Below are 113,614 nucleotides of genomic sequence, written 5' to 3'. Positions count from 1 at the left end.
AGTCGAGGAAGGCGCGCAGGGTCTCGGACTCGCTGTTCCCGGCGTGTGGGGGCGGGGTGTCGGCGCGTCGCGCGATGCGTGAGGTCGGCATGGTGGTCTCTCCCTTCGGTCGCGGACTCGGTCGCCCAGTCTCGCCGCGCACTGGACGGTTCGGCACGAGAACTTGCGGTTCTGGCAACCTGATCGGATGGACCCCGTAACGGAGGACGTACTCGGCGCGGTCGGGCCCCGGCTGCGTGCGCTGCGGCGTCAGCGCGCCATCACGCTCGCCGAGCTCGCCGCGGAGACCGGCGTGTCGGAGAGCACCCTGTCCCGCTTGGAGAGCGGGCAACGCCGGGCCACACTGGAGTTGCTGCTCCCTCTGGCCCGCACCTACGACGTGCCGTTGGACGATCTCGTGGGCGCGCCGCGCACGGGAGACCCGCGGATCCACCTGAAACCGATCACCCGATCCGGGATGGTGTTCGTCCCGCTCTCCCGACGGCCCGGTGGGGTGCAGGCCTTCAAGATGATGATCCCGGCGCAGCCGTCGCCGCCCGTGCCCGCGCCGAAGCGGCACGAAGGATTCGAGTGGCTCTACGTCCTCGACGGACGCCTGAGGCTGGTGGTCGGCGACCGGGACGTGACGTTGCCGGCCGGCGAGGCGGCCGAATTCGACACCGCCCTGCCGCACTGGCTGGGCAGTGCCGACGGCGGCGCGGTCGAGTTGCTCATCCTGTTCGGGATGCACGGAGTGCGGGCCCATGTTCGCTCCGATCGGCTCGGGCCGACCCGCGGGGCGCCGACGCCGAGAAATCCGGAAGGGTAGGAACGTCCGGTTTCCGGATCCGAGTGCGAATCGCGGTGCAGCGCGGCAACGGCCCGTTGCCGATAGCCTTGGACGGCATGGACAGGCCTACGCGACCGCTGCTGCAGTTGCGTCTGGCCGCCGCCGGGTACCGCTTTCGGGAGAGCCTGTTCGCGCTGCCGACGCGCTCGCCCCGGTGCCGCGCATGCTGATCGACCACGTCACCGAATGCGGTCGCCGCGAACATGTCCCGTCTCTGCATCGGCAGCTGCGGTTGCTGGTGGACGGGGTGAGCGCGGAACCGGGGCTCCACCCGGAGGATCTGCAGCGGTTCCTCGCTGTGGCCGAGTCGACCGTCGACCCGGCCGAACACGACACATCGAACTGAGGAGTGCGAATCCGATGTCCAACCTGCCAGCTGCGGTGCTCTTCGATATCGACGGCACCCTGGTCGACTCGAACTACCTTCACGTGGACGCGTGGCACCGTGCATTCGTGGACGCGGGACTGGCCGTGCCCACGTGGCGGATCCACCGCGCCATCGGCATGGACGGCTCCACCCTGATCCGTGACCTGTGCCCCGGTATCGACGATGCCACCGCAGATCGTGTGGACGAACTGCACTCGCGTTTCTACAAGAACGAGGCGGATCAGTTGCGCCTGCTGCCGGGGGCGCGGGAAATCCTCGAGCAGTTGCACGACAGTGGCCTGCGAGTGGTGTTGGCAACGTCCGCACCGGCTGACGAGTTGGCCATTCTGCGTCGGCTGCTCGACAGTGAATCCGTGCTGTACGCGGTCACGAGTGGAGAGGACGTCGATACGGCGAAGCCCGACCCCACCATCGTGAAGATCGCCCTCGAACGTGCCGGAACCGAATCCGGCAGAGCAGTTTTCGTGGGCGACAGTGTCTGGGACATGCGTGCGTGCCAGGCTCTGGGGGTGCCCACCGTGGGTGTATTGAGCGGCGGGATCTCGCGCGGGGAACTGACCGAGGCGGGCGCCGATCACTGCTGCGACGACGTCGACGCGCTGCGCCGCGAACTCGACCGCAGTCCGTTGGGCCGCCTGCTCTGACGTGGCGCCACGAGCCAGAGGTCTGTTGCCAAGCGGGACCTCCCTGGGTCCGGTATACGGGAAGTATGACGTCTGCACATTCGCTGTCGGTCATCGTGCCCACCTTCAACGAGGAGAACTACATCGGCGCATGCCTGGAGGCGCTGCTCCGGTCCGAGGACGATCTTCACGAGGTTCTGGTCGTCGACAACAACTCCACCGACCGCACCGTCGAGATCGTCGAGCGGATCGCCGCGTCCCACGCCGTCGTCAAGTTGGTCCGTGAGGCCACTCCCGGCGCGGTGCACGCCCGCAACACCGGCTTCGACGCCGCCACCGGCGACATCCTCGGCCGCATCGACGCAGACACCCGCGTCGGCGAAGGGTGGGCGCGGATTGTTCTCGACTACTTCGGTCGACCCGACACCCAGGCGGTGGGTGCCGTGACCGGGCTGAGCAATTCGTACGACTCGCCGTACCGGGGGCTCAAAGGTTGGTACCTGCGTCGCCTCGTGTCGAAGGGTGTGCTCGGCAACGAACAACGGATTCGGAATCTGCACGGCGCCAACATGGCTCTGCGCCGCACCACCTGGGAACAAGTGAAGCCGGCGACGAGCGTCGATCCCGACGTCCACGAGGATGCCGACCTGGCGCTGTGCATCTGCGACGCCGGCGTCGAGATCGCCCAGCTGTCGGAGCTGTGTGCGGATCTCTCACCCCGCCGGGCACTGACCCCGCCCCGCGAGTTCTCGGACTATCTGCGGGCCGGTGTCAAAACCCTCGAACGGCACGACGCCATGACGCCCCAGCACCGCCGGCTCCTGCGCCTGCACTGGTTCACCCACCTCGGTGCCTACCTGGCATACCGTCCATACGATCCGGATCGGCAACGGTTCACTCTGCGCCGCTTGATCTTCGGCGGGCCGCCTCGCACGATGCCGGTCTCCGCCGCCGTGGCGTAGCCCCGGGCGGTTTACCCGTCGGCGCCGCCGGGTAACTCCCGAAGATGACAGCTCGCGACGACCGACAAGCCGCGCGCCCGACCGGGCGTGCGGCAGAAGAGGTGGTCGAGCCGGAATCACCGGACGACCTCACCAAGCGTTCCTGGATGTACGTGTTGCGCAAGACGGCGCGCGAGTTCGGCACCGACCAGTGCACGGACCTCGCCGCAGCGCTCACCTACTACGCTGTTCTGGCGCTGTTTCCGGCGCTGCTCGTGATCGTGTCGCTACTCGGTGTCTTCGGCCAGGGGCAGCGCACGGTGGACGCGGTGATGGAGATGGTCGGGCAACTCGGCCCCACCAATGCCGTGGACACGCTGCGGGAGCCCGTCGAGCAACTGGTCGCGGCCCCCTCCGCCGGGATCGCGTTGGTCATCGGTGTCCTCGGTGCGCTGTGGTCGGCCTCCGGCTATGTGGGCGCCTTCGCCCGGGCGATGAACCGCATCTACGAGATCGAAGAGGGCCGGCCGATCTGGAAGCTTCGCCCGCTCATGTTCGTGGTGACTGCGTTCTGCCTCGTGGCTGTCGGCGCGTCCGGCTTGATGCTGGTGATCAGCGGACCGGTCGCCCGCTCCGTCGGGGACGTTCTCGGACTGGGTGACGCGGCCGTGACGGCATGGGACATCGCCAAGTGGCCGGTGCTGCTCCTCGTCGTCGGCGTCCTCGTGGCGGTGCTGTACTACGTGACGCCCAACGTGTCCCAGCCGAAGTTCCGCTGGATCAGCCCCGGCGCGGCCATTGCGATCGTCGTCTGGATCGGGGCGTCGGCGCTGTTCGCCGTGTACGTGTCGAACTTCGCCAGCTACAACAAGACGTACGGTTCGCTGGCCGGTGCGGTGGTGTTCCTGCTGTGGCTGTGGATCACCAATCTTGCGCTGCTCTTCGGGGCCGAATTCGACGCAGAGCTCGAGCGTGGCCGGGAACTGCAGGCGGGACTTCCCGCGGAGAAGTCCATCCAACTGCCGCCCCGCGATACGCGCGACATCGAGAAGCGCGAGAAACAGCGCAGCAAGGACGTCGAGGACGGTCGCCGCCTTCGGCTCTCCCACTCCGCGGCCTCGCCGACACAAGGGAAGGAAAGTGACGATGCCTGACGCGATGGGTGCTGGAGAAGCCGACCCGCACGAATTGTCCACAGCCCAGCTGACGGAGCGCCTCGCCGGCCAGGTCTCGACGCTGGTCCGCACGGAAGTCGCCAGCGCCGTCGAAGAGGTGAAGGCCAAGGGCACCCGGATGGGAATCGGTGTCGGGATATCCGGTGCCGGCCTGATGTTGATCTATCTCGGTGTCGGGGCGCTCATCGCCACCGCCATCCTGGGGTTGGCGACTGCGGTCGCCCCCTGGCTGGCGGCGTTGATCGTCTCCCTGGTGGTGCTGGCCGTCGGGGGAATTCTCGCCGCAGTGGGCGCTGCGCGCGCCAAGAACGCCGCACCCCCCGTGCCCGCCGACACCGTCGACAGCGTCCGCCGCGACGTACAAGCTGTGAAAGGAACAGTGCGATGACCGGACTCGGAGACAGCGACGAATCGCAGATCGACGTCGAACGGCAGCGCGCCGAACTCGCCGAGACGGTCGAGGAACTCACCCACCGGGTGGATGTGCCGGCACGGACCAAGGCTGCGGTCCACGAGAAGTCCGACGCCGCGGTCGAACTCGCCCGCCGGAGAGCACCTGCCCTGGCCGTCGTGGCCGGTGTGGGCGTCGTGCTGATCTTCCTGGGCGCTGTGCGCAGGAGACGCCGACGGCGGCACTGAACCGGCCGTACAGCTGGGCCCCCGGCGATCTCGCCGGGGGCCCAGTGCCGTGAATCCGAGGTCGGAAGCTTAGACCGGGTTCTCCACGGAGGTGTTCAGCTGGAAGCCGGCGGAGCCGACGCGCAGACCCAGGTTGAGGATGACGGCGAAGAGATCGTTGACACTCAGCATTTCGATACTCCCTGTATGACAGTGGAACTGAACCGAATGGACGGCTCGAAACTTATCAACCTTTTGGTTCGGTTTCACGGCGGGGTTCCATCGGCGATGGTCTCGGGCACGGAAGGCGACGTCTCCCTCGCATTCGATTTCGGTCATTCCCGAGTCCGGGCGCCGTTCGCGGTGATATTCGTCCGTTGTGAGCGACGATGCGGATGTGGTGGTGACGAGGTGGCGGCGGTACGGGCACGATCGCCTGTATGTGCGCGCACCCGACGGCACCGACCTCGGGTGGTGGGACCTCGACGCCGGGCGGGCCCACGCTCGGACCTCGCAACGTGAGGACACGGTGACGGCTGCGGCCGCCGCCTGGCGGGCCGCACAGCACGAGGTTCTGAGCCCTCGAGAGGTCGAAACTGCAACCGTCGCACCAGCGGCCGTCGAACCGGTGCGATCCGTCCAGGACCTCGCCGACTCGAGGCCGGGTGCCGCGGCCCGGGCTCGTGCCCGGGCCGCGCGCGACACGGCACCGGCGAAAACGTTCTTCGCGCGACTCCTCGGCGTCCACACCGAGGAGCGCGCCTGGCGAATCGGCGCCGACGGCGAGGAGGCGGTCGCGGCGCGGCTCGCCCGGGTGGTGCGCAAGGACCCGCGGTGGCGCGTGCTCCACGCCATTCCCGTCGGAGTCCGGGGTAGCGACATCGACCACCTCGTGGTGGGGCCCGGCGGTGTTTTCACCGTCAACGCAAAGCATCATCCACGCGCGGATATCTGGGTGGCCGGCAGTACCTTCCTGGTGAACGGCACGAGGCAGCCGTACATCCGGAACAGTCGTCACGAAGCGGCGCGGGCCGCGAAACTGCTCACCGCGGCCTGCGGGTTCGATGTTGCCGCCGAACCGGTCATCGTCACCGTCAATGCCCGGGCCGTCACCGTGAAGAGCCCGCCTGACGGGGTCCACGTCGTGCCGCGGATGCACGTCGCTGGTTGGCTCCTCCGGCAGCGGGACGTCCACCCGCCGGAGACTGTCGAGGCTCTCTACGAAGCCGCGCGGCGGTCCACGACCTGGCAACCGTGATCCGCGTCGGATTGTGTGCCGGGTTGTCCCGTAGGCTTCCGATGCAGCTTGGTTGGTGAACCTCGGGAGTAACACGTGGCACAGAAGGTAATTGTCGAGCTCATCGATGATCTTGATGGTGAGCCCATCGATGCCGGCGGCGAAACGATCAGCTTCGCGGTCAACGGCGTCGAGTACACCATCGACCTCAACGACAAGAACGCCACCGAGTTCCATCGCAAGATGGACTACTACATCCGGCACGCGAGCAAGGTCGGCGGTCGTCAGAAGCCCCGCGCCGCCGCCACCCCCTCGACCGACGGTGCGAGCACCCAGGAGATCCGCGAGTGGGCGTCCCGCAACGGCTTCGCCGTGTCCACCCGCGGACGCATCTCGCGTGAGATCGCCGAGGCGTTCGCGGCCGCGCACTGACCCATGACCACCGTCAGTGACAACGAGGCGGCGAACGCGGCCGCTCCGGATGCCGATCCGCAGACGATCGGACCCGCGCCCACCGAGCCGGCGGCCGACGACGCCGCCGATCAGGCCTCCGACTACTCGCACGGCGACCCGATCCGGGTGTTCCTCTACGACATCCCGAACGACGGCGGCGAGTGGACCGCCCGCTACGAGCAGGGCATCACGCGGATCCGCGCCAAGAAGGTGAGCCCCGGGGTCTACCTGGACCTGCTGCACCGGGTGTTCCCCAAGCACGAGGTGCTCGTCAAGGGCGAGCTGCTCAGCGTCAAGAACCGGCCGCACCCCGACGACCCGAAGGTCCTCACCGAGGTCACCCTCCTCGTGTACCTCGCGACCGAGGTTGCGCTGTTCAAGGCGTTTCTCGCCTGGGCCGGCGGCGATGTGGCGCCGATCCGGATCACACCCGACAAGCTCGACGACGTGGCCCGAAAGGTCCACAACGACGTCTACCGCATCCACCTGTTCAAGCAGCGCCTCGTGACCGCGGGGATCGAGGATCCGGCGGAACTCGACGAGGACGTCGCGCGCCCGCTCGAGGTCATCAAGAGCGAGATCGACGCCATCCAGGATCTGCGGATCTCGGTCAAGCGGTATCGCGACCGGGTGGTCCAGGCCAAGCGCGAACGCGTCGTGAAGGAGAGCCAGAACCTCGTCGGCAACATCGAGATGGCCACGTGGGACTCGGTGCAGCGTCGCGAGGAGATGGTCGTGATGCGTGAGTGGGTGGACAACCAGCAGCGCGTCCTGCCGATCGGCAAGGCCGTCAAGCTGACCTGATCCCCGTACGTAAGCCGCGCAGGGCCGCTCCGATCTCGATCGGGAGCGGCCCTGCTTCGTTGGGGCCGGGGGTCGGCTGCAGGGGTGCGCGATCACCACCCTCGGGTGTATGCTTGCCGACAAGCAAGTAAATTGGAGGGTGGCTGTGACAAGCCTGTTCGACGACGACGAAGTGTCCCGGCTGCGGGTCGCGCTCGGTCGCATCTCGCGGCAGGTCGATCGCCAGACGTCGGCCGGTGAACTGACCAAGACGCAGTTCTCGATCCTGACGACGGCGGTGCGGCGAGGGCCTATCCGGGCCAGTGAAATGGCCGAGATCGAGACCCTCAACCCGACGATGCTCTCGCGCATGATCGGCAAGATGGAGGCCGCCGGGCTGCTGATGCGTTCGGCGCACCCCGACGACGGTCGCGCCGTGGTGGTGGCCGCCACCGCGGAGGGGATTGCCCTGCATGCCGAGTTGCGTGACAAGCGGACCCGGCTGTTCGCCGAGTACCTCGGCCAGCTTCCCGAGACGGAGACCCGTAACCTGCTCGACGCCCTACCCGCCCTCGAGGCGCTCGGCGAACGGATGTGTCAGGCCCGGGCCACGGCCCGCTCATGACGGCGGCCACGAAACTCGGGCGCCAGACCTTCGCCGCGCTGGCCAATCGCAACTACCGGCGTTTCATCGGCGGGCAGGGCATCTCGCTCGTCGGCACCTGGATGCAGACCGTCGCGCAGTCCTGGCTGGTCCTCGAGCTCACCGGATCCGGTACCGCGATCGGTGTCGTCGTCGCGCTGCAGACCCTGCCGATCCTGCTCCTCGGCCCGTACGGTGGCGTCATTGCCGACCGGACGGACAAGCGTCGCTTGATGATCGGGCTGCAGTCCATCATGGGTGTGCAGGCGCTGCTGCTCGGCATCCTCACGATCACCGGCACCGTGCAGTTGTGGCACGTCTACGTGCTGGCGCTGCTGCTCGGGCTGAATCAGTGCTTCGAAAACCCTGCGCGGCAGTCGTTCCTGCTCGAAATGGTGGGCCCGGAGGATCTGCGCAACGCGGTCAGCCTCAATTCGACCCTGGTCAGTGTGTCCCGTATCGTCGGGCCCGCGGTGGCCGGTGTGACCATCGCGGCGGGCGGCCTGGGCGTGTGCTTCCTGATCAACGCCGCCAGCTTCGTCGCGGTGGTCAGTTCGCTGTTGCGGTTGGATACTTCGGCGCTGCATCGATCCGCTCCGGCGGAGCGGGCCCGTGGTCAGCTGCGAGAGGGGCTGCGCTACGTGCGCGGTAACCGGAACCTCGCGGTGCCGCTGCTGATGATGGCGTTCATCGGCTGCCTCGCGTTCGAGTTCCAGGTGGTGCTCCCGATCGTCGCCGACCAGACCTTCGGTGCGGGTTCGCAGGCCTACGGTTTCATGACGGCCGCGATGGGCATCGGCTCGGTGTGCGGCGGTCTGCTCGTCGCGACCTGGGGGAGGACCGGAACGCGGGTACTGATCGTGGCCGCAGCCGCCTTCGGGTTCGCGCTCGTCGCGGCCGCCGCGGCTCCGACGCTCGCCCTGGAACTGGTCGCGCTGGCGCTCGTCGGTGCGGTGAGCATCGCGTTCAACTCGACCACCAACAGCACGCTCCAACTCGAGGCCGACCCGCAGATGCGGGGCCGGGTCATGGCGCTGTGGTCCACCGCGTTCATGGGGTCGACGGCGATCGGGGGTCCGATCGCCGGTTGGGTCAGCCAGCAGTGGGGTGGGCGCGCCGGTCTGCTGCTCGGCGCGATCACCTGCCTCGTCGTGGCGCTGGTCGCGTGGATCGTGATCGGTCGCGGCAAGGACGTGACTGCCCGGACCGAGCCGATCACCGAGGACCCGGAGGAACACACCGTCGAGAATCCGGTGGTCTCCGAGGACCCGACACTGACGGACGTCGAGGCACGACGCCGGGCGGCTTGACCTTCGACCTGCTCGAAACTTCATGATGTCCGGGTGAGTGCATCCGGGCCAGACGACCTCGTCACCATCGGTGTCTTCGCGCGGGCCTGCGGGCTGACCCCGAGCGCGCTGCGGTTCTACGACGACAGCGGACTGCTCTCGCCCGCGCACATCGACCCGGTGACGGGCTACCGGTACTACAGCACGACCCAGCGCGACCGCGCCGCGACCATTCGACGGTTGCGGGAGATCGGCGTCCCGCTCGAGGCCGTGACACGGATCCTCTCGGCCGATCGGGTCGAGGCCGCCCGCGTGCTCGACGAGCACGTCCGCCTTCTGCACGAGCGCGCCGCCACGGCCGCCGCCGTTGCCGCGGAGCTGAAGGCCTCGCTGCCGGTGCAGGATCGTGGGAGTGCGGTGACCCTGTCGGCGCGTCTGCTCGCGGAGGCCGTCCGGCAGGTGCGGCGTTCCGCGGCCGCCGAGGCGGAGTTCCCGATCCTCACGGGGATCCTGATCGAGGTCGGCGACGGCGCCGTCGTGCTGACGGCCACCGACCGCTACCGGCTGTCCACCCGGAGCCTGCCGGCTCACACGCCCGACCGTGCGTGGACGGGCGTGGTGTCCGCGTCCGAACTCGACGCGATCGGCGCAGCCCTGAGCCCCGACGCTGCGGCGATCCTGCGTCCCGATTCCGGTGCCGTGGACATCGCCACCCCCGGCCTCTCTGCCCGGTTCGCTGTGCTGGAGGGCGAATACCCCGACTACCGGACGATGCTCGACGCGTTGCCTCCGGCCCGTACCCGGGTGGTCACCCGCCGCGACGAGTTGTTCTCCGTCGCCGAAGGCCCGGTGGACGACACCGTCCGCCTCGTCGGCGCGTCCGGACAACTGACGGCGAGTGTGCGGGACGGTCCGCCTCAGGCGGTGGCGGCTCGTGTCGACGGACCCGACGTGACCCTGACCTTCCGTCGTGGAAACCTGCTGGCCGCGTTGGAAACTGCCGTCGGCCCGGACGTCATGCTCGACATCTCCGCCCCGGACCTGCCCGTCGTGTTCCGCTCCGCGACCGACGGCGACCTCACGACCCTTGCGATGCCGACCGCGTCGGACATCTAGAGCGACAGGACGATTCCCATGACCGCACCCGACCCGACGATGGACGCCATCACCCGAGCGGTGACCGTCGGCCGCGACGGCGACGCCGAGGCCGCGAGGTCGGCGCTGGTGGCGCTGTGGGCCGAGATCACCCCGATCGGGGATCCTTTCCACCGGTGCACGCTCGCGCACTACCTCGCCGATCTGCACGACGATCCGGCGCAGGCGCTGGTGTGGGACGTCCGCGCGCTCGACGCGGCCGATGCCCTCACCGACGACCGCGCCCGGCAGCACCACGCGAGCCTGGAGGTGCGCGGGTTCTACCCGTCGCTGCACCTCAACCTGGCCGACAACTTCCGCCGTCTCGGCTCCTTCGATGCCGCGCGGGCGCACCTCGATGCCGCCGCCGGGTACCTCGATGCGCTCGGCGCCGACGCGTACGGGGCGATGATCCGGGGGGCACTCGACGAGGTCGCCGCCGACATCGGCCGCGGATCCACCGCCCGCCGGGCGTCGGCGCCGGGATCGTAACTGTGGCGCATCCACCGCGCCGCTCATAGTCTGTGCCCGTGAAGAAGTGGTGGATCATCGGTGGGGCGGTCGTCGTGGTACTCCTGGGGGTCCTCGCCGGCCCCTGGATCTACGGCAAGTTCATCGCCGAGGACGACGCCCCGGCCGCGTCGGTGTCGACCGAGGGCGCGCAGGCCGCGTCGGGGTCGGTGGACGGGCAGTGGGCCGTCGGCCCGGGGGAGGGCGCCAACAAGACCGCCGCGGGTTACACCGTGTCCGAGATCCTCAACGGCGCCCGGGTCACCGTCGTCGGCACCACCGACCAGGTCAACGGGAACGCCACCGTCGCCGACCAGAAGTTGACCTCCGCCGAGGTCGTCGTGCAGGTCGCCGGCATCGCCACCGACAACGCACGGCGGGACGGCCAGTTCCGCGGCAACGTGATGGACACCGAGAACTTCCCGACCGCCGTGTTCAGGCTCACGACGCCGGTCGACCTCGCGACGCTGCCCACCGACGGCACCGCCGCCACGGTGAAGGCGGACGGAACGCTCACACTCAAGGACCAGACCCGGCCGGTGAGCGTCGACGTGAAGGTGCTGCACACCGGCGACACGCTGGTCGCGTCCGGCGCGGTGCCGGTCACGTGGTCGGACTACGGAATCACGCCGCCGTCACTGGGATTCGTGACCGTCGACGACAACGGCACGGTCGACTTCCTGGTGAGCCTGGCCCGCGCCTGACGGCGCCCATCCGGGCGGCCCGAAGACGTAGCCGAGGCGGTCGCGCCACGACTGCGCGGCCCGGACGTCGCGTCCGATCGCGGCGTACTCGTGCGTCTGCAACTTCCAGATGTCGTAGGTGCCCACCGGCTTCGTCAACCCGTAGGTGGGGCGTTGCTGCTCGGCGCGGAACGTGCCGAACATCCGGTCCCAGACGATGAGGATGCCGCCGTAGTTGCGGTCCAGGTACTCGGGATCGCAGCCGTGGTGGACGCGGTGGTGCGACGGGGTGTTGAACACGTACTCGATCGGCCGGGGCAGTCGGTCGACCCGTTCGGTGTGCACGAAGAACTGGTAGACCAGGCTCACCGAGAAACCCACGAAGATCATCCACGGCGGAATGCCGATCAGCGGCAACGGAATCCACATGAGAATCTCGCCACTGTTGTTCCACTTCTGGCGCAGTGCCGTCGCGAAGTTGAAGTACTCGCTCGAGTGGTGCGCCTGATGTGTCGCCCAGATCAGCCGGATTCGGTGCGCCATGCGGTGATACGTGTAGTAGAGCAGGTCGATGCCGACCAGCAGCAGCACCCAGGTGTACCAGGCGTTCGCGGGCAGGTGCCACGGGGCGAGGTACACCCAGATCGCGGAGTAGCCGATGAGCGCCAGGAACTTCCAGAACGTGGTGGTCGCGATCGACACGAGTCCCATCGAGATCGATGCCCGCGCATCCCGGAACTCGTAACCGGCCGTCGGCGGATAGGCGCGCCCGTCGCGGATCTCGGTCTCCTCGAGCTTGCGGGCCGCGAACCACTCGAGCCCGAGGAACACGACGAACGCCGGGATCGCGAGGGTGACCGGGTCCCCGAGCGGTTCGAGCAGCGATCCCCACGCCGTGGTGAGGGTCTCCCACATGTTGCCTCCGAGCTGTCATGCGTACCTGCCTGGAAATCTACGCTGCCCGGTGACCTGGGTCACCAGGGTCACGAACCTGGGTAACGTCTGTGCCGAGTCGAATCGGATCAGGAGGACGGGTGCACATCTCGGCACGGGTGGACTGCGCGGTGCGTGCCCTCGTCGACCTCGCGGCGGCGGACGCCCCGGCGCTGGTGAAGGCCGACGCGCTGTCCGCATCGCAGTCGGTCGCACCCAAGTTCCTCGAGGCCGTGCTCGCCGACCTGCGCCGCGGCGGACTGGTCGACAGTAGGCGCGGCCCCGACGGCGGCTACCGGCTCACCCGACCGGCCACCGACGTCACGATCGCCGACGTGATCCGCACCGTCGAGGGACCGCTCGCGTCGGTGCGCGGGGAGCGGCCCGAGGACGTCACGTACGACGGCGCGGCCGAATCGCTGCAACAGGTGTGGATCGCCGTTCGCGTCAATCTGCGCACGGTGCTCGAGGGCGTCACCATCGCCGACGTCGCCGCGGGCGCGCTGCCCGCCTTCGTCGACGAGCTCACCGCCGACCCGGGAGCCTGGCGCCGGCGGTAGGGCATGCCTAGTGATGCACCCGCAGGTCGGCGCGCATCTGGGTGAACAGGAACAGTCCGGCCCGCCCCGACACCTCCTCGTACGCGCGAACCCAGTCGTCGAGGAAGTGCGGCCGGTCCTCGGGCGCCAGGCGTCCGGTCCACGCGTCGGCGCCGTTGCTGCACCACGCGGCGAACGCGTCGTGCGTGCCGAAGTCCCACGTGACGTCCTGCACCGACAGATCGGTCACGCGTAGGCCTGCCGCCGCCGCGAGGTCGGGATAGCCGTCGGGGTCGACGTGGACGAACGGGGGAGCGAATCCGGCGAACCGGTCCACCCAGCGGGGCGAACCGGCCACCTCCATCGCGACGGTCTCGAGACTGGGCCGGTCACCGGCGCACACCACCTGGATCAGGACGCGGGCGTCGGGCCGGGCCGCCGCCGCGATCGATCCCAGTGCGCGCTGCTGTTCCACCACCCAGTGCAGGGCGTTGAACGACACCACGACGTCGAACTCGGCGCGGAACGGCAGGTCGCGGGCGTCGGCCAGCACGAACTGCACATTCGACGACGCCGTGTCGGCCTTCGCGATCATCCGCGGCGACGCGTCGACGCCCACCGCGCGGCCCTCGGGCAGGCGTTCGGCGAGCAGCCTGGTGACGAAGCCGTCGCCGCAGCCGACGTCGAGCAGGCGGTCGTCCGGTTCCAGGTCGAGGCCGGCGACCGCGCGGGTGGCCATCGCCCGCTGCAGATCGCTGGTCTGCGCATACTGCTCGCCGTCCCAATCGGGCATTCTCGCCGCCGTTCCGTGGTCCGCCGGGTGTGCGATCAGCGTATGCCGAGGGGCGCCGGGCTGTGGCCCCGATCACCCACATCGAAACAGTGTGCCGAATGCCACAAAGGTGCACTCGGCTGCAACATTGCAGAGGTCTGCAATTTCGGTACCTTCGATGGAGTGGGAGAAGAACTCGGACTCCGGGACCGCAAGAAGGCGGCAACACGGATCGCGCTCAGTGAGGCCGCAGCACGCCTCGCGATGGAGCGCGGGATCGAACTCGTCACCGCGGACATGATCGCGTCCGAGGCCGGCGTTTCCGTCCGCACGTTCCACAACTACTTCTCCTGCAAGGAAGAGGCTGTTCTGCACCACCTCGAGGCCGACGTCCTCGAGTGGGCCGACTGGCTGCGTGAGCGGCCCGGCGACGAACCGATCCTCGATTCGCTCGAGCACATCGTGCGGAGGGCTCTTCTCGAGTCCGACCACGAACTCGAGAAGATGCAGGCGCTCGCCGACCTCATCGACTCGAGCCCCACTCTTCTGGCCAAGAAGATGGAGATGCACGTGCGCCTGACCCCGATGCTCGACGAGGTGATCGCCGAGCGCACCGGCGCCACGGGCCTGTATCCGAGTCTGCTGCAGACCGTGGTCGGTGCCGCCGTCAAGGCATCCCTCGACCTGTGGATGAGCGGTCGGTCGTCGGCCGCCGGCCCCGAGCAACTCGTCCACGAGGCGTTCGACCACCTGCGCTCCGGCCTCGCCGTACCCGCCAGCTAGACCCGCACCCGATCAGAAGGAGCCTTCCATGGCCACCTACCTATATCGGATCGGCCGCTTCGCCTACCGGCGAAAAGGCACGGTCCTGTCCATCTGGCTGGCCATCCTCGTTCTGATGGGGGTCGGCGCCGCGACGCTGTCGGGTCCGACGAAGGACTCGTTCTCCATTCCGGGCACTCCGGCTCAGGAGGCGCAGGACTTGATGTCCGAGCGCTTCGGCGACCAGAAGAGCGCGATGGACGCGCTGTCGGCGCGGTTCGTGATCGCCGCACCGGCCGGGCAGACGCTCGACACCCCGGAGAACCAGGCCGCGATGGACGAGATGCTCGCGGACATCCGTGGCATCGAGAAGGTCAGCGCGCCGGCCAAGGCCGACCCGGCTTCCGGAACGCCCGGCGCTCTGGTCAATCCGGTCACGGCGGATGCCGCGCTCGCGGAGATGGCCAAGGCCTCCGCGGAGGAGCAGGGCGTCCCCGAGGACGTCGCTCTCGCGAACGCACGCGCGCTGTCGTCGCTGAGCGAGGACCGCACCGTCGGCTACATCGAGGTCCCGTTCGACGGCGACTTCAGCGACGTCGACCAGTCGATGCGCGACCAGATCCAGGCGGCTGCCGACATCGGCCGCGACGCCGGGCTGAACGTCCAGATCAGCGGTTCGGCAGCGACCGAGGCAGAGATGCCGGGCGGTGTCACCGAACTCATCGGCATCGCCGTTGCGGCGATCGTCCTCGTCATCACGTTCGGCTCGCTCGTCGCCGCAGGACTGCCGCTGATCACCGCGATCATCGGCATCATGATCGGCAGCCTCGGCATCACCGTCGCGACCGGATTCATGGACCTCAGCTCGATGACCCCGACGCTCGCGATCATGATCGGCCTGGCCGTCGCGATCGACTACTCGCTGTTCATCGTCTCCCGCTTCAAGCACGAGCTCTCACTCACCGACGACCGGTCCGAGGCCGCGGGCCGCGCGGTCGGCACCGCCGGTTCCGCCGTCGTGTTCGCCGGCCTGACGGTCATCATCGCCCTCGTCGCGCTGCGCGTCGTCGGCATCCCGTTCCTGTCCGATATGGGTGCGGCCGCGGCGTCGACGGTGTTCATCGCCGTCCTCATCGCACTCACGCTGCTGCCCGCGATCCTCGGACTGTTCGGCCGCAAGGCCTTCGCCGGTCGCATCCCCGGGCTGAGCCAGCGCGACGCCGAGGGCGACGACGGCAAGAAGACGTTCTCGCAGCGCTATGGCCGCGCGGTGGTCCGCCGTCCGGCGGTCGGCCTGATCCTGGGTGTGGTGCTGCTCGGTGCGCTCGCGATCCCCGCGGCCAAGCTCGAGCTGGCGCTGCCGAACGAGGGCAGCGGTGATCCGGCGACAAGTGCCCGCCAGGCGTATGACCTGGTGAACGAGGGCTTCGGCCCCGGCCGGAACGGCCCACTCCTCGTCGTCGTCGACGCGCAGGACGCGACCGTCCCCGCTGGCGAGGCGTTCGGCGCCGTCGTCGCGAAGATCTCTGAGCAGCCCGACGTCCTCAACGCGCAGGTGATCGGTGCCAACCAGGCAGGCGACACCGCGCAGATCCTGGTGACCCCGCGCAGCGGCCCGAGCGATCCGTCGACGATGGACCTCGTCGCCGACATCCGCAGCGCCGAGTCGGACCTGAACGATCAGATCGGCGTCAACTACGGCGTCACCGGTCAGACCGCCCTCGAGGGTGACGTCTCCGAGCGCCTGCAGGACGCGCTGGTGCCGTACCTCGCGGTGGTCGTCGGCCTCGCCTTCGTGCTGCTGATGCTGGTGTTCCGCTCGGTCCTGGTGCCGCTGACGGCGACCCTGGGCTTCCTGCTCAGCGTCCTGGCGACCTTCGGTGCCACCGTCGCGGTGTTCCAGGAGGGCTGGGGCGGGATCGCCGCCAACCCGCAGCCGATCGTCAGCTTCATGCCGATCTTCCTCATCGGCGTGGTGTTCGGTCTGGCGATGGACTACCAGGTGTTCCTGGTGACCCGCATGCGCGAGGAGTACGTCCACGGCGCGTCCGCGAAGGACGCGGTCGCGGTCGGCTTCAACCACGGCGCCCGCGTCGTGACCGCGGCGGCGATCATCATGATCTCCGTGTTCGCGGCGTTCATCGCGGAACCGAACTCGTTCATCAAGTCGATGGGCTTCGCGCTCGCGGCGGCGGTCTTCTTCGACGCCTTCATCGTTCGCATGGTGATCATCCCGTCGGTGATGGCGCTCATGGGCGACAAGGCGTGGTGGCTGCCCAAGTGGCTCGACAAGATCCTGCCGAACGTCGACATCGAGGGCGAGAAGCTGGCCCGCTCGCTACCGCGGGACAAGCAAGAACTCGAAGACGCCCCGGTCTCCTGAAAGAGACTGTGAACATTCGATGAAGAGGGAGGGATCGGGCCCCGAGAAATGGGCCTGATCTCTCCTTTTTCGTCCTGCAGATTGGTAACCTTCGCAAACCATGCTGATCAGACTCCTCGGCACCTATCTGGGGCCCTACAAGCGCGACCTCGCCGGCGTCATCCTCCTCCAACTCGTCGCCACCGGCGCTGCGCTGTATCTCCCCAGCGTCAATGCCGACCTGATCGACAACGGAGTGGCGGCCGGCGACACCGGCTACATCATGACGGCGGGCGGCAAGATGCTGCTCGTGACGCTGGTGCAGATCATCTGCTCCATCGGGTCCGTCTTCTTCGGTGCCCGCGCCGCGATGGGCTTCGGCCGCGACGTGCGCGCCTCGATCGTCAGCCGCGCCCGGTCGTTCTCCTCCCGCGAGTTCGGACGATTCGGCGCGCCGTCGCTCATCACCCGCAGCACCAACGACGTGCAGCAGGTGCAGATGATGGTGGTGCTGAGCGCGACCATCCTGGTGATGGCACCGATCATGTGCGTCGGCGGCATCATCATGGCGATCCGCGAGGACGCCGGATTGTCGTGGATCCTCGCGGTGAGCGTTCCCCTGCTCGCGCTCACCATGATCGTGATGATCACCAAGTTGGTGCCGTCGTTCCGCACCATGCAGACGCGGATCGACGCGGTGAATCGCGTTCTGCGCGAGCAGATCACCGGCATCCGGGTGGTGCGGGCCTTCGTGCGCGAACGCTCCGAGGCCGAACGCTTCGACGAGGCCAACGGCGCTCTCACCCAGACCGCACTGCGCGTCGGCCGCATGACGGCGCTGATGATCCCGCTCGTGATGATGATCGCGAACCTCACCAGCGTCGCGGTGATCTGGTTCGGCGGCCACGAGATCGACAACGGCAGCATGGGCATCGGCTCGCTGACCGCGATGCTCAGCTACATCATGCAGATCCTCATGGCCGTGATGATGGCGTCGATGATCGCGATGCTCGCCCCCCGTGCCGCGGTGTGTGCCGAGCGCATCACCGAGGTCCTCGACACCGAGCCGTCGGTGCTCGCGCCGTCGAACCCGGTCACGGTCATGGACCGTCCCGCGCTCGTGGAACTGCGCGACGCCGAGTTCAAGTACCCCGGCGCCGACGAATCGGTGCTGCGCGGCATCAGCTTCACCGCCGAACCGGGCAAGACCACCGCGATCATCGGTGCCACCGGCTCCGGCAAGACCACGCTGCTCGGCCTGATCCCGCGGCTGATCGACGTCACGTCGGGCGCGGTCACCGTGTCGGGCACCGATGTCCGTGAGCTCGATCCCGGGCTGCTTCGCTCCCACATCGGCCTCGTGCCGCAGAAGGCGTTCCTGTTCTCCGGCACCGTCGCGAGCAACCTGCGTTACGGCAAACCCGACGCCACCGACGACGAGTTGTGGCGGGCACTCGAGATCGCCCAGGCCGCCGACTTCGTGCGCGCCATGCCCGAGGGACTGGAAACCCCGATCTCCCAGGGCGGCACCACCGTCTCCGGCGGACAGCGACAGCGCCTGGCGATCGCCCGCGCCCTCGTGCGACGGCCGTCGATCTACCTGTTCGACGATTCGTTCTCGGCGCTCGACCTCAGCACCGATGCCCGCCTGCGTGCGGCGCTGCGACCCGAAACCGAGGATGCCTGCGTGATCATCGTGGCCCAGCGCGTGTCGACGATCGCCGACGCCGACCAGATCGTCGTCCTCGAGGAGGGCACGACCGTCGGTATCGGCACGCACGAGCAGCTGCTCGAGACGTGCGCGACGTACGTCGAGATCGTCGAGTCCCAGCGTTCGGTTCAGGAGGCGCTGTGAGCACCGCGACCCAATCCTCGCCCCCCATGCCCGGTGCCCCGGGGGCGCCCGCCGCGAAGGCGGAGAACTTCGGCGCATCGATGAAGCGTCTGCTCGGGCGGCTCGGTCCGCAGCGGGTGGCGGTCATGTTCGTTCTGATCCTCGCGGTGTCGAGCGTCGTGCTGTCGGTGATCGGTCCGCGCCTGATGGGCCATGCCACCAACATCATCTTCGACGGCGTCATCGGCCGGCAGTTGCCCGAGGGCCTGACGAAGGACCAGGCCGTCGAGGGACTGCGGGCGGCCGGGCAGAACCAGTTCGCGGACATGGTTTCCGGCATGGACGTGGTGCCCGGTGTCGGCATCGACTTCACCGAGGTCGGCCAGGTGCTCGCGCTGGTGCTGGCCCTGTACCTCGGGTCGGCGCTCGTGTCGTGGGCGGCCGCCTACCTGCTCAACAACATCGTGCAGGGCGTGGTGCGGCAGCTGCGCAACGATGTCGAGCGCAAGATCAACCGGCTTCCGCTGCGCTACTTCGACTCCACGTCGCGCGGTGATCTGCTCAGCCGCGTCACCAACGACATCGACAACGTCTCGCAGAGCCTGCAGCAGACGCTGAGCCAGCTGGTGATCGCGGTTCTGAGCGTGATCGGCATCCTCGCGATGATGATCGTCATCTCGCCGCTGCTGGCCCTGATCGCGGTGCTCACCGTGCCGCTGTCGGCGATCGTCGCCGCCAAGATCGCGAAGCGGTCCAAGCCGCACTTCGCGGCGGTGTGGAAGACCACCGGTGAGCTCAACGGACAGATCGAGGAGTCCCTCACCGGACACGAGCTCGTCACCGCGTACGGCCGCGGCCGCGAGGTGCAGGCCGCGTTCCAGGAGAAGAACGAGCAGCTGTACCAGTCCGGGTTCAAGGCGCAGTTCATCTCCGGCATGGTGATGCCCGCAATCATGTTCCTGGGCAACCTGAACTACGTCGCGATCGCCGTGATCGGCGGCATGCGCGTCGCGTCGGGCACCATGAGCCTCGGTGACGTGCAGGCGTTCATCCAGTACTCGCGCCAGTTCACGCAGCCGCTCACCCAGATCGGTTCCATGGTCAACCTGCTGCAGTCGGGTATCGCATCTGCGGAGCGGGTGTTCGCCGTCCTCGACGAGGAGGAGGAGTCCGACGATCCGGACCCCGCCGCGACCCCGGCGCAGGCCCGCGGCCGCGTGCAGTTCGAGGACGTCCGCTTCGGCTACGACCCGGAGACCCCGCTCATCGAGGGACTCTCGCTCACCGCCGAGCCGGGCCAGATGGTCGCGATCGTCGGCCCCACGGGTGCCGGCAAGACGACACTGGTGAACCTCATCATGCGGTTCTACGAGCTCGACGGCGGCCGGATCACCCTCGACGGCACCGATATCGCGCAGATGACGCGCGACGACCTGCGGTCGCGGATCGGCATGGTCCTGCAGGACACCTGGCTGTTCGGCGGCACCATCCGCGACAACATCGCGTACGGTCATCCGAACGCGACGGACGAGCAGGTCCGCGAGGCGGCCCGGATGAGCTACGTCGACCGCTTCGTGCACATGCTGCCCGACGGCTACGACACGGTCATCGACGAAGAGGGCAGCAACGTCAGCGCCGGTGAGAAGCAGCTCATCACGATCGCGCGGGCGTTCATCGCGCAGCCGTCGATCCTGATCCTCGACGAGGCCACCAGTTCGGTCGACACCCGCACCGAGCTGCTGGTGCAGCAGGCGACCGCGCAGTTGCGCAGCGACCGGACCAGTTTCGTGATCGCGCACCGGCTGTCCACGATCCGCGACGCCGACCTGATCGTCGTCATGGAGGACGGCCACATCGTCGAGCAGGGCGGCCACAGCGAGCTGCTCGAGCGGCGCGGGGCGTACTACGACCTGTACAACAGCCAATTCGTGGGAGCGGTGGACTGACATGACGATGAAGCCGCTGGACCTGTTCGGGATCGACGCCCTCCTCTCCCACGAGGAGCGCGACATCCAGGCCACGGTCCGGCGGCTCGTCGACGAGCGGCTGCGCCCGCAACTGCCCGAATGGTTCGAATCGGGAACGCTGCCGAAGGAGATCGCACGCGAGCTCGGCGGCCTCGGACTGTTCGGCATGCATCTGCAGGGCTACGGGTGCGCGGGCACCAACGCCGTCAGCTACGGACTGGCGTGCCTCGAGCTCGAGGCCGGCGACAGCGGACTACGCAGCTTCGTCTCGGTGCAGGGCTCGCTGTCGATGTTCTCCATCCACCGCTACGGCTCGGAGGAACAGAAGCAGGAGTGGTTGCCGCGGCTGGCGTCCGGTGAGGCGCTCGGCTGCTTCGGGCTCACCGAGCCCGACTTCGGCTCCAACCCCGCGGGCATGCGCACCCGTGCCCGCCGCGACGGTGCCGACTGGATCCTCGACGGAACCAAGATGTGGATCACCAACGGCAGCCTCGCCGACGTCGCGACCGTGTGGGCGCAGACCGACGACGGGGTGCGCGGCTTCGTCGTCCCCACGGATACACCCGGTTTCACGGCGAACACCGTGCACGGCAAACTGTCGATGCGGGCGTCGGTGACGTCCGAACTGGTGCTCGACGGCGTCCGGCTGCCGGCGTCGGCGCAGCTGCCCGAGGCGCGGGGGCTGGGCGCGCCGCTATCGTGCCTCAACGAGGCCCGCTTCGGCATCGTGTTCGGCGCGCTCGGCGCGGCGCGGGACAGTCTCGAGACGGCCATCGCCTATGCCGGGACGCGCGAGGTGTTCGACCGCCCGCTCGCCGGCTACCAGCTGACGCAGGAGAAGCTGGCGGACATGACCCTCGAACTCGGCAAGGGCATGCTGCTGGCAATCCAGTTGGGCCGCATGAAGGATCGTGGCGAGATCAGCCCCGACCAGATCAGCGTCGGCAAGCTCAACAACGTCCGCGAGGCCATCGCGATCGCCCGCGAGTGCCGGACCATCCTCGGCGCCAACGGGATCACGCTCGAATACTCGCCGCTGCGGCACGCCAACAATCTCGAGTCGGTCCTCACCTACGAGGGCACCAGCGAGATGCATCTGCTGTCGATCGGGCGGGCACTCACGGGGCACGCGGCGTTTCGCTGAATCCTTCGGAACATTTGCGGTAATCCCGTCAATGTGAACGAAAACCCCTGGGCAACGAAGCACTTCGTGCGATACCGTACTGGCTGAGGCCTCCTGCTGACTATCACCCGGAATCCCCCGACGGCACCTACCGCGACGGGGTGACCCGCCGGTGGAGGTGTAGAGATGGCCCACAACACTGTCGAACGAGCCGGCGAGGAGCCCCCGTCGCGGCGCTCGCCCATGAAGATCTCGAAGACCTGGGCGCAGGCAGTCGCGCTGGTCATGATCTTCGGATTCTTCGTGCTGGGATTCCTGGCCTATCGCACCTATTCGGATTCGATGCCCAAACCGGTGCGTGTAGTGGACAGTTCGGGCGAGGTGGTCTTCGACGGCAACGACATCACCGCGGGCCAGGAGCTGTTTCTGAAACGTGGTCTGATGCAGTATGGGTCGATCGTCGGGCACGGGGGCTACCTCGGGCCCGACTACACCGCCGACTACTTGCGCCGTTCAGCGTCGACGGTGCGCGAGGATCTGATGCGGGAGGGCGTGCCCGATCCGAACGCCGCGATGCTCGAGGAGTTCCGCACCGACCGCTACGACGAGAACACCGGCGTTCTCGTGCTCACCGATCGTCAAGTGAAGGCGTTCGGTGAGGTGCAGAAGCACTACGCCACGTTCTTCGGTCCGGACGCGGACCGCAACGGTCTGCTGCCCGACGCGATCACCGACCCCGGTGAGATCCGCCAGCTCACCTCGTTCTTCGCATGGACGGCGTGGGCAGCGGCCGCCGAACGCCCCGGGGTGGACTATTCGTATACCAACAACTGGCCGCCAGAACCGTTGGTGGACAACAAACCGACCGCCGACACCGTGGTGTGGAGCGTGCTGTCGCTGATCGCACTGCTCGGCGGGACCGGCGTCCTGTTCGCGGTCTACGGGCGGTGGAGCCAGAAGATCGGGTGGCGCAGCATCGACGCCCCGACGATCTCGTTCCGTCAGCCCGGCGAGGTGCGGATCACTCCGGCGCAACGGGCCTGCGCGTGGTTCTTCCTCGTCATCGCACTGCTCTTCCTGGGGCAGACGTTGGTGGGCGGCGCGACCGCGCACTACCGCTCCGACATTCTGAGCTTCTACGGATTCGACCTGGCGCAGTACCTGCCGTTCAATCTCGCCCGGACGTGGCATGTTCAGCTCTCGATCCTGTGGCCGGCCGCGGGATTCCTTGCCGCGGGAATCTTTCTCGCTCCGTTTATTTCCGGAAGGGAGCCGAAGAACCAGCACCTGTTGGTGTACGGCTTGCTGGGTGCGGTGGGGTTGGTGGTCGCCGGCAGCATGACCGGGGAGGCGCTGTCGATCTACGGTGTGGAGTGGTCGGTGGGCGCGCCGTTCATCGACCAGCAGTGGGAGTACATCGACCTGCCGCGGGTGTGGCAGATCCTGTTGGTGATCGGCCTCTTCATCTGGATCGCGATCATCTACCGCGGCATCCGAGCCCGATTGAAAGGCGAGTCGCGCGGAAACATGCCCTGGCTGTTCTTCTACTCGGCCCTGGCGATTCCGGCGTTCTATGCGGTGGGCCTGCTGGCGAGCACGGAGACGCACCTCAGCGTCGCCGACTTCTGGCGCTTCTGGGTGGTGCACCTGTGGGTCGAGGACTTCCTCGAACTGTTCACCACGGTGATGGTCGCGTACGTCTTCGTGATGCTCGGCGTGGTCCGCGAGCGGATCGCGCTCGGGATCATTTTCCTGGACATCATTCTGTACTCGGCGGGCGGCGTGATCGGAACGATGCACCACGTGTATTTCTCCGGGACACCGGTGGAACACATGGCACTGGGTTCGTTCTTCTCCGCGCTCGAGGTCATCCCGCTGACGTTCCTCACGGTGGAGGCGTGGAGCTTCCTGCAACTCGGTGCCAGGCAGCAGTCCCGCTCCGCCAGACCCTTCCCTCACCGGTGGGCCGTCATGTTCCTGGTGGCCGTCGGCTTCTGGAATTTTCTGGGCGCCGGTGTGTTCGGCTTCCTCATCAATCTGCCTATCGTGTCGTACTTCGAGATCGGAACGGGCTTGACGGCCAACCATGCGCACGGCGCGATGATGGGCGTGTACGGCAATCTCGCGGTCGGGCTGTCGCTGTTCGCCCTGCGCTACCTGATCCCGCCTGAGCGATGGCCCGACAAGCTCGCGCGCCTGTCGTTCTGGTGCCTCAACCTCGGACTCGCGTGGATGGTGTTCGCCTCGCTGCTCCCGCTCGGTGTGGTGCAGTTGTACGAATCCGTGGCCAACGGTTACTTCGAAGCCCGCTCACTCGGTGAGCTCACACAACCGGGCAATCTCCTCCTCGAATGGATGCGGTTGCCGGGCGATCTCGTGTTCATCATCGGTGGCGTGCTGCCGTTCCTTTGGATCTGTTGGCTCGGTGTGCGCTACAAGATCAAGGCCACCACCCACGAGCATCCCCAAGACGTGCTGTTTGTCGAAGTGCAGCCCGCTGACGGGGAGCGCGAGCCGTGAGCGGCGTCGACCCGTGGGTGTGGATCACCGGAGGCTACGCGGCCTTTCTGGTCGCGGTGGCGTACGGGCTGGACTGGCTGGCGCGGCGGATCGCGCGTCGCGCCGGGGACTGGACGCACGGTGCGTTCATTTACCACCGCGACCACGACGCGTGGGAGTGTCCGGAGAACCAGTGGCTGTGGCCCACCTCGTTCGACCCGGAGAACCGGGTGATGCGTTACCGGGCGAGTCCGGCGGTATGCAATAGCTGCCCGGTGAAGTCGTCGTGCACCACGTCCGAGCACGGCCGGGAGGTGACTCGATCGCTCGACCCGTGGCCGCACTCGGAAGCCGGCCTCTTTCATCGGGGAATCGCCTGCGTCCCTGCGGGACTCGCGGTGGTGTTCCCGATCCTTGTGCTGATCGGATTCCACACGCCGGTGGAGTCGGCGCTTCTCGTCGGGTTCGCCCTGTTCGCTGCCGTGTGCTCGATCCCGCTCACCACGCATCTGCGCCGCAACCCTGCCAACTTCGACATGCCCGATCCTGCTGTACCCGAGAACAATCCAGGGGAGGACGCCATGCCGCACGACCGCTATCGAACTCGTTGGGGTGGTTTCGACCCAACGCCTACGGACGGCAGTCCGCCGGCCGGCCGGAGCCGGGTGAGGCGGTCATGACCGCCGCCGTGATCGTCACTGTGGTGATCGTCCTCGCCGCCGGGCTCCTCACGTTGTCGATTCGCGTGCTGCGCGAGTACGAGCGCGGCGTCGTCTTCCGCCTTGGGCGGGTGCGTCCCGCATGCGGGCCTGGCCTGCGACTGCTCGCCCCCGCGCTCGATCGGATGATCCGCGTCGACCTACGTGTGGTGACGCTGACGATCCCACCGCAGGAGGTCATCACCAAGGACAACGTGCCCGCGCGCGTCAACGCTGTCGTCCTGTTCCAGGTGACGGACCCGGTGCGGTCGGTGACGGCCGTCGAGAACCATGCGGTGGCAACGTCACTGATCGCCCAGACCACGCTGAGGTCGGTGGTAGGCCGAGCCGACCTCGACACCTTGCTGGCGCATCGTGACGAACTCAATCAGGACCTGCGGGCGAGCATCGATGCGCAGACCGAGCCGTGGGGTGTGCAGGTCCGAGCCGTCGAGATCAAGGACGTCGAGATCCCCGAGGCCATGCAGCGGGCGATGGCGCGGGAGGCGGAGGCCGAACGCGAGCGTCGGGCGAAGGTGATCAACGCGCACGGGGAGTTGCAGGCGTCGGAGGAACTGCGGCAGGCCGCTGAGGTGCTCAGCCGTAATCCGGCGTCGCTCCAGTTGCGGTATCTGCAGACGCTGCTGGAACTGGGCGCCGACCAGAACTCGACAGTGGTGTTCCCGCTACCCATCGACATCGTCGGACCGTTCCTGTCGGGCGCTGGTGGCGCGTGGTCGCAGTCGGCTGCGGCGTCCAACGGCGCATCTGCGGACGGGCATTGGGGCTGAGTCAATCTGTCGAAAAGCGGCTTCCCGACCGCCACCCGCATGTACCAGGACTGCGCGACGAAGAACAGCAGCGGACCACAGAACAGCAACGCGTTGGTGGTGAGATCCGTTGTCCGTGGTCCGGGTGCCCGATAGAGAGTTCGTCGCCCACCGCGATCGCTAGCAGTCCGGCGACCGCCAGCATGAGCGTGTACATCGCGTACCGGCTGACGCGCACCGGGGATTCGTGGTCGAGCTGTCGACGGGCCGACCAGATGGGGGCGTGGCGAAGAGCCGGCCCCAGGTTTCGAGAGGAGTGGCCTCCTGCTGGTCGGGCCTCTTCTGCAGTGACCGGCTTCCATCAGATGTCATCGAACCTCCAGCGATCGGCCGCCGACATCGATCGTCTCGCCGATAGGCTGGACAAGCACCCGGACCGAGTCGATCAGGAGAGTGCGTCATGGCCGTCGCCACCGCCGAAAGCGTCACCCGCGAGCAGTTGCTCGAGTTCGTCCGCCCCCGCCATCGTGCTGTGCTCATAACGCACAAAAGGTCCGGGGGACTGCAGATTTCGCCCGTCACCTCCGGTGTCGACGAGGAGGGTCGGATCGTGATCTCGACCTACCCGCAGCGCGCGAAGGCCACGAATGTGCGCCGGGATCCGAGCGTGAGTGTGTGCGTGCTCTCGGACGACTTCAACGGCGCGTACGTGCAGATCGACGGGACCGCCGAGGTCCTCGACATGCCCGATGCGCTCGAGCCGCTCGTCGAGTACTTCCGGTGCATCTCGGGTGAACACCCGGATTGGGACGAGTACCGCGAGGCGATGCGCAAGCAGAACAAGAGCCTGATCCGGATCACCGTCGACGAGTGGGGGCCGATCGCGACCGGCGGCTTCCCGCCGCAGCTCACACGGGACTAGCCCGGTCGGTCGTCAGCTGGCGGGGTCGTAGTGGAACGCGCGCACTTCCTGCGCGCACCGGCAGGCGTCCGCGAGTTTCGCGGCCCAGTCCAGAGCCGCCTCGCGGGACGGCACCTCCAGCACCGTGAAGCCGCCGTCCAGTCGGCTCGTCTGCTGGTACGTATCCTCGGTCACGGTGCCGTCCGCGGTGACCCGCACCGGCGGGACGGTCTCGTCGATTCCGCCACCGAACACCCACACGCCGGCCGCCTTCGCCTCCTCCACCACTGCGTGCGCCGCGTCCGCCGACGCCTGCAGGTCTTCGGCCGAAAGGTTCATGGCGGCGCTGGGGAACGAGATCAGATACTTCGTCATCGTCTGCATTCCTTCGTTTCGGGGGTTTCGGGACGGGGGTCGAAACTATCCTTGCCGATATGGGCGCTGCTGTGACGAAAACCGTTTACCGCCTGGCTCTCTGCGCGGGAATCGCGGGGTGTTCGGTACTCGCGTCCGCCGCGGTCGCCTCCGCCGCGGTGACCGTCCCGTTCCAGATCGACCCGGCGCCGTACGGGAATCCGAACGGCAGCTTCGATGCGCCCGCGGTGCGCTGCGTGGCCGTGGTCGGCGAGCAGCCGGGGGCGGTGACCGTGACCGGAGGCAACGCCGGAGGATGGGGCTGTCTGCTCTCGTCCGAGGTGCGGTGGCTGAACCTGTCGACGGGAGCGTCCGGGTCGGCCCGCCTGTCCGACGGCCTGGGCGGCATCCCGGCCGCGGTGACCCTGCAGACCGGGGCCGGACAGGTCGCGGTGGCCGTCCTGTCCGTGACGCCCGGGCCGATCACCCCGGGCGTCGCGACCTTCCACGTGCCGTAGGAGGCGACAGGGGGATTCGCTCCGGTCGCCGCCGGAGGTGATTCACATCCGCCCGTAGCGCGCCAGGACGAAGCAGTACGCGCCGTAGGCGATGACTCCGAGCCCGGCCGCGACGAGGAGGACCTGGCCGAACGGGGCCGCGCCGAGCGTCTTGACGGCGCCGTCCAACCCGGACGCCTTCGAGGGGTCTGTCGTGAACGTCGCGACGACAACGAGGACGCCGGCGCCGACGATGGCCAGTCCCTTCGCGATGTAGCCGACCACGCCGAGGGGTGTGGCCAGTCGCGGAAGCCCGCTCCGGTGCAGGTCGTCGAGGAACTTCTTCTTGGCGCCCTTGTAGACGTGGTAGGCCCCGATGCCGATGATCACCAGGCCGGCGACCACGAGAACGGTCTTGCCGCCGGCGGACTGCATCAGCCGGGCGCTGAGGCTGACGTTCTGCTCGGTGCTCGACTTTCCGCCGCCGCGAGCGAACTGGAACGCCGTGAACGCCAAGGCGAGGTAAGCCACCGCGACGCCCGCGGTCTTCGCCCGGTCGAGCGCGGACGGCTCCTCCACGTCGGATCGCTTCCCGACGAACGCCTCCACCGCCCGCCACGCGGCCAGGGCGGCCAGGGTCACGGCCGCCACCCACAGCGCCACGCGTCCGCCCGGTTGCGAGGCGAGAGCCGTCAGGGCGCCCGACTGATCGGCGGTACCACTGTCGCCGAACGCCAGCCTGATGACGATGTAGCCGATGAGTAGGTGCACGACGCCGCTCGCGGCCTGGCCGACCCGGGCGATCTTCTCGAAGGCGGGATGCTGGGCGGAATTCGCGGTTCCCGCCGTGGTGCGTGGTGTCACGCGCAGGCCTCCCTCTTGTGCGGTGGTCCTTGATTTCGTGCGCTGGTCGCTGACTCGAAAAAGCGTATCGCCGCGGCGCACCCCCCGCCCGGGACCACCGGAACCGCACGTCACGGGCGCGCGGGGTGGCGAAATCGATCCCCCGGGGTGGGTTGTCGGGCCCGGGTCCTCGGCGCACGCTCGAACCATGAGCGAATCACTTGTAGCCAGAGAAGCCGATCGAGCCCTCAAGACCAAACATCGGGCGGTGTGGGCGTCGGGCGACTACGCGGCCGTCGCGGAGGACGTCATCCCGGATCTCGGTGCGGTCCTCGTCCGGGCGTCCGGTGTCCACGACGGGCAGCGGGTGCTCGACGTCGGCGCCGGCACCGGCAACGCCGCGATCCCCGCCGCCCTCACCGGGGCCGACGTGGTGGCGTCGGATCTCACTCCCGAACTCTTCGACCGCGGCCGCGAACTCGCCGCCAAGCGCGGTGCGCACCTCGACTGGCGGGAGGCGGACGCCGAGGCGCTGCCGTTCGCCGCCGACGAATTCGACGTCGTGCTCTCGTGTGTGGGGGTGATGTTCGCGCCGCACCACCAAGCCGGCGCCGACGAGATGGTCCGGGTGTGCAAGCCGGGCGGCACGATCGGTCTGCTCAGTTGGACGCCGGACGGGTTCATCGGCCGGATGTTCGCCGCGATGAAGCCGTACGCGCCGCCGCCCCCGCCCGGGGCGCAGCCTCCACCGCGCTGGGGCGACGAAGCTCACGTGCGCGAACTGCTGGGCGACCGGGTCACCGACGTCACCGCGCAGCGCGACACCGTCCGCGTCGACCACTTCGACGGACCCGACGCGTTCCGTGACTACTTCAAGGCCAACTACGGGCCGACGATCGCGGTGTACAAGGCGATATCCGGCGATCCGGACAAGGTTGCGGCGCTCGATCGCGACCTCGCCGACCTGGCCCGAGAGTTCGACGTCGGTGACGGCTCGTTCGCGATGGACTGGGAGTACCTGCTGCTCACCGCGCACGAGCGCGCCTGACCCGGAGGCGCGGTGTCGCGCCTCGCCTGTGACACCATGGCCAGGTGAGTGATGTTGTGCCGACCCCGCCCGACCCGTTCTTCACGGTGGGCACCCGCCTGCCCGACCGGTTGGGCCGCACCGGCACCATCCATACCCCGCACGGGGACATCCGGACGCCCGCGTTCATCGCGGTCGGCACCAAGGCGACCGTCAAGGCGGTGCTGCCGGAGTCGATGAAGGACCTCGGCACGCAGGCCGTGCTCGCCAACGCGTACCACCTGTACCTGCAGCCGGGACCCGACATCGTGGACGAGGCCGGTGGCCTCGGCAAGTTCATGAACTGGGACGGCCCCACCTTCACCGACAGTGGCGGCTTCCAGGTGATGTCGCTCGGCGTCGGGTTCAAGAAGGTGCTCGCGATGGAGGCCGTCGGCGTGCAGTCCGACGACGTCATCGCCGAAGGCAAGCAGCGCCTCGCGCACGTCGACGACGACGGCGTCACGTTCAAGTCGCATCTCGACGGCTCGCCGCACCGGTTCACGCCCGAAGTGTCGATGCAGATCCAGCATCAGCTGGGCGCCGACATCATGTTCGCGTTCGACGAGCTGACCACGCTGCTCAACACCCGCGGCTACCAGGAGCAGTCGGTCGAGCGGACGCAGGCGTGGGCCGTGCGCTGCATCGCCGAGCACGAGAAGCTCACCGCCGAGCGCGCGCACCGCCCGTACCAGGCGCTGTTCGGTGTGGTGCAGGGCGCACAGTACGAGGACCTGCGCCGGCAGGCGGCCCGCGGACTCGAGTCCATCACCGGCGTCAGCGGGCGCGGCTTCGACGGTTACGGCATCGGTGGCGCGCTCGAGAAGCAGAATCTCGGCACCATCGTGCGCTGGGTCAACGAGGAACTGCCCGAGCACAAGCCGCGGCACATGCTCGGCATCAGCGAGCCCGACGACATGTTCGTCGCGATCGAGAACGGCGCCGACACGTTCGACTGCGTCAACCCGTCCCGGGTGGCCCGCAACGCGGCGATCTACCATCCGGACGGCCGCTTCAACATCAACACCGCGCGCTTCCGCCGGGACTTCACCCCGATCGACGACGAGTGCGACTGCTACACGTGCGCCCACTACACCCGCGCGTACATCCACCACCTGTTCAAGGCGAAGGAGATGCTCGCCTCGACGCTCTGCACCATCCACAACGAGCGGTTCACCGTGCGTCTGGTGGACCGGATCCGGGAGAGCATCGAGGGCGGCTACTTCGACGAGTACAAGGCGGAGGTGCTGGGCCGGTTCTACGGCAGCAAGCCGTCCTCGACCGGCGCATAGCTCGGTTCGCGCTTCTTGACGTACGCGATCACCCGGTACGTCACCGGCATCACCAGGATCTCGACGAGGGTCTTCCAGACGAAGCCGACGATCAAGTAGTTGATGAAGTCTTCCCACGTCGAGATGCCGATCGCGCCGGCGGCGATCGAGCAGAAGATCAGGGTGTCGGCGAACTCGCCCACCACGGTCGAACCGATCAGGCGCGCCCACAGGTACTTCTCGCGGGTGCGTTCCTTGATGAGCACCAGCACCGCCGAGTTGAGCAACTGGCCGACGAGGTAGCCGGCGAGACCGGCGATCAGCAGCCGCGGCACCACGCCGACGACGGCGTCGAACGCGGCCTCGTTCTCGTAGAAGTCGGCCGAGGGCAGTTGCTGGGTCAGCCAGAAGCTGATCGCCGCCAGCAGCAGCGAGCCGAAACCGATGTAGATCGCGCGGCGGGTGGCCTTGAAGCCGTACACCTCGCTGAGGACGTCGCCGACGACGTACGCGAGCGGGAAGAGGAAGAAGCCGCCGTCGGTGATGATCGGCAGGATCTGGAACGGGCCGACCGAGACGTCCTGGTCGACGAAGAACGCCACCCCCTTGGTGGCGCAGATATTGGAGATCAGCAGAGTCGCCGTGAACAGGGCCACCAGGGTGGCGTAGTAGCCGCGGTGGACGGGGGCGAAGGACGCCGGATCGGACGCGTGGGGCGGGGACTGTACTGGCTCTGTCACCGCGCAATCCAAGCATCCGCGGTGGTGTGACGCCGATTCGCACCCCACCCTCGCCCGTTTTGCGCACTTGTCGCGATTCCGGGGGGGGGCTCCCCGGTCGCGACAAGTGCGCAAAACGCGGGAACTACGGGGCGACGGGCCCGCGAACGGTGACGCGGTACGCGTAGGTGGACGCGATGATCGAGACCGGGATGGTCACGAGCAGGCCGACCACGCACAGCAGCACACCCAGGACGTTCAGGAAGAACAACGTGATCGCCAGGAGCAGCAGCGTGCCCCAGTTGGACGAGATCGCGCGGAAGCTGGACTTGATCGCGGTGATCGCATCCTGATCCTGGTCGACGACGAACTCGAGCGTCCACCAGGTCAGGAACATGAGGATCAGACCCGGGATGACGAGCAGGACGAAACCGACCGCGGTCATCAGACCCACGAGGAAACTCGCGATGATGATCGCGCCTACGTTCTTGAACTCGAAGAACGACCCGAAGGCGGGCGGACGGCCGTCGACCTCGTGCAGCGCGCCGCGGATGAGAGCGGCCGAGATCAGGTAGCCGACGATCGCGGTGACGACGTTGCCGATGATCTGCCACACGCTGAACGACGACGTCGCCAGATCACTCCAGTCCTCGATGTCGCGGTTGCTGCCGAAGCTGAACGGCAGCGACACCACGACGGAGATCAGGAAGGCGACCGCGAGGATGCCGATCCAGACGCCGGGATTGGCCTTGTACCGGTTCCAGCCGTACGACAGCGCATCGCCGACCGTCACCTGGCTGGGCGGCGGTCCGGCCGGGCGCTGACCGTAGCCGGAGTCGAATGCCGGCGGCGGCGGAGGGTAGTTCCCCGGCGGGGGCGGGAAGCCGCCCTGCGGAGGCGGATATCCGCCGCCCTGACCCGGAGGCGGGTAGTTCCCCGGCGGCGGGTAGCCACCACCCGGCCCGGGCGGAGGCGGATAGCTGCCCGGTGGAGGCGGGTAACTGCCGGGCGGAGGCGGGTAGCTGCCGGGCGGCGTGGCGCCGGGCGGGGGTGGGTAGTTGCCGGGCGGGGGCGTGCCACCCTGTTGCGGCTCGTTGCCGCCCTCGGGATTCTGGTTCGGATCCTGTCCACCACTGGTCATGTGTGTACCTGGTTCTCGTCGTCGGGGTATTGCTCACGGCGATGATGAATCTTTCGTCGTGACCCTACGTCGCGAATGGTCTGTTTTGTATATGCGCCGGCGGAGATTCACACGACGTAAACCCACGGGTCCAGGGGGAGCGCCTTCGGATCCCAGCGATCGAGGAGTTGCGGCAGCGTCACGGCCTCGCGGGCGCCGGCCATGTGCAGCGACCGCGCGAGCATGCTCAGTACGTCCTCCGGGGTGTGCCCCAGCGCGGCCTGGTCGGCCAACGTGACCGCACCGTCACGCTTGGCGAGCCGTTTGCCTTCGGCGTTGAGGGCGAGCGGCACGTGCGCGTACGTGGGCGCGGGCAGCCCCAGGAGCCCCGCGAGGTACGCCTGACGCGGCGCCGACGACAGTAGATCGTCGCCACGCACCACCTGGTCGATGCCCTGCGCCGCGTCGTCGACGACGACGGCAAGGTTGTACGCGGGGATGCCGTCACCGCGGCGGAGGACCAGGTCGTCGACCGCGCCGGTGTAGTCGCCGTGCAGGACGTCGTGCACGGTGAATCGATCGGTGCCCGCCCGCAGCCGGACGGCGGGAGGGCGCCCGCTCGCCCGACGCTCGGCGCGCGCGTCCTCCGAGAGGTTGCGGCACGTGCCCGGGTAGGCGCCCGCCGGGGCGTGCGGCGCCGACGCCGCCTTCAGGATCTCCCGCCGGGTGCAGAAGCACTCGTAGGTCAGACCGGCGCGTTGTAGGCGGGCGATCGCCGCGTCGTAAAGCGGCAGTCGCGTCGACTGGTACTCGACGTCCTCGTCCCAGTCGAGTCCGAGCGCGGCGAGGTCGGCGAGCTGACGTTCCGCCGCGCCGGGCCGCACCCGGTCGAGGTCCTCGACGCGGACGAGGAAGCGGCGCCCGGTGGATCGGGCGAACAGCCACGCGAGCAGGGCGGTGCGCAGGTTGCCGAGGTGCAGGTCGCCGGAGGGGCTGGGGGCGAATCGTCCCGCTTGCGACGATGGGTCGACCTCTTTCGGCATTGCTGCAGCTTATCGAGGGCGTGGCGGCCCCTTTGCGCCCGGTGGAGGTGGACGAATCCCGTAGCCAACGATGGGCCGGAGGCGTAGCGTCCACAGTGCTGAGCTTGTGCCGGTTGCCGTGTCGAAGCGTCGAGCAGGCCGCGACCGGTCACGTCTCGACGAGGGAGCGCGCCCGGAGTGCGGGGCGTGCGGTCAGGAGGACCGGTGGCCACCGTCGCATCCGAACCCGTTGCCGTTCGCCCGTATCCGGCGAGGTTCGCCCGTAAGGGCAGTCTGATCTACCGGGTGATCACGACGACGGACCCCAAGGTGCTCGGAATCATGTACCTGATCACGTCGTTCGCCTTCTTCATGTTCGGTGGCCTGCTCGCGCTGCTGATGCGCGCCGAACTCGCGGTGCCGGGAATGCAGTTCCTCTCGAACGAGCAGTACAACCAGCTCTTCACCATGCACGGCACGATCATGCTGCTGCTGTACGCGACGCCCATCGTCTTCGGTTTCGCGAACTACATTCTGCCGCTGCAGATCGGCGCGCCGGACGTGGCGTTCCCGCGGCTCAACGCCTTCAGCTACTGGGCCTATCTGTTCGGTGCCCTCATCGCGTCGGCGGGCTTCATCACTCCGGGCGGTGCCGCAGACTTCGGGTGGACCGCCTACACGCCGCTGAGCGACGTCCTCCACTCGCCGGGCATGGGCGCCAACCTGTGGATCATGGGCCTGGCCCTCAGTGGCCTCGGCACGATCCTCGGCGGCGTCAACATGATCACCACGGTCATTTGTCTGCGGGCACCCGGCATGACGATGTTCCGGATGCCGATCTTCACGTGGAACATCTTCATCACCAGCATCCTGATCCTGGTGGCGTTCCCGATCCTCACCGCGGGACTCATGGGCCTGTTCGCCGACCGGGTGGTGGGCGCCAACGTCTACGACCCGGCCACGGGCGGAGTCCTGTTGTGGCAGCATCTGTTCTGGTTCTTCGGACATCCCGAGGTGTACATCGTGGCGTTGCCGTTCTTCGGCATCGTCTCGGAGATCTTCCCGGTGTTCTCCCGTAAGCCGATCTTCGGTTACACCGGCCTGGTGTACGCGACGATCGCGATCTCCGCGCTGTCGGTGGCGGTGTGGGCGCACCACATGTACGCGACCGGCGCGGTGTTGCTGCCGTTCTTCTCCTTCATGACGTTCCTCATCGCGGTCCCGACCGGTGTGAAGTTCTTCAACTGGATCGGCACGATGTGGAAGGGGCAGTTGACGTTCGAGGCGCCGATGTTGTTCGCGGTCGGGTTCCTCGTCACTTTCCTGTTCGGCGGACTCTCGGGTGTCATCCTCGCGAGCCCGCCGCTCGACTGGCACGTCACGGACTCCTACTTCGTCGTCGCGCACTTCCACTACGTGCTGTTCGGAACGATCGTGTTCGCCACCTATGCGGGCATCTACTTCTGGTTCCCCAAGATGACGGGACGGTTCCTCGACGAGCGGCTGGGCAAGTGGCACTTCTGGCTCACGTTCATCGGCTTCCACAGCACATTCCTGGTGCAGCACTGGCTCGGTGCCGAGGGCATGCCGCGCCGGTACGCCGACTACCTGCCCAGCGACGGTTTCACCGTGCTGAACTCGGTGTCCACCGTCGGCTCCTTCATCCTCGGCGCGTCGACCCTGCCCTTCCTGTGGAACGTCTTCAAGAGCTTCCGCTACGGCACGGTCGTCACGGTCGACGACCCGTGGGGTTACGGCAATTCGCTGGAATGGGCCACCACGTGTCCGCCACCGCGGCACAACTTCACCGAGCTACCGCGAATCCGTTCGGAGCGGCCCGCTTTCGAGCTGCACTACCCGCACATGATCGAGCGGATGCGGGCCGAGGCACACATCGGCCCGGGGGTGGCCAAGCAACAGCTGACGGAAGTGACCGAGAGCAGCGACCGGGAGGCGGACAGCGATCGCCGACCGCCACCGGAGGAGGAACGGCGTCGGACGCACCGACGCAGCGACGACACATGACGTCGCCGCCGCGCGTGGCGCGGTCAGGACGAGCGCCCCAGCGTGGCGAGGATGCGTGTCTGCCGATCGGCGTCCACGGGCACGTCGAGGGCGGGCCCGCACACGCCGTCCATACGGAGCGAATCGCCCAACTGCGCGACGACGGCGTCGAGCAGGTCGAGATCGACGTCCGGGATCGTCTCGTCGAGCCCCGCCGCCCGGGCGATGTCCCAGCCGTGAACGACGAGGTCGAAGCAGTAGAAGGTGCGCATCGTGGCGGCCAGATCGGTGCGCCCGAAGTGCCCGTCGTACCCGAGCGAGGCCTTCGCGGGGTCGTCCAGGATCGCCTGCACGGCGTCGCGGGTGTGCCGCCACGCCGCAGCCGGATCGTGTGCTGGGGAGGGGCCGTCGGGGATCGACAGTCCGACGACGCCGACCATGTGCGACTGCGTCTCGACGACGTGGGTGAGGACGTCGCGGGCGGTCCAGCCCTCGCACGGCGACGCGGCGTCCCAGCGGTCGGCGGGCACCGCGTCGACGCGGTCGGTGAAGGCGGCGGCCAGCCGCCGGTACAGGTCCGGGGTGGATTCGGTGGTGATCATGCGGCCGATTCTCCGTCCGTCGCGGCGGTGCGGTCTTGTACGGATCGGACTCCGGAGTCGAGCACCGACGCGTCGCCGTGCCAGTCGGGGGCCTCGCTGTCGAGTAGTGCGGTCGGTGTCAGTGATGCGATTCGCCGGCACTCCCGCGACAGGTGGGCCTGGTCGCTGAAACCGGCTTCGGCGGCGAGGGACGCGAGGCCGCGGTGGCGGCCGGTGCGGGCCGACGCCATGAAGCGCTGCAGGCGCAGGATCGACCGCAACGTCGACGGCCCGTACCCGAACGCCTCGTTGCAGCGTCGGTGCAGTTGCCGACTGGTCATCGACGACGCGTCCGCCAGGCTCTCCACGGTCCACGAGCGGACGGCGAGCGCCGACGTGATCCGGGCCGCCAGCGGGTCCGGCTCGTGCCGCGCCGCCAGCCAGCTCCGGCCGGTGTCCTGCAGGATCGTCAACCGTTCCGCGGTGTCGTGCGCGTGCTCGAGCCGGTCCACGAGCATCCGTTCGGCCGCGGCACCGAGCACATCCGCGAGCGAGACGCGGATGTCACGGATCTGTGCCGCCGACGTCCGCAGTACGTGCGGCGCCGCGCCCGGGCGGAACCGGATGCCGAACGACTCACTGCCCGGCGGCAGGGTGAACGACCACGCCGACGTCTCCGGGCCGCAGACCCGGACGCCGACACCCGCTATCCACAGCACGTCGACGCAGCCGTCCGGCACCAGCAGGTGCCGCCCCTCGGCGTTCGCGGACCATGCGCACACGAGTGCCTCGGACAGGTCCGGTGCGACGGTCGTCGGCGTGTACCACCCCATGACGCTCAGGGTAGGAGCCGCCACCGACAACCCGGGCCCGAATCGGGCCGGGCAGGACACACGGACGGGAGTAACGGCATGAGAAGAATCCTGGTGATCTCGCTCTCCGCGGTCGCGGTGGGGGCCGCGCTCGTCGGCTGCTCCGACAGCGACGATTCCGGTCCCGTCCCCTCGACGACGACGATGCCGTCCACCGTGCCGACCGCGGGGCCGGTGCTGACGACGGGGGAATCGAGCATTGGTCAGATCGTGGTGAACGTCGACAACATGACCGTCTACGCCTACGACCGAGACGAACCCGGCACCAACGCGAGCGCGTGCGATGCGGTGTGCCTGCAGATGTGGCCGCCCGTGACTACGGACGAGTCCCGGCCCGAGATCGCGGGCGTCTCCGGCGTGATCGGCACCATCCCGGGCCCGCAGGGCGGCAAACAGGTGACGGTCAACGGGATGCCGCTGTACCTGTTCGCCGGCGATCCACGGCCCGGATCCGTTGCGGGACAGGGTATGGACAATCTGTGGTGGGCGCTCAACCCGGCGGGGGAGAAGATCACCGACGCCCCGGGTGGGTGACGCCCCCGCCGCGGCGAGCGCTTTCGCTCGGAGGCACTACGGCGACGGCATGCCACCGTTGACGTGAAGGGTGGATCCCGTGACGTAGCTCGACTCCGGTGAGGCGAGGTAGACGTATGCGGGAGCGAGTTCCGTCGGCTGCCCCGCGCGTCCCATCGGGGTGCTGTGCCCGAACTCCGGCAGCGCCTCCTTCGGCTGCCCGTCGCTCGGTTGCAGCGGCGTCCAGATCGGTCCCGGCGCCACGGCGTTGACGCGAATTCCCTTGTCGGCGAGCTGGTTGGCGAGCCCCTTGGTGAAGTTGTTGATGGCGGCCTTCGTCGACGCGTAGTCGAGCAGCGTCGGCGCCGGCATGTACGCCTCGACCGACGTGGTGTTGATGATCGAGCTGCCGGCCGGGAGATGGGCGAGAGCGGCGCGCGTGGTGCGGAACATCGCCAGGATGTTCGTCTGGTACGTCTGCTCGACCTGCTCGTCGGACAGCTCACCCAACGTGTCGGCAACGATCTGCTTGCCCGCGTTGTTGACCAGGATGTCCAGGCCACCCAGCCGCTCGGCTGCCTCGTCGACCATCCGTCGGCAGAACTCCGCGTCGGTGAGGTCACCGCTCACGGTCACCGCCGTTCGGCCGCTCTCGGTGACGATGCGGGCGACATTCTGAGCGTCGTCCTCCTCGGCGGGCAGGTGAGCGATCGCGACGTCGGCGCCCTCCCGCGCGAACGCGATCGCCACAGCCGCGCCGATGCCCGAGTCGCCGCCGGTCACCAGCGCTTTACGCCCTTCCAGACGCCCGGTGCCGCGGTACGAGAACTCGCCGATGTCGGCCCGGGGCTGCAGCTCGCTGTCCAACCCCGGCTCGGGCTGATGCTGCTTAGGAGGTTCGATCACCGGGTACCGGGTCACCGGGTTCTGGAAGACAAGTTGATCGGTTCGTGTGGTGTCGGCATCGGCGTCGCCCACCGGGTCTCCTTCCGTCGTGCGGCCGCGGCGGCCGCGTCTCGCTTCCTCGACCGAATGCCCAGATCGCGGCTGCGGCAAACGCCGGACGACGGGCTCCGGCACGACTGCGACGGAGGTCACGGCAAGACGGAGGTGACGGCAAGACGGAGGTGACGGCAAAAGGAACAAGCCCCCGGTGACATGTCACCGGGGGCTTCCCGTGGCGGAGGATAGGGGATTTGAACCCCTGAGGGCGTTAACCCAACCCGCGTTCCAGGCGAGCGCCATAGGCCACTAGGCGAATCCTCCGTGGGGGAGCCTACCTGTTGGAGGGGTGGGAATGCCAAACGGGGTCTGCGGGAGGGGTGGATCACCGCGATTCCCGATCGTCCGGTTACACTCGTAGGCGGATCCCGCGCGGCGCGCATCCTGTGAACTCCCCCAGGGCCGGAAGGCAGCAAGGGTCAACGGGCTCTGCCGGGTGCGCGGGGTCCCCTATCTCTTCCCGTCCCCGACCGGTCGTGTCGGTGAAAGGCCGCCCAGATGCCTGTGCAAACCCAAATCGGGTTGATGAGCCATGAAGAACTTCGCGCCGAACTCGAGCGTCAGACCGCGAAGTACGAGCAGCTCAAGGCGGAGAAGCTGAAGCTGGACCTCACCCGTGGCAAGCCGGCACCGGAACAGTTGGATCTGTCGAACGGTCTGCTCGCGCTTCCGGGTGAGGACAATTTCCGGGACGGCGACGGTACCGACTGCCGCAACTACGGCGGCCTGACGGGTCTGCCCGAGCTGCGCGCGATCTTCGGCGAGCTGCTCGGTATTCCGACGGCGAACCTGATGGCCGGCAACAACGCGAGCCTCGAGATCATGCACGACACCATCGTGTTCTCGCTGCTGCACGGCACCCCGGACTCCGCGCGGCCGTGGTCGCAGGAGTCGGTTGTCAAGTTCCTGTGCCCGGCGCCCGGCTACGACCGGCACTTCGCGATCACCGAGTCGTACGGCATCGAGATGATCGCGATCCCGATGCGCGACGACGGCCCGGACATGGCGAGGGTCACCGAGCTGGTGGCGTCCGATCCGCAGATCAAGGGCATCTGGTGTGTGCCGACGTACTCCAATCCGACGGGTGCGGTGTACTCCGAGGACGTCGCCCGGGCCCTGGCGTCGATGCCGGCCGCGGCCCCCGACTTCCGCATCTACTGGGACAACGCGTACGCGGTGCATCCGCTGGTCGCGGACTGCGCGCCCGCGCACGACATCCTCGGCATGGCCGCCGCGGCCGGTAACCCCAACCGTCCGCTGGTGTTCGCGTCCACGTCGAAGATCACGTTCGCCGGTGCGGGTGTGAGCTTCTTCGGCAGCTCCGAGGCCAACCTGGCGTGGTACCAGCAGCATCTGGGCAAGAAGAGCATCGGTCCCGACAAGGTCAACCAGCTGCGTCACCTGCGCTTCTTCGGCGACGCCGCCGGTGTCCGCGCGCACATGGACAAGCATCGCGAGATCCTGGCTCCCAAGTTCGCCAAGGTGCTCGAGATCCTCGAGGACCGTCTCGGTGACACGAAGGTCGCGTCGTGGACCGAGCCCAAGGGTGGCTACTTCATCAGCCTCGACGTCGTGGACGGCACCGCGAAGCGCGTCATCGAGCTCGCGAAGGAGGCCGGCATCGCGCTCACCGCGGCCGGTTCCGCCTTCCCGTACAAGCAGGATCCCGAGGACAAGAACATCCGCCTCGCCCCGAGCTTCCCGTCGATGGACGAGCTCGCCAAGGCGATGGACGGCGTCGCGACCTGCGTGCTGCTCGCCGCGGCGGAGCACGCGCTCACCAAGCAGTAGCCCGTCGAACGCCACAGTGGCCGGTCACCTCGCGGTGACCGGTCACTGTGCATTTCCCCCCCGGGTGGCGTTCTTACGACAGCGCCGCGACGATCCGGTCGACGACGTTGTTCGCGCTGTAGAAGTCCAGGCGGAAGCTGTCGAAGTCGAGCGGAAAGACTGCGCCGCGCTGCACCGACGGCACGGCGGCGAGCGTCGGATCGGCCTTCAGTCTGTCGGCGCCCGGCTGCTGCGCGTTGATCACGAACGTCGTCGCGCCGGTGAGCGCGCGGGGCAGGTTCTCCATGTTCACGCTGACGATGTCCGAACGTCCGGCAGCCGCGCCGCTACCTGCGATCTCGGCGGGCAGTTCGCCGACGGTGAGGCCGAGTCGGGAGATCAAGCGGCCCTGTGCCGATTCGGCGGTGAAGATCTTCGAATCGTCCGGCGAGTTGTACGTGAGGATGTTCACCGGGGCCGCGCCGTTCTGCAGTGCCGGTGCGATCGCCCTCTTGGCCTCGTCGATCCTCGCGTCGAACTCGGCGAGCAGCTCGGTCGCCCGATCCTCCTTGCCGACCGCGGCGGCCAGTTGGGTGGTCAGGTCCTGCCACGACTTGTCGGAGTAGTCGAACAGCAACGTCGGTGCGATCTGCGACAGCGTGGCGACCTGCTGTGCGGCCGAGTCGGCGCCGCTGGTGGAGACGACGATGAGGTCGGGGGCGGCCGCAGTGATCTTCTCGACGTTCGGCTGGCCCTGGTAGAGCACCTCGACGTCACGTTCGGCGGCGACGTCGGCCCACTGGGTGAACAGTCCCTGATCGTTGGTGACCGTGCTCTTCGGCTGTGCACCCGTGCCGATCAGCGGTGCGTCGAGGGACAGCAGCGACCCGGTGAGCGTGACGCTCGTGGAGACGATGCGCTGCGGCTGGGCGTCGAGCGTGACCGGGCCCGTGGCGGTGTCGACGGTGCGCGGCCACTCGCCGGACTGGGTGGTGGTCGCTGCCGCGGCGTCCGCGGAATCGCCGTCCGACGAGCAGGCCGCCGTCGACATGCCGATCGCGAGGGCGCCGAGGGTGACCGCGATCCGGGTGCCGACCGAGCGCCGACGAAGGGTTGTGGATAGCAAGGGGGGTCCTCCTGAGGGGTAGGTGGCCCGACTTTACTATTAGGAAAGCGTCACCTAAGTAAGGGGTACCTATGTCCGATGTCGAAGCGGTCGACGACCTGCAGCGTCGCCTGCAGGTGGAGGGTGGCCCGTTGATCGATCCCGGGCCGCCGGGGTTCGCGACCGTGACGTTCGTGTGGCGGGCGCCGGCGGGGTCACCCGTGCGGCGGGTGTATCTCGAGGCGAACGGCGTCACCGACCGCCGAGATCCGGACGCGAACGCGCTGCGGCGGTTGCCGGGCAGTGATCTGTGGGTGTTGTCGCGGCAGGTGCCCGAGGCGTGGCGCGGCGGCTACGGATTCCTGCCTCGCGTCGACCCGATCACCGAACCCGCTGCCGGACAGACGGAATGGGAGTGGTGGCGCGGCGTGCTCGCCGGTCTCGTCGCCGACGAACTGAACCCGCTCCCGGTTGTGGCGTCGATGGGGTTGCCTGCGCGCTCGGAGGCGGTGATGCCGGAGGCGCCCGCGCAACGGTGGTGGGTTCACGGGGTACTGCCACGCGGGCACATGACCGAGGAAACGTGCTCGCTTGCCGGCGTGGAACGGAGTATCTGGCTCTACGAGCCGCCGGGGATCGCCGACCGGGACCGTCCGGTTCTGGTCGTCTTCGACGGCCGGGTGGCTGCGGTCGAGATTCCGCTGGCGCCCGCGCTCGACCGGTTGGGAGCTCGTGGCTACCGGGTGCCGCTGGTGGTGATGATCGACAGCATCGAACCGGGGCTGCGATCACGTGAACTACCCTGCAGTCCAGACTTTCTCGACGCACTCACCGGCGACCTACTGCCGAATCTGCGTGCGCGCTGGGGCGCCACCGGCGATCCCTCCTCGGTGCTGGCCGGCGGGTCCAGCTACGGCGGGCTCGCCGCCACGTACGCGGCGTTGCAGGCCCCCGAACATGTCGGCGGAGCGGTGAGCCTGTCGGGATCGTTCTGGTGGCCGCGGCCCCCGATGGTGGGGCGCTCGATCCAGCAGCGGGTCGCGGACCTCGACCCGGGCGGATCGCGCTTCTGGATGGCCGCCGGGCTGCTCGAACCCCGACTGATCGAGGAGAATCGCGAGGTACGGGACCTACTGCGGGCCAAAGGGTTCGATGTGACCTACCGCGAGTTCTGCGGCGGCCACGACTACGTCCAGTGGCGGGACCTACTGGTCGAGGGTGCGTCGGCGCTGCTGGGTCGTCCCGACGTCTGATCGGGGTTCCCGTTCCGGCGGAAAGCTGACATACTCCGGCCAGGGTCGCCGTGCCGGTCGCGGTGGGTTCGAAAGTGGTGAGTGGCATGGCCACCCCGGCCGTTGTCGAGGGGCGTGGACTACCGACGGCGTCGTCGCGTCCAGCGGGCTGCCTCGACGTCTTCCTTCTGGCACTTAACATTCCGGACAGGCCGGACGACTCGGCCGAGCGTTCGGAGCTGCCGGGAGGCTGCGGGTCCGGGCCGTTCCTTCCCGCGTCGAATCCCGACCCGGTGAGCGTGTCGCTGCCGGTGAACCTGCTCGCCGTACGGGAGTGCGTCGAGTTCACGGCAGACCCGCTGGTGTTCGGAAACGGCTCGGCCCCGATCCATGTCGGACCACCGGCGCACTGCCTGTCGCTGTGGGCGGTTCCCGGTCACGGGGTGGTGCTCGCGTGCGAGGACTGGACCGCCGATCCGGTCGAGGGGCTCGCGGACTGGCGTGCGAGCGGCGTCGACGGCGCGGTCGACCGCTTGCTCGCGCCCTTCGGGTTCACCACCGACACGCGTCTGCGTGACGTCTTCCCGGACGGGCACGCTGTGCTGCCGAATGTCCGGCTGGCCGATCTGGTCGCGGGTACCGGGCACGAACGCGCGTCGGCCGGACTGGTCGTCGAGGTGCGCGGCGACGGCGGTGACCGCGTCCGGCAGGGCGTGGGTGGGCGCGGAACCGATGTCGCCGGGTGGCGGTGGGAGCGCGTGGCCCTCGCCGAACGGCCCGCGCGGGAGGGCGCCGTCGTCGCCGTACGGGAGGACGCGGGCGCGATCCTGCTCGACCTCGAGGCGGTCGCCGCAGATCACGATCACGCCGTGTTCGGGGTGAGCGAGATGATCCGGGCCCTGGTCCCGTGGGTCGCCGTCCGGGCGCGGCACGCCGCCGACTACCGGTTGGTGCTCGATCATCTGCGCGATCACGCGGCACTCGAGGATTCGCGCCTGCTGGCGGCCCTCGACGACGTCGCGGCCGTGCAGGCGCGGCGCATGGAGCGAGTGCTGCTGGTCGCCGAGGCGCGGCACGACGCGGCGGCACTGGCCAGGATGGCGCCCGCACAGCTGCGGACGATGCTGGTCCGGCGGCTGTCGACGGAGATGGCAGCGCTGGACGCCGAACTGGGGGAGGCGACGCGAGTGATCGAGCGGGCGTTGCTGCGCAGTGCCGAACGTCGCGGACACCGGCACTCGAGGATCGCGCAGGCGTGGTCGGTCGCGGCCGGTGTCATCGCGGTGGTTGCGGTGTTCGCTGCGCTTGCGGCGGTGCCGGCGGTGGATCAGCCGACGCTGTTCGGGCACTGGCTCGAGGCGCTGGCCGCGACGATCGCCATCACCGCGGGCGTCATAGTCGTCGTGGTCGCCTGGCGGCGACCGCCCGGCCGGTGACGGCGATGGTCGTCTGCGGAACCCGCCCGGATGGCAGGATCGGGGTATGGCCCTCACCTTGAACCTCGTCGGTGACCCCGAAGCGGACGCCCTGCTGGCGTCGGATCCGCTCGCGCTGCTGATCGGCATGCTGCTCGATCAGCAGGTGCCGATGGAGACCGCCTTCGCCGGCCCGAAGAAGCTCGACGACCGTCTCGGGGGCCTCGACGTCCACAAGATCGCCGAGATGAGCCCGGACGACTTCATCGCGGTGTGTGCGCAGCCGCCCGCGGTGCACCGGTTCCCGAAGTCGATGGGGGAGCGCATCCAGTCGCTGTGCGGCTACATCGTGGAGCACTACGACGGCGACACCGCCGCGATCTGGACGTCGGGCCGGCCGAGCGGCAAGGAAGTGCTGAAGCGGCTCAAGGCGCTGCCCGGGTACGGCGACCAGAAGGCCCGAATTTTTCTGGCGCTGTTGGGTAAGCAGATCGGCGTACAGCCGGAGGGCTGGCGTGAGGCGGCCGGAGCCTACGGTGACGAGGGCTCTCGTCGGTCGATCGCCGACGTCGTCGACAGGCAGACACTGCTCGAGGTGCGCGAATTCAAGCAGGCCGCCAAGGCTGCCGCGAAGGCGGCGAAGGAGAAGTAGGCGGTCGGCACCTCGGTACAGGTGAGGGAGCTGCCCGGGGCGGTCCCGACCGGCGACGGCGGTGAAAATGGCTGTCTCCGAGCATCGGTCGTGTGGTACACACCGGTGACCGTGGACTGCCGAGAGGATCCGTCATGCACATCGCCGATGCCATTGCCGCCAACCGTGCGAACTGGAACGAGCGGGCGGACGTTCACGCATCCTCACAGATGTACGACGTCGACGGGTTTCTCGCCGACCCGGAGAGGATCTCGACTGTCGTCCGCAACGACCTGTCGGTCCTGGAACCGCACCTTTCGGGGACGGGCATACGAGGTCGAAGTCTCCTCCATCTGCAGTGTCATATCGGGACCGACACGATTTCGTGGGCACGACTGGGAGCGGTGGACGTGCACGGAGTGGATCTGTCGCCCAACTCGTTGAGGCACGCGAGCCGGATCGCCGTCGCGGACGGCCGTGAAATCCGTTGGTTAGAGGGCGATGTGCGTTTCGCATCGAGCCTCGTGGACCGTAGCTTCGACGTCGTCGTCACGAGCGTGGGAACGATCGCGTGGTTGCCGGAACTGGGTGACTGGGCGCGATCGATTCACGATCTCCTGGTTCCGGGCGGGGTGTTCATGATCCGCGACGATCACCCCATCCTGGGGGCGATGGACCACGAACCGTGGTCGATCTGCGACGACTATCTCGGCGGTGACGGGTACCGCAGCTACGACGATTCGGGCTCCTACACCGAGAACTCCGCCGGTCGGATCAGTCAGGTCACGAACTACGAATGGCGGCACGATCTCGGCGAGGTCGTCGGCGCGCTGCTCGACGCGGGGCTCGTGATAGAGGCTCTGGCCGAGCTGCCGTACATGGATTGGCCGGCGTTCGAGGATCTGGTGCCCTGTCCACAAGGCTGGGAGTTGCGGCAGGGCGCGCCCCGGATTCCGCTCAGCTTCGCTGTCGTGGCGCGGCGGCCGTCGGCGTGAGGCTGGACGACGGGCGCAGGATGGATGCCATGGCACACGTGAAACGTTTCGACCATGTCGGCATCACCGTCGCGGACCTCGACACGGCGACGGCGTTCTTCGTCGGTCTCGGACTCGAGGTGGAGGGCACCGGATCCGTGGAGGGCGAGTTCGTCGAGACTGTGTGCGGCATCCCCGGCGCGCACTGCAACATCGTGATGCTGCGGGCGCCCGGAGGTGGTTTCCGGCTCGAACTCTCCTCCTTCGTCACGCCCCCTCACGTGCCCGGATCGCCGGCTGCGATGGCCAACGAGCTGGGACTACGCAACGTCTCGTTCGAGGTCGGCGACCTCCAGGCGGCCGTCGATGCGGTCGCCGCGGACGGGTACGGGCTCGTCGGTGGCATCGGCGAGTACGAGAGCAGCGTGCGCATGGCGTATGTGCGTGGGCCCGAAGGGATCATCGTGTCCCTGTTCGAGCAGCTCGGCTGACGTCCCCGCGCCCCTGTCGTCGCGTGTGACCGATGCGGTCCGCGGCACGCTCGGTGGTGCGCCGGTACACGGCTCGGGCGGTCGCCGGCCGCATGGGGCGGCCGAACACCACCTGCATCCAGCGTCCACCGCCGTCGTGCAGCGAGACGACAGCCTCGGGTTCGCGTAGTGCGGCGTGGGCGATGAATCCGAAGATCATCATCGTGGTGATCATCGAGGTGCCGCCCGCGGAGATCAACGGCAGCTGAAGTCCCGTGACCGGTATGAGGCCGACGACGTAGGCGACGTTGATGAACGCCTGCAGCACAATCCACGTGGTGGACGCTGCCGCGAGAAGACGCAGGAAGGGATCGGTCGAGCGCTGAGCGATCCGCATGCCGGTCAGGAGCACTACCACGAACAGCCCGATGAGCATGGCCGCGCCGACGAAGCCCAGTTCCTCACCGATGACCGCGAAGATGAAGTCGTTGTGGGACTGCGGCAGGTAGCTCCACTTCGCGTCCGACTGCCCCAGGCCCTTGCCGAACAACCCACCGTTGGCGAGGGCGTACTTGGCCTGGATGGTCTGGTAGTTCAACCCCTGCGGGTCGAGGTCGGGATTCATGAAGGCCTTGATCCGGTCCGAGCGGTAGCCCGCGGTCAGGCCGAGGACCACCGACGTCGAGACGGCGGCGACGGTGATCGTGGCGACCGTGCGGGTGCGGAATCCGCCGAACCACAGCATCGACATCAAGATGATGCCGATCGTGATCATGGTGCCGAGATCGCGCTGGAGCACGACGAGCGCCATGACCGTCACGCTCACCACGGCCAGCGGTTTGAGTGCGGTGTTCACGTCGGCACCCGCCGACTGGTAGTTGGCGATCAGATGCGCACACCAGAGCACCAGCGCGACCTTCGCGAACTCCGATGGCTGAAAGGAGATTCCGCCGACGACGAACCAGCTACGGGCGCCCATCTGCTCGACACCGATTCCGGGAACGAGGACGAGGACGAGGAGCACCCCGGCCATTCCGAGGAGCCACGGCGCCCACGTGCGCAGCGTCCTGGTGCCGATGCGCACGATGGCGACGAAGGCGACGGCTCCGATGGCCGCATACATCGACTGGGGAAGGAACCGCGCATAGGGCGATCCGGAGGTCACGAACGACTCGACGCTCGACGACGACAGCACCATGGTCAGCCCGACCGTCACCAACAGGGCTGTCACGCTGAGGATTACGTGGAAGTCGAACAGCGGTCGAGCAAGCCACACACCGAGCCGAGTTCTCGGCACCGGACCGGCCTCCCCGGCTCGCGGTGTCGTCTTCGTCTTGTCGCGGCGGGTGGAACTGGGGACGTTCCGCGAACGGGATCGAGCCCGATTTCCCGCCGGATCCATCTCCGGCTGCGCTCTCACGCCTCGATGCTCTCATGAACCTCCTGAATCTCATCAATCACGGAAGGTGGCGTCCGAGACCCGGGCACGCGCAATTCGACTCGGAAGCAGTCGGGTTCAGCCGGGTGGTGCGAAGAACTCGAGCGCGATGTTGTCGGGATCGCGAAAGGACAGGCCCGAGCCGTAGGCGGCGGTCCGGATGCCGCCGTGGGCGATGCCGAGTTCGTCGAGGCGGGACTTCCAGAAGTCGAGGTCTTTTGTGGTGCAAGTGAAGGCGACGTGATCGAGACCGATGTTCCGTTCATCGAAAGCGGTGTCCGGGTTCGACCCGGTGTGGGTGTGCAGGCCGAACATCGTCCCGCCGCCGAGCGCGAACACGGCGTGATGAAAGGCGCCGGATTCCTCGTCCTCGTCGAGTACCGGCGGCGCCCCGAACAGACGGGTGTACCACTCGGTGCTGACGGCCATGTCGGACACGGTGACGGCGATGTGGGTGAGGGCTGGGAACGGTGCCACGAGAGACCCCTTCCTCGGGAATCGCTGACGCCGCCAAGCCTATCGCCGCAGGGCTCCGACCGGGGCGGTGTTGGTCCGGCCGACACCCTCGAGTTAGGTTAGCGTCAGTTAACCTCTTGGGAAGGTCTTTGCTGTGACTGCTCGTCGGCGTTCGCTCGCGCTCTCCCTCGTCGCCCTGGCCGGGACGTTCTCTCTGGTCGCGTGCAGTTCCGACGCCGCGACCGATGACGGTGCCGCGTCCTCGGGGGACGGGGCGTTCCCGGTGACCATCGAGCACGCGTACGGCTCCACGACCGTGGAGGAGGCGCCCTCACGCATCGTCACGGTCGGATTCAACGATCTCGATTTCGTGCTGGCGCTCGGTGAGACGCCTGTGGCGACCCGCGCCTACTCCGGGTACGCCTACAAGGATCGGCCGTGGGCGGCGGGCTATGCCCGCGACATCCCCGAGGTCGGCGAGATGGATCTGCAGTACGAGAAGATCGCGGAGGCGAATCCGGATCTCATCGTCGGCACGTACTCGCTGACGGAGAAGTCGGGCTACGACACCCTGGCGGCGCTCGCCCCGACGATCGGGGACCTGAAGGGGGCGAGCGGTGGCTCCGGCTCGTGGCAGGATCAGCTCGCCACGATCGGCCGGGCGCTCGGCAAGGAGACCGAGGCGCGCGAACTGCAGCAGTCCGTCGAGTCGGACTTCGCAGACGCGAAGACGTCGAACCCGCGGTTCCAGGGCCGCACCGCCGCGGTCGCGATGTACATGGACGGCGATTTCTACATCTTCGAGGCCGGCGATCCGCGTGGCGACTTCTTCACCAACCTCGGATTCTCGACGCCTGCGCAGACCGGTTCGATCAGCGCCGAACAGCTGGCCTTGCTCGACCAGGACAACCTGATCGTCCTCGGCGCCACCAAGGAACAGCTCGCGTCGAACCCGGTGTTCGCGCAGCTCGGTGTCGTGAAGGAGGACCGTACCGTCTACCTCGGCGAGTTCGGCACGGACGTGCCCGCCGCGCTCGGGTTCGCGAGCCCGCTGAGCTTGCCGTACCTGATCGACGCCACCGTTCCGGCGCTGGCCGCCGCGTCCGACGACGATCCGGCGACCTCCGTTCCCACTGTCGGCTAGGGGAGTCCCGTGTCCGCGATCTCGACAGTTGCCGAGCTGGAGGCGATCTACGGCGAGCAGCCGCCGCTCACCCTCGAGAAGTCGATCTCGGTGCTCGACGAGCACTGTGTCGCCTTCCTGTCGTTCGCGCCGTTCGCCGTACTGGGAGTGCAGGGACGTTCGGGCGCACAGCATTCGGTGGTCGTCGGCGGCGATCCCGGGACCCTGACGGCGGAGCATGCGATGGCGCTGCGCGTCGACGTGGCCGGAGGCGTCGTGCCGCCGGACGTCGAAGACGGCGCGCCCGCAGGGCTGGTGGCGCTGGTACCCGGGTACGGCGAGACGCTGCGAGTGAACGGGCGGGTGCGGCGCGACGGCGAGTCGGTAGTCCTCGACGTCGAGGAGGTGTTCCTCCACTGCGCGAGGTGCGTCACCCGCTCGAAACTGTGGCGCGACCACCAGCCGTCCGAGCTTGCTCCGATCACCATGGAGGACAGCGGGTTCGATGACCCGCATGTGCTGGCGTTCCTGGGAGCGACTTCGTTCCTGACGCTGTCGAGCACCGACGCCGGTGGTCACGGCGACGTCAGCCCCAAGGGCGACGACCGCGGCTTCCTCGTGCCTCTGGACTCCCACCGGATCGCGTTGCCGGACCGACCCGGGAACCGGCGCACCGACACCTTCCGAAACCTCCTCGCCAATCCCGCCGTGTCGCTACTCGCCCTCGTCCCGGGAGACGACCGCGTCCTCGAGGTGCGCGGTACAGCCCACGTGACCACCGACCCCGCCGTGCGCGCACGGGTGCAGGGCGGCGGCGCGCTTCCCGAACTGGCGCTCCTGATCGACGCCGAACGGGTCGACCTCCGGCACGAGGACTCCCTGCAGGCGTCGGGTCTGTGGCGTCCGGACCGTCGGATACCGAAGGGCGCGCTGCCGACAGCGGGTGCGATCTGGACCGCCCACGTCGGCGCCTCCTGAACCCTTGCGCGACGTAGGTGGTCGCCCGGTCGAGCCGTCGTGTCGGTGGTTCAGTGGGACGTCGCCGGGCTCGACAGATGGGACTCGAGCAGCCGAATCATCGAGTCCCGCAGGGCGACGCGGCTCACCGGATCGCCCGGCCGGGCGATCTCGTGCAGCGTGAAACCGTCTATCAGGGCCACGAACTGGCGTGCGGGTAGCGCGGGGTTCTCCACCCCGAACATCTCCAGGGCGCGTTCGGTGGCCTCTTCGATTGCGCCCATGATGCGATGGACCGCCTCCGCGAGTTCGGGTCGCCGTCGCGCCGCGAGATATGCCTCGAACTGTGCGACGGAATCGTCGTTGTCCTGCCCCGTGACGAGTTCCACCAGGGCCTCGGCCAGTTCGTCCCGGCCGACCGTCTCGGACCGAGCCGCGGTGAGCAGCGTGGCCACCTTGTCGGTGACCGCGTCCGCGATCTGCGTGATGGCCGCGTCGATCACGTCGGGGACCGAGTCGAAGAAGTAGCTGGTGGTGGAGGCGGGGAACCCGGCCCGGTCGGCGACCGCTCGGAATGTGACGCGCTCGAGCCCCTTCTCGGCGATCACCGCAATTGCCGCGGCGACGAGCTCCGTGCGTCGTTCGCGTCCGCGTGCGTAGTGCGAGCGACGTGAGGGGTTCATGGGACGAGAATACTGATCGAGCAAAGTCTGGCCATTTGGCCAAACTTTGCCTAACGTGTCTCCACGCGACCGTCGGTCGGTGCGGCCGTCGGATCGGTTCGACGGCCGGCGCGGACGGAGCCGAGAGTTGTTCGCAGTCGAGGAGTGGGGGAGGTGACCGTGGCATCGACAACCGATGTGATCGTGGTCGGTGCCGGATTGGCGGGGCTGACGGCAGCCCGTCGACTCGTGGACGCCGGACTGGCCGTGCAGGTCGTCGAGGCGCGTGACCGGGTCGGTGGACGCACGCTCAATCACGACCTGGGCGACGGCCGGATCGTCGACTCCGGTGGCCAGTTCGTGGGCCCGACCCAGGACCGGGTCCTGGCACTGGCCAAGGAGCTGGGGGTCGAGACCTTCTCGACCTTCGATCAGGGGCTCAGTACCTACGTCAAGAACGGCACGGCCCGGACGTTCACCGGTGACGTTCCGCCGGACCCCGCCGCGCTGGCCGACGTGGGTGCGCTGATCCTCCGGGTGAACCGGGCCGCCAGGTCGATCCCGGTCGACGAGCCGTGGAACGCGCGTGGGGCACGCTCTCTCGACTCGCAGTCGCTGACGAGTTGGATCCGGCGCGGCGCGGTCACCGACGGCGGACTGGACCTGCTCAACGTCCTGCTGGGTTCGGCGTTCGGTGGGTCCGCCACCGACGCGTCCGCGCTGTTCGGCCTGTGGTACGTCGCCGGTGCGGGCAACGAATACACCGCCGGTACCGTTGAGCGGATGATCGGAGTGCTTGGGGCAGCGCAGGATTCGCGGTTCCACGGCGGTGCCCAGATGCTCTCGCTGCGGCTCGCCGACGAGCTCGGGGATGCGGTGACGCTCGGCGAGCCGGTGCGGAGGGTCGAGCAGGACGGACGTGGCGTGCGGGTGTTCAGCGACAACCGTGAATGGTCCGCGAGCCGGGTGGTCGTCGCTGTGCCTCCCGTGCTGGCCAGCCGAATCGCCTGGGATCCGCTGCTCCCGGCCCAGCAGGACGCACTCTTCTCACGCATGGCACTCGGCACGCTCTGCAAGATCGAGGCCGTCTATCCGGAACCGTTCTGGCGCAAGGACGGACTGTCGGGTCAAGGGGTCTTCCGGGATCCCACCTCGCCGGTGTGCTCGATGTTCGACAACTCCCCACCGGACGGCGGCCCCGGCATTCTGATGGGCTTCGTCGGCGGCGCCCAGTGGCGGCGATGGGTGTCGCTCCCGGCCGGTCAGCGCCGAGGAGCGGTGCTCCGGGCCTTCGCCACGGTCGTCGGGAAGCAGGCGCTCACACCCGTCGAGTGGATCGAACAGGACTGGACCAAGGAAGAGTGGACGCGCGGCGGCCCGACGTCGGTGCTCGCGCCCGGCGTGGTCACCGAACTGGGGATGTGGCGGGACGTGCCTTTCCAGCGAGTGCACTGGGCCGGTGCGGAGCACTCGCCGTACTGGAACGGGTACCTCGACGGTGCCGTCCGTTCCGGTGAATCATCTGCAGCCGAAGTCATTGCGGCCGAAGGGAAGATGTGATCATGCCCAATCGCTTCGTGATCAGCGCGCAGCGCGTACTCGCCGCCACGCTCGACGAGGTGTGGGAGCTGACGTCGGACACCGGGCGCTACGGCGACTGGGTGGTGAGTGTCCGGGAGGTGACCGCCCACCACGGTCCCGCGACCGTCGGCAAGTCGTATCGTGAACGGGTCACGTCGGTGGGTCCGCTGACGTCGCGCGCCGAGTGGACCGTTCGCACCCTCGAACCGAAGACGCTGCGAATCGATTCCGGTGTGGGCCTTGCGCCGCTGCGCGACGTCGTCAACATCTTCCGGTTCGCGCCGGTCGGCGACGCCGCCACCTCGATGACCTATGAATTCCACTTCACGCTCGGGCCGGCCCCGCTCGGCGCCCTCGTCCACAAGATCCTCCGCTCCTCGATGGCCGCCGCGTTCGACGAATCGATGCGCGCACTCGAGACGGTGATCCTCTCCGAACGTCCGACACAGCAGGAACTCCGGGAAGGGAACGAAGTCCGGTGACGACAACGAATGCGGCAGATTCCGTGCGGGCGATGATGTTGGGCGTGCATGTGCTCGACACACTGGTCCGGCCGGTGGAGAGCATTCCCGAGGGCCAGGGCGGTGCCCTCGTCGAACAGATCGCGATCTCGCCGGCCGGAACGGCGGGTGGGACGGGCCTCGTCCTGTCACGTCTGGGAGTGCAGGTGCGCGCCGCCGGGGCAATCGGCGACGACGTGGTGGGCGAGATGCTCACCATGCTCCTCGAACGCGAGGGCATCGATACCTCACTGCTGCACCGGATCACCGGTGCGCAGACGTCGGCCTCGGTACTCCCCATCCGCCCGGACGGCTCACGTCCCGCACTGCACGTAGTGGGCGCGAATCAGTTCCTCGGCGAGCATGTTCCGTGGGAGGAGCTGACGGGTGCCGACTTCGTGCACCTGGGGGCGGTGGAGTTCTACGGCGGCGACCTCGGTGCGCAGATCCTCGAGCGAGCACACGAGCACGGTGCGATCACCTCGGCGGACAGCCTGGCACAGGGCCTGCCCGGGGTCCTCGACTACATCCGAGCGGCGTTGCCGCACATCGACTACCTGCTGCCCAACGACGAGCAGGTGATCGGCTGGACCGAGGCGTCGTCGTTGCGTGAGGGCTGCGAACGCCTGCTGGAACTGGGCGCCCGGTGCGTCGTCGCCACGGCAGGAGCGGAGCCGACGGTGGTCGCCACCGCGGACGGCATCACCGAGGTGCCGGCGTTCCCGGTCGACGTCGTCGACACCAGCGGGTGCGGTGACGCGTTCTCGGCCGGGTTCCTGCGGGGCATCTCCCTCGGACTCGACGTCGTCGGCGCCGCCGAGTTCGGTAACGCCACTGCCGCGCACACCGCGCAGGGGCTCGGCAGCGCCTACGGGACGTACGACGCGGACACGGTGCGCGCCTTCATCGCGGCACGGCGCCCGGCCGAGGATCTCGGATGACGAGCCCCGGTGCGTTCACCGAGCTGCGCGCGTCGGTCGCCGACACCGCCCGGCAGGTCGCGGCGCGCGGACTGGTGCTCGGGAGCGCCGGCAACGTCAGTATCCGCGACGGCGACGCGGTCGCGGTCACTGCGAGTGGGGTGCACCTGATCGACGCGACCGTCGACGACGTCACCGTCGTGCACCTGGACGGCCACGTGATCGAGGGCGGGTTGCGCCCGACCACCGAACTCGAAATGCACCTTGGCATCTACCGATCGACCTCGAATAGCAGTGTGGTGCATGCGCACTCGACGTCGACCGTTGCGCTGTCGTTGGTGACCGACGAGCTGCCCCCGGTGCACTATCAGCAGCTGCTGCTCGGGGGCGCCATCCCCGTGGTCCCGTTCGCGGCGTTCGGGAGTGAGCAACTCGCCACGTCGACGGTCGAGGCGCTGGCGCACCACAACGCGGCGATCCTGGCGCACCACGGCTCCGTGGCGGTGGGCCAGTCGCCGACCGAAGCGCTCGACCGAATCGTGCTGCTGGAGTGGCTGTGCGAGGTCTACCTCCGCGCCGCGGCGGTGCGCCGGCCCCGCGCGCTCACGCCCGACGACCTACAGGCCGTGATCGAGATGGCGATCGCGACGCAGTACGGGGAGAAGCGCCGCGTGTGAGCAGCGGCCGCGTCAGCCGGGCGGTGCGAAGAACTCGAGTGCGATGTCGTCCGGGTCGCCGAGGGGCAACCCGACGCGAAGCTCGTCACCCTCATCGGCGTCCGCGGTTGTTCCGCGGGGCACGAAGTCGCACACATTGCTGCTCCAGTTCGCTTCGGTCAACCGCGCAGTGGCAGAATGGAACCCATGTCCCTCACCCTCGATGCGGCCTTCTGGCGCCGCGTGTATGCGGATCGGCAGCGGGTGGAGGACGAGCGGGCGAGGGTGACCAGGACGGGGCACCACCGACCGGTCGGGGATGATGCAGTGCGGGCGGTCCCACTCAGTCACACCGCTGCGATGAAGTCCGCGCGGGCAGAGCTGACCAGGGTGGCGCGTGCTGCGGAGAACTTGCACGGGGTCGTTCACCCATAAGCAGTAGCTCCGCGCCGAACGGGTCCGCGTCGGGATGGTGACCCGGCGTGTGTACGAAACACGTCGGGGCTCGCCCCCTTGCATAGGAGGGGCGAGCCCCGACGTGGCCTCACATCCCCGCGAGGGGGACGAGCGGGGATGGATCAGATGACGGTGATACCGGTCGCCTGGGGGCCCTTGGCGCCCTGGCCGATCTCGAACCGCACGTGCTGGTTCTCTTCGAGGCTGCGGAACCCGCCGCTCTGGATCTCCGAGTAGTGAACGAAAAGGTCAGCGGAACCGTCCGAAGGTGCGATGAAGCCGAACCCCTTCTCCGAGTTGAACCACTTCACGGTGCCTTCTGCCATGTGTATTTCCTTTTCTCCTGCTGTACGGCTCTGCCGAAAAGGGGCAGAGTCCGGCCGATATCGCATGACGAGAAGATTTTCCAGGACAGGAGATCCAACCGCACGCAACAGAGAATTTGCGAGCGCGGTAAACGCGAACAAAGACTACGACCAAGCACAGTCAACCACAGATCCGATGGAAAGTCCCGCACCCGAACCCGCGATCCAACGTGGGGACGCGTTCGGGAGCCTCGGAAACGTTGTCGCAGTGGACTATCGAGTGCTGAAGAGTTCGCGACTTATCTCCTCGCTGCTTCTCGGCATGGGGAGAGAAGCGGCAGGGATGCGGTCGGTGAGTGCTTCGGCCGCAGTGCGGTTGATCCCGCAATCGCCGTCTGCTGTGTCCCACGGGTCGTAGAAGAGTCGTCCGTTGACCGAATCATGCGTGCTGTTCACAAAGTGTCCTTCTGTCTGTCGGTACAGCGCGGAGGGACCGATTCCAGGTCGGTCGGGATGCCGCGCCGCGAAAGTGTCGTTGGTCCGTACCCGCGACGTCTGATGTGGCGCGGCGGACTCGGGTATTCGGTCACCCAGTGGTGGCCTGGGTGCGAAGAGATCGTCGGGGCAGAGAAGGGGCCCCGGGCACCGTCCCCACTGTACGGCTCGCCCGAGGCATCGGCAGCCCGGCCGGCTTCCTTCGCCTTCCGCGCATGAACCTGCGCGCTTCGACGCGGGCCTCCGCCTGCGCACGCAGCGCCGAGAGCAGTCCGCGCCGGCGCCCGGTGGTGGCGTCGATTCGCAGCGCCCCCGCGATTCGCGAACCATTCGTGTGGAATTTGCGTTCCGACGAGGTCTCGGGCGCGTCGTCGGAGGTGCGCTCGAGGAAGCGGTCTGGCAACGCCAGCTTGTGGATCGTCCGCAGCGTCAGCAGGTATTGCCTGGTCAAGGGTCCCGTCGTATATGGCAGGTCGTATCGGGTGCACAGCGCCCGCACCCGCTCGGCGATCTCGGAGTACCGGTTCGACGGCAGGTCCGGGAACAGGTGGTGCTCGATCTGGTAGCTGAGATTGCCGGTGAGGAATCCCATGATCGGGCCGCCGTCGATGTTGGCACTGCCGAGCATCTGGCGCAGATACCACTGCCCGCGTGTCTCGGTCTCGAACTGCTCGGCGGTGAACTTCTCTGCGCCGTCCGGGAAGTGCCCGCAGAAGATCACCGCGTACGCCCACAGATTCCGCACGAGATTCGCGGTCGCGTTCGCGGTCAGCGTGTGCCTCCACGCCCGGCCCGTGAGGGCCGGAAACAGCACGAAATCCTTGCCGACCTGTCGGACGATCTTGACCGCGAACTGTTTGTTGGGCGCCGAGTTCCACTGCATGGGGTCGACGCCCTCACGCTTTTGCTGCGCTTCGAGGTCGTGCAGGGCGATGCCCCACTCGAAGGTGGCGGCGAGGATCACGTTCGCAATCGGCTGCAGTAGGTTGATCGGACGCCATTCCTCGTCGCGGGTCATCCGCAAGATCCCGAATCCGACGTCGTCGTCCATACCGACGATGTTGGTGAAGGTGTGGTGGGCGTAGTTGTGCGCACGCTTCCAGTGCTCCGACGGCCCGGTCTGATCCCATTCCCATGTGGTGGAGTGGATCTCGGGATCGTTCATCCAGTCCCATTGCCCGTGCATCACATTGTGCCCGAGCTCCATGTTCTCGATGATCTTCGCCAGTGAGAGCATTGCGGTCCCGACCGCCCACGCCGGCCGGCGGCGGCTGCCGAACAACACCGCCCTCGCGCCCAATTCGAGGGCCCGCTGGAGGCCGATGACTCGCCGAATGTAGCGGGCATCGCGAGTGCCACGAGACTCCTCGACGTCGCGCCGAATCTCGTCCAGTTCCCGCCCGAGGGCGTCGATGTCGTCGGCGGTGAGATGAGCGAACTCGTTTATGTCGGTGATGGCCACCAGGGGTCCTCCGTTGGACTGGATAGGTTCGCCGGCGTCAACTGGCGACGCAGTTCACCAGGCGCAGGGATACGAGACACCGCGCCTCGGCTGCGGCGCGCTCCTACGTCACAACATGGCGCCGATGCGTAGGGCGTCGGGTGGAAGCGCTCGCAGCGAGGTAGCGAGTCCTTGTTCTCGGCGAATTTTCGTTAGAAGTAGTTGCTGCACAAAAGAATTGGGCGCAGTCATTCGATCATCGAACCAGCGGCGAGCGGCTGCGTCGAGCTCGGCCGGGTTCTGGAGAGAATGAAGAACTCCGTTCGGAGAAATCGATTGGTGCGGTAATGGTGAGCAGGCCGCCTGAGTCCACAATAGCCTTTTCGGGCTGAGAGATCGCTGAGTGTGTTCGATCAGGCACCTTGCGTAAGCAGGTGTGGGATACCGTCACATGTCGAGGTTCGCTCGCGGGAGCCCCTGACTGCCTGCCGAGGCGCGCACTGGACTCGGCCTGATCCGCGTGTGCCTCGGTCCGCTCGGGATAGATACGTTCAGCGGGAACAGTGCAGGGTCAAATTCGTTCAGGCTTCTCCGAAGTTCGTCAGACTGCGTCGGACTCCGGCTCCGGCCGCGGCCGCTCGTGCTCGCGCCCGAACAGCCCGGTGGGCGCGCCGTGGGCGAGGACCGCGTGCTCGTAGGCCGACTCGGCGTGCAGCGCGAGGTCGATGCCGGACGTCTCCTGGTCGGCGCTGACACGGAATCCGACGACCCGGTCGATCAGCTTGCCGAGGCCGTACGTGACCCCGAACGCGTAGAGGCCGACGACGGCGACCGCGAGCACCTGCTTGCCGAGCTGGGCGAATCCGCCGCCGTAGAAGAGGCCCTCGACGCCGCCGGTCATGACCTCCGACGCCAGCAGTCCGATGAGCACGGTGCCGACGACGCCGCCGACCAGGTGCACGCCCACGACGTCGAGCGAGTCGTCGTAGCCGAAGCGGAACTTCCAGCCCACCGCGAACGAGCAGACGGCACCGGCGACGACACCGATGACGGCGGCGCCGACCATGCCGACCCACCCGCACGACGGGGTGATCGCGACGAGACCGGCGACGACGCCCGACGCGGCGCCGAACGTGGTGGGGTGGCCGTCGCGCTTCTGCTCGACGAACAGCCAGCCGAGCAGGCCGGTGCAGCCGGCGACCAGGGTGTTGAGGAACACCGCGGCGGCGGTGCCGTCGGCGGCCATCGCGGAGCCGGCATTGAACCCGAACCAGCCGAACCACAGCAGCCCGACACCGAGCAGCACCATCGGCAGGTTGTGCGGGCGCATCGGCTCGTTGCGGAACCCGATCCGCGGGCCGAGCACCAGTGCCAGGGCCAGGGCGGACGCGCCGGAGACGATCTCGACGACCAGGCCGCCCGCGTAGTCGAGCACACCGAGCTTCGAGATCCAGCCGTCCGGCCCCCACACCCAGTGCGCGACCGGCACGTACACCAGCAGTGCCCACACCGGCACGAAGAACATCCACGACGAGAACTTCGCGCGGTCGGCGATTGCGCCGCTGATCAGCGCGGCGGTGAGGATTGCGAACGTCAGCTGGAAGGTCGCGAACAGGAACTCGGGAACGCCGGAGCGCGCGGTGTCCGGGGTGATGCCGGCCATGCCGAGGTGTTCGAGTCCGCCGATGAGTCCGCCGCCGAGGTCGTCGCCGAACGCCAGGCTGTAGCCGGCGACCAGCCACACCACCGTGACCAGCGCGATCGAGATGAAACTCATCATGATCATGTTGAGGACGCCCTTGGAGCGGACCATGCCGCCGTAGAAGAGGGCCAGGCCGGGCGTCATCAGCAGAACCAGCGCGGTGCTGATCAGCAGCCACGCGGTCGTCGCGGGATCGATCGTCTCGAGCATGTGAACTTCTCCTCACCGGCGGGGTGTCACCGCACGCGAGAAATGACGATCGCGTCCTGCAGTTTCGACGACGGGACGCTCGTGTTGCTTCTGTGTTTCGGAAATCTCTCGCGGCCCGCCGGCCGGGATCGGCGCGGGTCGTCACTCCGGCGACCGACTGTCGCCGGTCGCCGGTAGTCTTTCGCCGTGGCCCTGTACCGGAAATATCGACCAGCTTCGTTCGCGGAGGTGGTGGGTCAGGAGCACGTCACCGAGCCCCTGAGCACCGCACTCGACGCCGGACGCATCAACCACGCCTATCTCTTCTCGGGCCCGCGCGGCTGCGGCAAGACGTCGTCGGCCCGCATCCTGGCGCGCTCGCTCAACTGCGTGCAGGGGCCCACGTCCACGCCGTGCGGTGAGTGCGCGTCGTGTATCGCGCTCGGCCCGGGCGGCGCCGGCAACCTCGACGTGATCGAACTCGACGCCGCCAGCCACGGCGGTGTGGAGGACACCCGCGAGCTGCGCGATCGCGCTTTCTACGCGCCAGCCGAGTCGCGGTACCGGGTGTTCATCGTCGACGAGGCCCACATGGTCACGACGGCGGGGTTCAACGCGCTCCTCAAGATCGTCGAGGAGCCGCCGGAGCATCTCATCTTCATCTTCGCGACCACCGAGCCGGAGAAGGTGCTGCCGACCATCCGGTCTCGCACGCACCACTACCCGTTCCGGCTGCTCGCGCCGTCGACCATGCGCGGGCTGCTCGAGAAGATCTGCGCGCAGGAGCACGTCCCGGTGGAGGACGCGGTGTACCCGCTCGTCATCCGCGCCGGTGGCGGCTCGCCGCGTGACTCGCTCAGCGTGCTCGACCAGCTCCTTGCCGGCGCCGGCGAGGAGGGCGTCACCTACGCGCGGGCGCTGGCACTGCTCGGCGTCACCGACGTCGCGCTCATCGACGAGGCCGTCGATGCGCTTGCCGCGAACGACGGCGCCGCGCTGTTCGGGACTGTCGACAAGGTGATGGACGCCGGGCACGATCCCCGGCGCTTCGCCGTCGACCTGCTCGAGCGGTTGCGCGACCTGATCCTCATGCGGGCCGTCCCGGACGCCGCCGAACGCGGGTTGGTCGACGCACCCGGCGACGTGCTGGACCGCATGCGTGAGGAGGCCGAGCGAATCGGCCCCGCCACCCTGGCCCGGTACGCGGAGCTGGTGCACGACGGTCTCGGCGAGATGCGCGGTGCCACGGCGCCGCGCCTGCTGCTCGAGGTGATGTGTGCTCGGATGCTGCTGCCGTCGGCGACGGACGCGGAATCGGCTGTGCTGCAGCGACTCGAGCGGATCGAGCAGGGCGTCGTGATCGCGCCGACGTCCGGCGGTGCGCCCGCGGGTGCACCCGCTGCGGCGCCGCGCCCGGCCGCCACCGAGCCGCCGCCGTCCGGGCCCGTCTACCAGCGCCCCTCGCAGCGTCGCGAGACCGAGTCTGCCCCGCCCGCTCAGCCGGAACCACAGCGGCAGCCGGAACCACAGCGGCAGCCGGAACCACAGCCCGAACCGGTGGCGGAGCGCCCCGCGGTCGAGGTTCCGCCGCCGCCGGCAGCGCCGGAGCCGACCTCGCCCCAGGCGCCGCCGCAACAGGTGGCTCCCGAACCGGTCCGGCAGGCCCCGGCGCCTGCACCGGTCCCGCCCGCCCCGGAACCGGAGCCTGTGGCCGCTGTCGAGCCGGAACCCGTTCCGGCGGCGCCGGTTGCGTCCGGCCGCCCGGATGCTGCCGCAGTCCGCGCGGTGTGGTCCGAGGTGCGCGCCAAGGTGCGGGAACGGAGCCGCACCGTCGAGGTGATGCTGTCCGGTGCCACGGTGCGCGGCATCGACGGTGATCGGCTGGTCCTTGCACACGACTCCGTCCCGCTGGTCAAGCGGCTCGCCGAACCGCGCAATACCGAGGTGATCCGTGCGGCGATGCACGACGTTTTCGGCGGCGAATGGGACGTTACGTGCGAGCACGGTTCCGCGCCCGTGCAGCAGGCGCCCACTCAGGCGGCTCCGCAGGCGAAAGCTCCTGCAGCACCCAAGTTCTCGCGTCCCAGTCAGGGGCGGGCGCCGGCCGCTGCGCCGCAGCGACCGGCGGCTCCCCGCGACGACGACATCCCGCCGCCCGAGGCTCCGGACTACCCGGACGATCCGGGGCCGCCGCCTGCGGACTACGACTACGACGCGCCGCCTCCCCCCACCACGCCGGAGGACGAGGCGGAGATGATGGCGGAGGCCGCGGTGCCCGTCGATCAGGCGAGCCGACGCGACCCCGAGGAGATGGCGGGCGAGATGCTCGTCGAGGTGCTCGGGGCCCGGAAGCTCGACTGATCGCTGGGGCGGCGGCTACGGGCCCGGGAGAGATCGGCGTCGGCGGGCGGGGCCGGTGGGCGCAGTGTGCCGGCGAAGACCTTGCGGAGAGTCAATCCCCGGGGTCCGAGGAAGCCTGCCCCCCCCGGTTGCCGTCGACTCAGATCCACTGCCCGCTCTGGATGGCGAGCAGTCGGTCCATCGCCTCGGCCGACCACGTGGCGGCGGGCGGGCTCGCTGCTCGCCGTGCCCGGCGCGGCTGCCCGAGCTCGGGGTGAAGGGTGCGGGAGACCTCGCGCGCCGCGTCCGCCACCAGCGGTGCCACGCGCTCGAGTGGTGCCGTACGCGCCTCGCCGCACAGCGAGATGGCGGCGACCGGGCCCGCGTGTCCACGGACGGCGACACCGACGCACGCCACTCCGCGAACTGACTCGCCGCTCTCGAATGCCATCCCGCGCCGCTGCCGGATGCGGTTGAGTTCCTGGTGCAGCGTCGAGAGGCCGGAGATGGTTCGGTCGGTGCAGGGGGCCAGCCGCTGCTCGTACAGGCTGTCGACCCGCTCGGGGTCGAGCCACGCCAACATCGACTTGCCGCCCGCCGTCGAGTACGCAGGGCCACGTCCGCCGACTCGCGACGGAAGGGTCGAGGCGAAGCGACCGCCGATCTTGTCGAGGTAGACACTTTCGGCTCCGTCGAGGACGGCCAGGTGCACCACCATGCCGGTCTGCATGTGCAGTTCGTGCAACAACGGGGCTGCGGCAGCACGGATTTCGCTGTGGCCGCCGTCGCCGCCGGCGAGTCCGAGCGCTCGGCGGCCGAGGCAGTAGCCGAAAGAAGCGTGCTCGACCCAGTTCAACCGCACCAGCTGCAGGAGGATGCGGTGCACCGTCGAGCGCGGAAGCTGCGCTCGGTACGTCACCTCCTCCAGCGTCAGGCGCGAGGTCCGACTGTCGAATGCGCTGAGGACCAGGGTCATGCGCTCGATCATCGACGGTGGCAGATCTCGGCGCGGGGTTGCGACGGCATCGCCGGACTCGACGACTGTCATCGACACCTCCAAACAACTTCCGCACCCCTGGTCGGACCGGCGGAGGCGGGAAAACTGTGATCAAGTCCGACACGCTAGCAGGTGTGTCCCGCTGAACGGGAGGCTTCCCAACAAATGTTTGTCTGAATTGGGCGTCGCCACCATACGTGGGTCCCACGCGACTACGCACCCGGTCGGATGTGTCCCCCGATCCGCCGCTACCAGGAAGTCGAGCGAGTCATCCTCGCGACGTCTCGACCATCGAGAAACGCAGCAGGTTGGATTCGCGCGGGACGAATCCGAGCTTCAGGTAGAGCCGGTTCGCGGCGACGCGCGAGTCGCGGGACGTCAGATCGACTGTGCGGGCGCCGAGTTCGTCGGCGCGGGCGAGGGCGGCTCGGGTGAGTGCGGCTCCTACCCGGCGTCCTTGCGCGGCGGCGTCGACCACGACGTCCTCGATCCAGGCCCGATTGCCGGTAGGGATGGGGAACACGACCAGGGTCAGCGTTCCGACGATGCAGCCGTCCAGCCTGGCGACGAAGAGGGTATTTGTGGGGCAGCCCACGACCTGCTCGAGGTACGCCGCGGTGATCGGCGGTGCCGACGTCGACAGTTGCGGTATGAGAATCGTGCACGCCTGTACCAGCTCGTCGGTGACCTCGGAGGCCTCGTGGATCGTGACCGTCATGTACTGCTCCTCGGGCGTGGGGTACCGAGTCAGCGTACGCAGGACGGCGGTGCCGAAGGGCGGATCAGCGAACCTCGACCGCAGGACGACACGGCTCGATTGTGAGCGCGAAATCGTAGACCGCCCTGTCGATCCCGTCAACGCCCGGACGGGGGTCGAGGATCGCGGACTCGGGTGCGTCGTGCCGGATCCACGCGTCCCGTCGGAAGTACAGCCTGGCTGTCGCGGTGCGCGTGTGCGGAGACCGCACCGTGACGTGGAGGTGCGCCGGCCGCCACGGACTCCACTTCTCGTTCACGATGAACCACCCGGTCGGGCCGTCCGTCGGAATCTGGTAGGGCACAGGAGTGATCGTCGAGATCGCGTAGCGGCCGTCGGTGTCGGTCGTCACCCGGGCCACCGTCGAACCGGCGTGCGCACCGCCGGATCCGTCGCTGCGGCGGACCTGGACCGTGGCACCGGGGACCGGCCGTCCGTCATCGTCGACGACGCGGCCGGTCAGAATCAGTGGGCCGCCGGGGTCCGGGGAGGCAGGGGGAGCGGCGGCGGGCACACGGGTGGTGAAGCGGGACACGACGATCACGATGATTCCTTCGGGTGAGCGGATCAGGAACTGCGGAGCGCCGCGGAGGGCGACGTGCCGAAACGGGTGCGATAGGCCGCGGCGAAGCGGCCCGAATGGGCGAACCCCCACCGCAGCGCGACGGCGGCGACGGTGTCACCGGGTCCGGCCGCGTGCAGGTCGTCGCGGGCCCGGACCAGACGGATGTCGGTGAGGTACTCGGTGGGACTGCGGTCCACGTACTGCCGGAAACCCTCCTGCAGTCGCCGCACGCTCACCCCCGCCTTCTCGGCCATCTCCGCGGCGGTCCAAGCGTGGGCCGGGTCGTCGTGCAGGGCGTCGATCACCCGCTTGACGATCCGCGGCCGCGTCGCGGCGGTTCCCTCCGCGTCGTCAGGCACGGCCGCGAGGACGAACGCGGTGGTGACAGCGCTCAGGATCTGGCTCGCCACCAGATCGTTGTGCAACAGGCACCGCGGTCCGTCCATCTGATCGGACAGCGATTCCACGAATCGAAGCCACGTCGTCCCGGCGGACGTGGACAGGTTCACCTGGCTCGGCAGCGGCCGACCGGCACGCCCCAGGATTCGGTGCATCTCGCGTTGCAGGTACTCGTGATCGAAACGGACGCCGATGATTTCACACGACGACGTCCAGTGCGGCATCAGTGTCGTGACATCCGGCGGGCACACGGTCGCAGTGCCCGGCAGCGACGACACCTCCTTGCCGCCCACCACCGAGTCCAGCCGACCGGTGAGCGGTATGTTCACGCCGTAGGCACCAGGGTGCTCGGACTGCACCGACACGTCGGCGCCCCACGCGAGGCGGGCGATGCGGACGGGACCGGTTCCGGTTTTGCGTAGCGAGACGTTCGCCGCGGGGAAGCGGGTACTGGGCGTGAGGGTGTGCGGGAAGTAGGCGTCCGCGACCGCCTGGGAGACCTCGTCCCAGTCTCTCGACGCGAGTCCGTCGGCCGGCTTCGACATCGCTGCTACCTCCAAACCCGTGGTCGAAAGGGCGTGTCACGGGTGTATGAGCCAATTGAACGCCGCCGGCAGGCGCGTGGAAAGGGCCGGCCGCCGGTCGGCGGTGGTTTTCCGCGCGATGTGGATCGAACTCGCGTTCTCCGGATCTTGTGTTCGGTCCTCTAATCTCGTCGTCATGCTTGTTGTGACGACTAACGACATTCCCGGCTGGGAGATCCAGCGGGTGATCGGCGAGGTGTTCGGACTGACCGTCCGGTCCCGGAACATCGGGTCGCAGATCGGCGCGGGCCTCAAATCCCTCGTCGGCGGCGAATTGCAGGGAATGACCAAGAACCTCACCGAGAGTCGGAACGAGGCGATGAGCCGTCTCGTCGCCGAGGCAGCCCAGCGGGGCGGGAACGTCATCGTCGCGATGCGCTTCGAGACCTCCGACCTGGGAGGCAACTGGTCCGAGATCTGTGCCTACGGGACGGCCGCGTACGCGGTGCCGGTCACGGACGCCGCCCGGCAGACCGCAGCGGAACTGGGGTACGGCCCGCGCTGACTGCTGTCCCGGGTACTCGGGACAGCAGTCCCTGGTGCCCGGGATGCCGGGCGTCGGAGCCTGACTGGCGAACGCGGTGACCGTGTTCCGGTGACGTCGCCCGACCGGGTGGGCGCACCGCGACCCGCAGGAGCAGCCCGTGAGTGCAGTCGAGATATCGGAGTTGTCGCCCGCCGGGGAACCGGCCGCTGCCGGACACCGGCCCCGGACGTGGGCATACGTCGGCGTGGTGGCCGGGCTTGCCGGTGTGATCGGTATCCAGGCCAGCGGATTCATCGACGCCGCCTACGCGGAGGGCGTGGCCGGTGACGCGGTGGCGATCGCGAACCGCCTGGCCGACCAGCGCACCGCCGTCGTCGTGATGCACGTGTCGTTGATGATCGCGGCGCTGTTGATGCTGGTGTTCGCCGCCGGACTGGCGCGCCGGCTGTCCGATCGTCTGCCCGAGGGCACGCTGCTGCCCGCGGTAGCCGGGGGCGGGCTGGTCCTCACCAGTGCCGCGTGTCTGCTCGGGACCGGTTTCACCACCGAACTGATCTTCGGACTCGGTCACCTCGACGAGGTGGTTCCCGAGTACGCGGTCGTCGGGGCGCACTGGATGGGCACCATCCCGTGGCTGTGGGCGGGCGTCGGTGTCAGTGCGCTCGCGGTGGCATCGGGGATGCTGCGCCACGGCGCGGGACCGCGCTGGATGGGCTGGACGTCGCTGGTGCTCGGCGGGCTCACCGCGCTGTTCGGCGTGTCCCCGCTGCAGTACATGGCCGGCTTCACGGGGCCGGTGTGGGTGCTGGTCGTGGCGATCGGATTCGCGTTCGGCGACCGGGCGCGGGGCTAGCGGTCCATACTCGCTAGCGATTCACATGCCGGGCGGATCGGACGACACGGGAGGGTGCATGGTCGAGCGGATCGCGGGAGTCGGTGCGCCGGTCGCGGCCGCCGCGGTGGCGGTGACCTGCTGGACGCTCGTTGTGCTGTCGCTCGTGACCTTCCTCGTCGCCGACCCCGGCATCGACTCGAACCAACTGTTCTTCCTCGTCGACGTCGTCGGCTCGGCCGTCTACGGCACGGTCGCCGGAGTGGTGTTGGCCCGGCGCGTGCACCCCGTCCCGATCATTCTGGGGGCGGCGGCGATCGGCATCGGACTCGCCGCCCTCGGCTACGCCTACTCGCAGTGGGCGGCGGTGCGGCCGGACCTGCCGTGGGTGGACGTCCTGTCGCCGCTGCAGAACACCGCGTGGATTCCGGGGACGCTGGCGCTGTTCCTCGTGATCCCGTGGCTGGTGCGCGACCACCGGTTGGACGACGCGGCGCGAGTGGGACTCGTCGCCGGCACACTGGTGACCGCGTGGTTCTTCTTGGCGCGCACCTTCACCGACGTCTCGGAGGTGCCGTTGCTCGCGCCCGTCGTGGCCGTCGGATTCGTGGCCGCCGCCGACGTCGCCCGGCGGTGGCGGTCCGGCCCGGTCGACGAGCGGGTCGGACTGGGTTGGCTCGCGCTGGGGACCGCACTCATGGCGCTGTCCTTCGTGCCGCTGATGCTGCCGGCGACGGTGCCGGGATTGTGGATGATCACCCCCGTCGCGCATCTGGTGGTGCAGCCCTTCTTCCTCGGTGCGATCTTCGTCTCGATACTGCGGCAACGCATGTGGGGCTTGGATCTGGCGGTGAGCCGGGCCGTGCTGGCGGGCAGTCTCACCGCGCTGTTGATCGGGCTGTACGTCGTGGTGGCCACCGTGCTGGCGGGCCTGCTGCCCGACGGAGGTTCCACCGGCGCGCAGTTCGTCGCCGCGGCCGTTGTGGCAGTCGCGGTACAGCCGTCCCGAATGTGGCTGCAGCACAGGGTGCACCGGTTGGTCTACGGATCGGGGAGCGAACCAGGGCACGCGGTGCGGGAACTCGGTCGGCACTTCGGGAGCGCCGAGTCCCCGACTGAACTGCTCGAAGGCCTGGCCGCGGGGGTCGGTCTGGGATTGCGGCTCGAATCGGTGACCGTGCATCGCGCCGACGGCGCCGAGTCGGTGTGCTGGGGGAGGGCCACCGGTCCGGCCGAAACGGTGGACCTGGTGCATCGCGGCGCCCGCGTCGGAAGCCTCGCGGTGACCGCACCACCCGGCGAGTCGCTCGGCCTCCGCTCGCGGAAATCCCTGTCCGAGTTGGCCTCTGTGGTGACGGCTGGTCTCGTCGTCGTCCAGTCCGCCGAGGACCTCGCGACCGCACGACGTCGACTGGCCTCGGTGCGGGCAGAGGAACGCCGGGTGATCCGACGTGAACTGCACGACGGGCTGGGCCCGTCGCTCGCGGGAATTCGGCTGGGACTGCAAGGCGTCCGCAACCTGCTCGTCGCCGACCCGCAGGCCGCTGCGAAGTTGCTGGACTCGCTGCAGGAGCAGCTCGACCACCAGGTCGACGGCGTGCGCTCGCTCTCGCGCAACCTCTTCCCCCCGGTCCTCGACGAACTCGGTCTCGGCGCTGCGCTCGAGGAACTCGCGACCGGATACGCCCGCAGCGGATTCGATCTCGACGTGGTGGCCGACGTGCCCGCCGACATCGGTGGGCAGGCCGGTGCAGCGGCCTACGGCATCGCGATCGAGGCGGTCACCAACGCGCGACGGCACAGCGGCGCGCCCGGATGCCGGGTCGAGGCGACCTGCGGCACGGACGGTGCCGGACTGCCGGTCCTCACCCTGGTGGTGCGTGACGCCGGCCGGGGATGCGACCCGTCCGCGCCCGCCGGCATCGGGACGCGGTCCATGCGCGAGCGGGCGGACGAGCTCGGGGGCACTGTCACCATCGAAACCGGTTGCCCCAGAGGTACCGTCGTCACGGCACGGCTTCCGCTGGTGGCGTCGTGAGCGGGATCGCCGTCGCCGTCGTCGACGATCACCCGGTGTTCCGACTGGGCATGGTCGCACTGCTGTCGACCCTCGACGGCATCGAGGTGGTGGCCGAGGCCAGTTCGGCCGCGGAGGCGCTCGACGTGGTCACCGCGGACGTCGACGTCGTGCTGATGGACCTGGAGCTGGGGGACGGATCGGGGGTCGACGCCACGCGGGCGCTGTGCGCCCGGTACCCGCACCTGCGGGTGCTGGTGGTGACGATGCACGAGGACGAGGATTCCCTGCTGGCATCGCTGCGTGCCGGGGCGCGTGGCTACCTCGTCAAGGGCGCCGACCCAGCCGAGGTGGAGCGGGCGATCCGCGCGGTCGCGAACGGCGACATGATCGTCGGCGCCGCGGTCGCGGCCAAAGCGATGACCGCGGTCGCCGCACCGCGGGCCCGGTCGAGTGTGTTCCGTGAACTCACCGAACGCGAGCACGAGGTGCTCGACCTGATCGCCCGCGGCCACGACAACGCGACCATTTCCCGACGACTGGTGCTCAGCCCCAAAACTGTTCGCAACCACGTGTCGAACGTCCTGACCAAACTGGGCGTGCCGGACCGATCGACCGCGATCGTCCGGGCACGGGAGGCCGGTATGGGGCTCTGACGACGCTCGATCAGACCGGAGCGGTCGCCGTCGTCGGCAGGAAATGGAATCCGAAGCCGACGTTGTCGGTGTTGGTCGGATCCGGCCCGGGTCCGGGAGTGGTCGCCTGCACTCGCGGGATGTCGCGCGGTGCCGGGGGAATCGTGGGCGCCGCCTGCCAGTCGGGGCGGGCCGCCTGCAGTTCCAGCGCGATCTCGATGAGTCCCTTCTCGTCCCACGGGCGTCCGCCGATCTGGACACCGAAGGGCAGACCGGTGGCCGAGGACCGTCCGGCGGGCGTGCAGACCACCGGCGTACCGGTGAGGTTGGCCCACCGCACGTCGCCCGTGGTGCCCCCGAACACCGAGACACCGGCGATCTCGATGCGCTTGGCCCCGTCCATCTTGGAGCCCGGCACCAGGACGGCGTCGAGGTCGTTGTCGGCGAACATCCGGTTGTAGTCGTGCTGGTACACCATCCGGTTCCGGGCGGACGTCATGTAGTCGATCGAGGGGGCCGCCAGCGCCGCGAGCGTGCCGGCGACCGTCGCCCCGTTGTCGAGGCGGTAGTCGCCGAGTCGGTCGGAGAACTGCCGGTGGTAGCTGCCCATCTCGGCGGAGTCGCCGGTGAGCAGGTCGGGGGCAGCGATCGGCAGGGAGACGTCGAGGACGGTGCCGCCGAGACGGCGCACGAGATCGAGGAACTCGCCGAACAGCGTGCCGAGCGTCGCGGGCAGGGCGTCGGCGCTGCGGCGGGCCACGCCGAAACGCTTGCCGGCCAAAGGCTGTGCCCCGCCCGTCGCGGCGAGGGGATACCCCTCCGCCGGAACGGCGGGGGCGGCGTACGTGGCGGGGAAGTTGGGATCGGCGCCCGCCATGTGACCGAGCAGGAGTGAGGCGTCGGCGATGCTGCGGGCCATCGGACCGGGATGATCGCGCGTCCACGTCAACGGGATCACGCCGTACGCGCTGCACCGGCCGAACGTCGGTTTTATCGAGGTGATGCCGCACGCGCTCGCGGGCAGCCGGAGGGATCCGCCGGTGTCGGTGCCGGTGGCGAGCGGGACGAACCGTGCCGCGAGCAGCGCGGCGCTGCCGCCGGACGAGCCGCCCGGCGAGAACTCGGTGTTCCACGGGTTACCCACCTGTTCGGTCGCGACGCCGATCGCGAACTCGTCGGTGTGGGCGTGGCCCATCAGCACCATGCCCGCGTCCCGTAGCTGCCGCCACACCGTCGAGTCACCCGCCGCGATGTTGCCGGCGAGCACCCGGCTCGACGCGGTCAGGGGCAGTCCGGAGACGGCGAACAGGTCCTTGAGGGCCAACGGGATTCCGCAGACCAGGGGCGCGTCGCCGTTGGTGCTGCGGCTCTTCGCAGACAGTCGTTGCGCCGCGGCATCCGCGGCCTCGTAGGCCATCTCGGGATAGATCCGGATCCAGCCGCCGATTTCCCCGTCGAGGGCGGCGCTTCGGGACAGGCAGGCGTCGAGCAGTTCCCGGGGGTGCAGGCGGCCGGAACGGAGCAGGCTCGCGGCCTCGACCGCGCCGAGCAGCGCGGGATCGGTGACCGTGACGGAATCGGGCGACGGCAGGGTGTGCGAGGCGGCTGCGGTGTGACGGATTGCCGATCGGGCCGCAGCGGTGCCGGTGGTCCCCAGCGTCGCGGCTCCGGCGGCGCCGAGCGCGGCCGCGCCCAGGAACCCTCGTCGTGACAGACCGGTTCTCCGCTCGATCGCGGGTTCACCCATCGAAACGCCCCCTCTCGAGCATGACTCTCCCGTGGAGAGGTTAGCGGTCGACCGCCGGGAGCAGCGTGGGCAGGGCGGGTTTCGGCGGGTACCGGTGATCGCCTCGGTCACAGACGGGGATCGCTTCGGTCCTTCCCGCTAACTGGAACACGTTCTAAGGTGGGGGCAGCCGAGGTGTGTGCCGTGTATAGGCAGGTTTGCCGCGCGGCACGCAGACGTGAACAGGAAGGAACACCGTGACCACAGAGGCATTCATCTATGAAGCCATCCGGACCCCGCGTGGCCGGGGCAAGCAGAGCGGATCGTTGCACTCGGTCAAGCCGATCTCACTGGTCACCGGCCTGATCGACGAGCTGCGCACCCGCTTCCCGGACCTCGACGAGGACCGCATCTCCGACCTGATCCTCGGCGTGGTCAGCCCGCTCGGCGACCAGGGCATGGACATCGCGCGTATCGCGGCCACCGACGCCGGCCTGCCCGACACCGTCGGCGGCGTGCAGATCAACCGTTTCTGCGCGTCGGGCCTCGAGGCCGTGAACATGGCCGCGCAGAAGGTCCGTTCGGGCTGGGACGAGATGGTCATCGCCGGCGGCGTCGAGTCGATGTCGCGCGTGAAGATGGGCTCGGACGGCGGGCCGTGGGTCAACGACCCGGCCACCAACTACGACAACTACGTGGTGCCGCAGGGCATCGGCGCCGACCTCATCGCGTCGATCGAGGGCTTCAGCCGTGACGACGTCGACGCGTACGCGGTGCGCTCCCAGGACCTGGCCGCCCAGGCGTGGGCCGGTGGCTACTTCGCCAAGTCCGTCGTCCCGGTCAAGGACATCAACGGCATCACGATCCTCGACAACGACGAGCACATGCGTCCCGGCACCACGGCCGAGAGTCTTGCGGGCCTGGCGCCGGCGTTCGCGATGGTCGGCGACATGGGCGGCTTCGACGCCGTCGCGCTGCAGAAGTACCACTGGGTCGAGAAGATCAACCACGTCCACCACGGCGGCAACAGCTCCGGCATCGTCGACGGTGCCGCGCTGCTGCTCGTCGGCAGCGAGGACGCCGGCAAGGCGATGGGTCTGACCCCGCGCGCCCGCGTCGTCGCGACCGCAACCTCGGGTGCCGACTCGACGATCATGCTGACCGGTCCGACGCCCGCGACGAAGAAGGTCCTCGCGCAGGCGGGTCTGACGATCGACGACATCGACCTGTTCGAGATCAACGAGGCGTTCGCGTCCGTGGTGCTGAAGTTCCAGAAGGACCTGAACATCCCGGACGAGAAGCTCAACGTCAACGGTGGCGCCATCGCGATGGGCCACCCGCTCGGCGCGACCGGCGCCATGATCACCGGAACCATGGTCGACGAGCTCGAGCGCCGCGGCGCCAAGCGGGCCCTCGTCACGCTGTGCATCGGCGGCGGCATGGGCGTGGCCACCATCATCGAGCGCGTCTGACGCTCACGAATCAACCAGGAGAGACGAAACAGTGAGCGATCAGAACATCATCAACTGGGAGCAGGACGCGGACGGCATCGTCGTGCTCACCATCGACGACCCGAACCAGGGCGCGAACACCATGAACGACCGCTACATCTCGTCGATGCGGGACACCGTCGACCGGCTGTACGCGGAGAAGGACTCGATCACCGGCGTCGTGCTGACGTCGGGGAAGAAGACGTTCTTCGCCGGTGGCGACCTCAAGAACCTGATCAAGGTCGGCCCCGAGGACGCCGAGCAGATCTTCGAGCACTCGCTCAACCTCAAGGCGGACCTGCGTCGCCTCGAAACTCTCGGTAAGCCCGTCGTCACGTGCATCAACGGTGCCGCTCTCGGCGGTGGTCTCGAGATCGCGCTCGCGACGCACCACCGCATCGCGGCCGACGTCAAGGGCGTCAAGATCGGTCTGCCCGAGTCCACGCTGGGTCTGCTTCCGGGTGGCGGCGGCATCGTCCGCACCGTCCGCATGTTCGGCATCATGACGGCACTGACGCAGTTCCTGCTCCAGGGCCAGCAGCGTGGTCCGCAGCAGGCCAAGGAGGTCGGGCTCATCGACGAGGTGGTCTCCTCCGTCGAGGAGCTGGTCCCCGCCGCGAAGGCGTGGATCAAGGACAACCCGGAGTCCGGTGTGCAGCCGTGGGATGTCAAGGGCTACAAGATCCCCGGTGGCACCCCGGCCACCCCGGCGTTCGCCGCGAACCTGCCGGCCTTCCCGGCGAACCTGCGCAAGCAGCTCAAGGGCGCGCCGATGGAGGCTCCCCGCGCGATCATGGCCGCGGCGGTCGAGGGCAGCCAGGTCGACGTCGACAACGCGCTGCTGATCGAGTCGCGCTACTTCACGAAGCTGGTCACCGGCCGCGTCGCGAAGAACATGATCCAGGCGTTCTTCTTCGACATGCAGGCCATCGGGTCCGGTGCCTCGCGGCCGAAGGACATCCCCAAGCGTGAGATCAAGAAGGTCGGTGTCCTCGGTGCCGGCATGATGGGCGCGGGCATCGCGTACGTGTGCGCCAAGGCCGGAATCCCGGTGGTGCTCAAGGACGTCACGATCGAGGCGGCGGAGAAGGGCAAGGCGTACTCCGAGAAGATCGAGGCCAAGGCGCTCTCGCGGGGCAAGACCACCGAGGAGAAGTCGAAGGCACTGCTGTCGCTGATCACGCCGTCCGCGGATGCGGCCGACTTTGCCGGCGTCGACTTCGTGGTCGAGGCGGTCTTCGAGTCTCCCGACCTGAAGAAGAAGGTGTTCCAGGAGATCGAGGACATCGTCGAGCCCGACGCGCTGCTCGGCTCGAACACCTCGACGCTGCCGATCACCGACCTCGCGACCGGCGTCAAGCGGTCCGAGGACTTCATCGGCATCCACTTCTTCTCGCCGGTCGACAAGATGCCGCTGGTCGAGATCATCCGCGGGGAGAAGACGTCCGACGAGACCCTCGCCCGCGTCTTCGATTTCGTCCAGGCGATCCGCAAGACCCCGATCGTCGTCAACGACTCGCGCGGCTTCTTCACCTCGCGTGTCATCGGCACGTTCGTCAACGAGGCCATCGGCATGGTCTCCGAAGGCATCGAGCCGGCCACCATCGAGCAGGCGGGCATGCAGGCCGGCTACCCGGCCGCGCCGCTGCAGCTCTCGGACGAGCTGAACCTGACGCTCATGCAGAAGATCCGCGCCGAGTCGAAGGCCGCCGCGTTGGCCGAGGGCAAGGAACTTCCGGCCGACCCTGCGGGCGACGTCATCAACTACCTCGTCGAAGGCAACGATCGTAAGGGCCGCCTCGGCGGTGCCGGGTTCTACGACTACGCGGACGGCAAGCGCACCGGCCTGTGGCAGGGGCTGCGCGACCACTTCAAGTCCGGCTCGGCCACCCCGCCGCTGCAGGACCTGATCGACCGCATGCTGTTCATCGAGGCCATCGAGACCCAGAAGTGCTTCGACGAGGGCGTCATCACCTCCACCGCCGACGCCAACATCGGCTCGATCATGGGCATCGGCTACCCGGCCTGGACCGGTGGCGTCAGCCAGTTCGTCGCCGGATACCCGGGCGGCAAGGCCGGATTCGTCGCTCGCGCCGAGGAGCTCGCCGCCAAGTACGGCGAGCGCTTCACCCCGCCGGCGTCGCTGAAGGGCTAGTCACACAGCTCCACCCACGGCACCCCCGCCCGGCCCCCGGGCGGGGGTGCGGTGCGTTCGGGACATCCGGGTTTCGAACCGCGCACGCAGACCGGGGCTCACACAGCGGGAAGACTGCAGACGGAATGCCTTCGCCCGGCCTAGATTCGGAGTGACGGAGACCATAGGAGGGTGAGGGCATCTTGGCGAACTGGACGCACCACCGCGCACGAATCAACGGGCTCGACATGCACTACGTGACAGAGGGGGAGGGCCCGCTCGTCGTCCTTCTGCACGGCTTCCCACACACGTGGTTCAGTTGGCGTCATCAGATCGGTGCGCTGGCCGACGCGGGCTACCGGGTCGTGGCACCGGATCTGCGCGGCATGGGGCAGACCGATGTTCCCGATCGCCTCGAGGACTACCGCGTCGACAACGTCGTCGCCGACATCTGCGGGCTGCTCGACCACCTCGGTCACGACAGCGCCGTGTTCTCGGGTTTGGACTACGGACAGTTCGTCGCCTACGACATCGCGATCGAGCACCCGGAGCGGGTGCGGGGCGTGATCGGTCTACAGAATCCGTTCTACGCGTCCTACGACCGACTTCCCAGCGAGGTCGAAAGGGAGCGCGGGCGAGAGCATTTCAACCACATGTCGTACTACCTCGACGACCCGGAAGGGGCCCGCCTCGATCTCGACGGGAATCCACGCGAGATCCTCACGAAGATCTTCCACGTCCTCTCCGGCGACGGTGACTTCGCACAGGTGTGGCAGTATCCGCCGGGCACCACATATCGACAGGCGTTGCCGCAGCCGCCGGCCCTGCCGTGGTCGTGGCTGTCGGAATGGGAGTTGGAAACCTACGTCTCGGAGTACTCACGCAGCGGTTTCGCCGGCGGGATCAACTGGTACCTCGCCGCGGACATGAACTGGACGTACCGCAGGTCCCGCCCCGACAACATCACCCGAACGCCCTTCTACTTCCTGTGCAGCGCGTCGGACGTCGACCTCCTGAACTGGCACGGTGACGACCCGATCGACAAGCTGCAAGAGCATCACGCCGACGTTCGTGCGGTCCGCACAGTCCCGGGCGGCGGGCATCTGCTCGCAATGGAGAACCCGACCGAGGTGAACAAGGTGCTGCTCGATTTCCTCGGGGACCTCGACAGGTCGCCGTCGACCTGACGATGACGACCTGTCGAGATCGCCACGGGCATTAGCCGAGAAGTCGTTCGGTGTAGGCCGCTGCCCGCTCCTCGAGTTGTGTCACACGCTGGGCCGGTGTCACTCGCGTGGTCTCAGCCGGGAGCGCCGCATCGAGATCGGCGAGGTCGACGAGGCGGGCGGACCGTACCGTACGTGACAGTTCGACGTCTGCAGGGGCCGACTGCCAGCGGATCGCGTACATCCCTCCGTCGATCCCGTTCGTGTCCAACCAGTTCCAGACTCCCGGATCCCCGGCGGAAATGACGTAGGTGATCGTCCCGTCCGGGTTGGGCCGGGCCTGGGCCTGGTTGAGGCTCCCTGGCCGATCGACGTACTCGCGCGCGACGCCCCACGGATCGGTCAGCTGGAATCCGAGGTAGCGCGCACCGACCGGATCGAGCGTCACGACCAGCGCCTGATCGGGGCCGAGCGCGAAGTGCCCGCTGGTCGCGAATCCGAAGCCCGAACCGCGGACTGCAGGAGCCTGAATGTCGTTGGCCGCCTTGGAATAGATGAATGTGTTGTCCCAGTCGAGCCAGTACCGACCGATCGTGCGGAGCAGATCTGCGGTTTGTTTCGCCAACTGCTCGGGCGTGCGGGAGGCGTGGGCCGTGGGGCCGGCCGTGCGCTCGATCTCGAGCCGCGACGGCTGCTCCTCGGCCCAGTTGTTCAGCGAGTCCCGTGCGATGAGGAGTCTGGCCGCGGCGGTGGTGCGGATGTGGTTGGGGCGTCCGTCCGCGGGCTCCGAGTCGACGGTGATCGTGAACGATCCGTCTGGATCGATCTGCATCCGATCGGAGGTGAGCGAGCCCAGGACGGGCGCGCCCTCCTTCGTCACCGCTCCGGTTCCGGGGAGCTGGCCGTAGAGGACGAAGGACAGCTGAGCGGGGCGCCGTTCCGGCATGCGACCGTGAATGACGAACGACGACTGGCCGTCGACGGCTGTGTGGCGATACACGTTGTCGGGGTTGTCGATTCCGTAGCCGGAACGGTGCACCTCGAATCCGTGCCAGCAGTGCGGAGCCGTCACCATCCACGAGAACCTGGGGTGACTCGGATCGTCGGTGACCACTGTTTGCGCCCCGGCCCGGGCGATCGAGTCGACGGCCTCTTCCAGGGTGGCCTGGCCGGCGCGGGTGGTGCCCTGTGGGTCGGCGCGGTACATCGCTGCGACGTCGGCCTTCGCTGCACGCACCAGCGGATGCGCCGCCACCTCCTCGACCGTTCTCTCGAATGCGAGCTGACCGGGGGTGTCGAGCGCGGCGCCGGGCGCGAAGCTCCGGTCACATCCGCCGTCGGAGCTTCCACCGGCAGAACTGCCGGTCGAAAGGCTGCCGGTCGGTGAGGAACCGAGTGGACCGGCGCCCGACATCGTGGGCAGGAGGACAGTGACGGCCGCTGCCATCAGTCCCGCGGTCAGGATGCGTCTGTGTACTGGCATGGAATCTCCTCGTTCATCGCTTCCCCGTGTCGAGGGTCGCGGCTTCGGGGTGCCTGCGAGCGATACCCCGGAGGTGGGGAACAGGCTGTGTACGAACTGGTTCGGGCCTACTGGGTGGTTCTGCAGCCAGTGGCGGTCCGGACGCAGGATCTGCGCCGTGCTGTGGTTGATTTCACAGTAGACGACCGTCTACTGTCAAGGGGTGAGCGAAGGCGAGGTGGCCGACAAGGCCTGGGGCAGAGACGAAGTGCGCAGAGCGGTACGAATGGCGGCTCGCAGGCTGCTCGCCGCGAAAGGGCTGTCCTTCAGCATGCGTGAGCTCGCGGCCGACGCCGGCGTGAACCTCGGGTTGATCCACAAACACGTCGGGAACAAGGACGACGTCGTTCGGGCGGTGCTCGCGCGAAGTCACGAGAAGTCGGCGGCGATCGTCGCGGGGGTCGACTCGCTCCCCGAGGCCGTGCGTGCATTGTTCATGGTGGGCGTCGCCGACCCCGAGTACGTGCGAATCGTCGCGTGGTTGAACCTGCACGGACGTTCGGATCTCGTTCCGAACGAGGACATGGACGCCTTCGAGACGCTCACCCGGTCCTCGGACGTCTCCGTCGACGATCGGGTTCGGCAGATGGCAGTGCTGGCTGCGATCTCCGGCTGGTCGTTGTTCGGGAGCGGGATCTTGCAGTCGTCGGAGATTCCCGACGCCGAACGGGAGATCTACGAGGCGCGGATCGCCGATCTTCTGGCGACGATCGCGAAAGGGGATGCACCGCCGAGCGGCGCCTGAGGTGCACGAACTGGTCCCGTTGAAGCGCTGGGGCAAGCCCGCCGACATCGGTTCGGCGGCCGTGTTCCTCGCCTCGGAGCAGGCCAACTATATTACGGGGCAGCAAATCTCGGTGTCAGGTGGATTCGGTGTCTGACCTGCTGCCCTAGCAGAGAGGACGCGGCCGTGTCAGATGACCGTGAACAGGCTCCGGCCACGTCGATGCTCGACCGGATCGAACTGGTGCTCGAGGCACTCGACGACAACGGTTACCTGACGCTGAGCGAGACCACCCGGCTCACGGGAATCCCCAGCTCGTCCGCGCACCGTCTCCTGGAGAAGATGGTGTCGATGCGGTGGCTCAACCGGGACGGATCCCGGTACGAGCTGGGGATCCGCCTGTTCGAGCTGGGTTCACGGGCGATCCGCAATCACTGGTTCCACCGGGTGTCGCTGCCGATCATGCAAGAACTGCATCGCAGTACGGGGTCGGTGGTCCACCTCGCGTTCCTCGACGGCGCCGACGGCGTCTACTGGGAGAAGGTGTCGGGATCGTTCGGGGCCAACGTGCCGTCCCGGATCGGCGGACGCTACCCGGCGCACCGCTCGGCGGTCGGCAAGGCGCTGCTCACCCAACTGCCGCCCGAGGCGCTGGACGGTCCGGTGTTCGATCATCTCGAGACCGGTATCGTCGGCGGCCGCCGTGCGCTGCGCGAGGAACTCGACCGCGCGGTCTCCGAGGGTGTCACGTACGACCGGGGCACGTTGTCGCCGTCGCTGGGGTGCGTCGGGGCGGCCGTGTCGAAGGGGATCCCCAAGCCGGCGGCGATCTCGATCTGCGGTCCGGTGGACCGGATCACGACGGACCGGCGCATGATCGAGGCCGTCCAGCGGGCGGCTGCGGCGATCGAGAAGGCAGCGCGTCAGGTCGACGTCGCCTCTCGCACCACGTGACGGAGGGCCGCCGTCCGAGTGGACGACGGCCCTCCGGGTCTCGGTCGGGTCAGCCCTTCCACCACGGGCGCAGCGGCACGTCCGCCTCGCCGTTCGGGCCGAGCTTGACGGCCAGCACCTGGTGGAGCTGAACGACGTTGCGCTCGAAGCCCAGTCGCGAACCTGCCATGTACAGGCCCCACACCTTCGCGGTGCCCTCGCCGACCTCGGCGACGCACTTGTCCCAGTTGTCCACCAGGTTCCGGCACCAGCCCGCCAGGGTGAGCGCATAGTGCTCGCGCAGGTTCTCCTCGTGGCGCACCTCGAGCCCCACGTTCTGGATCTCACTGATGATCCGGCCGGAGCCGGTGAGCTCGCCGTCCGGGAAGATGTAGCGGTCGATGAAGTAGCCGGCTTTCGCGCCGCCGCGGTTGCCGGGGCGGGTGATGCAGTGGTTGAGCATCCGGCCGCCGACCCGCAGCTTGTCCTTCATGAACCCGAAGTACGACGGGTAGTTGTGCACACCGATGTGCTCGGTGAGGCCGATCGAGGAGATGGCGTCGAATCCGGTCTCCGGCACGTCGCGGTAGTCGGAGAAGCGGACCTCTGCCAGATCTTCCAGGCCCTCCTCGCGGATCGCCGCCTGCGCCCACTCGGCCTGTTCGCGGGACAGCGTCGCACCGATGACCTTGACGCCTCGACGGGCCGCGTAGCGGACCATGCCGCCCCAGCCGCAGCCGATGTCGAGGAGGCGATCGCCCTCCTTCAGCCCCAGCTTGTCGAACACCAGGCGGTACTTGTTCTCCTGCGCGTCCTCGAGGCTCTGGTCCTCGGACTCGTAGGCGGCACACGTGTAGGTCATCGACGGGCCGAGGACGTACTCGTAGAAGGTGTTGGAGACGTCGTAGTGGTGGTGGATCACCTCGGCGTCGCGAGTCTTGGAGTGCCGCAGGCCTTCCGCGAAGCGGCGCCAGCGGGGCAGGTGTTCCTGCGGCGGCGGCGCGATGGGGCGCAGGTTGTCCCATCCGATCGAGCGGGTGATGGCCGCGAGTTCCTTCGCCGACGGGCGGTGGAAGTGCAGGTCGGTCATCGCCTTGAGGATCTCGTAGGGATCACCGGGGTGGACACCGATGGCCTCGAGTTCCCCGGAGACGTAGGCGCGGGCCATGCCGAGGTCGCCCGGTGCGGTGGCCAGGTAGGTGGTACCGCGGGTCGAGTTCAGGTGCAGGCCGTACGGCGCGTCCTCCGGGCCCGTCGCACTGCCGTCGTAGGCGGTGAAGCGCAGCGGAATCCGGCCGTCGGAGACGGTATCGACGATCTCCGCGATCGTGAGCCTGTGCGGGTCGGATTTCGTCCTGAGGGTCGTCACTTTCGTTGCACCGCCTTCGAATAGAGGTCCAGTAGACGTGAATCGGGGTCGTAGCGCTTCTTGATCTGGGTGTAGTGGTCGCCGCCGTACAGCAGCGCGAAGTCGTCCTCGGTGTAGAACGACTCGGAGTAGAGAGACTTGTGGCCGTCGAGCTCGCTGACCTTCTCCTCGATCCGCCGGTTGGCGGCGCCGACGGGCTCGCCGGGCACGATCGGCACCGAGGACCAGAAGCCCACGTTGACGTAGGTGCGTCCGGGGTCGAGGGGATACAGGGGCCACGGCCGCGGTGCGGCCTCGTGCTTCGGCCGCGGTGCGGCCTCGTGATCGGTCCGATCGGTGGCGGATGCGGGTTGTGCGGGTTCGCGGAGCCGCAACGGGCACAACCACAGCGGTTCGATCGGGATCTCGTCGAGGAACCAGCTGAGGAACTGCTCGCAGCGGTCGATCGGTACCTCGATGTCCTGCACGACCCGTTCGCGCGGGGGCCGACCCTTCCGCGCCTCGAGCCGGTCGCCGATGTCGTACTTCTGGTCGAGTCCGATGAGCTTCCAGTAGAAGCTGCTGCGCAGGTACCGCTTCGGCCAGAATCGGCGGATCTTCGGGTTCTGGGTCCCGAAGGCGCGCGAGCACCAGAACCAGTCGGTGTCCCAGCGCCAGAGGTAGTCGCGGATGGTCAGCCGGTCGGTCTTGGGGTGGTTGATCGATTCGTGCTGGATGGACCGGTAGTAGATGTCCATGTCGGTGTAGTCGCTGACCGGGCCCGGCTCGTCGGTCTGCGCGCCGAGCGTCAGATAGGCCTCGGTGGCGGTGAAGACCGTGCCGTCGAGGTAGTCGACGTCGACGCCGTCCCATGTGCGGTCGGTGACGATGCGCGCCATCGTCTCCTCGAGCTGCTTCAGGTCCGTGAAACGCAGATGCCGCAGCGAGACGAACCGCTTCACCGGTTCGAGCTCGATGCGGATGCGCGTCGAGTAGCCGAGAGTGCCATACGAATTGGGGAACGCATGGAACAGGTCCGCGTACTCGTTGTCGGGGGTTGCGGTGACGATCTCGCCGTTGCCGGTGAGGATGTCGATCTCGAGGACCGATTCGTGCGGGAGACCGTTGCGGAACGACGTCGACTCGATGCCGAGACCGGTCACGGCGCCGCCGAGAGTGATGGTCTTGAGCTGCGGCACCACCAGCGGCGCCAGCCCGTACGGAAGTGTCGCGTCGACGAGGTCCTCGTACGTGCACATCCCCTGCACGTCGGCGGTTCGCGCGTCCGGGTCCACCGAGATGACGCCGCTCAGACCGGACACGTCGAGGCCCGGGGCGGTGCTTTTCGCCCGCGCGCGGAACAGGTTGGACGTCTTCTTCGCCAGGCGCACGTTCGCGCTCGGCGGGATCGCCCGGTAACTGGACAGCAGGCGTCGGACCCCCGCACTGTGCGCGGCAAGCCCGATTTCGCGGATACCACTCTTTGAGTCGGCCACGCACTGACGCTATCGCTAGTCGGATCGGTCGGCCATCGATATCCCGGTGAGTCAGAAATATATAGCTATGCTAACGACCGCGCGGGGCGTCCCGGAGCACCCGGGACGCCCCGCGTCGATCACTGTCCGACCCAGGCCTGGTCGAGCAGCATGATGTTGTCCGCGTTGCGCTTGACGCCGTGGACGTTGCTGTCCCACGCGGTCAGCACCTTGCTCGGACCCCACACCGCGTACGGGATCGTCTCGTTCGCGCGCGCCTGCACCTTGGCGATGGCGGCCTTCTTGGCGTCGTCGGTGGTCGCGGTCTTCACCTCGACGAGCAGTGCGTCCATCTGCGGGTCGGCATAGCCGGCCGCGTTGTTGCGCGAATCGCTGCCCATGCCGCCGTACAGGCGCAGGTAGGGCGCCTCGTCCATGAAGGCGAACGCCGCACGGGTCAGGTCGAAGTCGTGCTCGACATACAGCTTGCGCACCAGGTCGGTCGTGCTGTTGACGTACTCGATCTGAACGTCGAAGCCCACCGAGTTGAGCGATGCCTGGGCTGCCAGTGCGGCGGCCTCGGCGCTCTTCTCGCTGGTCGCCAGGTACTTCAGCTTGCCGTCGTAGCCGTCGGCCTTGGCCTCGGCCAGGAGCTGCTTCGCCTTGTCGGGGTCGAACGCCACGCCCTCGGCGCCCGACGACCAGCGGGAGCTGTCCGGCACGAGCGTCGAGGCGGCGATGCCCAGACCGTCGTTGGCGCGCTGATTGATCGCCTGCGGGTCGACGCCGTACGCGACCGCCTGCCGCACGCGCACGTCGGCGCCCGGGCGGCCTTCGCGGGCGTTGATCATGCCGAGTGCGCCGAGTCCCTGGATGTCGAGGTACCCACTGAAGCCGGCGTTCACGGCGTCCCGGATCGTCGCCTCGTCACGCAGGATGTAGGCCATGTCCAGCTGGCCGCTCTGCAGCGACTCGAACTGTCCGCGAGCGCCGTTCGTCGGAACGAACCGGAGCTTGTCGAGGTTGGGGCGACCGTTCCAGTAGTCCTCGCGCGGGCTGAGCACGATCTCCTCGTTGGGCGCGAAACGCGTCAACGTGAACGGGCCCGCGCCGATCGGGGTGAATTTCCCGTCCGCCTCGGAGTTCTTCGAGACGACCATGCCGGGGCCCATCGCCAACAGCACGGGGAAGTCGTTCCACGGCGCGTTGAGCGTGAAGGTCACGGTCTTCGCGTCCGGGGTGGCGATCGAGGTCACCGAGTTGGCCCACACCTGCGAGACGTCGGCACGTGCGGCGACGAAACGGTCGATGCTCCACTTGACGGCGTCGGCGTCGACCGGCGAGCCGTCGCTGAACGTCGCGCCCTCGCGCAGCTTCACGGTGAACTGGGTGTAGTCGGCGTTGTGCTCGAGGGACTCGGCGAGCTGCGGCTCGAAGGTGCCGGATTCGGCGTCGGTGCGGATCAGGGTGTCGTAGATCGCGGCCATCTCGGTGCCGCCGGTGGAGCCCGCCGCCTGGGTCTTCGTCGGATCGAGCGCGTTCGGGAACGAATACGAACCGAACGTCACGGTGCCGCCGCGGACCGGATCTCCGGCGTCCTGGGCGACGTTGACCGGGCCGGTCGTGACGGCCGATCCCTCGTTCGACTGGCCGTCGGCGGACGCGCATCCGGCCACGAGCACGGCTGCCGCCGCACCGAGCGCGGCCAGTCGGATGCCCGACCGGAACCACAAGTTCTTCAAAGCTCACCTCGCTGTTTCGTTGTTTCGAGGCGGAGATTAGGACAAATGCCCCATGTCTGTGGCGTAGGTCTCAGTGAGTGAAAACGGTGCGTTGGGTCACTCCGCGGGGCCTGGAAGCGGGGCCGGTCGAGCAGGCAGGATGGAGGAAACCCCGAGCAAGGAGACGTATCAGTGGCACAGGTCAGCGCGAGCAGTTCGATCACCCTCACCGCGACGCCGGAGCAGGCGCTCGGTGCGCTCACGGACTACGAGACGATGCGCCCGCGGATCCTGCCCCAGCAGTACCGCGACTACCAGGTCCTCGAGGGCGGCCAGGGGGAGGGGACCGTCGCGCAGTGGACGTTGCAGGCCACCGAGAAGCGGTCGCGCAACGTCAAGGCGACCGTGACGGTCTCCGGCAACACGATCACCGAGCGCGACGCGAACTCGTCGCTCGTCACCACCTGGACCGTCGCTCCGTCCGGCGCCGGGTCCACGGTCACCACCTCCACCGAGTGGAAGGGCGCCGGCGGTATCGGCGGCTTCTTCGAGCGCACCTTCGCTCCGCTGGGGCTGCGCCGGATCCAGGAGGCCACCCTCGCGAATCTGCAGCGCGAGCTGGCCTAGGGCCGACGGACTACGCTGGCGAACCGACCCGAAGAAAGGACCAGTCCCGTGCAACCAGGTGGACAGCCCGACATGCAGCAGCTCCTCGCGCAGGCGCAGCAGATGCAGCAGCAGTTGATGGCGGCGCAGGCCGAGATGTCGCAGGCCGAGGTGACTGGCCAGGCGGGTGGCGGTCTGGTGACCGCGACGGTCAAGGGCACCGGTGAGGTCGTCGGTCTCACGATCGATCCCAAGGTCGTCGACCCGGAGGACATCGAGACGCTGCAGGATCTCGTGATCGGTGCGATCGCCGACGCGTCGAACAAGGCTCAGGAGATCGCGGCGAGCAAGCTCGGCCCGCTCGCCGGCGGCCTGCCCGGACTCCCCTTCTAGAGGCGCGCCTTGTACGAAGGTCCCGTCCAGGACTTGATCGACGAGCTCGGCAAGCTGCCCGGCATCGGACCCAAGAGCGCCCAGCGCATCGCGTTCCATCTCCTCTCGGTCGAGCCGCCGGAGATCGACCGGCTCCAGGCGGTTCTGCAGAAGGTGCGTGACGGCGTCCAGTTCTGCGTGGTGTGCGGCACGGTCTCCGAGGAGGAGAAGTGCCGCATCTGTTCCGACCCGCGCCGGGACCGGACGATGGTGTGCGTCGTGGAGGAGCCCAAGGACGTCCAGGCGATCGAGCGCACGCGCGAGTTCAAGGGGCGATATCACGTGCTGGGCGGCGCACTCGACCCGCTCAGCGGTATCGGCCCGGACCAGTTGCGGATCCGGGAGCTGTTGGCGCGCATCGGAAACCAGGAGGACGGCGTCGACGTCAGCGAGGTGATCATCGCGACCGATCCCAATACCGAGGGCGAGGCGACGGCGACCTACCTGGTGCGGATGCTCCGCGACTTCCCGGGACTGACGGTGTCCCGGCTGGCGTCGGGCCTGCCGATGGGCGGCGACCTCGAGTTCGCCGACGAGCTCACCCTCGGCCGCGCGCTCTCGGGGCGACGGACGCTGTAGCTACCGCTCTTCCGGTGTGCCCCTGATCTGCTGCGGCGGATTCAGGGGCACACTGCTGTCCGCGGTCACGGTGTGGCGCAGCGACTGCACGAGGCTGGCCAGTCCGGGCGACGACGCCGCACCGCTGCGGACGATGCCGCTCACCGGCACCCGCAAGCGGTTGTTGCGCTCTCGCATCACGCACAGGCCGGTCCCCGGGACCTCGGCGACCGTGCTCGCGTACAGCACCGTCCACGCGCGCGGGTTCGTGATCACGTCGAGGATCGCGGTGTGGTCGCGGGCGAGCGGCGGGCCCAACTGGACCCGTCGCCCGACGTCGACGAACGCGTTCTCGACCACGGTGTGGATCAGGATCTGGCTGTGCCGGGGCGGCAGCAGCAGCGGGTAGGGGGCCAGTTCGCTCAGTTCGACGGTGGAGAACGCCGACACCGGGTGGTGATTGGACGTCGCGATCATCAGGTCCTCGACGCCCAGTTCGACGGTCTCGAGCCCGGGCCGGTCCACCTCGCCGCGGATCAGTGCGATGTCCGCGTCACCGGCCGACACCGCGTCGATGCGGTCGGTGAAGTTCTTGATCACGAACTCGATGTCCAGGCCGGGGTGTTTCTCCCGGACGTCGGCGATCGCGGCGAGGCTCTGCGGCGCGAAGCTCATGCTGGCGGTGATCCTGATGCGGTTGCGGGGCTCCTTCGCGACCGCGAACGCCCTCGTCTCGAGGGTCAACACCTCCTGCGCGATGGGCACGAGCCGGGAGCCGGCCGGGCTCAGCTTCACCACCCGGGTCGAACGTTCGAACAGCGGCGCACCGAGTTCCTGTTCGAGCTTGTTGATCTGGTGGCTGATGGCAGATTGCGAAATGAAGCAGCGTTCCGCCGCCCTGCTGAAGCTGAGCTCCTCGCTCACCGCAAGGAAGTAGCGCAGCTGACGAAAGTCCATGACCCCATCCTACTTATGAGCGATCGAGATAACTGTTCTCCGAATATCCCTGATTACTGGCGTAAATGTCCTTAGCGCTCCTACGGTGTCTCTCATACATCTCGACAAGGTCTCTCGAAAATCTCGAGAAGGAGGCAACCGTGAGCGAAGCAGTTATCGATCGGACCGAAGTTGTGATCGTCGGTTCCGGATTCGGTGCCCTCGCCACGGCGAAGAAGCTGGCCAAGGCCGGCAAGCGGTTCGTCCTCATCTCGGAGACCACCGAACATCTCTTCCAGCCGCTGCTGTACCAGGTGGCCACGGGTGTTCTCGCCGCCGGTGAGATCGCCCCCTCGGTGCGCGCGATCCTCGCGAAGTACCCCAACGCCGACGTCCGCCTCGGCCGCGTCGTCGACGTGCACCCCGAGGAGAAGGAACTCGTCTACGAGGCCGCCGGCGAGCGTCACACGATCGGCTACGACTCGCTCGTCGCCGCCACCGGCGCCCGGCAGAGCTACTTCGGGCGCGACGAGTTCGCGAAGGTCACCTACGCGCTCAAGACCGTCGAGGACGCCGAACGCCTGCGCGCCCAGATCGTGCGCTGCTTCGAGGAGGCCCACACCACCACCGACCTCGAGCGACGCAAGAACCTGCTGAGCTTCATCGTCATCGGTGCGGGCGCCACGGGCGTCGAGCTCGCCGGTCAGATCAAGGAGCTCGCGGGCCGCTACTTCGAGCAGTCGATCCGCGGCATCACCGCCGACGACGTCACCGTCACCCTCGTCGAGGGCGCGGGTGTCGCGATGCCGGCGTACGGCGGCAAGCTCAGCGAGTACACCAAGGAGTCGCTCGAGAAGTCGGGTGTCGAGGTCGTCCTCAACACGCTCGTCACCGACATCGACGAGCACGGCGCCACCCTCAAGGCCCACGGTAGCGATACCGGTGAGCGTCGCACCGCCGAGACCGTCATCTGGTCGGCCGGCGTGCAGGCCAACGACTTCGCGGCGGCGCTCGCCGAGCGCACCGGCTGCGAGACCGACCGCGCCGGCCGTCTGCTCGTCAACCCCGACCTCACCGTCGGTGGCCGCGCCGACATCTTCGCGGTCGGCGACATGACGTCGCTGAACAAACTGCCCGGCCAGTCGCCCGTCGCGATGCAGGGCGGCCGCCACGTCGCCGCCACCATCCTCGGAAAGACCAAGCGTGGCACGCCTTTCAAGTTCCGCGACAAGGGCTCGATGGCGATCATCAATCGCTTCCGCGCCGTCACCAAGGTCAAGAGCATCGAGCTCACCGGCTTTGTCGCGTGGGTGCTGTGGCTCGCCGTCCACATGGTCTACCTGGTGGGCTTCCGCAACCGCTACGTCGCGGTGATGTCGTGGTTCGGTTCGTTCCTCGGCCATCGGCGTCCGCACTTCTACTACGCACAGGAGATCGGGCCGATCCAGGCGCCCGACGCGCGCGTGACCGACGACGACCAGCCTGCGAAGGTCGCCGCCTAGCTTCACCGACGACGGGCGGTTACTGCGCCATCGGCCGAGAGCCGAACGCAGTAACCGCCCGTTTCGGCTATGCGAGAGCGCGCAGTGCGGCGTCGCGCAGGTCGTGCTTCTTGACCTTGCCGGTGGCCAGCCGCGGCAGGTGGTCGCAGAACTCGATCGTCTTCGGCACCTTGTACTTGGCGAGGTGTTCGCGGACGTACGCCCGCAGCGCCTCCGCGGTGTCGTCGTCGCCGGGCACCCCGGGATCGAGTTCGACGACGGCGTGCACGTACTCGCCCATCTCCGGGTCGGGCAGGCCGAACACCGCGACGTCGGCGACGTCGGGGTGCGCCGCGAGACACGACTCGATCTCGGCCGGGTAGATGTTGACGCCGCCGGAGATGATCATGAACGACTTGCGGTCGGTCAGGAACAGGTAGCCGTCCTCGTCGACGTAGCCGACGTCGCCGACCGTGGACAGGCGTGGATTGCTCGGGTGGCGGGAGTCGGCGGTCTTGTCGGCGTCGTTGTGGTACTCGAACGGCACGACGTCGCGCTCGAAGTACACGGCACCGATCTGACCGGCGGGCAGCGGCTGCCCCTCCTCGTCGCACACCACGGGGGTGCCGAGCACCGGGCGGCCGACGGATCCGGGGCGCTCGAGCCACTCGCCGGCGGTCAGGAATGTCATGCCCATTCCCTCTGTGCCCGAGTACAACTCGCTGACGATCGGACCCAGCCAGTCGATGGTCGCCTGCTTGACGGCGGGCGGGCACGGCGCCGCGGAGTGCAGGAAGTCCTGCAGCGACGAGACGTCGAACGAGGTGCGCTCGTCGTCGGGCAGCTTGAGCAGCCGGACCATCATCGTCGGCACGACCTGGGTGTGGGTGACCGAGTACTTCTCGATGTTCGCGAGGAACTCGCGGGCGTCGAAGCGGTCCATCAGCACCACGGTGGCGCCGAGGCTCTGTGCGCCGGCGGACCACTGCAGGGCCGCCGAGTGGTACATCGGAGCCGGGACGAGATACGTCGACTCGTCACTCATGCCCAGCAGCGTCTTCGCGAAGTGCCCGACGTTCATCCCGCGCGGGTCGTCGATCGTGATGCCGGTGAGCGGGCGTCGGATGCCCTTAGGGCGTCCGGTGGTTCCCGACGAGTACAGCATCATGTCGCCGCGGGGCTGCTCGGCGAGCGGCACCGGGGCGAACTCGGCCATCGACTCCTCGTACGACTCGAAGCCGTCGACGACACCGTCCATCATGAACACGTGCGGCCGCTCCGTCAGTTCGTCCACGACCGCGGACGCGAGGTCCGCGAGGCGGAAGGTGGTGACGAGAAGCTTTGCCTGGCAATCGGTGACGATGTAGGCCGCCTCGTCCGCCGTGAGATGCCAGTTGACGGCCGTGATGTACAGGCCGGACCGCACGGCGGCCCAGTACACCTCCAGGAATCGTGGATGGTTCTCCGCGAGGATCGCCACGTGGTCACCTTTGCGGAGACCGAGCGCGAACCATTGTTGGGCCAGCTGGTTGGAGCGGTCCTCCAGCTCGCGGTAGGTCACCACCTCGCCGGTGGGTGTGAAGACGACCGCCGGTCGCTCGGGCGCGGTTGCCGCGTGGATGCCCGGGTACATCTCGAGAAGCCTCCTGGGTGTCTGAGTCGTGGTGCAGGGATGCACGGTGACACTCGACGCGTGTCCGGTGTCACAGTGGACGGGACCTCGCGTCGATGGAACGAGAATCTCGTTCAGCGGGACCGGTCGGGCCGCGACGCGACGTACCACGCGGTGGCGACGACGGTCGCGCAGCCGACGAGCTGCAGGGTCGACGGGCGTTCGCCGAGCAGCGCCATCGCGGCCGCGATCGCGAGCACCGGTTGCAGGAGCAGCAGCGTGGCGCCTACCTCCGGCGCGAGTCGGGGGAGCGACCGGCCGAGCAGCATCCAGCCGAGGACCTGCGCCGACACGGCGAGGGCTGCGAGCCAGCCGAACGCGGCCCATCCGGGCGCCAGGTCGACGGTGCCCCACACGGACCCCAGGGCGGAGCCGACCACGCCCGCGGCCGCGGTGGAGACCAGTACCTGGGTGCCGGCAGTGGCAGCCGTGCCGCGCCCGCCGACGACGAAGATGTAGCCCGCGTACGCCACCCCGGACAGGAGGGCCAGAAGCGTCCCCCACAGCAGGTCCGGACTGGTCGCACCGTCGTCGACGACGCCCGCCGTGAGTGCGATGCCGGCGAACAGCACCGGGATCGTCGCGACGAAGCGGGCGGGAATCCTGGTGCCCAGGAACAGGAACGACAGCAGCGGCACCACTGCCACCTGAATGTTGACGAGCACCGTGGAGATGCCCGCCCCGACGAGCATGATGGCCTGCGACCACAACGCGAAGTCGATACCGAGCAGCGCCCCGGCGACGGCGAACCGCACCGCGTCCGCACGGCTCGTCCGACGGCTGCGCCGGTGCTCTCGCCACGCGAGCACGGCCAGCGGCGGCAGCGCCAGCGCGCAGCGGAAGAACACCGACGTCGCGGGGGAGACGTCGGCGAGGCGGATGAACACCGCGGTCAGGGAGATGCAGGCCGCTCCCGCCACGGCCAGCGCGCGCGCGTCGGTGACGCGGCCGGCGGCGAGGGGAAGGCTGCGAACTTCGACGATCTGCACGGGCTCAATTGTTGGGTCTACCTGCACGAACAACAACTAAGAAGTATTTCTCGAGATTCGGTAGTGTTGCTTCCGTGTTGAACCTCGACCGCGTCCGGGCATTGTGTGCGGTGGCCCGGTCCGGGTCCGTCGCGGCGGCTGCGCGGGTTCTGCACGTGACGCCGTCGGGCGTGTCGCAGCAGTTGGCGAAACTTGAGCGTGAAGTCGGGGTCGCACTGCTCGAACCGGCGGGGCGCGGGGTGCGTCTGACGCCCGCGGGAGAACTACTGGCGCGCCGCGGCGGCGAGCTGTTGGCCCGCGCGTCCGGCGTGGAGGCGGAGATAGCCGCGATGGCCAGCGAGGTGGTGGGCCCGCTGCGGTTCGGCGCCTTCGTGACCGCGTCGCGGCTGGTACTCCCGTCGGCGGTGGGGACGCTTCTGTCCCGGTATCCGCTGCACGTGACGGTGACCGAGGCCGAGACCGAGGTGACCCTCGAGTCCGTCGCCCGCGGCCGTATCGATGTGGGTGTCGTCGACAGTTGGGAATCGGCGCCGGTCGATGTTCCGGCGCACCTGGAGTCGCGACTGATCCACCGCGACACTGCCGATCTCGCGCTGTCCGTCGATCATCCGTGTGCGCGGGACGCCGAGGTGCGGTTGTCGAGTCTCGCCGACATGCCGTGGGTGGCCTGGGGGTCCGGCACCGCATTCCACGAGTGGCTGGTGGTCACCCTGCGTCGGCAGGGTTTCGAGCCGCGCGTCGATTTCGAGGCGTCGGACGTCTCGACACACCTCGCGTTCGCGGCGGCAGGACTCGCGGCCGCGCTGGTTCCCCGGCTGGCAATGGACCGGACGCCAGAGGGGGTGGCGCTGGTGGCGACCGAACCGCGCCTGCACCGCGACATCTACGCGGTGTGGCGGGCCGACAACGCCGGCCCGGCCGTGCGCGCGGGTATCGACGCGGTGGAGGACGCGTTCGGGCGTAGGAGAACGGCGTAGGAGAACTCAGTTCGCCCGTTGCGGGTGATCGTGCTCGACACCCAGGTCGCGGGGGCAGTAACCCACCGGATAACCGGGATAGGTGCGATTGTCCGGGTCGGTTGCCGCCGACGAAGTCCGACGTTTGGGTAGCAGGCGCACCACCGCGGACCGCGCACGCAGGCCCGCCTCGGCCACCGCTCGCACCCTGGGCGACCCCTTCGGGAACCCGAAAGCGAGCGACATGCGTTCGTCGATCAACGCGTACACGGCTGTGGCGACGGGTCTGGCGAGGAAGCCGGGGTACCACGACTGGAACAGCTCGAGCGTGTACGTGCCGATCCGATGATTGTCGTCGCTGTAGACGAACTTCTCCCGCTCGTAGTCCATCTTGAACCGATGGAATTCCTGGTAGGAGTCGGGGATGTGCTTGATCCCCATGCGAATTCCCACCTGACGGTAGAAGTGGAACGAGGCGAGCCGCTCGTGTGGGTGCAGTCTGCGCCAGCCGTAGCGGTCGATCCAGTCGATCGGGTCGTACACGAACGTCGACAGCACGTACAACATGTCGTCGTTCGAGATCGTGTAGCGGCCGTGCATGCGGTTGATGTTGCGCAGGGACTCCCGGCCGCGGGGCGAGTCGTAGCCGTGCTCGACCAGTTCGCTCATCAGGAGGGCGGTGTCGTCGTAGCGCTTCTGCGGTCGCTTCTCGAACTCGCCCGTGCGGGCCAGGAGTTCGGAGATCGACGGCACGCAGTAGGTGCGGAACAGGGCGAACTCGAGCGATCGTTGGTAGTCCCACGGAAACTCGTACCCCGAGGTGATCCGCAGGATGTCCTGGTGCCGGGTCACCGGATCGAGGCCCTCGACGACCTTCACCCACCCCCGCCGCCCCGGTCGTGGTCGCGGATCGCGGTCCGGGCCGGGGAAGCTTCCCGCGCGGCGTCCGTTCGTCAGGGTCATCGCCGTCACCGCCCGTGCCGAGCCTTGAGCATCCACGCGGAGATCTTCATGTCTCGCGCCGATCGCTCGAGCGTCAGCAGATTCAGTGGCGCCGAGAACTTCTGGACGGTCACGGCCTTGGGCCGGCTGAACTCGCGCAAGCCGTCGGCGCCGTGGATGCGCCCGAACCCGGACTCACCGATGCCACCGAACGGCAACGACGGGATTCCGGCGAAACCGAGAACCGAGTTCACCGACACCATGCCGGTGCGCAGACGGTCCGCTATGTCCTTGCCGCGACTGCGGTTCGACGTGAAGACGGATGCTCCGAGGCCGTACGAGGTGGCGTTCGCGCGCTCGATACCCTCCTCGATGTCGCGCACCCGGTTGACCACGACGGTCGGACCGAACGTCTCCTCGCACACCGCCGACGACGATTCCGGGACGTCGGTGAGGATCACCGGCTCGACGAAACGCTCGTGCACCGAGTCGATTCCACCGGTCACTGCGCGAGCGCCCTTCTCCAGAGCGTCGGCGATGTGGTTGCGGACGACGTCCACCTGGCGCGGCAGCGTCATCGGTCCGTAGGTGTCGGCGTCGGACCCGCCCGGTCGGACCCGCTCGACCGCGGCCGTGAACTTGTCGAGGAACTGGCGGTACACCGGTTCGGCGACGTAGATGCGTTCGACACCGGCACATGTCTGGCCGGCGTTGCCGAACGCGCCGAACGCGGCGAACTCGACCGCCTTGTCGAGGTCGGCGTCCTCCGCGACCAGCATCGCGTCCTTGCCGCCGCATTCCGCAACGAGGGGAGTGAGGGTTTCGGCGCAGACCGCCATGACCTTGCGGGCCGTGGGGCCGGATCCGGTGAACGCGATCTTGTCGACGCCGGCGCGACACAGGTCTGCACCGGTTGCGCCGAGGCCCGTGATCACCTGGAGCACGGGTTGGGTGGGGGCGAGCGAGTTCCACTTGGCCTCGAGCCACTTTCCGACACCCGGGGTGAGCTCACTGGGCTTGAAGACGATCGCGTTGCCGGCGGCGAGGGCGTACGAGATCGATCCCATCGGGGTGTACACGGGGTAGTTCCACGGTCCGATGACCCCGACCACCCCGAGCGGCTTGTAGCCGAGGGTGGCCGATTGGTTGGCGCTCACCAGTCCGGACGGGACCCGGCGCGGTTTGAGTACCTTCTTCGCGTTGCGGGCGGCCCAGTCCAGATGCTCGACGGCGAGCATCACCTCGAGCAGGGCGTCGTCGTGCGGCTTGCCGGTCTCGGCCGAGATCACCCGTGCCAGGTCGTCGCCGTCCGAGGCGATCGCCTTCTTGAACTCGAGCAGCCAGTCGCGACGGCCGCGGAAGCCCTGGGCGTCCCACCAGCGCGCCGCGCCGCGCGCCCGCTCGACGGCCCCTCGGACGTCGGCGGCGGTGGCGACCGGGTATTCGGCAAGCGTTTGCCCCGTCCGCGGATCCAGGCTCGCGAAGGTCGTCGCCGCGTCCTGCGCGGCGGGTTCGACGGTTGATCCGGGTGCAGCGTCGCTCGAAGACAGTTCTCGGGTCATGTCGGGCTTCCTCCGTGCCGGGGATCGCATCACATATATGTGATGTGATTTACTGTGTTGACGCTCACACTATTGGTCCCGGCAGACGGGGACAACCCCACGCGCGGTATCCGCGGCCGATCGGGGCGTTCGAGCCCTCGCTTCACTCGACTCTTCGCAGGCAGGAGCACATCAGATGACGATCGACTTCACCGCCGAGCAGCAGGCCTTCGCGCAGGCCGTGGCGGCGTTCTGCCGCAAGGAGTGCGGCACTCGCGAGCAGCGTGACGCCCTCACCGGTCGCGGCGAACACAACCACAACCAAGACCTCTACCTGAAGATGGCCGACCTGGGCTGGCTGGGCATCACGGTGCCCGAGGAGTACGGCGGTTCTGCCGGCACCGCAGTCGACATGTGCATTCTGCTGGAACAGGCGGCGCGGGGGATGGCGCCGATCGGCGGGGTGGGCCCCACGCTCATCACCGGCGCCGCGTACGCCAAGTTCGGCACCGACGCCCAGAAGGAGACCGTGCTCGGTGGCATCGTCCGGGGTGCATCCGAGTCGATCTCGATGTCCGAACCCGAGGCGGGCTCCGATGTGGGGAATCTCAGCTGCAAGGCCGAGAAGGTGTCCGGCGGCTGGCTGATCAACGGACAGAAGACGTGGTGTTCCAACGCGCATTTCGCCGAGAACATCCTGTTGGTGGCCCGAACCGATCGCACCGGATCGAAGCACGAGGGGTTGACGATGTTCCATCTGCCGGCCGACACGCCGGGACTGAAGATCAGCGGCATCGCAACGATGGGTGGCAAGGAGGTCAACGACCTCTATCTCACTGACGTGCTGCTCCCCGAGGACGCGGTGGTCGGCGAGGTGGGACAGGGATGGACGCAACTGATGACCGGCCTCAACATCGAACGCCTGATCCTGGGCGCCATGATGCTCGGCACGGCCCAGCGGGCATTCGACGACGCGCTCGAATTCGTCACGCAGCGAAAGCAGTTCGGACGGCCGGTCGGAACCTTCCAGGCGCTGCGGCACCGTATCGCCGACCTCGCGACCGAGATCGAGTGCACCCGGCTACTGGTGTACAACACCGCGCGACTGGTCGACGACAACCCGACGAAGATGTTCCCGCGCGAGGCGTCCATGGTGAAGCTCAAGGCCACGGAGACCGCGAAGAAGGTGGCCCTCGAGGGAATGCAGATGATGGGCGGGTACGGCTACGCCACCGAATTCGACATGGAGGGCCACGTCCGCAAGACCCTGGTCGCGTCGATCTACGGTGGTACCAACGAGATCCAGCGCGACATCATCGGCAAGACGTACGGGCTGTAGGGGGTGCCATGGCTGCGCCGGTTCGGCCCACGCGGCCCCTCCGCCGGACCCAACTCTCCGACGACGTGGCGGCGCACCTGCGTGGTGCCGTCATGTCGGGCCGGCTGCGGCCCGGCGCATTCGTCCGCCTCGACGAGACCGCGGCCGAACTCGGGGTGAGCGTCACCCCGGTGCGGGAGGCGTTGCTGACGCTCCGGGGAGAGGGGATGGTCGAATCGGTCCCCAACCGTGGATACGTCGTCTCGCCGCTGGATCGAGACGACGTGTACGACATCTTCTGGCTGCAGGGCCGGATCACGGTGGAACTGGCGGTGCGTGCCTCCGGTTCGGCGGACGCCGACGACCTGGCGCGGCTCACCGATCTCAACGCGGTTCTCCACGACGCGGTCGGCGCGACCGATGCGGAGCGGATTGCCGAGGCCGAGTACGAGTTCCATCGCGAACTGTGCCGTATCGCGGGCGGCCCCAAGCTTGCCTGGTTCCTGGCCGGCGCGGCCCGGTACACGCCGCATCAGTTGTACGCGGCCGACCCGGAGTGGGGTGCCCTCGCCGTGCGCGCCCACGCGGATCTGATCGCGGCGATCGCGGCCCGCGATGGTGCCGCGGTCGTGCGGCACACTCGGATCCAGTTCGACGACGCGGCCGACCGGCTCGTGGCGCACCTCGAGCGGAGCGGGATCTGGCAATGACCGACCACCGTCCATCACCCGACGAAAGCGACGACCGATGACGATCGATGCCACCACGCGGCCGCGCCGCGCGCTCCCGGACTCCCTGGACCCGCCCGCCGGATCACTGGACCTCGCCGATTTCGTGGGCGAGTCCATGCTGTTGATCGGCGCCGGAGCCACCGTGTTGTTGCAGTTGGCGCTGCCGGGCGTCGGCCGTGGAGTCGCCGAGCACAGCTCGACCCTCGAGCGTCCCCTGGACCGGTTGCGGACGACCATGACGTACGTGTACGCCGTCACCCTCGGCACTCCCGAGGAGAAGCAGGCGGTGGTGCAGCTGGTCAACAAGGCGCACGTCCCGGTGCGGTCGGAGCGGTACAACGCATTCGATCCCGAACTGCAGCTGTGGGTGGCGGCAACGTTGTACCGCAACGGTTCCGACATGTACCGCCGATTCTTCGGTGAACTCGCTGACGCCGACGCGGATCGGCTGTACCGACAGTCCGCGGTGTACGGGACGGCGCTGCAGGTCAGGGACGACATGTGGCCGGCCACCCGTGCCGAGTTCGACGCCTACTGGGACCGGATGATCGAGAGCGCGGAGGTCGACGACCAGGTGCGCGCGTACGTGCGCGGACTGCTCTCCGGCGGTAAGGCCCCGCTACCTGTCCGCTTGACGATGCCGCTGCAGCGCTTCTTCACGATCGGCCTGCTGCCGCCCCGGGTGCGGGACCAGTTCGCCCTGCCGTGGAGCCCGCGCGATCAACGGCGATTCGATCGGCTCATGACCGTCCTGCCCGTCGTCTACCGGCGGGTGCCGCGACCGATACGGCAGGTGACAGCGACGTTCTACCTGTGGGACATGCGCCGGCGCCTTGCGGCACACCGGCATCTGATCTGAGCATCGCCGTCGCGCACGGACGCTGCGGTGTCAGAGTGCGACGTCTCGCTCCAGCCCGAACCAGAAGTGTTCGCCGCCGTCGAACACCAACGTGCCCTTGCCGTTCATGACGCCGATGACGGTGTCGTCGTCGACCTTCTTGAAGTGGTCGGACACCGGCATGCCGTCGTAGACCATCGTCGCGGTCACCTCCCCGCGGAACACGACCTCCCACAGGCTGGCCTCGCCGTGCCCGGTTCCGATGTCGGAGAACAGCTGTCCGTCCTCGCTGCGGCACAGCAGAGGCTGCACGTCGGACTCGCTGGCGAATGCCTTGCCGTACCAATGCGCTCGACGGAGGAGCCCACTCGTGCGATGTCCGGTGTCGAAGTCGAAACCCCGCCAGCGGTATCCGATCAGATCCACGGGCCGACACGGGGCCAAGCGGTCCCAGATCGAATCGAGTTCCCGCGGATCGATCCGGTCGGTGCGCGCCCGCAGCGCGGCGACCTCGTCTCGTACGTTCATGCTCGTCCTCCGGTGTCGTTGTCCGCGAACGTGAGTACCGCCTTGACCACCTCTCCGGACCGTGTCGCGGCGATCGCGTCGTCGATCCGGTCGATCGGGAACGTTCGTACCAGCTTCTCGACCGGAAAGCGACCCTGACGCCACAGGTCGACGAGCATCGGCAGGAACGTCAGTGGATCGGCATCGCCCTCGATGACGCCGGTGAGGGTGCGCCCGTTCAGGAGATGGCTCTGGTCGATCGTGATGGGATTACGTCCGGGCAGTAACCCCAGTGTCGCGCAGACTCCGGGCGGGCGTAGCGAGGACAGTGCATGACGGACAACCTGTTCGGTTCCCACGGATTCCACTGCGAAATCCACACCGCCACCGGACTCGCGGCGAACCGCCCGCCCGACGTCGTCGACGTCGACGGGCGACAGCGCCGCCGTCGCCCCCAGTTCCAGCGCCAGGGTTCGGCGGGCCGAGATCGGGTCCACGGCGATGACGTTCCCGCACCCGGCTACCCGCGCGGCCATGATCGCCGCCATCCCCACGGCGCCGAGCCCGAACACCGCGATCGCCGATCCGGGATCCGGGCGCAGGACGTTGAAGACGGTCCCGGCCCCAGTCTGGAGTCCGCAGCCGAGCGGACCGGCGAGCGCGACCGGCACGTCTGGGGGAAGGCGTACCGCGTTGCGGGCAGAGGCCACCGCGTGTGACGCCATCGAGGATTGACCGAACCAGTTGCCGTGTAGCGCAGTACCGTCGGTGCCGGTCAGCGTGGTGGTCCCGTCGAGCCGGGTTCCACCGTGGTTCAGGGCGGTTGCGTTCTCGCAGTAGGCCGCCCGCCCCCGGCCGCAGTTGCGGCAGGATCGGCACGAGTCGAAGCCGAGGACCACGGGGTCTCCCGGCGTGAGTCCGGCGACACCGACGCCGACGGCCTCGACGATCCCGGCACCCTCGTGGCCCAGAACCGCCGGAAGAGGGAACGGGACACCACCGTCTGCGGCCGTCAGGTCGGTGTGGCAGATGCCCACTCCCTGGATGCGCACCAGAATCTCGTCGTCGCGTATCTCGGGTACCCGGATGGGTTCGAGGCGGAGTGGTCCGCCGTGGGCGCGTAGCACCACTGCGGCCGCTCCGCTCATGCGTCGCTCGTCTCACCGAACAACGTCGCGAGCATCAGCTGCCGGACCCGGGCTTCATTGGCTGCGGTTGACTCGAAGTGCATCACCCGCCCGACGTCGAGTACCAGGCTGAGCGCCGCGTGGACGAGGAAGCGACATTCCGCGACGGACAGATCGGGCCGAGCCTCGCCGAGTAGCAGAGCCCATTCTTCGACATTGAGGCGCTGCGTGTTTCGCAGCGAGGTGCGCTCGGGCGCCGGCAGGCTCCCGATCTCCGCGAAGTACACGCTCATGAGCTCGGACTGGGCGAACGACAGACGCACGTAGACCTCGACCAGCGACTCGAGAGCCTGTCGGGGGGTGTCGGAATTGCCCAGTGCGGTGCTCACCGCGACGGCGAGTCGCTCCGCCGCGCGATGAAAGGTCGCTGCCAGCAGATCCGACTTGCTCGAGAAGTAGCGATACACCCCGGAGGCGTTGATACCCGCGGCCTGGCCGATGTCCTCGATGCTCACCTCGTGGTAGCCGCGCGCCTCGAAAAGCAGGATGGCCTCGTTGAGCACGACTTCGCGCTTGTTGGCCAACGGGATTCCGGCGTTCCTCGGGTGGACTCCGGTGGATGGCGTCTCCGCGGGGAGTTCGGCGCGAGCGATCGATCGGCACGCGCCGAGCAGGAGTCGCTCGAGTCGCCGCGCCGGCAAGGCGGCCCGATGAACGGTGATGCTTCCGATCGCTCCGAGGATCGCGACGCAGATCTGTACCGAGTCCCGGTGGGTGATGTCGGGCCTGATGTCCTCGAGCGTCGCGCCGATGCGACGGTTGACCGCTTCGACGGCTCCCCGGACCGCCGCCCTGTCCGGCGGTTCGAGATAGCGGCTCTCCCACCTATAGAGCCCGGCCGTGCGGCGATGGGCGACGGTGGTCCTGACCGCCGCGAGGATCTGGTGATCGAGCCGATCGACGGGGTCGCCGACCACGTCGGCGTCGTCCTGTGCGACGGCATTCTCCAGGGCTTCGGCGAGATCGGTCGCGGCCTGCGAGAACAGTGCGTACTTGTTCGGGAAATGGCGGTACAGGGCAGGACCCGAGATACCGACGGCCGCGGCGATCTCGTCGATACTGACGCCGTGATAGCCGCGCTCGGTGAAGGCCTCGGCGGCCACCGCGGCGATCTGGGCCTTCCGGTTCTTCGGCCGGCGTCGAATCTCGCTGGTGGGCAGATGCTGCACGTCGATGCGAACGCGCCCAGTGCGGGATCCGGTCTTCGTCCGCTCCGTCACCGAACCTCCTGACGTGTAAGGACTGGTACCGGAAGCATAGCCGAGAGGTGAGTGCCGGTGTCTCCGGTTTCGCTTCCGGATTCGACCGGCGGTCAAATCAATTCGCCTGTAGGTAAGGGGTTGACAAACGAGTCGATCGACACGAAAGTTAACGCCGATTCTCGTACTGATCCGGCCCGATCGCGTTGCCGGACGCTTCACCCCTCGGCTGTTCTCCGGCCACAGCACTGCACCAGGCTCTCGAGGCTCTTGTACCTGTTCCAGGGATCCGAGGAGGTCCATGTGAGAACCCGCTTCACCGAGATGTTCGGAGTGCGCCACCCCATAGTCCAGGGCGGAATGATGTGGGTGGGTCGTGCCGAGTTGGTAGCGGCGGTGGCCGAGGCCGGTGCGCTCGGGTTCCTCACCGCGCTCACCCAGCCCACGCCGGACGCCCTCGCGAAAGAGATCGAGCGCACGAGGCGTCTCACCGACGAGCCGTTCGGTGTCAATCTCACTCTTCTGCCGTCGATCTCGCCGCCGCCGTACGCGGAGTACCGGCAGGTGATCATCGACGCCGGGATCGGGATCGTGGAGACGGCCGGGTCCAACCCCGTGGAGCACCTACCGCATTTCAAGGACGCGGGCGTCAAGGTCATCCACAAGTGCACCAGTGTGCGGCACGCACTCAGAGCCGAGCAGATCGGCGTGGACGCGGTCAGCATCGACGGCTTCGAGTGCGCCGGCCATCCCGGTGAGGACGATGTACCCGGGTTGGTGCTCATCCCTGCCGCCACCCGCAGGCTGAGTATCCCGGTCATCGCGTCCGGAGGTATCGCGGACGCGCGGGGTCTGGTCGCGGCACTCGCGCTCGGCGCCGACGGCGTCAACATGGGTACCCGCTTCATGTGCACAGCGGAATCGCCGGTCGCCCAAGAGGTCAAGGAACGGATCGTCGCCAACAGTGAGCTGGAAACGCGATTGATCTTCCGGACACTCGGGAACACGGCTCGGGTCGCGGCGAACACGGTGAGCGCCGAGGTGATCGACATCGAATCCCGCGGTTGCGAATTCGGCGACATCGCGGATCTGGTCGCCGGAGCGCGGGGCAGGCGGGTGTTCGAGCGGGGTGAGCTGGACGCGGGCATCTGGACCGCAGGCCAGAGTCAGGGATTGATCGAGGACATTCCCAGTTGTGACGACCTGGTTCGGCGGATGATCGGAGAGGCCGAGGCGATCATCCGCGACCGCCTCGCCGGTGCGATCGAGGAAGGGGTTCGGGTATGACCACGACGACGGGCGACGGCCTGCGGCGGGAATTGAAGGACTCCGTTCTCGAGCTGACGATCTCACGACCGGAACGGATGAATGCCGTCGACATGTCGACGATGCGGGAGCTCGGTGCCGCGATCCGTGAGGCAGGGTGCGACCCGAGCGTGCGATCCATCCTGATCACCGGGACGGGGCCGGCGTTCTGCACGGGCGCCGACCTGGCTGCCGGTGCCGTGAATCCCGCCGATCCCACGGTCGTCATGGACGTCGCCAACGAAGTGATCCGCGCGATCGTCGAGGTGCCGGTCCCGGTTGTTGCGGCGGTGAACGGTCCGGCCGCCGGGGTCGGGGTGTCGATCGCGCTCGCGGCCGATCTCACGTACGCGGCCGAAAGTGCGTACTTCCTGCTCGCGTTCGTCGGTGTCGGCCTCATGCCGGACGGTGGGTCGAGCGTGTTGGTGTCGGCATCGATCGGACGGGCGAAGGCAGCAGAGCTGGCGCTGCTCGGGGAGCGGCTGTCCGCTGCCGAGGCGGATAGCTCAGGCCTGGTCTCGAGGACGCTGCCGGACGGCGACTTGCTCGATCATGCTCGGGACGTGGCCGGCAGGCTTGCCGCGGGCCCGCGTCGCGCACTGGAACTGACCAAGCGGGCGCTCGCGGCCGCAACGCTGGCGGCACTCGACGACGCGCTCGAGCGAGAGAAGATCGGCCAGGCGGAGCTCCTCGCTTCTCCGGACTTCGCGGAAGGTGCCGCAGCGATGCTGCAGAAGCGGAAGCCGCGATACAGCGGCTAGCGGAATTCGCATCCACTTCCGCCGCCCCTGGACCGGCCGCTACGTCGCGGAGACGAGGCTACTCGCGCGTGCGAAAAGCGCAGGAAGCGAACCGAGTCGGAGTGAACCTGGCGTTCCGGTCGCCACATCGCCGGCACGGTCGACCGCACGAGAATCGCAATTAACAAAACGAGCCTCGAAACCACTCAAACCATGTAATCTGCATCACATCGAACCATGGGTCCGGTCAGGTCGGGAGGACCCGCCACGCACGAGAGGAACCCTCGATGGTCACTTCCGCTGCTGTGCCTGCCGCCTTGCTCGAGGCGCAGCGATCGCGTCGAACCAACTGGAACAACCAGGTGGCCCGGCACGCTCGCATGATCCCGGATCGTCCGGCGCTGCGTTTCCAGGGCGCGTCGATCACGTGGTCGACGCTGCACGAGCGGGTCGAACGGCTCGCCGACGCGCTTTCCCGCCGGGGCGTCGAGTTCGGCGACCGGGTGCTGATCCTGATGTTGAACCGTCCCGAGTACCTCGAGGCCGTGCTGGCGGCCAACGCTCTCGGTGCGATCGCGGTCCCTGTGAACTTCCGCATGACCGTTCCCGAGGTGGCGTTCCTGGTGCGCGACAGCGGCGCCCGTGCTGTCGTCGCCGATACGACGCTGGCCCCGCTCGCCGCGGCCGTCCGGGCCGAGACCGGCAGTCTGGAGCTGTCCGTCACGGTCGGAGGGGAGACGACCGGCGACACCCTCGGGTACGAGGAGCTGATCTCGGAGGTTGGCACTCCCCGCGTGCCCCTGGATGTTCCGGACGACACGCCGGCGCTCGTCATGTACACCTCCGGCACCACCGGTCGACCCAAGGGTGCGGTGCTCACCCACAGCAACATGGAGGCGCAGGCGCTCACCTGTATCCGTGCGTTCCAGCTCAACCGCTCCGACGACATCGGGTTCTGCGCGTCGCCGATGTTCCACATCGCGGCGCTGGGGTCGATGGCCCCGAGCCTCATGCTGGGTCTCACCACCGTCATCTACCCAGTCGGCGCGTTCGATCCCGGCGCACTCCTCGACGTTCTCGAGGAGGAGCAGGTCACCACGCTGTTCCTCGTCCCGGTGCAGTGGCAGGCGGTATGCGCGGTGCAGCAGGCGCAACCGCGAAAGCTGAAGTTGCGCGGCATCTCCTGGGGTGCGGCGCCCGCCTCGGACACCGTGCTTCGGGCGATGGCCGAGACGTTCCCCGACGCGTCCAACGTCGCGGTGTTCGGGCAGACCGAGATGTCGCCGATCACCTGCGTGCTCGACGGTGACGACGCGCTGCGCAAGCTGGGTTCGGTCGGTCGGGTGATTCCGACCGTCCAGGCCCGGGTCGTGGACGACGACATGAACGACGTCGCCCCGGGCGCGGTGGGTGAGATCGTCTATCGCGGCCCGACGATGATGCTCGAATACTGGCAGAACCCCGCCGCGACCGCGGATGCGTTCCACGGCGGATGGTTCCACTCCGGAGATCTGGTTCGAGTGGACGACGAGGGGTTCGTCTACGTGGTCGACCGCAAGAAGGACATGATCATCTCCGGTGGTGAGAACATCTACTGCGCCGAAGTGGAGAACGCGCTCTTCGCGCACCCGAAGATTCTCGAGGCGGCCGTGATCGGGCGCCCCGACCCCAAGTGGGGCGAGATCCCGGTGGCCGTCGTGGCACTTCGGCCGGATGCGGGTGGCGAACTCACTCTCGAGGAGTTGCAGCCGTTCCTGGACGAGCAACTGGCCCGGTACAAGCATCCCAAGGCTGTTGTCTGTGTGGAAGCGTTGCCGCGCAACGCGAGTGGAAAGGTCGTCAAGGGCGATCTGCGGGGCGGGGCGTCGCCCGTCGTCCAGGGCTGAGTGCGGGGTCCGGCGCCGCGCGGCAGGGGCGCGTCGTCAGGTCGAGGGTCGAAACGGAACTGGGGAGGGCCGGCGCATGACCTACGAACTACCCCCCGCGAAGGGGCCGGTGCAGGACGTCGCGCTCCAGGGCGGGTACCTCATCGGCTTTTCCGTGCAGGCGATGGTGTCGTTGGCCAGAGCTCTCCTTCGCGGTCGGCTGTCGCTCGAGGAGACCGTGAAGCAGACCCTGTTCATCGGCAGGGTCAGCACCGGTCCTTCTCTGCTGCTGATGGTGCCGATCGGTGTGTTCGTCGCGGTGTCGGTCGGTGAGCTCGCCGGGCGGATCGGTGCCGGCGGCTATTCCGGTGCGGTGGTGGCGTTCATCATCGTCGGGCAGGCCTCCGCGCTGGTCTGCGCGCTGATGATGGCGGGGGTGGCCGGCTCGGCGATCTGCACGGATCTGGGCTCACGGAAGATCCGTGAGGAGATCGACGCCATGGAAGTCATGGGTATCGACGTGGTCGAACGGCTCGTCGCCCCGCGACTGCTGGCTGCCGTGGTGGTCTCGGTGGCGCTGTGTGCGATGGTGACCTTCGGTGGCGTGATGGCGTGCTACCTGTACCACATCTACGTCCAGCACCTGCCCGCCGGAACGTTCCTGGCGACATTCGGTCAATACGGCCGGACAGCGGATTTCGTGATGGCGCTCGTGAAAGCCGCGATCTTCGCTCTCACCTCTACGCTCGTCGCGACGTTCAAGGGGTTGCACGCGAAGGGTGGTCCGCGCGGTGTCGCCGACGCCGTCAACGAGGCCGTCGTGATCGCCTTCGCGCTCGTGTTCGTCGTGAACACCGCGTTGTCCGCGCTGTACACCGTGATCGTCCCGGCCGTGGGAGCGTATTGATGGTTGCCTTCGACACCCGGGTGCGCCTGCGCCGGGCGATGCGGCCGGCGTCCGCCGTGGTCGACGGACTCGCCGACGTCGGCCGGCACGTCACGTTCTTCTTCCGCACCCTGGTTTCGCTGCCCTACGCGGCGACGCGGTATCGCAAGCACGTGTTGGCGCAGATCAGCGAGGTCAGCTTCGGAACCAACTCTGTGCTCTCCGGCGGCGGAACCATCGGGATCGTGTTCGCGATGTCACTCGCCGCCGCGATGATGCTCGGAGTCGAGACGCAGCGCGGACTCGAACTGGTAGGCATGACAACCCTTTCCGGGATGTTGTCGGCCATCGCCAACACGCGGGAACTCGCGCCGGTGGTGGTCGCGATCGCGCTCGCCGCGAAGGTGGGCACCGGGTTCACCGCGCAACTCGGGGCGATGAGGATCTCCGACGAGATCGACGCACTCGACTCGATGGGGGTGCGGTCGATCCCGTTCCTGGCCGGCACACGGGTGCTGGCGGCAATGGTGTGTGTGCTCCCGATCTTCATGATCGGACTGCTCGCCAGCTATCTGTCGACCCGTCTGGTGATCGTGGTGTGGGGTGGCGCCTCGGCGGGCACCTACGACTACTTCTTCCACCTTGCGCTGTCGCCGGTGGACCTCGTCTACGCCGCGATCAAGGCCATCGTGTTCGCGGGAGTTGTTGCACTGGTGCACTGTTCGTACGGATACTTCGCCTCGGGTGGACCGGCCGGTGTGGGTCAGGCGGCGGGACGGGCGCTGCGTACCGCGATTCTCGCGATCGGGGTGTTGGACGTGCTCATGACGTTCGCGCTGTGGGGGCTGGTCCCGACGATCCCCGGGATGGGGGTCTGAGATGGACGTCTACTCGCGGCGTCGAACCGCCTTCGTCCTGCGGGGCGCCGTGGCCGTGCTGGTCGCGGTGGTGGCGGGAACGGCGATGGTGCTGCGGGGAACCGGCCAACTACATCGGGACCCGGAGGTGCTCGTCGCGATACCGGCCTCCGCGGGGCTCGTCAACGGCGAGGCGCCGGTCCGTTACAGCGGCGTCGATGTCGGTCGCATCGCCGGGATCGACTCGGGGACCGAATCGTCGGTTGTCCGACTTCGGATCGACTCGGATTCGATCGACCTGATCCCCGCCGCCGTACTGGCGCGAGTCGTTCCCCGTACCTTCTTCGGGGACATTTACATCCAGCTCGTCGACGATCCCGTGGGACAGCCGCAAGGGAGCCTGGCCGACGGCGACGAGGTGCGGGCCGACACCGGTCCGGACGCGGTGGCCCTGTACGCGGTCTACACTCGTCTGGTCGACATCCTCGACCGGATGCAGCCCCAGAACATCCAGGTCGCGCTGTCCGCGATCTCCCATGCGCTGGACGGTCGCGGAGCCATGGTCGGCCGGATCGTCGATCGACTCGACGGGGCGTCGCAGACGTTGGCCCCCGCGGTGCGGACGTTCCTCGACTCGACTCCCGACTTCCGATCCGTGCTGCAGACGTTGCACACCGCCAGCCCCGACGTGCTCGCGACGCTGTCGTCGTCGACGAACGTGTCGCAGAGCATGGTCGACAATCGGCAGGCGCTCGACGAAACCATCGAATCCGCAGCGAGTTTCGCGCCGGTGTTCACGGGATTCGTCGGTGAGCAGCGCGACCGCGTGGTGACAGTGGTCGATTCGGCCGGCACGATTCTGGCCACTACCGCGGCGAACCCCGCCGGCCTGGTCGACACGCTCGAGGGCGCGCGCACCTTCGGTGCCGCGGGTGCCCGTGTGTTCGCCACCGGTCACTTCGACATCACCGCCGTCCCGACGTTTGCCGACCCCATGCCGTACACCGCCGCCGACTGCCCCGCCTACGGCGGGCAACCCGGCGACTGCGGTCCTCCGTCCGTCGCCGGGGGAGCGGACGAGCAGGAGGCCTTCCGGCTGCTGGAGGAACGCCTGCTCGGGGACACTGCCGTGGCGGCACGGAATCCGGCCTCCACCTTCATGCTGGGTCCGCTCGTCCGGGGAACCGAGGTGCGGATCCGATGAAGCTCGGGTGGGTTCCGATCGCGAAGGTGTTCGGCTTCTGTGCAGTGGGAGCGGCGTGCGCGTCGCTGGTCGCCAACACCCTCTCGGTTCCCGTACGTGGGGACAGCGAGCGGTACACGGTCGAGTTCACCGACGTCGAGGGCCTGCACGAGGGAAACCCGGTGACGATGGCCGGGGTCCGGGTGGGCCGCGTCGATTCCATCGCCTTCGCCGATGCGGGCGGCGGGACCAGCAAGGCGGTCGTGGGGATCGAGGTGTCGTCCGACCACTCGCTCGACCGGAACACCACTGCGGCCGTGCGCTACGGCGACATGCTCGGTGCCCGGTACGTAGCCCTCAGCCCTCCCGACGATGTCGCCCTGCAACCGGACGCCGGCGTCGCGTCGGACACCCTCGAGCCCGGGGGTGTGATCCCCCTCGACCGCACCACTCCGCCGGTCGACCTCACCGCACTGATGAACGGATTCGCGCCGCTGTTCGACGCGTTGGGGCCGGCCGAGGTCAACACGCTGACCCGAAGTTTCGTCGAAACCTTCGACGGGCAGGGCGCCACCGTGGCGGCCCTGCTCGACCGGATCGCCACCCTCGCCGGTGATCTCGCGGACCGGAGCGGAGTGTACGAGCAACTCCTCACGAACATGAACGCCCTGATGACTTCCGTCGACCGGCGGCAACCGCAACTCGAGCAGCTCGTCACCGGTCTGCGCGACCTGAGCACGTCGGTGGTCGGCAGCAACGACAGGCTGGCCGTCCTGCTCGACGACGGCAATCGTGCCGTCGCCTCCCTCGCCGCGGCGTTGACCCGCTCGCAGGGTGCCTTCGGGGCATCGGTCACCGATCTGAAGTCCGTGACCGACACCTGGATCGCCGACACTCCCGCCTTCGAGCAGTTCGTCGCGAAGATGCCGCAGTTCGCGGACGGGGTGAACAGCATCAGCGCCTACGGCGGCTTCGTGAGTCTCTATCTGTGCAATTTCGTCCTGAAGGCCGGCGACGTCGAAGCGAACATCTTCGGCGGCACCCACTCGGAGGTGTGCCGATGATGTTCGTGGTCAAAGTGATCGACGTCGTCGTCGGCGCGTGGCTGTTCCTGTTCCGTGGCGAGCGTCGCCCCGGATCCGGCGCCCCGCTCGCACTCGGAACCGTCGGCATCGTGTTGCTCGTGGCCGGTCTCGCCGCGGCGATCGGAATCCCGAAGCTCTGGTACCTGTCCCGAACCAGTCCGTACTCGGCCGAATTGGCGAACGCCAGTGGGCTGTCCGACGGCGACCCCGTCTACGTCGCCGGTGTCCCCGCTGGTCGGGTCGAGGGAATCGACATTGCGGGGAACCACGTGCGGGTGGACTTCCGGCTCGACGACGGGCAGCCCCTCGGTAACCGGACCACCGCCTCGGTGCGTCTCGAAACCGTGCTCGGCAAGCGCTACCTCGAGGTGGTCCCGGCCGGCGTCGTCACCGCCGAGAATGCCGATGCGACCGCGGCGAACGTCATTCCGCTCGCGCGTACCACGGTGCCCTACAGTCTCGACGACATGAGCCGTGATGCGACCGACGCGGCCACCGAGATCGACACCGCATCGCTGGAAGCGATGATGAGGACGCTGTCGGAGGTGATGCCGGACGACCCCGAGCAGCTCGGCCGGGTTCTCGCCGGTGTCAGTGGGGCGTCTGCCGTGGTCTCCCGGAACGCCGAGCAGATCGACCAGCTCCTGGAGATGTCCAGATCGGTGTCGGATCTGGCTGTTCGACAGGGAGATTCGCTGTCGACTACGGTCGCCAATGCGCAGACGATCGTCCGCACGCTCGCGGTGCGCAGGGAAGTCCTCACCGAACTGGTCGAGAATCTGCGTTCGGTGCTGTCGTCTCTCGCGTCCACCTACACCGAGCACGAGGAGGAGTTCGGGCAGATGACGACGAACCTCGTCGACGTGACGGACACGTTGCAGCGCAACGCCGATCACATCGGACAGATACTCGACCGGCTCCCTCGGGCCCTGCGAGCGGCTACCGACGCGACGGGCAACGGGGCGTGGACGGACGTCACCGCCCCGGCCGCAGTCGTGCCGGACAACCTGCTGTGCGCACTCGGTGTCATGCAGGGGTGCCGATGACCGCCCCGAGGACTCCCCGCAGAATCGGCAGAACCGTGCTGGCGTTCGTCCTGGTGGCGGCCGTCGCGGCGGGTGCCTGGTACGTCTTCGCTCGAACAGACCGCACCACGACCGTCCGGGTCGACTTCGCCTACGTCAACGGTCTCTACGCCGGCAGCAATGTGACGGTGCTCGGCGTCCCGGTCGGCACCGTGGAGAAGGTGGAACCGATGGGCACGTTCGTGCGCGTGATCGCGTCGGTGCCTGCGTCGGTGGAGCTACCGGCGGATGTGCACGCGTATGTGCTCAACCCGTCCGTGATCAGCGACCGGCACCTCGAGTTCGACCCGGCGTACCAGGGCGGTCCGAGGCTGCAGGACGGAGACGTCGTCCCGCTCGGCCGCAGTCACGCTCCGATCGACTTCGACGGCCTCATCGGCAGCCTCGCCACCCTCGCCGAGGCGCTGGGGCCGGAAGGCGGGAACGCCGGCGACCTGCTGTCGCGTGCCGCGTCCGGCCTGCAAGGGCGCGGCCACGACTTCAATCGCGCCGTACGGGACCTCGGTGCCGCGACCGGTGTCGTGGGAGCTCGGAGCGAGGACATCGGTGCCGTCGTCGAGAACCTGAACACCCTGATGGCGCAGCTCGACGACCGCCAGGTCAGCCTCGACGCGCTCGTGTCCGATCTCGCTGCGCTCGGCGACGAGTGGTCCACACAGGATCTCGATCTGTCCGAGCCGCTGCAGGACCTGGCGACGGTCTTCGACCAGATCGACCGGTTCACCGCGGAGCACGGGGACGATGTGGGGGCCGTCGCGCAGAACCTGACGGCACTCGGCGGCACACTCGTCGCGAACAGGTCGGGCCTCGCCGAGTTCATGGATCTGGTGCCGCTGTTGATGCAGAACCTGTCGCAGACCGTCGGGCCGGACGATCGCGGTCGCATCCGGCTCAACGTCTCCACTGCGCTCACGCAGTTCGCGGTGGCTCAGCCCCTGTGCGAGCAGTACCCGATGCCGCTGTGTACGGGCGCCGGATTCACCAACCCGATCTCCTTCCCGATCAGTGCCTCCGACCCGCTCGGGTTGGCGACGCTGCTCTCGGGCGGGATGGCCCCGGCCGGAGGGAACTGATGCGGCGCGCAGCAGTGGTCGTCGGGGGAGCGCTGGTCGGCGCGGTGCTGGTCGCGGGGTGTGGTGCGGGGATCCAGGACCTGCCACTGGGTCGCACCGTGCCGGGGGACACCTACACGGTCCACGTGCAACTCGCGCACGCGGACGGCCTCCTGACTGGTGCCGACGTGCGGAACGGTCAACGCGTCGTCGGACGGGTCTCCGACCTGTCGACCGACACTGTCGGTGCAATCGTGGATCTGAATCTGTCATCGTCGGTCGCACTTCCGGAGAACGTCGAGGTGGCGGTCGAACTCCCGTCGGCTCTCGGAAGTCCGTTCATCCGCCTGCGTGCGCCCGAGCAGCCGTCCACCGAGATGCTCGCCGACGGCGACGTGATCGCCGAGTCGCGCACCGAGGTCGGGCCACAGATCGAGAGCGCGCTCGCGGCACTCGGCACGATCCTCACCGGCAGCGGCTTCGATCAGTTGCAGACCGTGCTGGACGAGCTGAACGTCGCGTTCGCCGGCCGTCCCCGACAGGTGCGGGACCTCCTCGGCACCGTCACCACGCTCACGGGGACTGCGATGTCACATCGGCAGGAGTTCGACACCGCGATGGAGTTGGCCGCGGACATCTCACGCCGATTCGCGGCCCAGCAGCAGACGATCGACCAGTTCCTCGACATCGCGCCGGAGGTGACGAACGTGCTTGTGGGGCAGCGGGAGCGAATCTCGACTCTGCTCGACTCGAGTGCGGCGCTCGCCGGTCACCTCGACTTCGTGCTGTCACAGGCGTCGACGGGGCTGGACGCGATGCTCGGCGACACCGCCACGGTGTTGGCGTCGCTGAGTTCGTTCAACGCGAGTATCGGCGAAACCCTCACCACCATGAACGGTTTCCTCGACAACTTCGGCGGGGCCGTCGAGGGTGACTACCTGATGTTCGACGGCACCCTCGACATCCCAGGTTCCATCGAGAACCTGCTGACGGGCAGTACGGCGCCCCTGCCGGCCGAGGCCGGGTCGCTGGAGTCCCTGCTGTCGGGAGGAATCCGATGAGGCGAGTCGTCCTGGTCCAGTTGGTGCTCTTCGCGATCACCGCCGCCGTGGTCGTGCCCTTCGGCATCGCCTACGTCGCGGGCCCGGGCGCATTCCGGGATCCGATCCGGTTGCACGCGAACATGTCCAATGCTCTCGGGCTCACCGCGGCAACGAGCGTCACCTATCGCGGCGTACAGGTGGGGAAAGTGGCCTCGGTGGTGTTGGTGCCCGATCGGGGCGGCGCCCGGATCGAGTTCGATCTCGATGCGGGTACCCGGATTCCGCGGGACAGCATCGCGAAGGTCGGAATGGGGACCGTCGCCGGCATCCAGAGCGTGGACATCTTCCCGAACACCGACACCGGACCGTTTCTCGCGGACGGCGACGAACTCGCGGCGCCGCAGGATCTGCAGCCGGTCCAGATGGACCGATTGATGGGCGATGCCGCGAAGCTGCTCGACGGCATCGCCCCCGACGCGGTCGGCACGCTGGGCACCGAGCTGGGGGCGTCGTTCGAGGGTCTCGGCCCGACCCTCTCCGGATTGATCGAGGACGGAGACCGGATCAGCACGCTGCTGGGCGAGCAGGCCCCACAGTTGCGGTCGCTGCTCGTACGCAGTGCGAACCTGCTGGGCACGATGTCCGCCACCGGGGATTCGTTCGTGCGCGGGACCGGCGCGGCCCGCACGTTCACCGAACAGTTGGACACCAGCGGTCCCGTGCTGGTCTACCTCCTCGACCAGTCGCCCGCCGCGCTGAACCGGACCCGGGACCTGTTCGATCGCTATCACGATTCCTTCGGTGCGCTGCTCGCGAACCTCGCCACGGTCACTCCGGTCATATCCGACCGAAGTAACGCTCTCGCGGCCGGACTCGACGAGATCCCTGAGGGACTCGGCAAACTCGAGTCGATCGTCAAGGGGGATCGTGCGCAGTTCGCGCTCGTCGCGACGCAGGGACCGGTGTGCAACTACGACACCGCCCGGCGTGCGGTAGGCGACCTCACTCCCGCCGAGCCGAACCTCACGTTGTACTGCCCGCCCGGAGAGAACATCGCCCAGCGCGGATCGCGAACGGCTCCGCGCCCCGACGATCTCGGGTTGCAGAACGCGACCACTCCGGGAACGGTCATCGGTCCGCCGATGGCGGCGGACCCGATCCTCGTTCCCACCGGGGCCGAGGCGCTCGACCAATGGAATCACCTCCTGGAGGAGCTCGGAAGATGACGGAACAGAAGCGGGACGCCGCCAACGCCGCCGCACCGGTCACCACGCTGCCGGAACCCGCGCCGGAAGGCGTCGCCACGGAGCCGCGCGAAAAGCGACCTGCAGCGAAGGCCGCCCGAAGCTTCGGCCCGGTGCCGGTTGCAGTGCTCTGCGTGCTCGCCGTCGTGTTCGGCGCACTCGCCGGCTGGCAGTGGTGGGAGCAGCGGCAGCTCGACACGCTGCGCGACCAGGCCGTCGAGACCACCCGCGACTACGCGCAGACCGTGGCGTCGTTCGACTACCAGAACCTCGATGCCAACCGCGACAAGATCGCCGGGATGTCCACCTCCGAGTTCACCGGCCAGTACAACAAGATGGTCGACGCGCTGCGGAGCCTTGTCACCGACGGGCAGGGGCAGGCGACGGCAACCGTCTCGAACATCGGTGTCGAGAGCGTGGACGAATCCAGTGCGGTCGTCCTGGCCTTCGTCGACCAGGAGGCGAAGAATGTGGTTGCCCCCGAGGGTAAGTCGCAGAAGTACCGAATGGTCGTCACCCTCGAACGAGACGGTGACCGTTGGATCGTCGACAACGTCGAGACCAAGTGACCGCGGACGACGGAGGGGATTCATGCCGACCCGCTACCTCGACCTCCCCGGCGCCGAACCGCGCCTGACGAACGAGCGCACCCGGATCCGCATCGCGACCACTCCTCGCCGCGGCGGACGGCCGGCGCGGATCGCCGACGCGCTCGACTTCTGGTCGTTCGCGGGCGGCGCGGCGAACGTGGTGATGCAACTGTCGTGGCCGGAGGTGGGCCACGGCGTAGCGGAGAGCAAGGTCGAGTCCGGCAGCCTGGCCAAGCATCCATGGAAGCGTGCTCGCACCACGTTCACCTACCTGTCGGTGGCGATTCTCGGTTCGGACGACGAACGCCGGGCATACCGGGAGGCGGTCAACGGAGCCCACCGGTACGTCCGCTCCGACGAGAACAGCCCGGTGTCTTACAACGCGTTCAACCGAGAGTTGCAGTTGTGGGTGGCGGCGTGCCTGTTCATCGGGTTCGAGGACACACACCAGCTGCTGCACGGCAGGATGACACCCGAGCAGGCCGAGGAGTTCTACCGGTCGTCGTCGACGCTCGGCACGACGTTGCAGGTCACCGAGGACATGTGGCCGGCGACGCGGGCCGATTTCGACCGGTACTGGAACATCGCCTGCGAGCGCGTCGCGATCGACGAGACCGTCCGGGACTACCTGAACGATCTGATCGCGTTGCGCATGGTTCGCCCGCCTCTGCGTCTCGTGTTCGGTGACCTGCTGAGGTTCCTCACGACGGGCTTCCTGCCGCCGCTGTTCCGCGAGCAACTCGGGATGGAGTGGAACGAGGACGATCGCCGCCGCTTCGAGCACCTCTTCGTCTTCGTGTCTTTCGTGAACCGGTTCGTGCCCCGATTCGTCCGGCACTTGCCGAGTCGGGTGCTCATGCGGGATCTGCAACGCCGGATCCGCTCCGGGAAGCGGCTCGTGTAACGCACAGGACGCGAAATCCGGGGCGCGGTCACAACTCGGAAAACTGGCGCCGGAAGCATTGCAGGGCGCTACCGGCGGGCGTAGTTTCAGTAGTGCGGATCGAGTAAGTAATCGGAAACGGTGAAAGTCTCGTGAAACAGAGATGCGGCCGAGGATGTGAAAGCATTCCCGGCCACACCCCTGTTCGGGGCACTTTCGCGTCCGCGAGAAGGCCCGAGTCGACTCGGCAGGGATCGCGCGCGACTGCTCCGACTCAGCGCACCCGCAACCGCTCGCGGCGCAGCAGATCCACTTCGGGTAGATCGAGCGGCGCGAGTTCGTCCACACCCAGGGCGCGCTTCAGCAGCAGGTCGGCGAGTTCCGGGTTCCGGGCGAGCACCGGTCCGTGCATGTACGTGCCGATCACCGAGCCCTGCGTGACACCCTCGAGTCCGTCGCCGACGCCGTTGCCGACACCGCGGGTCACCCGCCCCACCGGCTTGGCGTCGGGGCCGAGTGTCGTTCCCCCTCTGTGGTTCTCGAACCCGGACAGTGGTGCGGTGAGGCCGTCTATCAGCGGTGTCGTGACGACCTCGCCGATCGAGCGCGTCGCCTGCGGGGACGTGGTGGCGTCGAGCATCGACACGCCCTCGACCCGCTCGCCCGACGACGTCTCGTACCAGTGCCCGAGAACCTGGATGGCCGCGCAGATCGCGAGCACAGGGGCGCCGCGTTCGGCGGCCTTCTGCAGTCCCGGGTAGGTGGTGAGGTGCCGCGTCGCGAGGCGCTGCGCCGAGTCCTCGGCGCCACCGAGGGTGTAGACGTCGAGCGATTCGGGGACGGGATCGCCGAGCGTGATCTCGACGACCTCGGCGTCGTAGCCGCGCATGCGCAGGCGCTGGCGCAGGATGAGGGCGTTTCCGCCGTCGCCGTAGGTGCCCATGACGTCGGGCAGGACCAGGCCGATGCGGACCGTCGACTCAGACATCGCGGCTGTTCTCCTTCGCGATCGCGGTGTTGAGGTCACGGAACGCCGTGTAGTTCGCCAGCACCTCGACCCGTCCGGGCGGGCACGACGCGATCGCACGCATCGGGTCGTGCTCGAGCGTGTGCTCCACGCCCGCGTAGGTGAGCCGGACCGCGAGGTCGGTGCCGCGTTCGCCCGCGGCGACCACCTTGACGCCCTCGAAGTGCTCGAAACGCACGTCCCACAGCCAGGACAGGTCCTCGCCGTCGGGGACCT

At 68.1% G+C, this 113,614-nt stretch carries 112 protein-coding genes, 1 tRNA gene and 1 other RNA gene (2 of these 114 cut by a window edge); 75 read left to right on the top strand and 39 right to left on the bottom strand.

The genetic code is table 11. The features are described 5' to 3' along the window. Positions 1-91, bottom strand: the 5' end (the start) of a protein-coding gene (locus tag PSS76_RS20585) for a DinB family protein (RefSeq protein ID WP_084848654.1). The gene continues 407 nt to the left of window position 1, outside the view; only the first 91 of its 498 coding nucleotides appear in the window; its start codon is at positions 89-91; its stop codon lies beyond the left edge, outside the window. A 96-nt stretch (positions 92-187) separates the two neighbouring features. Here PSS76_RS20585 and PSS76_RS20580 point away from each other — a divergent pair, with 96 nt between their 5' ends. From PSS76_RS20580 to PSS76_RS20510, 15 genes are all read left to right on the top strand, one after another. Further along, entirely contained in the window at positions 188-808 is a 621-nt protein-coding gene (locus tag PSS76_RS20580; RefSeq protein WP_022593549.1) for a helix-turn-helix domain-containing protein, read from the top strand. A gap of 184 nt (positions 809-992) precedes the next feature. Beyond that, complete coding sequence (locus PSS76_RS20575; RefSeq protein ID WP_337456588.1) at positions 993-1,175, top strand: hypothetical protein; 183 nt, start codon at positions 993-995, stop codon at positions 1,173-1,175. A gap of 14 nt (positions 1,176-1,189) precedes the next feature. Further along, a complete protein-coding gene (locus tag PSS76_RS20570; protein ID WP_337456587.1) occupies positions 1,190-1,861 on the top strand; it encodes an HAD family hydrolase in 672 nt (223 codons plus the stop codon). Positions 1,862-1,926: 65 nt separating this feature from the next. Then, positions 1,927-2,802: a glycosyltransferase family 2 protein gene (locus PSS76_RS20565; RefSeq protein ID WP_337456586.1), complete on the top strand. Its 876-nt coding sequence runs from the start codon at positions 1,927-1,929 to the stop codon at positions 2,800-2,802. 44 nt (positions 2,803-2,846) lie between these two features. Beyond that, complete coding sequence (locus PSS76_RS20560; protein WP_013414587.1) at positions 2,847-3,935, top strand: YihY/virulence factor BrkB family protein; 1,089 nt, start codon at positions 2,847-2,849, stop codon at positions 3,933-3,935. Beyond that, positions 3,928-4,344, top strand: coding sequence for a phage holin family protein (locus PSS76_RS20555; RefSeq protein WP_084968842.1), 417 nt, complete (start codon positions 3,928-3,930; stop codon positions 4,342-4,344). The genes PSS76_RS20560 and PSS76_RS20555 overlap by 8 nt, the downstream gene beginning before the upstream one ends. After that, positions 4,341-4,595, top strand: coding sequence for a DUF3618 domain-containing protein (locus tag PSS76_RS20550; RefSeq protein WP_064076878.1), 255 nt, complete (start codon positions 4,341-4,343; stop codon positions 4,593-4,595). Before PSS76_RS20555 ends, PSS76_RS20550 begins: the two co-directional genes overlap by 4 nt. Before the next feature lie 358 nt (positions 4,596-4,953). Continuing rightward, positions 4,954-5,832 (top strand): nuclease-related domain-containing protein, encoded by an 879-nt coding sequence (locus tag PSS76_RS20545; RefSeq protein ID WP_337456585.1) that lies wholly within the window; start codon positions 4,954-4,956, stop codon positions 5,830-5,832. Positions 5,833-5,907: 75 nt separating this feature from the next. Continuing rightward, entirely contained in the window at positions 5,908-6,243 is a 336-nt protein-coding gene (locus tag PSS76_RS20540; RefSeq protein WP_005516168.1) for a histone-like nucleoid-structuring protein Lsr2, read from the top strand. Between the two features lie 3 nt (positions 6,244-6,246). Beyond that, positions 6,247-7,068 (top strand): hypothetical protein, encoded by an 822-nt coding sequence (locus PSS76_RS20535; protein WP_337456584.1) that lies wholly within the window; start codon positions 6,247-6,249, stop codon positions 7,066-7,068. Between the two features lie 145 nt (positions 7,069-7,213). Then, positions 7,214-7,672, top strand: a complete 459-nt coding sequence (locus tag PSS76_RS20530; RefSeq protein ID WP_022593567.1) for a MarR family winged helix-turn-helix transcriptional regulator — start codon at positions 7,214-7,216, stop codon at positions 7,670-7,672. Next, positions 7,669-9,000: an MFS transporter gene (locus PSS76_RS20525; protein WP_084870736.1), complete on the top strand. Its 1,332-nt coding sequence runs from the start codon at positions 7,669-7,671 to the stop codon at positions 8,998-9,000. Before PSS76_RS20530 ends, PSS76_RS20525 begins: the two co-directional genes overlap by 4 nt. A gap of 33 nt (positions 9,001-9,033) precedes the next feature. Beyond that, a complete protein-coding gene (locus PSS76_RS20520) occupies positions 9,034-10,095 on the top strand; it encodes a DNA polymerase III subunit beta family protein (RefSeq protein WP_337456583.1) in 1,062 nt (353 codons plus the stop codon). 18 nt (positions 10,096-10,113) lie between these two features. Further along, a complete protein-coding gene (locus tag PSS76_RS20515; protein WP_084848661.1) occupies positions 10,114-10,605 on the top strand; it encodes a hypothetical protein in 492 nt (163 codons plus the stop codon). A gap of 38 nt (positions 10,606-10,643) precedes the next feature. Next, entirely contained in the window at positions 10,644-11,327 is a 684-nt protein-coding gene (locus tag PSS76_RS20510; RefSeq protein ID WP_064058597.1) for a YceI family protein, read from the top strand. Here PSS76_RS20510 and PSS76_RS20505 read toward each other — a convergent pair. Next, complete coding sequence (locus PSS76_RS20505) at positions 11,259-12,221, bottom strand: sterol desaturase family protein (RefSeq protein WP_064058569.1); 963 nt, start codon at positions 12,219-12,221, stop codon at positions 11,259-11,261. The two genes, PSS76_RS20510 and PSS76_RS20505, sit on opposite strands and share 69 nt — an antisense overlap. Before the next feature lie 119 nt (positions 12,222-12,340). Between PSS76_RS20505 and PSS76_RS20500 the strand changes: the two genes are divergently transcribed. Next, positions 12,341-12,799, top strand: coding sequence for an RrF2 family transcriptional regulator (locus PSS76_RS20500; protein WP_064058570.1), 459 nt, complete (start codon positions 12,341-12,343; stop codon positions 12,797-12,799). A gap of 7 nt (positions 12,800-12,806) precedes the next feature. Here PSS76_RS20500 and PSS76_RS20495 read toward each other — a convergent pair whose 3' ends face one another. Further along, positions 12,807-13,571 carry a class I SAM-dependent methyltransferase gene (locus PSS76_RS20495; protein WP_022593579.1) on the bottom strand — a complete coding sequence of 255 codons (765 nt, stop codon included), beginning with the start codon at positions 13,569-13,571 and terminating at the stop codon, positions 12,807-12,809. A 162-nt stretch (positions 13,572-13,733) separates the two neighbouring features. Here PSS76_RS20495 and PSS76_RS20490 point away from each other — a divergent pair, with 162 nt between their 5' ends. The 9 genes from PSS76_RS20490 (at position 13,734) to PSS76_RS20450 (ending at position 26,487) form a co-directional block, all read left to right on the top strand. Further along, positions 13,734-14,333, top strand: a complete 600-nt coding sequence (locus PSS76_RS20490) for a TetR/AcrR family transcriptional regulator (protein ID WP_005516157.1) — start codon at positions 13,734-13,736, stop codon at positions 14,331-14,333. Positions 14,334-14,361: 28 nt separating this feature from the next. Continuing rightward, positions 14,362-16,695, top strand: a complete 2,334-nt coding sequence (locus PSS76_RS20485; RefSeq protein WP_005516156.1) for an MMPL family transporter — start codon at positions 14,362-14,364, stop codon at positions 16,693-16,695. A 100-nt stretch (positions 16,696-16,795) separates the two neighbouring features. Further along, the gene (locus tag PSS76_RS20480) at positions 16,796-18,529 is read left to right on the top strand and encodes an ABC transporter ATP-binding protein (protein ID WP_005516155.1); all 1,734 of its coding nucleotides are present in this window, start codon (positions 16,796-16,798) and stop codon (positions 18,527-18,529) included. 26 nt (positions 18,530-18,555) lie between these two features. Next, positions 18,556-20,454 (top strand): ABC transporter ATP-binding protein, encoded by a 1,899-nt coding sequence (locus PSS76_RS20475; RefSeq protein ID WP_005516154.1) that lies wholly within the window; start codon positions 18,556-18,558, stop codon positions 20,452-20,454. A gap of 1 nt (position 20,455) precedes the next feature. Next, positions 20,456-21,619: an acyl-CoA dehydrogenase family protein gene (locus PSS76_RS20470; RefSeq protein WP_013414601.1), complete on the top strand. Its 1,164-nt coding sequence runs from the start codon at positions 20,456-20,458 to the stop codon at positions 21,617-21,619. Between the two features lie 165 nt (positions 21,620-21,784). Further along, positions 21,785-24,118: a nitric-oxide reductase large subunit gene (locus PSS76_RS20465; protein WP_443147380.1), complete on the top strand. Its 2,334-nt coding sequence runs from the start codon at positions 21,785-21,787 to the stop codon at positions 24,116-24,118. Further along, a complete protein-coding gene (locus PSS76_RS20460; protein ID WP_013414603.1) occupies positions 24,115-24,777 on the top strand; it encodes a hypothetical protein in 663 nt (220 codons plus the stop codon). Before PSS76_RS20465 ends, PSS76_RS20460 begins: the two co-directional genes overlap by 4 nt. Then, the gene (locus PSS76_RS20455; protein WP_013414604.1) at positions 24,774-25,586 is read left to right on the top strand and encodes a slipin family protein; all 813 of its coding nucleotides are present in this window, start codon (positions 24,774-24,776) and stop codon (positions 25,584-25,586) included. Before PSS76_RS20460 ends, PSS76_RS20455 begins: the two co-directional genes overlap by 4 nt. 439 nt (positions 25,587-26,025) lie before the next feature. Then, on the top strand, positions 26,026-26,487 hold the full coding sequence (locus tag PSS76_RS20450; RefSeq protein ID WP_005516152.1) for a PPOX class F420-dependent oxidoreductase: 462 nt from the start codon (positions 26,026-26,028) through the stop codon (positions 26,485-26,487). A gap of 12 nt (positions 26,488-26,499) precedes the next feature. On the opposite strand, the gene PSS76_RS20445 is transcribed toward PSS76_RS20450, so the two are convergent. After that, positions 26,500-26,841, bottom strand: a complete 342-nt coding sequence (locus tag PSS76_RS20445) for a YciI family protein (RefSeq protein ID WP_037085788.1) — start codon at positions 26,839-26,841, stop codon at positions 26,500-26,502. Positions 26,842-26,900: 59 nt separating this feature from the next. Between PSS76_RS20445 and PSS76_RS20440 the strand changes: the two genes are divergently transcribed. Next, complete coding sequence (locus tag PSS76_RS20440; RefSeq protein ID WP_013414606.1) at positions 26,901-27,338, top strand: hypothetical protein; 438 nt, start codon at positions 26,901-26,903, stop codon at positions 27,336-27,338. A 42-nt stretch (positions 27,339-27,380) separates the two neighbouring features. Here PSS76_RS20440 and PSS76_RS20435 read toward each other — a convergent pair whose 3' ends face one another. After that, a complete protein-coding gene (locus PSS76_RS20435) occupies positions 27,381-28,181 on the bottom strand; it encodes a DUF1206 domain-containing protein (protein WP_013414607.1) in 801 nt (266 codons plus the stop codon). Positions 28,182-28,368: 187 nt separating this feature from the next. On the opposite strand from PSS76_RS20435, the gene PSS76_RS20430 reads away from it, so the two are divergent. Then, entirely contained in the window at positions 28,369-29,208 is an 840-nt protein-coding gene (locus tag PSS76_RS20430) for a class I SAM-dependent methyltransferase (protein WP_013414608.1), read from the top strand. A gap of 44 nt (positions 29,209-29,252) precedes the next feature. Then, entirely contained in the window at positions 29,253-30,518 is a 1,266-nt protein-coding gene (tgt, locus tag PSS76_RS20425) for a tRNA guanosine(34) transglycosylase Tgt (RefSeq protein ID WP_080559290.1), read from the top strand. Here the strand turns inward: tgt and PSS76_RS20420 are convergent. From PSS76_RS20420 to gluQRS, 3 genes are all read right to left on the bottom strand, one after another. Next, positions 30,485-31,237, bottom strand: a complete 753-nt coding sequence (locus PSS76_RS20420; protein ID WP_005516146.1) for a queuosine precursor transporter — start codon at positions 31,235-31,237, stop codon at positions 30,485-30,487. The two genes, tgt and PSS76_RS20420, sit on opposite strands and share 34 nt — an antisense overlap. Positions 31,238-31,361: 124 nt before the next feature. Continuing rightward, complete coding sequence (locus PSS76_RS20415) at positions 31,362-32,357, bottom strand: DUF2189 domain-containing protein (protein WP_013414610.1); 996 nt, start codon at positions 32,355-32,357, stop codon at positions 31,362-31,364. Positions 32,358-32,464: 107 nt separating this feature from the next. Then, positions 32,465-33,379 carry a tRNA glutamyl-Q(34) synthetase GluQRS gene (gene gluQRS, locus PSS76_RS20410; protein ID WP_013414611.1) on the bottom strand — a complete coding sequence of 305 codons (915 nt, stop codon included), beginning with the start codon at positions 33,377-33,379 and terminating at the stop codon, positions 32,465-32,467. A 204-nt stretch (positions 33,380-33,583) separates the two neighbouring features. Here gluQRS and ctaD point away from each other — a divergent pair, with 204 nt between their 5' ends. Then, positions 33,584-35,383, top strand: a complete 1,800-nt coding sequence (ctaD, locus tag PSS76_RS20405) for an aa3-type cytochrome oxidase subunit I (RefSeq protein WP_005516143.1) — start codon at positions 33,584-33,586, stop codon at positions 35,381-35,383. A 23-nt stretch (positions 35,384-35,406) separates the two neighbouring features. On the opposite strand, the gene PSS76_RS20400 is transcribed toward ctaD, so the two are convergent. Next, entirely contained in the window at positions 35,407-35,964 is a 558-nt protein-coding gene (locus PSS76_RS20400) for a TIGR03086 family metal-binding protein (protein ID WP_337456582.1), read from the bottom strand. Next, positions 35,961-36,776, bottom strand: coding sequence for a helix-turn-helix domain-containing protein (locus tag PSS76_RS20395; RefSeq protein ID WP_337456581.1), 816 nt, complete (start codon positions 36,774-36,776; stop codon positions 35,961-35,963). Before PSS76_RS20395 ends, PSS76_RS20400 begins: the two co-directional genes overlap by 4 nt. Positions 36,777-36,854: 78 nt before the next feature. Here PSS76_RS20395 and PSS76_RS20390 point away from each other — a divergent pair, with 78 nt between their 5' ends. Beyond that, a complete protein-coding gene (locus tag PSS76_RS20390) occupies positions 36,855-37,349 on the top strand; it encodes a COG4315 family predicted lipoprotein (protein WP_013414614.1) in 495 nt (164 codons plus the stop codon). Between the two features lie 36 nt (positions 37,350-37,385). On the opposite strand, the gene PSS76_RS20385 is transcribed toward PSS76_RS20390, so the two are convergent. Continuing rightward, the gene (locus tag PSS76_RS20385) at positions 37,386-38,306 is read right to left on the bottom strand and encodes a glucose 1-dehydrogenase (RefSeq protein ID WP_013414615.1); all 921 of its coding nucleotides are present in this window, start codon (positions 38,304-38,306) and stop codon (positions 37,386-37,388) included. Positions 38,307-38,506: 200 nt separating this feature from the next. Continuing rightward, a tRNA-Ser gene (locus PSS76_RS20380) sits at positions 38,507-38,594 on the bottom strand. A 96-nt stretch (positions 38,595-38,690) separates the two neighbouring features. On the opposite strand from PSS76_RS20380, the gene ffs reads away from it, so the two are divergent. Together ffs and PSS76_RS20370 are read left to right on the top strand one after the other, a co-directional pair. Next, positions 38,691-38,785: signal recognition particle sRNA small type (gene ffs, locus PSS76_RS20375), an RNA gene on the top strand. Between the two features lie 43 nt (positions 38,786-38,828). After that, positions 38,829-40,121, top strand: coding sequence for an aspartate aminotransferase type Ic (locus PSS76_RS20370; RefSeq protein ID WP_081205408.1), 1,293 nt, complete (start codon positions 38,829-38,831; stop codon positions 40,119-40,121). A gap of 73 nt (positions 40,122-40,194) precedes the next feature. On the opposite strand, the gene fepB is transcribed toward PSS76_RS20370, so the two are convergent. Continuing rightward, positions 40,195-41,226, bottom strand: coding sequence for a Fe2+-enterobactin ABC transporter substrate-binding protein (fepB, locus tag PSS76_RS20365; protein WP_022593609.1), 1,032 nt, complete (start codon positions 41,224-41,226; stop codon positions 40,195-40,197). A 71-nt stretch (positions 41,227-41,297) separates the two neighbouring features. Here fepB and fes point away from each other — a divergent pair, with 71 nt between their 5' ends. The 5 genes from fes (at position 41,298) to PSS76_RS20340 (ending at position 45,948) form a co-directional block, all read left to right on the top strand. Beyond that, on the top strand, positions 41,298-42,458 hold the full coding sequence (gene fes / locus PSS76_RS20360; RefSeq protein WP_337456580.1) for an enterochelin esterase: 1,161 nt from the start codon (positions 41,298-41,300) through the stop codon (positions 42,456-42,458). Positions 42,459-42,544: 86 nt separating this feature from the next. Next, positions 42,545-43,873 (top strand): hypothetical protein, encoded by a 1,329-nt coding sequence (locus PSS76_RS20355; RefSeq protein WP_337456579.1) that lies wholly within the window; start codon positions 42,545-42,547, stop codon positions 43,871-43,873. A 46-nt stretch (positions 43,874-43,919) separates the two neighbouring features. Then, a complete protein-coding gene (locus tag PSS76_RS20350) occupies positions 43,920-44,504 on the top strand; it encodes an HhH-GPD-type base excision DNA repair protein (protein ID WP_013414620.1) in 585 nt (194 codons plus the stop codon). A gap of 134 nt (positions 44,505-44,638) precedes the next feature. Further along, a complete protein-coding gene (locus PSS76_RS20345; RefSeq protein WP_064058599.1) occupies positions 44,639-45,478 on the top strand; it encodes a class I SAM-dependent methyltransferase in 840 nt (279 codons plus the stop codon). Between the two features lie 29 nt (positions 45,479-45,507). Then, entirely contained in the window at positions 45,508-45,948 is a 441-nt protein-coding gene (locus tag PSS76_RS20340; protein WP_064058574.1) for a VOC family protein, read from the top strand. On the opposite strand, the gene ftsW is transcribed toward PSS76_RS20340, so the two are convergent. Continuing rightward, positions 45,917-47,158 (bottom strand): putative lipid II flippase FtsW, encoded by a 1,242-nt coding sequence (gene ftsW, locus PSS76_RS20335; protein WP_237171047.1) that lies wholly within the window; start codon positions 47,156-47,158, stop codon positions 45,917-45,919. The genes PSS76_RS20340 and ftsW overlap by 32 nt on opposite strands. 285 nt (positions 47,159-47,443) lie before the next feature. Beyond that, a complete protein-coding gene (locus PSS76_RS20330) occupies positions 47,444-47,842 on the bottom strand; it encodes a VOC family protein (RefSeq protein ID WP_337456578.1) in 399 nt (132 codons plus the stop codon). A 133-nt stretch (positions 47,843-47,975) separates the two neighbouring features. Between PSS76_RS20330 and PSS76_RS20325 the strand changes: the two genes are divergently transcribed. Together PSS76_RS20325 and PSS76_RS20320 are read left to right on the top strand one after the other, a co-directional pair. Continuing rightward, on the top strand, positions 47,976-48,965 hold the full coding sequence (locus PSS76_RS20325; protein ID WP_064079492.1) for an iron-siderophore ABC transporter substrate-binding protein: 990 nt from the start codon (positions 47,976-47,978) through the stop codon (positions 48,963-48,965). Positions 48,966-48,974: 9 nt separating this feature from the next. After that, on the top strand, positions 48,975-49,922 hold the full coding sequence (locus PSS76_RS20320; protein WP_205317421.1) for a pyridoxamine 5'-phosphate oxidase family protein: 948 nt from the start codon (positions 48,975-48,977) through the stop codon (positions 49,920-49,922). 50 nt (positions 49,923-49,972) lie between these two features. On the opposite strand, the gene PSS76_RS20315 is transcribed toward PSS76_RS20320, so the two are convergent. Continuing rightward, positions 49,973-50,584 (bottom strand): TetR/AcrR family transcriptional regulator, encoded by a 612-nt coding sequence (locus PSS76_RS20315; RefSeq protein WP_084968802.1) that lies wholly within the window; start codon positions 50,582-50,584, stop codon positions 49,973-49,975. Positions 50,585-50,743: 159 nt separating this feature from the next. Between PSS76_RS20315 and PSS76_RS20310 the strand changes: the two genes are divergently transcribed. Genes PSS76_RS20310 through PSS76_RS20295 form a run of 4 tightly spaced genes read left to right on the top strand, consistent with a single transcriptional unit; the run spans position 50,744 to position 54,241 of the window. Continuing rightward, a complete protein-coding gene (locus PSS76_RS20310; RefSeq protein ID WP_237171048.1) occupies positions 50,744-52,123 on the top strand; it encodes a flavin monoamine oxidase family protein in 1,380 nt (459 codons plus the stop codon). A gap of 2 nt (positions 52,124-52,125) precedes the next feature. Then, positions 52,126-52,626: an SRPBCC family protein gene (locus PSS76_RS20305; protein WP_044990352.1), complete on the top strand. Its 501-nt coding sequence runs from the start codon at positions 52,126-52,128 to the stop codon at positions 52,624-52,626. A gap of 32 nt (positions 52,627-52,658) precedes the next feature. Further along, positions 52,659-53,585: a carbohydrate kinase family protein gene (locus tag PSS76_RS20300; RefSeq protein ID WP_337456602.1), complete on the top strand. Its 927-nt coding sequence runs from the start codon at positions 52,659-52,661 to the stop codon at positions 53,583-53,585. Next, the gene (locus PSS76_RS20295; protein WP_064079489.1) at positions 53,582-54,241 is read left to right on the top strand and encodes a class II aldolase/adducin family protein; all 660 of its coding nucleotides are present in this window, start codon (positions 53,582-53,584) and stop codon (positions 54,239-54,241) included. The genes PSS76_RS20300 and PSS76_RS20295 overlap by 4 nt, the downstream gene beginning before the upstream one ends. A 12-nt stretch (positions 54,242-54,253) precedes the next feature. On the opposite strand, the gene PSS76_RS20290 is transcribed toward PSS76_RS20295, so the two are convergent. From PSS76_RS20290 to PSS76_RS20275, 4 genes are all read right to left on the bottom strand, one after another. Then, a complete protein-coding gene (locus tag PSS76_RS20290; protein WP_175282009.1) occupies positions 54,254-54,403 on the bottom strand; it encodes a hypothetical protein in 150 nt (49 codons plus the stop codon). A 395-nt stretch (positions 54,404-54,798) separates the two neighbouring features. Then, positions 54,799-55,002: a cold-shock protein gene (locus PSS76_RS20285; RefSeq protein ID WP_005516111.1), complete on the bottom strand. Its 204-nt coding sequence runs from the start codon at positions 55,000-55,002 to the stop codon at positions 54,799-54,801. A 565-nt stretch (positions 55,003-55,567) separates the two neighbouring features. Beyond that, positions 55,568-56,938, bottom strand: coding sequence for a fatty acid desaturase family protein (locus PSS76_RS20280; RefSeq protein WP_337456577.1), 1,371 nt, complete (start codon positions 56,936-56,938; stop codon positions 55,568-55,570). Positions 56,939-57,518: 580 nt separating this feature from the next. Continuing rightward, a complete protein-coding gene (locus tag PSS76_RS20275; RefSeq protein ID WP_064079488.1) occupies positions 57,519-58,829 on the bottom strand; it encodes an ammonium transporter in 1,311 nt (436 codons plus the stop codon). A 186-nt stretch (positions 58,830-59,015) separates the two neighbouring features. On the opposite strand from PSS76_RS20275, the gene PSS76_RS20270 reads away from it, so the two are divergent. Next, positions 59,016-61,169 (top strand): DNA polymerase III subunit gamma and tau, encoded by a 2,154-nt coding sequence (locus tag PSS76_RS20270; protein ID WP_064076894.1) that lies wholly within the window; start codon positions 59,016-59,018, stop codon positions 61,167-61,169. A 139-nt stretch (positions 61,170-61,308) separates the two neighbouring features. Here the strand turns inward: PSS76_RS20270 and PSS76_RS20265 are convergent, their stop codons facing one another. The 4 genes from PSS76_RS20265 to PSS76_RS20250 all read right to left on the bottom strand — a co-directional run bounded on the left by PSS76_RS20265 (position 61,309) and on the right by PSS76_RS20250 (position 64,411). Beyond that, a complete protein-coding gene (locus PSS76_RS20265) occupies positions 61,309-62,196 on the bottom strand; it encodes an IclR family transcriptional regulator (protein WP_037085777.1) in 888 nt (295 codons plus the stop codon). 217 nt (positions 62,197-62,413) lie between these two features. After that, positions 62,414-62,863: a GNAT family N-acetyltransferase gene (locus PSS76_RS20260; protein WP_013414637.1), complete on the bottom strand. Its 450-nt coding sequence runs from the start codon at positions 62,861-62,863 to the stop codon at positions 62,414-62,416. A gap of 64 nt (positions 62,864-62,927) precedes the next feature. After that, complete coding sequence (locus PSS76_RS20255; RefSeq protein ID WP_013414638.1) at positions 62,928-63,446, bottom strand: dioxygenase family protein; 519 nt, start codon at positions 63,444-63,446, stop codon at positions 62,928-62,930. 23 nt (positions 63,447-63,469) lie between these two features. After that, complete coding sequence (locus PSS76_RS20250; RefSeq protein ID WP_081185486.1) at positions 63,470-64,411, bottom strand: AraC family transcriptional regulator; 942 nt, start codon at positions 64,409-64,411, stop codon at positions 63,470-63,472. Positions 64,412-64,586: 175 nt separating this feature from the next. Between PSS76_RS20250 and PSS76_RS20245 the strand changes: the two genes are divergently transcribed. From PSS76_RS20245 to PSS76_RS20230, 4 genes are all read left to right on the top strand, one after another. Beyond that, positions 64,587-64,955: a YbjQ family protein gene (locus PSS76_RS20245; protein WP_037084711.1), complete on the top strand. Its 369-nt coding sequence runs from the start codon at positions 64,587-64,589 to the stop codon at positions 64,953-64,955. 139 nt (positions 64,956-65,094) lie between these two features. Continuing rightward, a complete protein-coding gene (locus PSS76_RS20240) occupies positions 65,095-65,790 on the top strand; it encodes a hypothetical protein (RefSeq protein ID WP_425355248.1) in 696 nt (231 codons plus the stop codon). A 58-nt stretch (positions 65,791-65,848) separates the two neighbouring features. Further along, positions 65,849-67,807, top strand: coding sequence for a sensor histidine kinase (locus PSS76_RS20235; RefSeq protein WP_081188020.1), 1,959 nt, complete (start codon positions 65,849-65,851; stop codon positions 67,805-67,807). After that, positions 67,804-68,442, top strand: coding sequence for a response regulator (locus PSS76_RS20230; RefSeq protein WP_005516093.1), 639 nt, complete (start codon positions 67,804-67,806; stop codon positions 68,440-68,442). The genes PSS76_RS20235 and PSS76_RS20230 overlap by 4 nt, the downstream gene beginning before the upstream one ends. A gap of 10 nt (positions 68,443-68,452) precedes the next feature. Here PSS76_RS20230 and PSS76_RS20225 read toward each other — a convergent pair whose 3' ends face one another. Beyond that, positions 68,453-70,168 (bottom strand): amidase, encoded by a 1,716-nt coding sequence (locus PSS76_RS20225; RefSeq protein WP_013414643.1) that lies wholly within the window; start codon positions 70,166-70,168, stop codon positions 68,453-68,455. 236 nt (positions 70,169-70,404) lie between these two features. On the opposite strand from PSS76_RS20225, the gene PSS76_RS20220 reads away from it, so the two are divergent. From PSS76_RS20220 to PSS76_RS20210, 3 genes are all read left to right on the top strand, one after another. Next, positions 70,405-71,619, top strand: a complete 1,215-nt coding sequence (locus tag PSS76_RS20220) for an acetyl-CoA C-acetyltransferase (RefSeq protein ID WP_013414644.1) — start codon at positions 70,405-70,407, stop codon at positions 71,617-71,619. Between the two features lie 31 nt (positions 71,620-71,650). Then, a complete protein-coding gene (locus PSS76_RS20215; RefSeq protein WP_013414645.1) occupies positions 71,651-73,792 on the top strand; it encodes a 3-hydroxyacyl-CoA dehydrogenase NAD-binding domain-containing protein in 2,142 nt (713 codons plus the stop codon). Positions 73,793-74,019: 227 nt separating this feature from the next. After that, positions 74,020-74,958 (top strand): alpha/beta fold hydrolase, encoded by a 939-nt coding sequence (locus tag PSS76_RS20210; RefSeq protein ID WP_236733760.1) that lies wholly within the window; start codon positions 74,020-74,022, stop codon positions 74,956-74,958. Between the two features lie 31 nt (positions 74,959-74,989). Here the strand turns inward: PSS76_RS20210 and PSS76_RS20205 are convergent, their stop codons facing one another. Continuing rightward, positions 74,990-76,420 (bottom strand): hypothetical protein, encoded by a 1,431-nt coding sequence (locus PSS76_RS20205; RefSeq protein WP_013414647.1) that lies wholly within the window; start codon positions 76,418-76,420, stop codon positions 74,990-74,992. Positions 76,421-76,622: 202 nt separating this feature from the next. On the opposite strand from PSS76_RS20205, the gene PSS76_RS20200 reads away from it, so the two are divergent. From PSS76_RS20200 to PSS76_RS20190, 3 genes are read left to right on the top strand one after another with little or no spacing between them, the layout of a single operon-like run. Continuing rightward, positions 76,623-77,204 carry a TetR/AcrR family transcriptional regulator gene (locus tag PSS76_RS20200; RefSeq protein ID WP_237170412.1) on the top strand — a complete coding sequence of 194 codons (582 nt, stop codon included), beginning with the start codon at positions 76,623-76,625 and terminating at the stop codon, positions 77,202-77,204. Then, positions 77,182-77,340: an SDR family oxidoreductase gene (locus PSS76_RS20195; RefSeq protein WP_022593655.1), complete on the top strand. Its 159-nt coding sequence runs from the start codon at positions 77,182-77,184 to the stop codon at positions 77,338-77,340. The genes PSS76_RS20200 and PSS76_RS20195 overlap by 23 nt, the downstream gene beginning before the upstream one ends. Before the next feature lie 29 nt (positions 77,341-77,369). Continuing rightward, positions 77,370-78,137: an IclR family transcriptional regulator gene (locus PSS76_RS20190; protein WP_005516081.1), complete on the top strand. Its 768-nt coding sequence runs from the start codon at positions 77,370-77,372 to the stop codon at positions 78,135-78,137. Positions 78,138-78,186: 49 nt separating this feature from the next. Here PSS76_RS20190 and PSS76_RS20185 read toward each other — a convergent pair whose 3' ends face one another. From PSS76_RS20185 to PSS76_RS20175, 3 genes are all read right to left on the bottom strand, one after another. Beyond that, positions 78,187-79,485: a class I SAM-dependent methyltransferase gene (locus tag PSS76_RS20185; RefSeq protein WP_005516080.1), complete on the bottom strand. Its 1,299-nt coding sequence runs from the start codon at positions 79,483-79,485 to the stop codon at positions 78,187-78,189. After that, positions 79,482-80,960 (bottom strand): FAD-binding oxidoreductase, encoded by a 1,479-nt coding sequence (locus tag PSS76_RS20180; protein WP_005516078.1) that lies wholly within the window; start codon positions 80,958-80,960, stop codon positions 79,482-79,484. The genes PSS76_RS20185 and PSS76_RS20180 overlap by 4 nt, the downstream gene beginning before the upstream one ends. A 119-nt stretch (positions 80,961-81,079) precedes the next feature. Continuing rightward, positions 81,080-82,681: an ABC transporter substrate-binding protein gene (locus PSS76_RS20175; protein ID WP_005516076.1), complete on the bottom strand. Its 1,602-nt coding sequence runs from the start codon at positions 82,679-82,681 to the stop codon at positions 81,080-81,082. Between the two features lie 171 nt (positions 82,682-82,852). Here PSS76_RS20175 and PSS76_RS20170 point away from each other — a divergent pair, with 171 nt between their 5' ends. Genes PSS76_RS20170 through recR form a run of 3 tightly spaced genes read left to right on the top strand, consistent with a single transcriptional unit; the run spans position 82,853 to position 84,277 of the window. Further along, complete coding sequence (locus tag PSS76_RS20170) at positions 82,853-83,287, top strand: SRPBCC family protein (RefSeq protein WP_005516074.1); 435 nt, start codon at positions 82,853-82,855, stop codon at positions 83,285-83,287. A 48-nt stretch (positions 83,288-83,335) separates the two neighbouring features. Further along, the gene (locus PSS76_RS20165; protein WP_005516073.1) at positions 83,336-83,659 is read left to right on the top strand and encodes a YbaB/EbfC family nucleoid-associated protein; all 324 of its coding nucleotides are present in this window, start codon (positions 83,336-83,338) and stop codon (positions 83,657-83,659) included. A 9-nt stretch (positions 83,660-83,668) separates the two neighbouring features. Further along, on the top strand, positions 83,669-84,277 hold the full coding sequence (recR, locus tag PSS76_RS20160; protein ID WP_005516072.1) for a recombination mediator RecR: 609 nt from the start codon (positions 83,669-83,671) through the stop codon (positions 84,275-84,277). Here the strand turns inward: recR and PSS76_RS20155 are convergent, their stop codons facing one another. Next, positions 84,278-85,213: a LysR family transcriptional regulator gene (locus PSS76_RS20155; protein WP_084848680.1), complete on the bottom strand. Its 936-nt coding sequence runs from the start codon at positions 85,211-85,213 to the stop codon at positions 84,278-84,280. It abuts the gene before it with no gap. Between the two features lie 155 nt (positions 85,214-85,368). On the opposite strand from PSS76_RS20155, the gene PSS76_RS20150 reads away from it, so the two are divergent. After that, complete coding sequence (locus PSS76_RS20150) at positions 85,369-86,694, top strand: NAD(P)/FAD-dependent oxidoreductase (RefSeq protein WP_084980074.1); 1,326 nt, start codon at positions 85,369-85,371, stop codon at positions 86,692-86,694. A gap of 67 nt (positions 86,695-86,761) precedes the next feature. Here the strand turns inward: PSS76_RS20150 and PSS76_RS20145 are convergent, their stop codons facing one another. Both PSS76_RS20145 and PSS76_RS20140 read right to left on the bottom strand, forming a co-directional pair. Further along, positions 86,762-88,306, bottom strand: coding sequence for an acyl-CoA synthetase (locus tag PSS76_RS20145; RefSeq protein ID WP_337456576.1), 1,545 nt, complete (start codon positions 88,304-88,306; stop codon positions 86,762-86,764). 113 nt (positions 88,307-88,419) lie between these two features. Further along, complete coding sequence (locus tag PSS76_RS20140) at positions 88,420-89,334, bottom strand: DMT family transporter (protein ID WP_337456575.1); 915 nt, start codon at positions 89,332-89,334, stop codon at positions 88,420-88,422. A 74-nt stretch (positions 89,335-89,408) separates the two neighbouring features. On the opposite strand from PSS76_RS20140, the gene PSS76_RS20135 reads away from it, so the two are divergent. Further along, positions 89,409-90,311: a LysR family transcriptional regulator gene (locus tag PSS76_RS20135; RefSeq protein ID WP_022593666.1), complete on the top strand. Its 903-nt coding sequence runs from the start codon at positions 89,409-89,411 to the stop codon at positions 90,309-90,311. Between the two features lie 6 nt (positions 90,312-90,317). Here PSS76_RS20135 and PSS76_RS20130 read toward each other — a convergent pair whose 3' ends face one another. Beyond that, the gene (locus PSS76_RS20130; protein WP_044990355.1) at positions 90,318-91,253 is read right to left on the bottom strand and encodes an oxygenase MpaB family protein; all 936 of its coding nucleotides are present in this window, start codon (positions 91,251-91,253) and stop codon (positions 90,318-90,320) included. 5 nt (positions 91,254-91,258) lie between these two features. Next, the gene (locus PSS76_RS20125; protein ID WP_084924851.1) at positions 91,259-92,794 is read right to left on the bottom strand and encodes an aldehyde dehydrogenase family protein; all 1,536 of its coding nucleotides are present in this window, start codon (positions 92,792-92,794) and stop codon (positions 91,259-91,261) included. A gap of 175 nt (positions 92,795-92,969) precedes the next feature. On the opposite strand from PSS76_RS20125, the gene PSS76_RS20120 reads away from it, so the two are divergent. The 3 genes from PSS76_RS20120 to PSS76_RS20110 are packed head-to-tail and all read left to right on the top strand — an operon-like array spanning position 92,970 to position 95,681. Further along, positions 92,970-94,112 carry an acyl-CoA dehydrogenase family protein gene (locus PSS76_RS20120; protein ID WP_013414655.1) on the top strand — a complete coding sequence of 381 codons (1,143 nt, stop codon included), beginning with the start codon at positions 92,970-92,972 and terminating at the stop codon, positions 94,110-94,112. A gap of 8 nt (positions 94,113-94,120) precedes the next feature. Further along, positions 94,121-94,801 (top strand): GntR family transcriptional regulator, encoded by a 681-nt coding sequence (locus tag PSS76_RS20115; RefSeq protein ID WP_221296846.1) that lies wholly within the window; start codon positions 94,121-94,123, stop codon positions 94,799-94,801. A gap of 37 nt (positions 94,802-94,838) precedes the next feature. Next, positions 94,839-95,681 (top strand): oxygenase MpaB family protein, encoded by an 843-nt coding sequence (locus PSS76_RS20110; RefSeq protein ID WP_337456574.1) that lies wholly within the window; start codon positions 94,839-94,841, stop codon positions 95,679-95,681. A gap of 30 nt (positions 95,682-95,711) precedes the next feature. On the opposite strand, the gene PSS76_RS20105 is transcribed toward PSS76_RS20110, so the two are convergent. The 3 genes from PSS76_RS20105 to PSS76_RS20095 are packed head-to-tail and all read right to left on the bottom strand — an operon-like array spanning position 95,712 to position 98,574. Beyond that, positions 95,712-96,188, bottom strand: a complete 477-nt coding sequence (locus tag PSS76_RS20105; RefSeq protein WP_022593671.1) for a DUF4334 domain-containing protein — start codon at positions 96,186-96,188, stop codon at positions 95,712-95,714. Next, the gene (locus tag PSS76_RS20100) at positions 96,185-97,315 is read right to left on the bottom strand and encodes an NAD(P)-dependent alcohol dehydrogenase (protein ID WP_022593672.1); all 1,131 of its coding nucleotides are present in this window, start codon (positions 97,313-97,315) and stop codon (positions 96,185-96,187) included. The genes PSS76_RS20105 and PSS76_RS20100 overlap by 4 nt, the downstream gene beginning before the upstream one ends. Next, on the bottom strand, positions 97,312-98,574 hold the full coding sequence (locus PSS76_RS20095; RefSeq protein ID WP_022593674.1) for a TetR/AcrR family transcriptional regulator: 1,263 nt from the start codon (positions 98,572-98,574) through the stop codon (positions 97,312-97,314). The genes PSS76_RS20100 and PSS76_RS20095 overlap by 4 nt, the downstream gene beginning before the upstream one ends. A gap of 282 nt (positions 98,575-98,856) precedes the next feature. Here PSS76_RS20095 and PSS76_RS20090 point away from each other — a divergent pair, with 282 nt between their 5' ends. The 13 genes from PSS76_RS20090 (at position 98,857) to PSS76_RS20030 (ending at position 112,392) form a co-directional block, all read left to right on the top strand. Further along, a complete protein-coding gene (locus tag PSS76_RS20090; RefSeq protein ID WP_069854716.1) occupies positions 98,857-99,840 on the top strand; it encodes an NAD(P)H-dependent flavin oxidoreductase in 984 nt (327 codons plus the stop codon). Beyond that, a complete protein-coding gene (locus PSS76_RS20085) occupies positions 99,837-100,619 on the top strand; it encodes an enoyl-CoA hydratase (RefSeq protein ID WP_069854717.1) in 783 nt (260 codons plus the stop codon). Before PSS76_RS20090 ends, PSS76_RS20085 begins: the two co-directional genes overlap by 4 nt. Positions 100,620-100,885: 266 nt before the next feature. After that, entirely contained in the window at positions 100,886-102,484 is a 1,599-nt protein-coding gene (fadD5, locus tag PSS76_RS20080; RefSeq protein WP_005516049.1) for a fatty-acid--CoA ligase FadD5, read from the top strand. Positions 102,485-102,560: 76 nt separating this feature from the next. Further along, positions 102,561-103,370, top strand: a complete 810-nt coding sequence (locus PSS76_RS20075) for an MlaE family ABC transporter permease (RefSeq protein WP_005516048.1) — start codon at positions 102,561-102,563, stop codon at positions 103,368-103,370. Continuing rightward, positions 103,370-104,227 carry an MlaE family ABC transporter permease gene (locus tag PSS76_RS20070; protein WP_005516047.1) on the top strand — a complete coding sequence of 286 codons (858 nt, stop codon included), beginning with the start codon at positions 103,370-103,372 and terminating at the stop codon, positions 104,225-104,227. The genes PSS76_RS20075 and PSS76_RS20070 overlap by 1 nt, the downstream gene beginning before the upstream one ends. Position 104,228: 1 nt before the next feature. Further along, positions 104,229-105,410: an MCE family protein gene (locus PSS76_RS20065; protein WP_238782299.1), complete on the top strand. Its 1,182-nt coding sequence runs from the start codon at positions 104,229-104,231 to the stop codon at positions 105,408-105,410. Continuing rightward, entirely contained in the window at positions 105,407-106,453 is a 1,047-nt protein-coding gene (locus PSS76_RS20060; RefSeq protein WP_064058237.1) for an MCE family protein, read from the top strand. The genes PSS76_RS20065 and PSS76_RS20060 overlap by 4 nt, the downstream gene beginning before the upstream one ends. Continuing rightward, a complete protein-coding gene (locus PSS76_RS20055) occupies positions 106,450-107,520 on the top strand; it encodes an MCE family protein (RefSeq protein WP_013414667.1) in 1,071 nt (356 codons plus the stop codon). The genes PSS76_RS20060 and PSS76_RS20055 overlap by 4 nt, the downstream gene beginning before the upstream one ends. After that, the gene (locus PSS76_RS20050) at positions 107,517-108,632 is read left to right on the top strand and encodes an MCE family protein (protein ID WP_337456573.1); all 1,116 of its coding nucleotides are present in this window, start codon (positions 107,517-107,519) and stop codon (positions 108,630-108,632) included. The genes PSS76_RS20055 and PSS76_RS20050 overlap by 4 nt, the downstream gene beginning before the upstream one ends. Further along, the gene (locus PSS76_RS20045) at positions 108,632-109,672 is read left to right on the top strand and encodes an MCE family protein (protein ID WP_013414669.1); all 1,041 of its coding nucleotides are present in this window, start codon (positions 108,632-108,634) and stop codon (positions 109,670-109,672) included. Before PSS76_RS20050 ends, PSS76_RS20045 begins: the two co-directional genes overlap by 1 nt. After that, entirely contained in the window at positions 109,669-110,880 is a 1,212-nt protein-coding gene (locus PSS76_RS20040) for an MlaD family protein (protein WP_013414670.1), read from the top strand. Before PSS76_RS20045 ends, PSS76_RS20040 begins: the two co-directional genes overlap by 4 nt. Next, positions 110,877-111,467, top strand: a complete 591-nt coding sequence (locus tag PSS76_RS20035) for an Rv1363c family protein (RefSeq protein WP_013414671.1) — start codon at positions 110,877-110,879, stop codon at positions 111,465-111,467. The genes PSS76_RS20040 and PSS76_RS20035 overlap by 4 nt, the downstream gene beginning before the upstream one ends. 22 nt (positions 111,468-111,489) lie before the next feature. Beyond that, on the top strand, positions 111,490-112,392 hold the full coding sequence (locus PSS76_RS20030; protein WP_013414672.1) for an oxygenase MpaB family protein: 903 nt from the start codon (positions 111,490-111,492) through the stop codon (positions 112,390-112,392). 253 nt (positions 112,393-112,645) lie between these two features. On the opposite strand, the gene PSS76_RS20025 is transcribed toward PSS76_RS20030, so the two are convergent. Next, the gene (locus PSS76_RS20025; RefSeq protein WP_064058240.1) at positions 112,646-113,359 is read right to left on the bottom strand and encodes a type 1 glutamine amidotransferase; all 714 of its coding nucleotides are present in this window, start codon (positions 113,357-113,359) and stop codon (positions 112,646-112,648) included. Next, on the bottom strand, positions 113,352-113,614 hold the 3' portion of the coding sequence (locus tag PSS76_RS20020) for a Mur ligase family protein (RefSeq protein ID WP_005516030.1). The gene runs 994 nt beyond the window's last position; 263 of the gene's 1,257 nt are visible here — the last part of the coding sequence; the start codon falls outside the window, past its right edge; it ends in the stop codon at positions 113,352-113,354. The genes PSS76_RS20025 and PSS76_RS20020 overlap by 8 nt, the downstream gene beginning before the upstream one ends.

Source organism: Prescottella sp. D32 (assembly GCF_037287305.1).
GTDB lineage: Bacteria > Actinomycetota > Actinomycetes > Mycobacteriales > Mycobacteriaceae > Prescottella > Prescottella equi.
The sequence above is the reverse complement of the archived record's forward strand: the minus strand, read 5'-3'. Positions and strand labels throughout refer to the sequence as shown.

Coding starts and splice junctions, on each gene's coding strand:
- PSS76_RS20300 (WP_337456602.1), top strand. CDS start 52,659: ATGATGTTGGGCGTGCATGTGCTCGACACACTGGTCCGGCCGGTGGAG.
- PSS76_RS20430 (WP_013414608.1), top strand. CDS start 28,369: ATGAGCGAATCACTTGTAGCCAGAGAAGCCGATCGAGCCCTCAAGACC.
- PSS76_RS20035 (WP_013414671.1), top strand. CDS start 110,877: ATGACGGAACAGAAGCGGGACGCCGCCAACGCCGCCGCACCGGTCACC.
- PSS76_RS20390 (WP_013414614.1), top strand. CDS start 36,855: ATGAGAAGAATCCTGGTGATCTCGCTCTCCGCGGTCGCGGTGGGGGCC.
- PSS76_RS20445 (WP_037085788.1), bottom strand. CDS start 26,841: ATGACGAAGTATCTGATCTCGTTCCCCAGCGCCGCCATGAACCTTTCG.
- PSS76_RS20355 (WP_337456579.1), top strand. CDS start 42,545: ATGGCCACCCCGGCCGTTGTCGAGGGGCGTGGACTACCGACGGCGTCG.
- PSS76_RS20535 (WP_337456584.1), top strand. CDS start 6,247: ATGACCACCGTCAGTGACAACGAGGCGGCGAACGCGGCCGCTCCGGAT.
- PSS76_RS20350 (WP_013414620.1), top strand. CDS start 43,920: ATGGCCCTCACCTTGAACCTCGTCGGTGACCCCGAAGCGGACGCCCTG.
- PSS76_RS20110 (WP_337456574.1), top strand. CDS start 94,839: ATGACGATCGATGCCACCACGCGGCCGCGCCGCGCGCTCCCGGACTCC.
- PSS76_RS20120 (WP_013414655.1), top strand. CDS start 92,970: ATGACGATCGACTTCACCGCCGAGCAGCAGGCCTTCGCGCAGGCCGTG.
- PSS76_RS20570 (WP_337456587.1), top strand. CDS start 1,190: ATGTCCAACCTGCCAGCTGCGGTGCTCTTCGATATCGACGGCACCCTG.
- PSS76_RS20275 (WP_064079488.1), bottom strand. CDS start 58,829: ATGCTCGAGACGATCGATCCCGCGACGACCGCGTGGCTGCTGATCAGC.
- PSS76_RS20525 (WP_084870736.1), top strand. CDS start 7,669: ATGACGGCGGCCACGAAACTCGGGCGCCAGACCTTCGCCGCGCTGGCC.
- PSS76_RS20560 (WP_013414587.1), top strand. CDS start 2,847: ATGACAGCTCGCGACGACCGACAAGCCGCGCGCCCGACCGGGCGTGCG.
- PSS76_RS20580 (WP_022593549.1), top strand. CDS start 188: ATGGACCCCGTAACGGAGGACGTACTCGGCGCGGTCGGGCCCCGGCTG.
- PSS76_RS20455 (WP_013414604.1), top strand. CDS start 24,774: ATGACCGCCGCCGTGATCGTCACTGTGGTGATCGTCCTCGCCGCCGGG.
- PSS76_RS20315 (WP_084968802.1), bottom strand. CDS start 50,584: ATGAACCCCTCACGTCGCTCGCACTACGCACGCGGACGCGAACGACGC.
- PSS76_RS20260 (WP_013414637.1), bottom strand. CDS start 62,863: ATGACGGTCACGATCCACGAGGCCTCCGAGGTCACCGACGAGCTGGTA.
- PSS76_RS20400 (WP_337456582.1), bottom strand. CDS start 35,964: ATGATCACCACCGAATCCACCCCGGACCTGTACCGGCGGCTGGCCGCC.
- PSS76_RS20115 (WP_221296846.1), top strand. CDS start 94,121: ATGGCTGCGCCGGTTCGGCCCACGCGGCCCCTCCGCCGGACCCAACTC.
- PSS76_RS20305 (WP_044990352.1), top strand. CDS start 52,126: ATGCCCAATCGCTTCGTGATCAGCGCGCAGCGCGTACTCGCCGCCACG.
- fes (WP_337456580.1), top strand. CDS start 41,298: ATGTCCGATGTCGAAGCGGTCGACGACCTGCAGCGTCGCCTGCAGGTG.
- PSS76_RS20105 (WP_022593671.1), bottom strand. CDS start 96,188: ATGAACGTACGAGACGAGGTCGCCGCGCTGCGGGCGCGCACCGACCGG.
- PSS76_RS20505 (WP_064058569.1), bottom strand. CDS start 12,221: ATGTGGGAGACCCTCACCACGGCGTGGGGATCGCTGCTCGAACCGCTC.
- PSS76_RS20265 (WP_037085777.1), bottom strand. CDS start 62,196: ATGACAGTCGTCGAGTCCGGCGATGCCGTCGCAACCCCGCGCCGAGAT.
- PSS76_RS20125 (WP_084924851.1), bottom strand. CDS start 92,794: ATGACCCGAGAACTGTCTTCGAGCGACGCTGCACCCGGATCAACCGTC.
- PSS76_RS20395 (WP_337456581.1), bottom strand. CDS start 36,776: ATGGGGTGGTACACGCCGACGACCGTCGCACCGGACCTGTCCGAGGCA.
- gluQRS (WP_013414611.1), bottom strand. CDS start 33,379: ATGCCGAAAGAGGTCGACCCATCGTCGCAAGCGGGACGATTCGCCCCC.
- PSS76_RS20495 (WP_022593579.1), bottom strand. CDS start 13,571: ATGCCCGATTGGGACGGCGAGCAGTATGCGCAGACCAGCGATCTGCAG.
- PSS76_RS20480 (WP_005516155.1), top strand. CDS start 16,796: ATGCTGATCAGACTCCTCGGCACCTATCTGGGGCCCTACAAGCGCGAC.
- PSS76_RS20465 (WP_443147380.1), top strand. CDS start 21,785: ATGGCCCACAACACTGTCGAACGAGCCGGCGAGGAGCCCCCGTCGCGG.
- PSS76_RS20100 (WP_022593672.1), bottom strand. CDS start 97,315: ATGAGCGGAGCGGCCGCAGTGGTGCTACGCGCCCACGGCGGACCACTC.
- PSS76_RS20245 (WP_037084711.1), top strand. CDS start 64,587: ATGCTTGTTGTGACGACTAACGACATTCCCGGCTGGGAGATCCAGCGG.
- PSS76_RS20130 (WP_044990355.1), bottom strand. CDS start 91,253: ATGACCCTGACGAACGGACGCCGCGCGGGAAGCTTCCCCGGCCCGGAC.
- PSS76_RS20345 (WP_064058599.1), top strand. CDS start 44,639: ATGCACATCGCCGATGCCATTGCCGCCAACCGTGCGAACTGGAACGAG.
- PSS76_RS20155 (WP_084848680.1), bottom strand. CDS start 85,213: ATGGACTTTCGTCAGCTGCGCTACTTCCTTGCGGTGAGCGAGGAGCTC.
- PSS76_RS20205 (WP_013414647.1), bottom strand. CDS start 76,420: ATGCCAGTACACAGACGCATCCTGACCGCGGGACTGATGGCAGCGGCC.
- PSS76_RS20055 (WP_013414667.1), top strand. CDS start 106,450: ATGATGTTCGTGGTCAAAGTGATCGACGTCGTCGTCGGCGCGTGGCTG.
- PSS76_RS20575 (WP_337456588.1), top strand. CDS start 993: ATGCTGATCGACCACGTCACCGAATGCGGTCGCCGCGAACATGTCCCG.
- PSS76_RS20210 (WP_236733760.1), top strand. CDS start 74,020: ATGCACTACGTGACAGAGGGGGAGGGCCCGCTCGTCGTCCTTCTGCAC.
- PSS76_RS20565 (WP_337456586.1), top strand. CDS start 1,927: ATGACGTCTGCACATTCGCTGTCGGTCATCGTGCCCACCTTCAACGAG.
- PSS76_RS20370 (WP_081205408.1), top strand. CDS start 38,829: ATGCCTGTGCAAACCCAAATCGGGTTGATGAGCCATGAAGAACTTCGC.
- PSS76_RS20285 (WP_005516111.1), bottom strand. CDS start 55,002: ATGGCAGAAGGCACCGTGAAGTGGTTCAACTCGGAGAAGGGGTTCGGC.
- PSS76_RS20475 (WP_005516154.1), top strand. CDS start 18,556: ATGCCCGGTGCCCCGGGGGCGCCCGCCGCGAAGGCGGAGAACTTCGGC.
- PSS76_RS20225 (WP_013414643.1), bottom strand. CDS start 70,168: ATGGGTGAACCCGCGATCGAGCGGAGAACCGGTCTGTCACGACGAGGG.
- PSS76_RS20470 (WP_013414601.1), top strand. CDS start 20,456: ATGACGATGAAGCCGCTGGACCTGTTCGGGATCGACGCCCTCCTCTCC.
- PSS76_RS20550 (WP_064076878.1), top strand. CDS start 4,341: ATGACCGGACTCGGAGACAGCGACGAATCGCAGATCGACGTCGAACGG.
- PSS76_RS20085 (WP_069854717.1), top strand. CDS start 99,837: ATGACCACGACGACGGGCGACGGCCTGCGGCGGGAATTGAAGGACTCC.
- fadD5 (WP_005516049.1), top strand. CDS start 100,886: ATGGTCACTTCCGCTGCTGTGCCTGCCGCCTTGCTCGAGGCGCAGCGA.
- PSS76_RS20450 (WP_005516152.1), top strand. CDS start 26,026: ATGGCCGTCGCCACCGCCGAAAGCGTCACCCGCGAGCAGTTGCTCGAG.
- PSS76_RS20145 (WP_337456576.1), bottom strand. CDS start 88,306: ATGTACCCGGGCATCCACGCGGCAACCGCGCCCGAGCGACCGGCGGTC.
- PSS76_RS20440 (WP_013414606.1), top strand. CDS start 26,901: ATGGGCGCTGCTGTGACGAAAACCGTTTACCGCCTGGCTCTCTGCGCG.
- PSS76_RS20045 (WP_013414669.1), top strand. CDS start 108,632: ATGCGGCGCGCAGCAGTGGTCGTCGGGGGAGCGCTGGTCGGCGCGGTG.
- PSS76_RS20075 (WP_005516048.1), top strand. CDS start 102,561: ATGACCTACGAACTACCCCCCGCGAAGGGGCCGGTGCAGGACGTCGCG.
- PSS76_RS20515 (WP_084848661.1), top strand. CDS start 10,114: ATGACCGCACCCGACCCGACGATGGACGCCATCACCCGAGCGGTGACC.
- PSS76_RS20060 (WP_064058237.1), top strand. CDS start 105,407: ATGAAGCTCGGGTGGGTTCCGATCGCGAAGGTGTTCGGCTTCTGTGCA.
- PSS76_RS20340 (WP_064058574.1), top strand. CDS start 45,508: ATGGCACACGTGAAACGTTTCGACCATGTCGGCATCACCGTCGCGGAC.
- PSS76_RS20030 (WP_013414672.1), top strand. CDS start 111,490: ATGCCGACCCGCTACCTCGACCTCCCCGGCGCCGAACCGCGCCTGACG.
- PSS76_RS20415 (WP_013414610.1), bottom strand. CDS start 32,357: ATGACCAGTGGTGGACAGGATCCGAACCAGAATCCCGAGGGCGGCAAC.
- PSS76_RS20040 (WP_013414670.1), top strand. CDS start 109,669: ATGAGGCGAGTCGTCCTGGTCCAGTTGGTGCTCTTCGCGATCACCGCC.
- PSS76_RS20250 (WP_081185486.1), bottom strand. CDS start 64,411: ATGTCGAAGCCGGCCGACGGACTCGCGTCGAGAGACTGGGACGAGGTC.
- PSS76_RS20070 (WP_005516047.1), top strand. CDS start 103,370: ATGGTTGCCTTCGACACCCGGGTGCGCCTGCGCCGGGCGATGCGGCCG.
- PSS76_RS20235 (WP_081188020.1), top strand. CDS start 65,849: ATGGTCGAGCGGATCGCGGGAGTCGGTGCGCCGGTCGCGGCCGCCGCG.
- PSS76_RS20050 (WP_337456573.1), top strand. CDS start 107,517: ATGACCGCCCCGAGGACTCCCCGCAGAATCGGCAGAACCGTGCTGGCG.
- PSS76_RS20065 (WP_238782299.1), top strand. CDS start 104,229: ATGGACGTCTACTCGCGGCGTCGAACCGCCTTCGTCCTGCGGGGCGCC.
- PSS76_RS20025 (WP_064058240.1), bottom strand. CDS start 113,359: ATGTCTGAGTCGACGGTCCGCATCGGCCTGGTCCTGCCCGACGTCATG.
- PSS76_RS20485 (WP_005516156.1), top strand. CDS start 14,362: ATGGCCACCTACCTATATCGGATCGGCCGCTTCGCCTACCGGCGAAAA.
- PSS76_RS20555 (WP_084968842.1), top strand. CDS start 3,928: ATGCCTGACGCGATGGGTGCTGGAGAAGCCGACCCGCACGAATTGTCC.
- PSS76_RS20295 (WP_064079489.1), top strand. CDS start 53,582: ATGACGAGCCCCGGTGCGTTCACCGAGCTGCGCGCGTCGGTCGCCGAC.
- PSS76_RS20195 (WP_022593655.1), top strand. CDS start 77,182: ATGCACCGCCGAGCGGCGCCTGAGGTGCACGAACTGGTCCCGTTGAAG.